Source organism: Parasphingorhabdus sp. (genome assembly GCF_048269865.1).
GTDB lineage: Bacteria > Pseudomonadota > Alphaproteobacteria > Sphingomonadales > Sphingomonadaceae > Parasphingorhabdus.
In genome coordinates this window covers 1-115,343 of sequence record NZ_JBLWUA010000012.1, presented here as the reverse complement: position 1 = coordinate 115,343, position 115,343 = coordinate 1, and the positions used below count along the sequence as shown (strand labels likewise).

99 protein-coding genes, 1 pseudogene and 1 riboswitch (1 of these 101 running past the window's edge) are annotated in these 115,343 nt (G+C 58.4%); of the genes and pseudogenes, 31 read left to right on the top strand and 69 right to left on the bottom strand.

The features are described from left to right. On the top strand, nt 1-738 hold the 3' portion of the coding sequence (locus ACN0WW_RS15730; protein ID WP_417613819.1) for a copper resistance protein B. Its footprint begins 183 nt before the window's first position; 738 of the gene's 921 nt are visible here — the last part of the coding sequence; its start codon lies off the left edge, out of view; it ends in the stop codon at nt 736-738. Nucleotides 739-743: 5 nt separating this feature from the next. Here the strand turns inward: ACN0WW_RS15730 and ACN0WW_RS15725 are convergent, their stop codons facing one another. Next, on the bottom strand, nt 744-1,106 hold the full coding sequence (locus tag ACN0WW_RS15725; RefSeq protein WP_417613818.1) for a hypothetical protein: 363 nt from the start codon (nt 1,104-1,106) through the stop codon (nt 744-746). Nucleotides 1,107-1,641: 535 nt separating this feature from the next. Between ACN0WW_RS15725 and ACN0WW_RS15720 the strand changes: the two genes are divergently transcribed. The 3 genes from ACN0WW_RS15720 to ACN0WW_RS15710 all read left to right on the top strand — a co-directional run bounded on the left by ACN0WW_RS15720 (nt 1,642) and on the right by ACN0WW_RS15710 (nt 5,317). Continuing rightward, nucleotides 1,642-2,937, top strand: a complete 1,296-nt coding sequence (locus tag ACN0WW_RS15720; RefSeq protein ID WP_417613817.1) for a cytochrome P450 — start codon at nt 1,642-1,644, stop codon at nt 2,935-2,937. Between the two features lie 18 nt (nt 2,938-2,955). After that, nucleotides 2,956-4,494, top strand: a complete 1,539-nt coding sequence (locus tag ACN0WW_RS15715) for an aromatic ring-hydroxylating oxygenase subunit alpha (protein WP_417613816.1) — start codon at nt 2,956-2,958, stop codon at nt 4,492-4,494. A gap of 94 nt (nt 4,495-4,588) precedes the next feature. After that, complete coding sequence (locus tag ACN0WW_RS15710; RefSeq protein WP_417613815.1) at nt 4,589-5,317, top strand: Crp/Fnr family transcriptional regulator; 729 nt, start codon at nt 4,589-4,591, stop codon at nt 5,315-5,317. A gap of 57 nt (nt 5,318-5,374) precedes the next feature. Here the strand turns inward: ACN0WW_RS15710 and ACN0WW_RS15705 are convergent, their stop codons facing one another. The 30 genes from ACN0WW_RS15705 to ACN0WW_RS15560 all read right to left on the bottom strand — a co-directional run bounded on the left by ACN0WW_RS15705 (nt 5,375) and on the right by ACN0WW_RS15560 (nt 40,083). After that, the gene (locus ACN0WW_RS15705) at nt 5,375-6,949 is read right to left on the bottom strand and encodes a long-chain-fatty-acid--CoA ligase (RefSeq protein WP_417613814.1); all 1,575 of its coding nucleotides are present in this window, start codon (nt 6,947-6,949) and stop codon (nt 5,375-5,377) included. A 107-nt stretch (nt 6,950-7,056) separates the two neighbouring features. Next, nucleotides 7,057-7,698, bottom strand: a complete 642-nt coding sequence (locus tag ACN0WW_RS15700) for a DUF938 domain-containing protein (RefSeq protein WP_417613813.1) — start codon at nt 7,696-7,698, stop codon at nt 7,057-7,059. Continuing rightward, nucleotides 7,691-8,674 (bottom strand): bile acid:sodium symporter family protein, encoded by a 984-nt coding sequence (locus tag ACN0WW_RS15695; protein ID WP_417613812.1) that lies wholly within the window; start codon nt 8,672-8,674, stop codon nt 7,691-7,693. Before ACN0WW_RS15695 ends, ACN0WW_RS15700 begins: the two co-directional genes overlap by 8 nt. Nucleotides 8,675-8,813: 139 nt before the next feature. Next, a complete protein-coding gene (gene gcvPB, locus ACN0WW_RS15690; protein ID WP_417613811.1) occupies nt 8,814-10,397 on the bottom strand; it encodes an aminomethyl-transferring glycine dehydrogenase subunit GcvPB in 1,584 nt (527 codons plus the stop codon). Then, nucleotides 10,394-11,752, bottom strand: a complete 1,359-nt coding sequence (gene gcvPA, locus ACN0WW_RS15685) for an aminomethyl-transferring glycine dehydrogenase subunit GcvPA (protein ID WP_417613810.1) — start codon at nt 11,750-11,752, stop codon at nt 10,394-10,396. Before gcvPA ends, gcvPB begins: the two co-directional genes overlap by 4 nt. 140 nt (nt 11,753-11,892) lie before the next feature. Next, complete coding sequence (gcvH, locus tag ACN0WW_RS15680) at nt 11,893-12,264, bottom strand: glycine cleavage system protein GcvH (RefSeq protein WP_417613809.1); 372 nt, start codon at nt 12,262-12,264, stop codon at nt 11,893-11,895. A gap of 23 nt (nt 12,265-12,287) precedes the next feature. Next, nucleotides 12,288-13,430 (bottom strand): glycine cleavage system aminomethyltransferase GcvT, encoded by a 1,143-nt coding sequence (gcvT, locus tag ACN0WW_RS15675; RefSeq protein ID WP_417613808.1) that lies wholly within the window; start codon nt 13,428-13,430, stop codon nt 12,288-12,290. A gap of 195 nt (nt 13,431-13,625) precedes the next feature. Continuing rightward, nucleotides 13,626-13,726, bottom strand: a riboswitch (glycine riboswitch). Nucleotides 13,727-13,894: 168 nt separating this feature from the next. Continuing rightward, entirely contained in the window at nt 13,895-15,037 is a 1,143-nt protein-coding gene (locus ACN0WW_RS15670) for a serine hydrolase domain-containing protein (protein ID WP_417613807.1), read from the bottom strand. A gap of 104 nt (nt 15,038-15,141) precedes the next feature. Next, nucleotides 15,142-15,801, bottom strand: coding sequence for an NAD(P)H-binding protein (locus tag ACN0WW_RS15665; protein ID WP_417613806.1), 660 nt, complete (start codon nt 15,799-15,801; stop codon nt 15,142-15,144). Nucleotides 15,802-15,903: 102 nt separating this feature from the next. Then, entirely contained in the window at nt 15,904-17,064 is a 1,161-nt protein-coding gene (locus tag ACN0WW_RS15660) for a deoxyguanosinetriphosphate triphosphohydrolase (RefSeq protein ID WP_417613805.1), read from the bottom strand. Beyond that, entirely contained in the window at nt 17,061-18,965 is a 1,905-nt protein-coding gene (locus ACN0WW_RS15655) for an SPOR domain-containing protein (protein ID WP_417613804.1), read from the bottom strand. Before ACN0WW_RS15655 ends, ACN0WW_RS15660 begins: the two co-directional genes overlap by 4 nt. Before the next feature lie 134 nt (nt 18,966-19,099). Next, on the bottom strand, nt 19,100-20,623 hold the full coding sequence (ftsZ, locus tag ACN0WW_RS15650) for a cell division protein FtsZ (RefSeq protein WP_417613803.1): 1,524 nt from the start codon (nt 20,621-20,623) through the stop codon (nt 19,100-19,102). A gap of 105 nt (nt 20,624-20,728) precedes the next feature. Then, complete coding sequence (ftsA, locus tag ACN0WW_RS15645) at nt 20,729-21,988, bottom strand: cell division protein FtsA (protein WP_417613802.1); 1,260 nt, start codon at nt 21,986-21,988, stop codon at nt 20,729-20,731. A gap of 40 nt (nt 21,989-22,028) precedes the next feature. After that, a complete protein-coding gene (locus ACN0WW_RS15640; RefSeq protein WP_417613801.1) occupies nt 22,029-22,925 on the bottom strand; it encodes a cell division protein FtsQ/DivIB in 897 nt (298 codons plus the stop codon). After that, the gene (locus ACN0WW_RS15635; protein WP_417613800.1) at nt 22,922-23,842 is read right to left on the bottom strand and encodes a D-alanine--D-alanine ligase; all 921 of its coding nucleotides are present in this window, start codon (nt 23,840-23,842) and stop codon (nt 22,922-22,924) included. The genes ACN0WW_RS15640 and ACN0WW_RS15635 overlap by 4 nt, the downstream gene beginning before the upstream one ends. Further along, nucleotides 23,839-24,735: a UDP-N-acetylmuramate dehydrogenase gene (gene murB, locus ACN0WW_RS15630; protein ID WP_417613799.1), complete on the bottom strand. Its 897-nt coding sequence runs from the start codon at nt 24,733-24,735 to the stop codon at nt 23,839-23,841. The genes ACN0WW_RS15635 and murB overlap by 4 nt, the downstream gene beginning before the upstream one ends. 109 nt (nt 24,736-24,844) lie before the next feature. After that, nucleotides 24,845-26,251, bottom strand: coding sequence for a UDP-N-acetylmuramate--L-alanine ligase (gene murC / locus ACN0WW_RS15625; RefSeq protein ID WP_417613798.1), 1,407 nt, complete (start codon nt 26,249-26,251; stop codon nt 24,845-24,847). Beyond that, the gene (gene murG, locus ACN0WW_RS15620; protein ID WP_417613797.1) at nt 26,248-27,432 is read right to left on the bottom strand and encodes an undecaprenyldiphospho-muramoylpentapeptide beta-N-acetylglucosaminyltransferase; all 1,185 of its coding nucleotides are present in this window, start codon (nt 27,430-27,432) and stop codon (nt 26,248-26,250) included. The genes murC and murG overlap by 4 nt, the downstream gene beginning before the upstream one ends. Continuing rightward, nucleotides 27,429-28,688 carry an FtsW/RodA/SpoVE family cell cycle protein gene (locus ACN0WW_RS15615; RefSeq protein ID WP_417613796.1) on the bottom strand — a complete coding sequence of 420 codons (1,260 nt, stop codon included), beginning with the start codon at nt 28,686-28,688 and terminating at the stop codon, nt 27,429-27,431. Before ACN0WW_RS15615 ends, murG begins: the two co-directional genes overlap by 4 nt. Further along, complete coding sequence (gene murD / locus ACN0WW_RS15610) at nt 28,685-30,019, bottom strand: UDP-N-acetylmuramoyl-L-alanine--D-glutamate ligase (RefSeq protein WP_417613795.1); 1,335 nt, start codon at nt 30,017-30,019, stop codon at nt 28,685-28,687. The genes ACN0WW_RS15615 and murD overlap by 4 nt, the downstream gene beginning before the upstream one ends. Beyond that, nucleotides 30,016-31,086, bottom strand: a complete 1,071-nt coding sequence (mraY, locus tag ACN0WW_RS15605) for a phospho-N-acetylmuramoyl-pentapeptide-transferase (protein ID WP_417613794.1) — start codon at nt 31,084-31,086, stop codon at nt 30,016-30,018. Before mraY ends, murD begins: the two co-directional genes overlap by 4 nt. After that, a complete protein-coding gene (locus ACN0WW_RS15600) occupies nt 31,086-32,483 on the bottom strand; it encodes a UDP-N-acetylmuramoyl-tripeptide--D-alanyl-D-alanine ligase (RefSeq protein WP_417613793.1) in 1,398 nt (465 codons plus the stop codon). The genes mraY and ACN0WW_RS15600 overlap by 1 nt, the downstream gene beginning before the upstream one ends. Further along, complete coding sequence (locus tag ACN0WW_RS15595) at nt 32,480-33,922, bottom strand: UDP-N-acetylmuramoyl-L-alanyl-D-glutamate--2,6-diaminopimelate ligase (RefSeq protein WP_417613792.1); 1,443 nt, start codon at nt 33,920-33,922, stop codon at nt 32,480-32,482. Before ACN0WW_RS15595 ends, ACN0WW_RS15600 begins: the two co-directional genes overlap by 4 nt. Next, nucleotides 33,909-35,627: a peptidoglycan D,D-transpeptidase FtsI family protein gene (locus ACN0WW_RS15590; protein WP_417613791.1), complete on the bottom strand. Its 1,719-nt coding sequence runs from the start codon at nt 35,625-35,627 to the stop codon at nt 33,909-33,911. Before ACN0WW_RS15590 ends, ACN0WW_RS15595 begins: the two co-directional genes overlap by 14 nt. Then, entirely contained in the window at nt 35,624-36,226 is a 603-nt protein-coding gene (locus tag ACN0WW_RS15585) for a hypothetical protein (RefSeq protein WP_417613790.1), read from the bottom strand. The genes ACN0WW_RS15590 and ACN0WW_RS15585 overlap by 4 nt, the downstream gene beginning before the upstream one ends. Next, a complete protein-coding gene (gene rsmH, locus ACN0WW_RS15580; protein ID WP_417613789.1) occupies nt 36,223-37,164 on the bottom strand; it encodes a 16S rRNA (cytosine(1402)-N(4))-methyltransferase RsmH in 942 nt (313 codons plus the stop codon). The genes ACN0WW_RS15585 and rsmH overlap by 4 nt, the downstream gene beginning before the upstream one ends. Next, nucleotides 37,161-37,664 carry a division/cell wall cluster transcriptional repressor MraZ gene (locus tag ACN0WW_RS15575; RefSeq protein WP_417613788.1) on the bottom strand — a complete coding sequence of 168 codons (504 nt, stop codon included), beginning with the start codon at nt 37,662-37,664 and terminating at the stop codon, nt 37,161-37,163. Before ACN0WW_RS15575 ends, rsmH begins: the two co-directional genes overlap by 4 nt. A 270-nt stretch (nt 37,665-37,934) precedes the next feature. After that, nucleotides 37,935-38,609: a DUF4350 domain-containing protein gene (locus ACN0WW_RS15570; protein ID WP_417613787.1), complete on the bottom strand. Its 675-nt coding sequence runs from the start codon at nt 38,607-38,609 to the stop codon at nt 37,935-37,937. A 117-nt stretch (nt 38,610-38,726) separates the two neighbouring features. Continuing rightward, nucleotides 38,727-39,095, bottom strand: a complete 369-nt coding sequence (locus tag ACN0WW_RS15565; RefSeq protein WP_417613786.1) for a hypothetical protein — start codon at nt 39,093-39,095, stop codon at nt 38,727-38,729. Further along, the gene (locus tag ACN0WW_RS15560; RefSeq protein WP_417613785.1) at nt 39,088-40,083 is read right to left on the bottom strand and encodes a cysteine synthase A; all 996 of its coding nucleotides are present in this window, start codon (nt 40,081-40,083) and stop codon (nt 39,088-39,090) included. Before ACN0WW_RS15560 ends, ACN0WW_RS15565 begins: the two co-directional genes overlap by 8 nt. A 399-nt stretch (nt 40,084-40,482) precedes the next feature. Here ACN0WW_RS15560 and ACN0WW_RS15555 point away from each other — a divergent pair, with 399 nt between their 5' ends. After that, a complete protein-coding gene (locus ACN0WW_RS15555; protein ID WP_417613784.1) occupies nt 40,483-42,420 on the top strand; it encodes a putative bifunctional diguanylate cyclase/phosphodiesterase in 1,938 nt (645 codons plus the stop codon). Nucleotides 42,421-42,609: 189 nt separating this feature from the next. Here the strand turns inward: ACN0WW_RS15555 and ACN0WW_RS15550 are convergent, their stop codons facing one another. The 4 genes from ACN0WW_RS15550 to purT form a co-directional block, all read right to left on the bottom strand. Next, the gene (locus ACN0WW_RS15550) at nt 42,610-44,136 is read right to left on the bottom strand and encodes a catalase (protein WP_417613783.1); all 1,527 of its coding nucleotides are present in this window, start codon (nt 44,134-44,136) and stop codon (nt 42,610-42,612) included. A 136-nt stretch (nt 44,137-44,272) separates the two neighbouring features. Further along, nucleotides 44,273-44,974 carry a glutathione S-transferase family protein gene (locus ACN0WW_RS15545; RefSeq protein ID WP_417613782.1) on the bottom strand — a complete coding sequence of 234 codons (702 nt, stop codon included), beginning with the start codon at nt 44,972-44,974 and terminating at the stop codon, nt 44,273-44,275. Nucleotides 44,975-45,003: 29 nt separating this feature from the next. Further along, nucleotides 45,004-45,978 carry an SDR family NAD(P)-dependent oxidoreductase gene (locus tag ACN0WW_RS15540; protein WP_417613781.1) on the bottom strand — a complete coding sequence of 325 codons (975 nt, stop codon included), beginning with the start codon at nt 45,976-45,978 and terminating at the stop codon, nt 45,004-45,006. Nucleotides 45,979-46,305: 327 nt separating this feature from the next. Continuing rightward, a complete protein-coding gene (gene purT / locus ACN0WW_RS15535; RefSeq protein ID WP_417613780.1) occupies nt 46,306-47,496 on the bottom strand; it encodes a formate-dependent phosphoribosylglycinamide formyltransferase in 1,191 nt (396 codons plus the stop codon). A gap of 285 nt (nt 47,497-47,781) precedes the next feature. Between purT and ACN0WW_RS15530 the strand changes: the two genes are divergently transcribed. Together ACN0WW_RS15530 and ACN0WW_RS15525 are read left to right on the top strand one after the other, a co-directional pair. Then, nucleotides 47,782-49,923, top strand: coding sequence for a TonB-dependent receptor (locus ACN0WW_RS15530; protein ID WP_417613779.1), 2,142 nt, complete (start codon nt 47,782-47,784; stop codon nt 49,921-49,923). Nucleotides 49,924-49,934: 11 nt separating this feature from the next. Beyond that, on the top strand, nt 49,935-50,060 hold the full coding sequence (locus tag ACN0WW_RS15525; protein WP_417613778.1) for an entericidin A/B family lipoprotein: 126 nt from the start codon (nt 49,935-49,937) through the stop codon (nt 50,058-50,060). 92 nt (nt 50,061-50,152) lie between these two features. Here the strand turns inward: ACN0WW_RS15525 and tatC are convergent, their stop codons facing one another. The 9 genes from tatC to ACN0WW_RS15480 form a co-directional block, all read right to left on the bottom strand. After that, on the bottom strand, nt 50,153-50,929 hold the full coding sequence (gene tatC, locus ACN0WW_RS15520; RefSeq protein ID WP_417613777.1) for a twin-arginine translocase subunit TatC: 777 nt from the start codon (nt 50,927-50,929) through the stop codon (nt 50,153-50,155). Then, a complete protein-coding gene (gene tatB, locus ACN0WW_RS15515; RefSeq protein WP_417613776.1) occupies nt 50,926-51,294 on the bottom strand; it encodes a Sec-independent protein translocase protein TatB in 369 nt (122 codons plus the stop codon). Before tatB ends, tatC begins: the two co-directional genes overlap by 4 nt. 35 nt (nt 51,295-51,329) lie before the next feature. Beyond that, a complete protein-coding gene (locus tag ACN0WW_RS15510) occupies nt 51,330-51,560 on the bottom strand; it encodes a twin-arginine translocase TatA/TatE family subunit (RefSeq protein ID WP_417613775.1) in 231 nt (76 codons plus the stop codon). Between the two features lie 25 nt (nt 51,561-51,585). Next, nucleotides 51,586-52,239 carry an SMC-Scp complex subunit ScpB gene (gene scpB, locus ACN0WW_RS15505; RefSeq protein ID WP_417613841.1) on the bottom strand — a complete coding sequence of 218 codons (654 nt, stop codon included), beginning with the start codon at nt 52,237-52,239 and terminating at the stop codon, nt 51,586-51,588. 40 nt (nt 52,240-52,279) lie between these two features. Continuing rightward, nucleotides 52,280-53,071, bottom strand: a complete 792-nt coding sequence (locus tag ACN0WW_RS15500) for a segregation and condensation protein A (protein WP_417613774.1) — start codon at nt 53,069-53,071, stop codon at nt 52,280-52,282. Beyond that, the gene (gene nagZ / locus ACN0WW_RS15495; protein WP_417613840.1) at nt 53,068-54,096 is read right to left on the bottom strand and encodes a beta-N-acetylhexosaminidase; all 1,029 of its coding nucleotides are present in this window, start codon (nt 54,094-54,096) and stop codon (nt 53,068-53,070) included. Before nagZ ends, ACN0WW_RS15500 begins: the two co-directional genes overlap by 4 nt. Before the next feature lie 112 nt (nt 54,097-54,208). Next, complete coding sequence (locus tag ACN0WW_RS15490) at nt 54,209-54,844, bottom strand: SPOR domain-containing protein (RefSeq protein WP_417613773.1); 636 nt, start codon at nt 54,842-54,844, stop codon at nt 54,209-54,211. A 27-nt stretch (nt 54,845-54,871) separates the two neighbouring features. Continuing rightward, nucleotides 54,872-56,596 (bottom strand): arginine--tRNA ligase, encoded by a 1,725-nt coding sequence (gene argS, locus ACN0WW_RS15485; protein ID WP_417613839.1) that lies wholly within the window; start codon nt 56,594-56,596, stop codon nt 54,872-54,874. Nucleotides 56,597-56,664: 68 nt separating this feature from the next. Beyond that, nucleotides 56,665-57,324 carry a hypothetical protein gene (locus ACN0WW_RS15480; protein WP_417613772.1) on the bottom strand — a complete coding sequence of 220 codons (660 nt, stop codon included), beginning with the start codon at nt 57,322-57,324 and terminating at the stop codon, nt 56,665-56,667. A 158-nt stretch (nt 57,325-57,482) separates the two neighbouring features. On the opposite strand from ACN0WW_RS15480, the gene ispH reads away from it, so the two are divergent. Genes ispH through rnhA form a run of 3 tightly spaced genes read left to right on the top strand, consistent with a single transcriptional unit; the run spans nt 57,483 to nt 59,847 of the window. Beyond that, a complete protein-coding gene (gene ispH, locus ACN0WW_RS15475; protein ID WP_417613771.1) occupies nt 57,483-58,442 on the top strand; it encodes a 4-hydroxy-3-methylbut-2-enyl diphosphate reductase in 960 nt (319 codons plus the stop codon). Next, nucleotides 58,442-59,401 carry a homoserine kinase gene (gene thrB / locus ACN0WW_RS15470; protein WP_417613770.1) on the top strand — a complete coding sequence of 320 codons (960 nt, stop codon included), beginning with the start codon at nt 58,442-58,444 and terminating at the stop codon, nt 59,399-59,401. Before ispH ends, thrB begins: the two co-directional genes overlap by 1 nt. Then, entirely contained in the window at nt 59,398-59,847 is a 450-nt protein-coding gene (gene rnhA / locus ACN0WW_RS15465) for a ribonuclease HI (protein ID WP_417613769.1), read from the top strand. Before thrB ends, rnhA begins: the two co-directional genes overlap by 4 nt. 15 nt (nt 59,848-59,862) lie before the next feature. Here the strand turns inward: rnhA and ACN0WW_RS15460 are convergent, their stop codons facing one another. The 3 genes from ACN0WW_RS15460 to ACN0WW_RS15450 all read right to left on the bottom strand — a co-directional run bounded on the left by ACN0WW_RS15460 (nt 59,863) and on the right by ACN0WW_RS15450 (nt 62,206). Continuing rightward, nucleotides 59,863-60,039 carry a YegP family protein gene (locus ACN0WW_RS15460; RefSeq protein ID WP_417613768.1) on the bottom strand — a complete coding sequence of 59 codons (177 nt, stop codon included), beginning with the start codon at nt 60,037-60,039 and terminating at the stop codon, nt 59,863-59,865. Between the two features lie 86 nt (nt 60,040-60,125). Continuing rightward, nucleotides 60,126-61,241: an NAD(P)/FAD-dependent oxidoreductase gene (locus ACN0WW_RS15455; RefSeq protein WP_417613767.1), complete on the bottom strand. Its 1,116-nt coding sequence runs from the start codon at nt 61,239-61,241 to the stop codon at nt 60,126-60,128. Beyond that, nucleotides 61,238-62,206: an alpha/beta fold hydrolase gene (locus tag ACN0WW_RS15450; protein WP_417613766.1), complete on the bottom strand. Its 969-nt coding sequence runs from the start codon at nt 62,204-62,206 to the stop codon at nt 61,238-61,240. Before ACN0WW_RS15450 ends, ACN0WW_RS15455 begins: the two co-directional genes overlap by 4 nt. Nucleotides 62,207-62,302: 96 nt before the next feature. Between ACN0WW_RS15450 and ACN0WW_RS15445 the strand changes: the two genes are divergently transcribed. From ACN0WW_RS15445 to ACN0WW_RS15415, 7 genes are all read left to right on the top strand, one after another. Beyond that, nucleotides 62,303-62,785, top strand: a complete 483-nt coding sequence (locus ACN0WW_RS15445) for an A24 family peptidase (RefSeq protein ID WP_417613765.1) — start codon at nt 62,303-62,305, stop codon at nt 62,783-62,785. A gap of 74 nt (nt 62,786-62,859) precedes the next feature. Beyond that, nucleotides 62,860-63,819 (top strand): Flp pilus assembly protein CpaB, encoded by a 960-nt coding sequence (gene cpaB, locus ACN0WW_RS15440; protein WP_417613764.1) that lies wholly within the window; start codon nt 62,860-62,862, stop codon nt 63,817-63,819. Further along, complete coding sequence (locus ACN0WW_RS15435) at nt 63,819-65,441, top strand: type II and III secretion system protein family protein (protein ID WP_417613763.1); 1,623 nt, start codon at nt 63,819-63,821, stop codon at nt 65,439-65,441. The genes cpaB and ACN0WW_RS15435 overlap by 1 nt, the downstream gene beginning before the upstream one ends. A 21-nt stretch (nt 65,442-65,462) precedes the next feature. Then, entirely contained in the window at nt 65,463-66,062 is a 600-nt protein-coding gene (locus tag ACN0WW_RS15430; RefSeq protein ID WP_417613762.1) for a CpaD family pilus assembly protein, read from the top strand. Further along, nucleotides 66,062-67,348, top strand: a complete 1,287-nt coding sequence (locus ACN0WW_RS15425; protein ID WP_417613761.1) for a pilus assembly protein CpaE — start codon at nt 66,062-66,064, stop codon at nt 67,346-67,348. The genes ACN0WW_RS15430 and ACN0WW_RS15425 overlap by 1 nt, the downstream gene beginning before the upstream one ends. Nucleotides 67,349-67,388: 40 nt before the next feature. Then, on the top strand, nt 67,389-68,360 hold the full coding sequence (locus ACN0WW_RS15420; RefSeq protein WP_417613760.1) for a type II secretion system F family protein: 972 nt from the start codon (nt 67,389-67,391) through the stop codon (nt 68,358-68,360). A gap of 18 nt (nt 68,361-68,378) precedes the next feature. Beyond that, nucleotides 68,379-69,368, top strand: coding sequence for a type II secretion system F family protein (locus ACN0WW_RS15415; protein WP_417613759.1), 990 nt, complete (start codon nt 68,379-68,381; stop codon nt 69,366-69,368). A gap of 55 nt (nt 69,369-69,423) precedes the next feature. Here the strand turns inward: ACN0WW_RS15415 and ACN0WW_RS15410 are convergent, their stop codons facing one another. From ACN0WW_RS15410 to infA, 6 genes are all read right to left on the bottom strand, one after another. Next, nucleotides 69,424-69,867 carry a MarR family winged helix-turn-helix transcriptional regulator gene (locus ACN0WW_RS15410; RefSeq protein WP_417613758.1) on the bottom strand — a complete coding sequence of 148 codons (444 nt, stop codon included), beginning with the start codon at nt 69,865-69,867 and terminating at the stop codon, nt 69,424-69,426. A 9-nt stretch (nt 69,868-69,876) separates the two neighbouring features. Next, nucleotides 69,877-71,964, bottom strand: coding sequence for a TonB-dependent receptor (locus ACN0WW_RS15405; RefSeq protein WP_417613757.1), 2,088 nt, complete (start codon nt 71,962-71,964; stop codon nt 69,877-69,879). Continuing rightward, complete coding sequence (maiA, locus tag ACN0WW_RS15400) at nt 71,961-72,593, bottom strand: maleylacetoacetate isomerase (RefSeq protein ID WP_417613756.1); 633 nt, start codon at nt 72,591-72,593, stop codon at nt 71,961-71,963. The genes ACN0WW_RS15405 and maiA overlap by 4 nt, the downstream gene beginning before the upstream one ends. A 67-nt stretch (nt 72,594-72,660) precedes the next feature. Then, nucleotides 72,661-73,659, bottom strand: a complete 999-nt coding sequence (locus tag ACN0WW_RS15395; RefSeq protein ID WP_417613755.1) for a ribonuclease E/G — start codon at nt 73,657-73,659, stop codon at nt 72,661-72,663. Continuing rightward, nucleotides 73,652-74,221 carry a Maf family protein gene (locus tag ACN0WW_RS15390; RefSeq protein WP_417613838.1) on the bottom strand — a complete coding sequence of 190 codons (570 nt, stop codon included), beginning with the start codon at nt 74,219-74,221 and terminating at the stop codon, nt 73,652-73,654. Before ACN0WW_RS15390 ends, ACN0WW_RS15395 begins: the two co-directional genes overlap by 8 nt. 115 nt (nt 74,222-74,336) lie before the next feature. Continuing rightward, nucleotides 74,337-74,555 carry a translation initiation factor IF-1 gene (infA, locus tag ACN0WW_RS15385; protein ID WP_066742521.1) on the bottom strand — a complete coding sequence of 73 codons (219 nt, stop codon included), beginning with the start codon at nt 74,553-74,555 and terminating at the stop codon, nt 74,337-74,339. Nucleotides 74,556-74,784: 229 nt separating this feature from the next. Here infA and ACN0WW_RS15380 point away from each other — a divergent pair, with 229 nt between their 5' ends. Next, nucleotides 74,785-77,295, top strand: a complete 2,511-nt coding sequence (locus ACN0WW_RS15380; protein WP_417613754.1) for a hypothetical protein — start codon at nt 74,785-74,787, stop codon at nt 77,293-77,295. Nucleotides 77,296-77,444: 149 nt separating this feature from the next. On the opposite strand, the gene ACN0WW_RS15375 is transcribed toward ACN0WW_RS15380, so the two are convergent. The 13 genes from ACN0WW_RS15375 to hisG form a co-directional block, all read right to left on the bottom strand. Next, nucleotides 77,445-77,765, bottom strand: coding sequence for a putative quinol monooxygenase (locus ACN0WW_RS15375; protein ID WP_417613753.1), 321 nt, complete (start codon nt 77,763-77,765; stop codon nt 77,445-77,447). Next, nucleotides 77,762-78,262 carry a hypothetical protein gene (locus ACN0WW_RS15370; protein ID WP_417613752.1) on the bottom strand — a complete coding sequence of 167 codons (501 nt, stop codon included), beginning with the start codon at nt 78,260-78,262 and terminating at the stop codon, nt 77,762-77,764. The genes ACN0WW_RS15375 and ACN0WW_RS15370 overlap by 4 nt, the downstream gene beginning before the upstream one ends. Before the next feature lie 238 nt (nt 78,263-78,500). Then, complete coding sequence (locus ACN0WW_RS15365; RefSeq protein WP_417613751.1) at nt 78,501-78,905, bottom strand: MerC domain-containing protein; 405 nt, start codon at nt 78,903-78,905, stop codon at nt 78,501-78,503. Between the two features lie 242 nt (nt 78,906-79,147). Beyond that, complete coding sequence (locus ACN0WW_RS15360) at nt 79,148-79,939, bottom strand: hypothetical protein (RefSeq protein WP_417613750.1); 792 nt, start codon at nt 79,937-79,939, stop codon at nt 79,148-79,150. Nucleotides 79,940-79,995: 56 nt separating this feature from the next. After that, nucleotides 79,996-80,865 (bottom strand): transcriptional regulator, encoded by an 870-nt coding sequence (locus ACN0WW_RS15355; RefSeq protein ID WP_417613749.1) that lies wholly within the window; start codon nt 80,863-80,865, stop codon nt 79,996-79,998. Beyond that, on the bottom strand, nt 80,862-82,079 hold the full coding sequence (locus tag ACN0WW_RS15350; RefSeq protein ID WP_417613748.1) for a GNAT family N-acetyltransferase: 1,218 nt from the start codon (nt 82,077-82,079) through the stop codon (nt 80,862-80,864). The genes ACN0WW_RS15355 and ACN0WW_RS15350 overlap by 4 nt, the downstream gene beginning before the upstream one ends. 200 nt (nt 82,080-82,279) lie before the next feature. Next, entirely contained in the window at nt 82,280-84,403 is a 2,124-nt protein-coding gene (locus tag ACN0WW_RS15345; RefSeq protein WP_417613747.1) for a sodium-translocating pyrophosphatase, read from the bottom strand. A gap of 154 nt (nt 84,404-84,557) precedes the next feature. Continuing rightward, on the bottom strand, nt 84,558-85,493 hold the full coding sequence (thiL, locus tag ACN0WW_RS15340) for a thiamine-phosphate kinase (protein WP_417613746.1): 936 nt from the start codon (nt 85,491-85,493) through the stop codon (nt 84,558-84,560). After that, nucleotides 85,490-86,413: an alpha/beta hydrolase gene (locus ACN0WW_RS15335; RefSeq protein ID WP_417613745.1), complete on the bottom strand. Its 924-nt coding sequence runs from the start codon at nt 86,411-86,413 to the stop codon at nt 85,490-85,492. Before ACN0WW_RS15335 ends, thiL begins: the two co-directional genes overlap by 4 nt. A gap of 30 nt (nt 86,414-86,443) precedes the next feature. Next, on the bottom strand, nt 86,444-86,890 hold the full coding sequence (gene nusB / locus ACN0WW_RS15330) for a transcription antitermination factor NusB (protein ID WP_417613744.1): 447 nt from the start codon (nt 86,888-86,890) through the stop codon (nt 86,444-86,446). After that, nucleotides 86,887-87,411: a DUF1993 domain-containing protein gene (locus ACN0WW_RS15325; protein ID WP_417613743.1), complete on the bottom strand. Its 525-nt coding sequence runs from the start codon at nt 87,409-87,411 to the stop codon at nt 86,887-86,889. Before ACN0WW_RS15325 ends, nusB begins: the two co-directional genes overlap by 4 nt. Nucleotides 87,412-87,434: 23 nt before the next feature. Beyond that, nucleotides 87,435-88,730 (bottom strand): histidinol dehydrogenase, encoded by a 1,296-nt coding sequence (gene hisD / locus ACN0WW_RS15320; protein ID WP_417613742.1) that lies wholly within the window; start codon nt 88,728-88,730, stop codon nt 87,435-87,437. After that, a complete protein-coding gene (gene hisG / locus ACN0WW_RS15315; protein ID WP_417613741.1) occupies nt 88,730-89,380 on the bottom strand; it encodes an ATP phosphoribosyltransferase in 651 nt (216 codons plus the stop codon). Before hisG ends, hisD begins: the two co-directional genes overlap by 1 nt. A 45-nt stretch (nt 89,381-89,425) precedes the next feature. Between hisG and ACN0WW_RS15310 the strand changes: the two genes are divergently transcribed. Then, on the top strand, nt 89,426-90,481 hold the full coding sequence (locus ACN0WW_RS15310) for a DUF2332 domain-containing protein (RefSeq protein WP_417613740.1): 1,056 nt from the start codon (nt 89,426-89,428) through the stop codon (nt 90,479-90,481). Between the two features lie 179 nt (nt 90,482-90,660). On the opposite strand, the gene ACN0WW_RS15305 is transcribed toward ACN0WW_RS15310, so the two are convergent. The 3 genes from ACN0WW_RS15305 to ACN0WW_RS15295 all read right to left on the bottom strand — a co-directional run bounded on the left by ACN0WW_RS15305 (nt 90,661) and on the right by ACN0WW_RS15295 (nt 92,406). Continuing rightward, nucleotides 90,661-91,554 (bottom strand): pirin family protein, encoded by an 894-nt coding sequence (locus ACN0WW_RS15305; RefSeq protein ID WP_417613739.1) that lies wholly within the window; start codon nt 91,552-91,554, stop codon nt 90,661-90,663. Then, a complete protein-coding gene (locus ACN0WW_RS15300) occupies nt 91,551-91,916 on the bottom strand; it encodes a cupin domain-containing protein (protein ID WP_417613738.1) in 366 nt (121 codons plus the stop codon). The genes ACN0WW_RS15305 and ACN0WW_RS15300 overlap by 4 nt, the downstream gene beginning before the upstream one ends. Nucleotides 91,917-92,130: 214 nt before the next feature. Continuing rightward, nucleotides 92,131-92,406: a BolA family protein gene (locus tag ACN0WW_RS15295; RefSeq protein WP_417613737.1), complete on the bottom strand. Its 276-nt coding sequence runs from the start codon at nt 92,404-92,406 to the stop codon at nt 92,131-92,133. A 137-nt stretch (nt 92,407-92,543) separates the two neighbouring features. Between ACN0WW_RS15295 and ACN0WW_RS15290 the strand changes: the two genes are divergently transcribed. The 12 genes and pseudogenes from ACN0WW_RS15290 to ACN0WW_RS15235 form a co-directional block, all read left to right on the top strand. Then, complete coding sequence (locus ACN0WW_RS15290; RefSeq protein WP_417613736.1) at nt 92,544-93,155, top strand: J domain-containing protein; 612 nt, start codon at nt 92,544-92,546, stop codon at nt 93,153-93,155. A gap of 136 nt (nt 93,156-93,291) precedes the next feature. Further along, on the top strand, nt 93,292-94,281 hold the full coding sequence (gene cobS / locus ACN0WW_RS15285; protein ID WP_417613735.1) for a cobaltochelatase subunit CobS: 990 nt from the start codon (nt 93,292-93,294) through the stop codon (nt 94,279-94,281). Nucleotides 94,282-94,950: 669 nt separating this feature from the next. After that, the gene (locus tag ACN0WW_RS15280) at nt 94,951-95,202 is read left to right on the top strand and encodes an AbrB/MazE/SpoVT family DNA-binding domain-containing protein (RefSeq protein ID WP_417613734.1); all 252 of its coding nucleotides are present in this window, start codon (nt 94,951-94,953) and stop codon (nt 95,200-95,202) included. Further along, nucleotides 95,199-95,597, top strand: coding sequence for a type II toxin-antitoxin system death-on-curing family toxin (locus ACN0WW_RS15275; RefSeq protein ID WP_417613733.1), 399 nt, complete (start codon nt 95,199-95,201; stop codon nt 95,595-95,597). The genes ACN0WW_RS15280 and ACN0WW_RS15275 overlap by 4 nt, the downstream gene beginning before the upstream one ends. Before the next feature lie 74 nt (nt 95,598-95,671). After that, nucleotides 95,672-97,783: a transglycosylase domain-containing protein gene (locus ACN0WW_RS15270; protein ID WP_417613732.1), complete on the top strand. Its 2,112-nt coding sequence runs from the start codon at nt 95,672-95,674 to the stop codon at nt 97,781-97,783. A gap of 86 nt (nt 97,784-97,869) precedes the next feature. Next, nucleotides 97,870-99,690, top strand: coding sequence for a cobaltochelatase subunit CobT (cobT, locus tag ACN0WW_RS15265; protein ID WP_417613731.1), 1,821 nt, complete (start codon nt 97,870-97,872; stop codon nt 99,688-99,690). 3 nt (nt 99,691-99,693) lie between these two features. Then, nucleotides 99,694-100,365: a nitroreductase gene (locus ACN0WW_RS15260; RefSeq protein WP_417613730.1), complete on the top strand. Its 672-nt coding sequence runs from the start codon at nt 99,694-99,696 to the stop codon at nt 100,363-100,365. Between the two features lie 241 nt (nt 100,366-100,606). After that, on the top strand, nt 100,607-103,699 hold the full coding sequence (locus ACN0WW_RS15255) for a CHAT domain-containing protein (protein WP_417613729.1): 3,093 nt from the start codon (nt 100,607-100,609) through the stop codon (nt 103,697-103,699). After that, nucleotides 103,699-105,753 carry a CHASE2 domain-containing protein gene (locus ACN0WW_RS15250; RefSeq protein ID WP_417613728.1) on the top strand — a complete coding sequence of 685 codons (2,055 nt, stop codon included), beginning with the start codon at nt 103,699-103,701 and terminating at the stop codon, nt 105,751-105,753. The genes ACN0WW_RS15255 and ACN0WW_RS15250 overlap by 1 nt, the downstream gene beginning before the upstream one ends. Then, nucleotides 105,740-106,540 carry a hypothetical protein gene (locus tag ACN0WW_RS15245; RefSeq protein WP_417613727.1) on the top strand — a complete coding sequence of 267 codons (801 nt, stop codon included), beginning with the start codon at nt 105,740-105,742 and terminating at the stop codon, nt 106,538-106,540. Before ACN0WW_RS15250 ends, ACN0WW_RS15245 begins: the two co-directional genes overlap by 14 nt. A gap of 100 nt (nt 106,541-106,640) precedes the next feature. Continuing rightward, nucleotides 106,641-108,434 (top strand): ShlB/FhaC/HecB family hemolysin secretion/activation protein, encoded by a 1,794-nt coding sequence (locus ACN0WW_RS15240; protein WP_417613726.1) that lies wholly within the window; start codon nt 106,641-106,643, stop codon nt 108,432-108,434. Nucleotides 108,435-108,480: 46 nt separating this feature from the next. Continuing rightward, nucleotides 108,481-115,343 (top strand): annotated as a pseudogene (locus tag ACN0WW_RS15235) (hypothetical protein); the annotation flags it as partial.

The following is a 115,343-nucleotide window of genomic DNA, read 5'->3' as shown; positions in this document are numbered from 1 at the left end:
CAGGTCTCTTCGGAACAAAGCCCCACCGGCCCGCCCAATGCAGCGGACCGGATCTGGGGTGCCGAAGCCATGCGCGCGTCGCGGAAAGCCATCTATGGGGAACATGGCAACATGCAGATCTTGTGGCTCCAGGGCGACCGTCTGGAATATCGCGTCCGGGACGGGAGCGACGGCTATCTATGGGATATTCAGGGCTATTATGGTGGCGATCTGAACAAATTCTGGTTCAAGAGCGAAGGCGAAGGCAGTTTTGGGGAACCGACAGAGCAGGCAGAAATACAGGCTCTCTACAGCCGGGCGATTGGCCCGTTTTTCGATCTTCAACTCGGCGTCCGGCAGGATCTGACCGGGCCGGATCGCACCCATGCCGTGATCGGTGTGCAGGGTCTGATGCCCTATATGTTCGAGGTTGATGCCGCCGCTTTCCTGTCCGACAAAGGCGATCTGACGGCGCGGATCGAGGCGGAATATGACCAGAGGATCACCCAGAAACTGATCCTGCAGCCGCGCGTCGGAGCCAATCTTTCGGCGCAGGACATACCGGAGCTGGGGATTGGATCAGGCATCGACAACGTCGAGCTAGGTCTGCGCCTGCGTTACGAAATGGTGCGTGAATTTGCGCCCTATATCGGCATTGAACAAGAGTGGAGACTGGGCGGCAGTCGGGATTACGCCCGGCTTGCAGGAGAAGATCCGAGCGTTACCAATTATGTCGTCGGAGTGCGCTTTTGGTTTTGAGGCTATTATTCGGCAACGGATCGCTTGCGGAAGATGCTGTTGAACACCGCTCCTGCCGCAATACCCAGCCCGGTCGCCAGGATATCCGCCCCAAAGTCCATCCAGTCTGCATCGCGGCCAAAACCCAGCAACAGTTGTAAAAGTTCTATACCGCCGCCGAACGCTATCAACATGATGAAGAGCGTTTGCGCTTGCGCGCGGGGCCAGATCACGCGAGCCATGACGGACAGCGTAAAAAACGCCAGAATATGATTGAGCTTGTCGTCCGCAAATACTGTCGGCGCGTCTCCTTCAGGCAATAGCGATATCAAGAGGATAATCGCGAGCAAAATCCAGAAAATGATGCGGACTAGTTTATGGGGGATCATCGTGCCGCTCTAATGATACTGGAATGACCGTTCCGTTAATGAACGGTAGCCGGGCGGGACGAACGCAGCAACGGATGCGGTAAATCGATTTTTTGCTCCTATTAACATTGCCATATCAATCATTTTTCCGCTCAATTCCGCCAAGACGGTCTATCAGCGCGCTGGTGCTACGCGCCGTGATCCTGACCGCGGCAGTAAAAGCAGCGAAGGCGGACCCGGTCAACCAATATAACCGCAGCTGACACTTGCGGATAACAGCCAAGGCCACGCCGTCGCATCCTGCACAGCGCTAATCCTCGATCAGCAACAGACAGCGAAGATTATTCGATCAGCGGAAACCATGTCGTTGGCACCCCGCTCCGATACTCAAAAACTGCTCGAGTCCTATCATTTTTGAGCACGATCCGTTTGATCTGGATCAATGCTGTGAAAAGGAGAAAATCGACAATGTCCTGTACCTGCTGACATGAACCTGCAGTCAAAAATCTGCCGCATGATCGCAGTCAGAATCGTTGAGAGGGTTAAAGGAAAATTCATGAAAAATCTTGAGGATATTGACGCCACAAGCCCAGAAAACCTGCGGGATCCCTATCCCTATTATGCCAGATTAAGGGAAGAGGCACCGGTGTTCCGTGATCCGAAAACCGGCATTGTGTCGGTATCGACCTATGATCTCGTTCTGGAAGTCAATAAACGCCCGAAGATCTTCTCCAGCAATTTTGCATCCCTTTTGAATTCCGGCGGAAAGGGCCGGTTTGATGAGGAAGAAGAATCCATTCTCGCCGAGGGCTTGCGCCGGTGCAACACGATGCTCACCGCCGACCCACCCGACCATTCCCGCTACAAACGGATTGCCATGCAGGCCCTGCCACACAGCCGGATCATGGCAATGGCCCCCTATATCGCTGAAGTCACAAATGGGCTGATCGACAAATTTTCGGCGGACGGCAAGGTCGAGTTCAAATCGCAATTTGCGGAAATGCTGCCCGGCATTGTCATCGCCGATGCGCTTGGCATCCCGCGCGAAGACATCCCGATGTTTCAGACCTGGGTGCGCGCAGCCATTTTGCGTCTGAACGGCAATGCGAAACCCGAAGAACGGCCTGCGCTGGCACACAGCGAGATTGCCATGCAGAAATATTTTCTCGAGACCATGGCCGAGCGGCGGAAGAATCCGGGTGACGATGTTGTATCCGACCTCATTCAGGCGTCCATGCCGACGGAGGAAGGCGAACGGCCGCTTGATGAAGCGGAAATATATTCGATCGTTCAGCAGATTTTCACCGCGGGACAGGAAGCAACCGCACATGCGCTGACCTATGCCTTGGCGCAGCTGTTGGCCAATCCCGAGCAGCTCGAAGCGATGATGTCGGACGATAGCCTGGTTGCAAATATGGTCGAGGAAGCGGCGCGGCATCTCTCTCCGTCCCACAATATGTGGCGGATCGTGAAGCAGGACACGGTGCTCGGCGGCGTCGAGCTGAAAGCCGGCGAACCGATGCTCATTCGCTATGGGTCGGCCAATCGCGACGAATCCAAATTTGACAATGCGGGCAAATTTGACGTGTCCCGGGAAAATGCCAAAAATCATATCGCATTTGGCGCAGGCGTCCACACTTGCCTTGGCATGACGCTGGCGCGGCTGGAGATGGTGACGGCGCTGCCGATCGTTCTGAAGCGGCTTAAAAATCTGCGTTTTGCCAACCCCGAGGATCCTTTTTCCTTCGCCACCAGTCATATTTTACGCGGCATGCAATCGCTCGAACTGGTCTTCGATCCTGAAGAGGGCACGGACCAGCGCGCAGACGACCGCATTTTAGAAGCCAATTGATTTTTTGAGGAACTACAGATGGTAGAGACGCTAACCGGAACAAACCGGTCCAAAGGGATCGGTTACGACGAACTGCTGGACATGGACACGCACACGGTTCCATCCAAATTTCGTGAAGACAGCCCGATGGAACCGGGGCCGACCATAGTCGATCCCAGCATCTATTATTCCCGCGATTTCTTTGATCTGGAAGTGGAACGGCTGTGGAAGCGGGTTTGGCAAATGGCTTGCCACGAAGATGATATTCCCAATGTCGGCGATAGTCTGGTTTACGATATTGCCAGCCTGTCTTTCATCATCGTTCGCACCGGCGAAGATGAGATCAAAGCGTTCCCCAACGCCTGTCTTCATCGGGGCCGTGCGCTGCTGACGGAAGATGCCAAAGGATTGCACGAATTCCGCTGCCCGTTTCACGGCTGGGGCTGGAAAATTGACGGCACTTTGAAGGAAGTGCCCTGCCAGTGGGATTTTCCCACGGTTACCGAGAAAACCCACAGCCTGCCACCGGTCCGGATCGGCCGCTGGCAAGGATGGGTGTTCATTAACCCGGACGACAATGCCGAGACCTTGGAAGAATTTCTCGGCGATATCGACCGCCATTTTGAACCGATCCCGTTCGATCGCCGCTACAAAGCCGTCCATGTCGCCAAGAAGCTGCGCTGTAACTGGAAGGTGGCACAGGAGGCGTTCATGGAGGCCTACCACGTCGTGGCAACCCATCCGACCTTGCTCGATGTAATGGGCGACGCAAACAGCAAATATGACGTGTTCGGCAAGCTGTCCCGCGCCATTTCTCCCAACGGACTGCTCAGCCCGCATGTCAATCCTGCACTGGTAGCGGAACCGCTGGAAGGCGCGAAAACCTACGCAAAGGTGCGGCATGCGCTGTCAGGCAATATCTACGAACGACTGGAAGAAGGACGGGTCAAGGTCACAACGCGCGATGGCAAAACCGGAATTTTTGACGAAGCGGCTCACCATCTCGAAGGAGAATTGCATCATGCCGATGTCCAGCTTTGTAACTGGGTTGGCGGAGCCCTTGCCGAAGGGATGGAAGAGGAACTGGACCCAACGACGTCAGGACCGATAGCCGAACGGCGCAAGGCAGAAGCCGATGCCCAGCGCGAAATGTGGCGCGAAAAACTGGGCGATGAAGTGGACCAGATAAGCGACGCTGAATTTGTCGACACGATCTACTATAATCTGTTCCCCAACATCAGTCCCTGGGGTTGCTTCGATCCGATCTTCTACCGGTTCCGTCCCCATGGCGACAATCCGGAGGAATGCATTCACGAGATCATGCTGATGCTGCCAGTCCGCGAGGGTGAAAAACGGCCAGAAGCTGCCAAGATTCACTGGCTGGATTTTGACGATGACTATGTCGAAGCGCCGGAACTGGGCATGCTCGCCAAGGTATTCAATCAGGATGTCGTGAACCTTCCACACGTTCAGAAGGGGATGAAATCCATCAAATCGAAGGAAATTATTTTTGCCAATTATGGGGAAACCAAAATACGCCATTTCCACAAATTGCTGAAGGAACATCTAGCTAGATAGGCAATACTCGTTGCCCCGTTGGGGGACTGTATGAATTGCTAGTCGCATAGAAGGCGTCTGTACAGAGCGCGGCATTGTGTATAGCAGCGTCGCCATGACTGGCTGCGATCATTGCGTTGTTCGAAATCGCGCAATCTGCTCGACACTCGATGCAGCCGAACTTGCCGCGCTCAACCAGATCAGCCATCATCGCGAACTGAAGGCCGGTCAGACATTGGCTTGGGAAGGCGATGAATCCTTTCAGGTCGCCAATGTGATCGAGGGTGTTTTGAAACTGTCGGCGTCGCTCAGTGACGGGCGCGAGCAGATTGTTGGTGTTGCGTATCCGTCCGATTTTGTCGGGCGGCCCTATGGCTCGCAAAACCGTCAGACGATTACTGCGATTACCGATGTGCGGCTATGCGCTTTTCGCCGCGTCGATTTCGAACGATTTTCCGCTGATCATCCTGATCTCGAGCATAAGATATTACAACGCACTTTGACCGAACTGGACAGAGCGCGTCAGTGGATGCTGCTGCTTGGCCGGAAATCTGCCCGGGAAAAACTGGCGAGCTTTCTGCTCGAGATGTCCGAGCGTCTCGCGGATAGCGGATGTCAGAGCAGAGCTTTGCCGGCAGACCAATTCGGGCTCCCTTTCGGACGGCAGCAAATCGCGGATATTCTTGGTCTGACCATCGAAACCGTCAGCAGACAGCTAACTGAACTGAAAAGATCCGGATTCATTGAGCTGCCCGACAATCGAACGGTCATCATAAAGGATCGCAAACGGCTGGAGCAGATGACCGACCAGCCCGGCTCTGCCCGCGAAGGGAAGCGGCATTAAAATATTTGTTGCTCGCCCGGATCGATCGGCATCGCGCCCATATTGTCGTCGGCGCCTTCAATTCACCCCGCGGTCATTGCCTTCCCAATAGGGTTCCCGCAGCTCGCGCCGCAAGATCTTGCCGCTCGCGTTTCGCGGCAACTCGGGAATGACATCCACCGTCTTCGGAACCTTAAACCCGGCGATCCGCTCTCTGGCCCAAGCGATGATGCTGTCGGTGTCGACCTCTCCGGCATCCGCCTTCGGTGAAACCACGGCTTTGACCGCCTCTCCCCATTTTTCATCTGGGATGCCGATCACTGCAACCTCGTTGACCTGTGGGTGGCCGAAGATGGCGTTTTCGACTTCCGCCGGATAGACATTCTCGCCGCCGGAGATGATCATGTCCTTGACCCGGTCCTTGATGTAGAAATAGCCGTCCTCGTCCATCACTGCCGCGTCGCCGGTGTAGAGCCAGCCATCGGCGTCAACCGTCTCGGCGGTCTTCTCCGGATTGTCGTAATAATGCAGCATGTTGAGGCCGGAACGTGTGGCGATTTCTCCGATCGTGCCGGGCGGAACTTCCTGCCGGTTTTCGTCGACGATTTTCATTTCGACGCTGGGCAGCGGGATACCGATGCCCCGCATCCGCTCGTTGCCCGCCGGATCGTGATCCTCGGGTGGCAGGATACAGATCGTGCCGGTGGTCTCTGTCATGCCATATTGCTGGCAGAACAAAGCCTTGGGCATGGTCTGCAGGCACTGGCGCAGCAGTTCCAGCGGGATCGGCGCGGCACCATAGGTGACGCTACGCACGCTGGAAAAATCCGTTTCTTTTGCGCGTGGCCAGTTGACCAGCATCTGCAAGGCGGTCGGCACGAGGAAAAACTGGTTGAGCCCCTTGTCGATACAATCGAGCACACTGTCGGGGTGGAATTCCGGGATCACCATCATCGTTGCGCCATTGTAGAAGGCAATCGGGCCGATGCCGGAGCCGGCAATATGCGCGCAGGGCATTACCGCCAGCGTGCTGTCGCCAGGCTTGAGGTCGATCCAGGCATGTTCCGGCTTGTCCTCCACCAGAGGGCGAAGCTTGAACAGATTGTCATTGGTCAGCACTGCGCCCTTGGGATTGCCCGTGGTGCCGGAGGTGTAGAGTTGGAGCACGCCTTCCGCTGGGTCGGTTTCTGGCAATTCGCCGGGCGTTGTATTCGCGAGAAAATCGGCCAAAGTCGGGAGATCCGTGCCGGAACGGGTGCACAGGATGGTCTTGGTGTCTGGCGCTTCCTGCGCGGCTTTTTGCGCCGTTTCGGCAAATTCCGGCTCGCAGATCAGCAGCGGAGCGCGCGTGTCCTTCAGGACATAGGCGACTTCCGGTGCGGCCAGTCGCCAGCCGATCGGCGCGATCACCATGCCGGCGCGGCTAGCGGCTGCGAACAGGGTAAAATAGAGACCGCTATTCTTGCCGAGCCAGCAAATCCGGTCGCCTTTGCTCAGACCGGAACCGGTCAGTGCCCGCGCATATTCCGTGACACGCTTGTCCAGTTCAGCATAGCTGACTTGGCCATCGGCATCATCAATTGCGATATTGTCCGGGGTTTTTGCAGCCCAATGGGCAATGGCCGATCCCATGCAGCGCCTTGTTTCGGTCATTCGTCCGCTCCTATCTATTTTGACACCCTGTTAATCGGGCGATTAGTTCAAGGCAAGGGGGATGGGTTTCAGGATCAACTTTAACCCCTCCTCTAAGGAGGAGGTGCTTAACCGTGTTTCCGGTAGACCAGCGAGATATTGTTGGCCGGCATTTCGGTAAGACTTTCGCGTGCAAAGCCCGTCCGATCAGCCAGCGCGTCCATGTCGGCGACATCGCGCAGCCCCCATCTGAGGTCGCGGCTCTTCAGGCTGCGCTCGAACGCGAGATTGCCGGGCGCGGTTTCAACGTCGGCGCGCAAATAGGGGCCGTAGAGATAGAACGGAGCGCCGGGGTCGAGCAGGTCAGCGGCTTTCTCGAACAGACCGATGCTGGATTCCCAGGGGCTGATATGGACCATGTTGATGCACAGGATCGCGGCGGGCTTCGGCAAATCCCATCGTTTGGCCTGGGCATCCAACGGCAGCGGCGGCAATACGTTGGCCACGGCTTCGCGTTTGGTCCAGGCCGCGATTGACTGGCAGCAGTCGGGATCGGGGTCGCTGGGCTGGAAAGTCAGGTCCGGAAATTTCAAACCGAAATAGACGATATGCTCGCCGGTGCCGCTGGCAATTTCCAGGATGGTTCCCTGCTCGGGCAATATGTCGCGCAAGACATCGACAATGGCGTCGCGGTTGCGCATGGTGGCCGGGGCGTGCCGTTGCTCGCCCGGTGCGCTGTCCCCAATGGTCCAGGGCTTTGGATCAGTCATGGGCTTCACTTTCAAAAGAACGCCGCCGCCAGATCGCAGCGAGAAAACTGCCGATCACAACATGATACACGGCAGAGATTGCGCTGGGAACCGGCGCGAGCGCCGCCTGCATAGGGGTGGCGAACTGTGCGGCGAAGGTCGGTGTGGAGGCAAGACTGGAGCCGAGGCCGCTGTTTTGCATGCCGACCTCGATGCTGATCGTGCGACTCTCCTGCTCGCCGAAGCCGAGCGCCTTGGTGATCAGATAGCCGAGACCGAAGCCAAAGACATGGAGCAGGAATATCGCCAGCATCAGCACACCGAAATGCTCCTCGATCAGCGCCTTACTCTTGGCAATGAACCCGCCGACGATCAGGATGACGACGATGACCGAGGCCAGCGGTGAGATACGCGCAATCTGCTCCGTGAGTTTGGGCAGATAGCGGTTGAGCAGGACCCCGGCGATCACCGGCAGCAGCACAATCGAAACCATGTTGATGAACAGGTTCCACTGGTCGATCTCGACATATTTCCCGGCGAGCCAGCCGGTCAGTACCGGTGTCGCGACGACCGCGACCAGCGTCGAGCACATGGTCATCGTCACCGACAACGCCAGATTGGCATTGGCGAGATAGGCGACGACATTGGAAGCGGTACCGCCGGGGCAGCAGGAAACCAGAATCAGACCAACGGCCAACCCTGTCTCCAGCCCGAAGGCCATGGCCAGGCCAATCCCGGCTAGCGGCATGATGATGAATTGCAGCGCAACCCCTGCCCCGACACATTTCGGGATTTTAGCAATCCGCCGGAAATCTTCGAACGACAGCGTTAGTCCCATGCCCAGCATGATCAGGCCAAGCATGACGCTGACCAAAGGCTGCCCGAGCGGCCGAAAACGGCCATCGACGACCCAGATAAAATGGTCCGGAACAAACCATGCCCAGGCTGTCCCCAAAACTGTCCACAGGGCGAAGAGATTGGTCAGACGGTGGATCAAACGGTCCTCCCCGTCGCGGAGCGATGGGGAGGTGGCAGCCGGGACGGCTGACGGAGGGGCCCCTCCACCATCCTTCGGATGGTCCCCCTCCCCATTGCTACGCAACGGGGAGGATAGAGGATGGTCATCACCCTGCCCCTCATTCCGCCGCTTCGGCAAAATCCTCCGGCTCGGTCCACACCAGTACCGGCTTCCGCGCGGCCTGGGTTTCGTCCAGGCGGCGGCGTGGCGCGAAATGAGGCGCGGTTTTCAGCAGTTCATCACCGGCCTTTGCTCGCTCGGCGACCGAGCGGAAAGCCCCGATAAACTGGTCGATCGCAGCCTTGCTCTCGGTCTCGGTCGGCTCGACCAGCATCGCACCATGCACAACCAGCGGGAAATACATGGTCATCGGATGATAGCCCTCGTCGATCATCGCCTTTGCGAGATCTAGCGTGGTCAGGTCATTGGTGAAGCCCTTGTCCGAGAACAAGGCTTCGTGCATGCACGGTCCGCTGTGGGCGAACGGCGCATCGAGCACGTCCTCCAGACTGCGCAGGATATAGTTTGCATTAAGCACCGCGTCTTCCGCGACCTGCGCCAGCCCATCGGCCCCGTGGCTGAGAATATAGGTCAAAGCCCGCGTGAACATGCCCATCTGACCATGAAAGGCGCTCATCCGGCCAAAAGTGTGGGGATGGCGATCCTCCACCGTCTCCTCCTCGACGAGCGTGATATGCCCGTCAGCATGGCGCTCGGTAAAGGGCAACGGCCCATAAGGCGACAGCGCTTCGGACAATACCACCGGACCGGAACCCGGACCACCGCCGCCGTGCGGGGTGGAGAAGGTCTTGTGCAGGTTGATATGCATGGCATCGACACCGAGATCGCCGGGGCGGACCTTGCCGACGATGGCGTTGAAATTCGCGCCATCGCAATAGACAAAGCCGCCAGCGGCATGAACCGCGTCGGAAATCGCCTTCATGTCGGGCTCGAACAGGCCGCAAGTATTGGGATTGGTGATCATCACACCGGCAACGTCTGGTCCCAGGCGGGCTTTCAGTGCTTCGAGATCGACGCGACCGTCGCTGTTGGCGGGGATATCCTCGACCTTGTACCCCGCGAAGGCGGCGGTGGCCGGATTGGTACCATGAGCACTTTCCGGCACCAGAATGACCTCGCGAGCGTCACCGCGCGCTTCGAGAGCGGCGCGGATGCACAATATGCCGCAAAGCTCGCCATGCGCACCGGCCTTGGGCGTCATCGCCACACCATGCATGCCGGTCAGTTCGACCAGCCACACCGCCAGTTCGTTGATCACGCCGAGCGCGCCCTGCACGCTGTCGACGGGCTGCAGCGGGTGGATATCGGCAAAGCCCTTGAGCCGCGCCATTTTCTCGTTGAGCCGGGGATTGTGCTTCATCGTGCAGCTGCCCAGCGGGAACAGGCCGACATCAATGGCGTAATTCTGGCGGCTGAGGCGGGTGTAATGGCGCACCATTTCGGCTTCCGACAGGCCGGGAACGCCGATCGGTGCATTGCGATCGAGACCGCCGAGGCGGCTTTCGACCTGCGGGGCATCCGGCAGGTCAACACCGCTGCGGTCCGGCGATCCGGTTTCGAAGATCAATGGCTCATCGACCATCAGCGCGCGATTGCCGGTATGGGTGGTGATCGCATCTTGTACGGGCATGGTCAGGTTTTCTTCCTGTTTGGTGGGGCGGCCTTCGGTGCGCATGGTCATGCCAGTGCTCCTTCCAGAGCCGAAGCAAAGGCCTCGACATCGTCTTCGCTGACGGTTTCCGTCACGGCGACGATCAGACCATGAGCGAGCGGCCCTTCCTGCGGATAGAGCCGGCCGAGAGAGACGCCAGCCAATATCCTCTGATCCGCCAGGGCGCGGACGAGAGGGCGAGCATCCTTGTCAAGAACCAGCGTGAACTCGTTGAAAAAACTGTCGTTCAACAATTTGACGCCTGGGATTTTCGACAGCCGGTCGGCGGCCTGTACCGCCTTCCTGTGATTGAGCATCGCCAGCTCGCGCAGCCCTTTCTCGCCAAGCAGGGTCATGTGCGCGGTAAAGGCCAGAGCGCACAGACCGCTGTTGGTACAGATATTGGAGGTCGCCTTTTCGCGGCGGATATGCTGCTCGCGGGTCGACAGCGTCAGCACAAAGCCGCGCTTGCCTTCGGCATCGACGGTCTCTCCGCACAGCCGGCCCGGCATCTGGCGCAGATATTTTTGCTTGCAGCCGAACAGGCCGACATAGGGGCCACCGAACTGCAGTCCGACGCCGAGCGACTGGCCTTCGCCAACGACGATATCGGCACCCATCTCGCCGGGCGAAGTGATCGCGCCCAAAGCCACCGGCTCGGTGACCACCGCGATCAGCAGCGCCTTGTGCGCCTTTGCCTTTTCGGCGAGTGCGGACATATCGGCGATGCGGCCGAGAATGTCAGGATATTGAACGACGAGGCAGCTGGTGTCGTTATCGATCTGGTCGAGCAGGCTTTCGCCATCCGTTGCGGCCTCGAGCGCTGGCGCTTCATAGACCAGATGATCCTTGGTGAATTTGGCCATCGTATTGGCCACCGAAACATAGTGCGGGTGCAGGCCAGAGGAGAGAATGGCCTTGCTGCGTTTTGTGACGCGCCGCGCCATGGTGATCGCTTCCCAGCAGGCGGTCGAACCGTCATACATTGAGGCATTGGCGACATCCACGCCGAACAGCCGCGCGACCTGCGTCTGGAATTCGAACAGCGTCTGCAGTGTACCCTGCGCAATTTCGGGCTGGTAAGGCGTATAAGCGGTCAGAAACTCGCCGCGCTGGATGATATGATCTACACTGGCCGGCACATGGTGGCGATAGGCCCCGGCCCCCAGGAAGAACGGCATGTCGCCAGCGGCATGGTTTTTCTTGGCCAGCGCTTTCATATGCGCTTCCACCGCCATCTCGCCCGCGTGCATCGGCAGGCCGTGAATCGGGCCGGTCAGACGCGCTTCTTCGGGCACATCAACAAACAGCTCATCGACCGATTGCACGCCGATCTTGGCCAGCATCGATTGCCGGTCTTCGGGGGTCAGCGGGAGATAACGCATTTGTACTTCCTTTGCTTAAGCCCCTCCTTTTCAAAGGAGGGGTTGGGGTGGTTTGGTGCCGCCTGTCGCTTGCGCGAGCGATGCTGACGCATCGCCACCACCCCTTGATCCCCTCCTCTGAAGAGGAGGGGAAATTTTGACTACAAACCGTCGACGAAGGCCTTGTAGGCTTTCTCGTCCATCAGGTCGGTGAGTTCTTCCTTGTCCGAGAGGGTCAGGCGGAAAAACCAGCCGTCTTCCTCGGCCGAGCTGTTGACGAGGCCGGGTTCTTCTTCCAGCGCTTCGTTCACTTCAATCACTTCGCCCGAGACCGCCGCATAAACATCAGAGGCCGCCTTGACCGATTCGACCACGGCAGCATCGTCACCCTGACTCAATTCGCTGCCGACTTCCGGCACTTCAACAAACACGATGTCGCCCAGCTGTTCCTGCGCATAATCGGTAATACCAACGGTCGCGGTGTCGCCTTCGACCTCGACCCATTCATGTTCATCGGTAAAATATCGGCTCATGGTCGTTTCCTCTTCCTGTCAGTCTATGACTTGGGTTTGCGGTGATAGTGATGCGGTACAAAAGGCATGTCAGCGACGGTACAGGCAATTTTCTTGCCGCGCTGTTCGACGGTGATAGCGGTGCCGGTTTTCGACATATCCATCGGCACGTAGGCCATGGCAATCGGGCGTTGCAGCGTCGGCGAAAATCCGCCGCTGGTGACAGCACCAATGGTCTCGCCGCTATCGTCTATGACGGAGGCGCCCTCGCGGACTGGCTGGCGGCCATCGACAAACAATCCGATGCGCCGGGTCGCAGCCTTGTCGGGATACTGCACGAGTACGCGCTCTGCCCCGGCGAAATTGCCTTCCTCGCGGCGCGCCTTGGATAGAGCAAAGCTCAAATTGGCTTCGACAGGCAGAATATCCGGGTTCATATCATGACCGTAAAGCGGCAGGCCTGCTTCCAGGCGCAAACTGTCGCGGGCACCAAGACCGATGGGCCGTACTTCTTCCAATCCGTTCAGAGCGGAGGCGAATGCTGCTGCATGTTCTGCTGGCAAGCTGATTTCAAAGCCGTCTTCGCCGGTATAACCCGACCGACTGATCCCGAGCGGGACATCATTCCACAGAAACGGACCGGCTTCCATGAAATAGAGGTCAGTCGGTACCGGCCATCCCGCCTCCAGCGGCTGGATATTGAGCTGGGCCAGAGCAGCAGCGGCCTTGGGTCCCTGTAACGCCAGCAGCGCTGCATCCTCGAGATGCTCGAGCGTCAGACTGTCGGGCAGTTGCGCTTGCAGATAGGCAATATCGTCATGCTTGGTCGCGCCATTAGCCACCAGATAGAGATGGTGGCCGGTATTGGTGACCATCAGGTCGTCCAATATCCCGCCATCCTGGGCGAGCAACAAGGTGTAACGGATTTTACCCGGAGCCAGCGCCGACAGATTGCCGGGGGTGATGGTCTCCAGCGCTTCGGCAGCGCTCTCGCCGATCAACTGCAATTGTCCCATATGGCTGACATCGAACAGACCCGCTTCGGTACGGGTCCAGATATGTTCGGCCATCACGCCTTCATATTGCACCGGCATTTCATAGCCCGCGAACGGCACCATGCGCGCGCCTAGGCTGCGGTGCCAGTCGCCTAGCGGCAATTGTTTCAGATCGTCGGTGGTTTCACTCATATTTTTCCCGCATCCAGAAGACAGTCCGCAGCAAAGCCCTGCAAAACTGCCCCCTCTGTCACGGAACCTGAGAGTTTCATTCTCCTTCGCCAAGGCTGCGGCGGAACAATCCGCCATCGCAAAAGCGACGAAAACTTACCCCTTCGGTGGCCCGCCGTCGCGAAAGCGATGGCGGACTCTTTCCAGAGTGCTTGTGAGACGGTTGCGGTCCGGTGGCCTGAGAGTTTCCGGGGCGGTTGCTCCTTCGGCGGCTTATCAGTCCGGTGAGACAGAAAACACTCTCCCGCAACGCCTCATGATCCTTGCCCGAAGGCGCCGATCAAAAAGCAGCCCTATGAGTGGATCAGTGTTCAGGCCCTGTCAATGATTCTGTTGTGCAGTGCGGAATAAATAATTGGGCTGCGCGATCGGCAGATCGGGCCGACCCCTTACCCACTTTGCAGGTAGGAGGCTCCCGGGATTGCCTATCCCCCGGACTGCATCTTTATGAAGGCGTTGAAACTGGGGTCTGGCAGCAAGATTTGCACAATGTCTCGGATCACTTTCTGGCCATTGTCGCCATTGGTAAAGATAACCGCTCCGCTGCGCGTTATGGGATTGAAATAACCCAGCGTATGTTCGCCATTGTCTCCGCCGCCATGCATGACGATCAGGTTGTCCGGTGTGTCGTAAACGGTCCAGCCGGCAGTAAAACCCAGACTTCGGGGACAGAGCGGCGGGGGCACCCGGTCTTCCTGACAGACCTGATATTTCAGATTGTAACGAGGAATCCAGTAAGTTGCCGCCCGTTCTATGCTGACCGGGTTGTCCATAATCCAGATCATGAACCGGGCATAATCACCGCTGCTGCTCCACACGTCGTCGGCTGCATTCCAAGCCGTGCGACGCGGAGCATATTCATGCTTGCCCTCCTTGGTCTGCGACATGGCGATGCGACCATCCAGCCAAGGCTTGTCGGTAAAGGTGGTTTCGGTCATGCCTGCCGGCGCAAAAACCGTTTCTCCCACCAGTTCCTCGAGCGGTCGGCCCATCTTGTTTTCGATATAATGGGCAACATATTGCAATCCCTCGCCGGAATAGCCGAACTGGGTTCCCGGATCGTTCTGGAATTTCAGCACGTCACCTGTCAGGTAGCGCCAGTTTGGCAGGCCGGTCCGATGGGTCAGCGCAAGCCGTGGCGTGAGGAGCTTGTGGCGCGGATCATCCGTGAGATCGGGATCGACCCAGGCTTCGGCCATGCTGTCATCCATGGAAAAGGCACCGCCATGTGAAAGCCGGACCACCGTCTCGGCGACGATTGACTTGGTCATCGAGGCGATATTGTAGAGGGTATCGGAAGTCGCGGGCTTACCCGGCTCCGACTCGCCAACAGCCAAAGTCCATGCGACCTTCCCGTCGTCGATATAAGCTATCGAGGCGCTGGGTACGTCATTCTGGGCAAGCGACGACCGGACCTTTTCCGCCACCGCGGCGCGCAGCTGTTCGGCCGGAACGGCGGGGGAGAGAATTGGTGCCTGGTCGCGGGATGCAGTCGCAGTTTGGGCCAGAGCAGCCGATGAGGAAAGCGATAAAAGGCAGACTGCGCCGGCGAGAAATTTGTTAGTCAAAGCTTAATCCTTTACTGTATTGCCTTTATAATACAGCAAAGCAATCGTGTTACAAGCCATTTGAGAAACCATAGAACAGAGAAAGCCGTTTTGCGCCTCCGCGCTCAGACCTTCGCCCAGATCGCGTCATTCTCGTGCACATAGGTTCCGGCGGCGCGTTCTTCCATCAGCGCCACGATTGCATCGGCAACATCGCAAGCGAGGATCGATCGATAGCGCCGAAATTTTCCGTGTAGCAGAAGGTCCATGGCCGGACTGGCGGCAATTGCAAGACTCTCGCCCAGGCGGGTGTCATTTGTCCGCTCACCGCGCAGCAGGCCGGGACGGATGATATCGAGCCGGTCGAATTTTTGAGCGCGCAGCAGGTCTTCGGCCTCACCCTTGGTCTTGAGATAGAAGCTGGAGGCGCTGCTGTCCGCCATCGTCGAGGAAATGGCGATGAACTGACGTGCGCCGGCAGCCTTGGCAGCGGCGGCCACGGACCCGACCAGATCGCGGTCGACGGCTGCGAACTCCTCTTTTGACCCGGCCTTTTTCATCGTCGAACCGAGGCAGGAGATCGCGATGTCGGGCTTGATCTTGGCGATCGTCGCCGGCCAGTTCTCCTGCAACTGGACGTGAATTTTCGCTTGACCAACATCCTCTCGATAGGGCCGACGGACCACAAGATGCATCCGCTTGTCCGCGCCTTGCATCACGAGTTTTCGGGTCAGCAGGCCGCCGATCAGGCCAGTGGCACCGACAATCAGGATTTTATCGGCCATGGTTGGCGGCTCCTTGATATGGCTGTTAGTGAGCTATCATAGCAGCGACAGCCGCTATCCAAACCGATTTCTGCGGCGCGCGCCGGCGCAGGGACGACGAGATTAATTCCGGCTGTTCAGATCGCCAAATATCTCGCGATGCCGGTTGCGGGCATAGCGGTCCGTCATCCCGGCCAGGAAATCGGCGATATAGCGGATCCGCTCCGGCTCCCGTTCCGGCAGGGCCACAGCCCAGCTTTCCGGCATAAGCTCCGGCTTCTCGCGATAGGCCTTCACCAGATCCGCAATCATCATCTTTCCCTCCTCCGCAGCCTCCATCTGCTTTGGATGATGATAGAGATTTTTGTACATGAAGCGCTTCAACACGCGTTCCTTCTCGGCCATCGCGTCGGAAAAGCCGCCGATCATCTGGCCCGCCTGCCGAACATCTGTTGCCGATTTTATGCCCAGCTTGGCGATCCGCGACTGCGTGGTTTCGAGAACGTCGTTGACCATCAACCCGATCTGGTCGCGGATCAGCTCTGGCAACAACCGGTCTGGTGATACATCAGAAAAACGGTCGCGAATATGGTGCCAGCGATCGGCGAGGAAGGGCAGTTCCAGCAATTGATCGAGGGTCAGCAGTCCGGCCCGCATACCGTCGTCAATATCGTGATTGTCATAGGCGATATCGTCGGCAATCGCGGCGATCTGCGCTTCCAGCGACGGCCAGCTGTGCAGATCCAGAGCCATCGCGTCATTGGCCTCGGCCAGCGCCCAGGTTGGCTGGTCCACGGGTCCGTTATGTTTTGCCAATCCTTCGAGCATTTCCCACGTCAGGTTGAGCCCGTCCCAGCGCGGATACGGCGTTTCCAGGAGCGTCAGCGTACGGATCGTCTGAGCATTGTGATCGAAACCGCCAAAATCGGCGAGTGCCTCTTCCAGCGCATCCTCGCCCGCGTGTCCAAAGGGCGGGTGGCCGATGTCATGCGCAAGGCACAGAGCCTCGGTCAAATCTTCATTGAGACCAAGCGCGCGCGCGAGGGTCCGGCCTATCTGGGCGACTTCAAGACTGTGAGTCAGGCGAACGCGATAATGGTCGCCATCGGGCGCGACAAAGACCTGAGTCTTGTGCCGCAGCCGACGGAACGCAATGGAATGAATGATCCGGTCGCGATCACGCTGGAAGTCATCTCGTGGACCGCGGGTCACTTCTCGCTTTTCATCATGCAGCCGCCCCCGGCTCAGCGCCGGGTCACTGGCGTAGCTTTTCAAACGGGTCATTTGGTCAGCTCGTTGACCTCGACACCGTCGGCGCTGGCCCAGGCAAAGCCATCGCCGCCGCCCTTGCGCAATTGCGCTTCAAAGGCTTTGGCAGCCTTGAAATCATCGAACGGGCCCACGACCATCCGCCGGGTCGCTCCCCATGGCGAGGTCCATGCCTTCTGGCTTTTGAACAGCTCGGGCTGTTTCTTCGTCATCCGTCGATAGTCGAATTTCAGCGCGTTGAGATTGGCCCCCGTGGCGATCTGGACCCAATATCGTTTCGGGTGCTCCGGTTCCTTTGGCTTTGCGGGAGTTTTTTCGACCGGCTTCGCGACGATTTTCGGCTGTGGCTTGGCTGGCTCGATTTCCTCAAGGTTGACCGGAACCACCTCGCTTCGGGTTTCCCGTTCCGGTATATCAATGCCTCTGATAATATCACCGAGCGGCTTGGTGGCCGGGTCCGTGGCCGCCATGTCAACGGATGCAGGCTGCGACTGCGCCAAATCGAAGCTGATCGCATTCACCGGACCGCCGCTATTGGCAGCGGTCTGCCCTTTTTCTTCAGAAAGATCACTAGCCGCCAATTCGGTAGCTGGCAGAGGCGCTGCCTTCTGGGGCGCGGGTTGAGATTTCGTTTGCGGAACAGGATCGCGGCCGGCAATTCGCACCTTGCGTTCGACAGTTTCGGATACCAAAGCTGGCGGCTGCCCCACTCCCAGCGCTGTGGCAAAGCCGGCGGAAACATTGGTGTCAGCGGGCTTGGCCTCGGGCGGAGTGGTCTTGGCCTCGGTCGGAGCCGGCTCCGCCTTGGTCGGTACGGGCTCGACCTTGGGATCGCGAGGTACTGCCGAGCTATCATTTTTTGATGGCTTGGCGAACGCAAAAGTGGGTTTCCGGCGATCAGCCTCAGTCGCCGGCGTTGGCAATGCCGTCTCGGCCAGCCGGACAACCTCTTTCTTTTTGGATCGTTTGCTCGACTGCCGGTCGGGCATCCTTCGGTCTGCAGCACCGGGACGACGGCGTGGCGACTTGTCCGGCATCGCCAGAACGCGCGGCCGTTTCGTGTCAGTGCCCAGCGCCTCGCCCACCGGGATCAGCCCGGCGTCCGCTCCGCCACCGCCTCGGGAAGCGAGAGACGACGCCAACTGCACCGCTGCGACATCAACACCGATATTCTCGCTGGCCGGGAAATGACCGAAATGCACCGCTGCTGCTTTTTGTGCTGCAGTCAGCTTGGGCATGCGATCAAAGAAAGGCTTGATCGCTTTTGCCATGCCGCGCTCCATGGTCTGTTCGACAATATCATTCGCTGCTTTTTTCTGGCCGTTCATGGCCAAAATAAAGGCCCGATTGCGCCAGGCATCCCGGTCACTCTTGTGAAGTAATGGGTTGAGCTGTGCTTCGGCCCGCTCAACATCGCCGCTGATCCCCAGGGAAATCGCGTAGCGCTCGACCAGCTTCTCGGAACTGTCATAGCGCATCGCCAGTTCATAGTCTTTCTGGGCATCCCGGTTCCGCCCGATCAGATCATAGGCCAGGCCGCGATCCACAGCGATTTCACGCGCCGGTATCCCGTTGGCCACCGCCTGATCGAAGTAGCGGATCGCGCCGAACGGATTTTCCTCCGCCAGCAACGCCCTGCCCAATCCGGCCTTGACCCTGCCGCTTGTCGAATAGATCTGGTCAGCCTTCGCCAGGAAGCCGATTGCCGCCCGCATATCACCCAATTCAAGGGCCGCCAGTCCAGCGTCCGCCAGCGCAGAAGAATCATTGGAGTTAATCGCGATCCGGCGCAGCGCGTCCTGCAGATTGTCGCTATTCGTCTGAGTTGTCGACTGTGCCAGTGCGGGACTGTCGGGCACCGCAGTGACCGCCAGCATAGCGGAGGCCGCCAGCAGAATTTTATATCTAAGGTTCACGCTACCCATAAAGGAATGATTTCGCACGAAATCAATCGTTCTAATGATCCAGTGAGGCCAATGGTGGCGCGCGGCAGACAAACTCCCTCGCGCGCCACTATCATCGTATAAACAAGCCCATATGGCCTCGGGCCCTACTGATTGTTCTGACGGTTCAAAAAGCGGGGAATGTCGAGCGGATCACGGGATTTGTCGTCCTCATCGTCGTCGTCTTGATCGCTTTTCGAGCCACCGCGAGTCAGATTGGACATCCGTTCAAACAACGTACCGCCGCTGGTCGCGACCCGGGGTGGTGGCGGTACCTGGCTGGTCGAACCGCTGGCAGGAGCAGGTTTATCGTCGTCAGGGTGGATGGCATCATCACCCAGTACCAGCTCATCCTCTTCCGGTTCCGGCTTCGCAGATGCGGCGCCAGGCGTCAGGGATGCAAAAGATGGTCTGACCACCAGATCATCATCATCGTCATCACCATAGGTTGCGACCGGAGTTGCAGGCGGCGGTGGCGCGACCGGTGCCTCAACTTCCTCGGCTGGTTCTGGTTCAGAAGCCGTTTCGGGCTCATCCGCTGGTTCCTCGTCGCTCTCGTCGCTGGCAATGGATGAAGCAAAGCTGGCTGTTTCCGGTGCCTCGTCAGACGGTTTTGTCGGGCTGCTCATCGCAAAGGATGACGGCGGCGCGGACGCGCTGCTGCCCTCGCTGTCGATACCGGTCGCGACGACCGAAACACGGATACGGCCATCAAGATTGGGGTTGAACGCACTACCCCAAATAATATTGGCGTCGGGGTCGACCAGTTCGCGAATATGATTGGCGGCCTCATCGACTTCCATCAAGCGCATGTCTTCACCGCCGGTAATCGAAACGATGACACCCTTGGCGCCCTGCATCGACACGCCGTCGAGCAAGGGATTGGCGATCGCTTTTTCAGCAGCTTCCAGGGCTCGTCCGTCGCCTTCGGCTTCACCGGTACCCATCATCGCCTTGCCCATTTCGTGCATGACGCTGCGTACATCGGCAAAGTCGAGGTTGATCAGACCCGGCATGACCATCAAATCGGTAATGCCGCGAACGCCCTGCTGCAGCACTTCGTCGGCCAGCAGGAACGCTTCCTTGAAGGTGGTGTTGGGATTGGCGACCAGGAACAGGTTCTGGTTGGGAATGACGATCAGCGTGTCGACATTTTTCTGCAGTTCCTCGATGCCGGCTTCAGCGGATTTCATCCGCCGCGTGCCTTCGAAGGTAAACGGCTTGGTCACAACGCCAACCGTGAGAATACCCCGGTCACGCGCGGCTTTCGCGATCACCGGCGCAGCTCCGGTGCCGGTACCGCCGCCCATGCCAGCGGCGATAAAGCACATATGTGTGCCTTCCAGCGCCTGCTCGACCAGTTCGATCGTTTCTTCGGCCGCTGCGCGCCCGACCTCGGGCCGCGATCCGGCGCCCAGACCCTGAGTGATATCGGGACCAAGCTGGATCCGCCGTTCAGCCGTTGAGCTGTTCAGCGATTGCGCATCCGTGTTGGTGACGATGAAATCAACGCCTTCAACCTCTGCAGCAATCATGTTGGCAATCGCATTGCCTCCAGCACCGCCGACACCGATAACCGCAATCTTCGGCTTCAGTTCTTCGACTTCCGGTGGGCCAATATTGATACTCATCTCACTGTCTCCCGACACATTTTACCGTCGTGTAATATTAGTTTCATGCTTTGCACAAATTTACTGTGGGAATCACCCGAAAAGTTAATTTTTTTCGTCAAAATTCTAAAAGTTTCCACGGATCGCCGACATCAGCCGCCCGAGCACCGCCGATCCGCCATATTTGTGCACATTTTGATGACTTCTCGACATGTAGCGCAGATCAACCGGCTCCTGCGACGCATAAAGCGCCAGTCCGGCCAGTCCGGCAAAAGCGGGACCAGAATGCGCTTCAGGGAGCGCGCTGAGACCTGTGGGACGCCCGACGCGCACCGTCCGGCCCAACGCCGACTGCGCATAATCGGCAATACCCTTGAGCTCGGCACCGCCGCCTGTGAGCACAACCTGGCGTCCAACCGGTCCGGTAAAGCCCAGTTCCTTGAGCGTGCGGCCGATTTCACCGATCAGGTGATCCAGCCTCTGGCGGATAACCGAAATCAGCTGTGCCCGGGTGATGCGGCCTTCTTCTTCCGTCGCTTCCGCGCCTTTCTCGAGATCAAGGTTGATGACATCATGATTGTCCCGCGGACTGGTCGTCGCGGAGCCATAAAAACATTTTATCCGCTCGGCCTGCGCGCGCCGCAAGCCGAACGATGATGCGATATCGTCGGTGATGTCCGCGGCTCCATAAGGCAAGGTGGTCAGCCCGACCAGCATGCCGCCAGCAAACAGAGAGACATTGGTCACTTCCGCGCCCATTTCGACCAGAGCCACGCCCAGCTCCCGTTCTTCCTTCGAAAGACAGGCGGTTCCTGCGGCAATTGGCGATGCAACGATCGACCTCACGTTGAGGTGCGCGCCGCGGACACTCATTTCGATATTGCGAACCGGCGAGGCTTCAGCAAGGATCACATGGATGTCCACGCCAAGCCGATCGGCATGCAATCCCTTTGGTTTTTTCACTCCGTTCAGACCGTCGAGCGTGTACAGGGCCGGCTGAGCGTGCAGCACCATTTTGCCCTTGGGATCGATGCTGGAGCGGCCGGCGTCAAGCAGCAGATCGATGTCGTCCTGCTCGATCCGGTGGCCACCCAGTTCGGTTTCGACCGAAGTCAGCATGCTCTGCAAGCCGCCAGCGGAGAAGCTTACCCAGACGTCGTCGATGTTCGTACCGGCAATGCGCTCCGCCTGTTCTACAGCATCCCGCACATCCATCTCGGTGGCTTCAGTATCGGCAATATAGCCGCGCTTTACGCCTTTACTGGCGCGTTGACCGGTGCCCAATACCGTCAACTCGCCATTGTCCATCCGTCCGGCGATCATCGCCGAGATTTTGGACGAACCAATGTCGAGGGATGTGAATATTTTTTCTACCCGCGTCGGCATGAACCTGGTCCTCCCCCTCGATATTTGTTGCCACTGATCTTCAACTTTCCGGCCCTTCGCTTTCCAGTGCGACCTTCTCCGGTTTTGGCGGCATCCGCAAATAGGCACGTTCCGCATCCCGCAGATCAAAATGCACCACACCGCGACCGAGCAGGCGGTTGATACCGTCCATACGCGCAAAATTCAGCAGCGCTGCGGACGCAGTCTCCTCGCCTTCTGGCAGCGCCAGAGTTTCGCCACTGTCAAACTCCAGATCCCAACGCCGGTTCCCAATCCAGGTCGCTCCGGTCACCATCGGCCGCAACGCTGGCGCAACATTAAGCAGCGAATCCAGCTGTGTAAATTTAAGGTTGGCTTGCTTGCCGACGATAACCGGCAAGTCGGGAATTTCTTCTGCGGTGATTGCTTCCAGCGGATAGCCGGTATTGTCGATCAGCGAGAGTTGGCCCTCATTCTGCCAGACCGCAACCGGTTCGCGCTCGACAATGTCCACCACCAGAGTATCGGGCAAACGGCGCGAAATACGGGCATCCTTGATCCAGCCATTGGACATCAGATCATCGCGCACCTCGTCAATGTCGACCAGCAGCATCGAACGGTCTTTTTGCGCCAGCGTGATTTCATAGACTTTGAGTTCGTCGATCCGGTTGACGCCGGTCACTTCAACCCGCTTCACTTCAAATCCGGCATCGCCGACCGCCTCCGCGATCTCCGTCTTGATGCGCTCATTGATGCCGGAATAATGCGCGACGCTATAGGCGCCGAGAATGAACACACCCACCAGCCCCCAGGTCAGGCCCTTTTGTACCTGCTCTTCGCTAACCGGCATCGCGCGCAATATCTTGTCAAAAACCGAAACCTGCCTGACTTTCCGTCTGGCCTGACGGCGCGGTTTGCCGCGGGCGGGCCGATTAGTGCGTTTCTGGGTAGCTGTCATAGCGCTTCTCTCACGATTATTTCGACCAGCTGTTCATAGCTGATCCCCACCTGCCTCGCCTGCTCCGGCACCAGGCTCAACGGGGTCATGCCCGGCTGGGTATTGGTTTCTAGCACAAAAAGGCCGGCCGCGCCCTGTTCATCATCCCATCGGAAGTCGGTACGCGACGTACCCTTGCAACCCAATATCTGATGCGCGCGCAACGCGTAGTCGAGACAGAGCTTTTCAATCTCTTCGGGAATGTCAGCGGGGCAGACATGCTCGGTCAGCCCCTCGGTATATTTGGCATTATAGTCATAGAAACCCTGCGCGGTTTTCAACTCGGTCACGCATAGCGCCTTCTCGCCCAGAACCGCAGTGGTGAGTTCGCGGCCCTTGATAAAAGGCTCGGCAAGCAGCTCATCAAATTCCTGCCACGGACCGGCCGCGTCGCGGCTGATCGGATTGCCGTAGTTGCTGTCATCGGTCACAATCGCGACGCCCACCGATGAGCCTTCGTTAACCGGTTTCAGAACATAGGGCCGAGGCAGCGGGTCACCCTCGTACAAGCTGGCGCTGGCAACAATCTTGCCCTCCGGCATCGGGATACCGGCGGGCACCAGTTGCTGTTTGGTCAGTTCCTTGTCGATCGCGATGACCGATGTGGCAAGACCGCTGTGGGTGTAAGGAATTTGCATCAAGTCAAGCATGCCCTGAACACTGCCATCCTCGCCCGGCACACCGTGGAGCGCGTTAAAAACGACATCGGGGCGAATACCGTCGAGGATCAGAGCGATATTGCGATCCATATCGACCCGGCTGACCTGATGGCCGTTCTTTTCCAGCGCGTCGGCCACGCCATTGCCGCTGCTCAGCGAGACTTCGCGTTCGGCGGACCATCCACCCATCAAGACGGCGACGTGCAGTTTATCTTTCACAGCTCATCCCCTACCCGCTGGATTTCCCATTGCAGCTCTACACCCGAATGCGCTTTCACGCGCTTGCGCACCTCTTCGCCAAGCGCCTCGATATCGGCAGAAGTCGCGCCGCCGAGATTGATCAGAAAATTGCAGTGTTTTTCCGAGACCTGGGCCTGACCGATCTGCAGGCCGCGGCAGTCCGCTTCGTCGACCAGTTGCCAGGCCTTCTTGCCTTCAGGGTTTTTATAGGTGGAGCCGCCAGTTTTTGTGCGGAGCGGCTGCGAGGCTTCGCGCTCGTCACCGATGCGCTTCATCTCTGCACCGATTTGTACAGGATCGCCGCGTTCGCCGACGAATGTAGCACTCACGACAATCGCGCCTTCGGGCAGCGCGGAATGGCGATAACTGTAGCCCATATCAGCAAGCGGGATGGTCACCAGGTCGCCGTTGCGGAGGATCACGTCAGCACTCTTCAATATGTCGCACACTTCGCGGCCATAGGCTCCTGCATTCATCCGTACCGCACCGCCGACGGTACCAGGAATACCGCGCAAAAATTCCATTCCCGCGACGCCATGATCGCGGGCGGTGCTGGCGGCGGAAATTCCGGGGGCGCCAGCACCGCAGCGCAGCGACAGACCCTCCGCTTCGATACCGGCAAAAGCTTTGCCTAATCTGACCACCACACCCCGGATGCCCCCATCACGGATAATCAGATTGGAACCCAGCCCCAGAGGCCAGACGGCTATTGACGGATCGAGGTCGCGGAGAAATTGGTGGAGATCCTCGCTATCTTTCGGTTCGAACAGCCACTGGGCAGGTCCACCACTCTTGAACCAGACAAGCGGTGCCAGCGGCGCGCCTTCCGTCAGCTTGCCGCGCGTTTCAGGCATGGTGGCGATAGCGGTCATCGCGTCGCACCCAGACGTGCTCCGCACTTGATGCGGAGCCCTGCAAGGCCAGACAGCTTTTGCCGCCAGAGCTCCGCATCAAGTGCGGAGCACAAGTATGGAAGCACGGTCATTTCCGCGCCTCCGCTATGCCATCCGCAAGGCCGGCGGCCCATTTGGTGATATCGCCCGCACCCAGGCAGATAACCATGTCCTTTGGTCGCACGATATCCGCCAAACGCGCGGCCAGCGCCTGTTGATCGGCGACGGTTTCCGCAAGTCGGTGACCACGGGTCTTCAGTCCCTCTACCAGCACCTCACTGTTGACACCCTCGATCGGATCCTCTCCGGCCACATAGACCGGCGTAGCGAGGACCATGTCGGCATCGTTGAAGGCACCCTGAAATTCTTCCATATGGTCCCGCAGACGTGTGAAACGATGCGGCTGGACCACGGCAATGACGCGCCCCTCGGCGCCCTCGCGCGCGGCCGACAGCACGGCCTGAATCTCGACCGGGTGGTGACCATAATCGTCGATGATGGTCACGCCGTCGACTTCCCCGACCTTGGTAAAACGCCGCTTGACGCCACCGAAATGATCAAAGCCTTTTGCGATCTGCTGATCATCAATGCCCATTTCCAGTCCGACGGCGACGGCGGCTATGGCATTCTGAACATTGTGGCGGCCCGGCATCGGCAGTTCGATACCGGTGATTCTTCTGGTCTCGCCGTCACGATCGCGGACGTCGACATCAAAGCGATTGCCACCGGCCACCGGCGTCACATTGACCCCTTTAACATCGGCCTGGGCGGAAAAGCCGTAAGTGATGATCCGGCGATCGCGGATGCGCGGCAACAAGGCCTGCACCTCGGGGTGATCGATGCACAGGATCGCCGCGCCATAGAAAGGAACATTTTCTACAAATTCAAGAAAGCTGTCCTTGATCTTGTCGAAGCTGCCATAATGATCGAGATGCTCGGCATCGATATTGGTCACCACCGCGATCGTGCCATCCAGGCGCAGGAAACTGCCGTCGCTTTCGTCAGCCTCGATTACCATCCACTCGCCGTCGCCGAGCCGGGCATTGGAGCCATATTGGTTGATGATGCCGCCATTGATCACGGTCGGATCAATACCTCCTGCGTCGAGCATTGCCGCAACCATAGAAGTGGTCGTCGTCTTGCCATGGGTCCCGGCGATCGCGATGGTCGATTTCAGCCGCATCAGTTCGGCCAGCATTTCCGCTCTGCGAACCAGCGGGATGCGGCTGGCCAGGGCCGCTTCAACTTCCGGATTGCCGCGCTTGACCGCTGTCGATATCACGACAACGGCGCTTCCTTCGACGTTCTCGGCGCTGTGACCAATTTTCACATCAATGCCCTTGGCGCGCAATCCCTCGACGACATAACTTTCAGCAATATCACTGCCCTGCACATGGTAGCCGAGATTGTGCATGACTTCCGCAATCCCGGACATGCCGATACCGCCTATCCCGACGAAATGAATCGTCCCGATATCCGTACCGACAGCCTTCATTGTGCACCGTCCTTGGCCAGCGCTTCTTTGCGGGTCGACAGCCGCTGCGTTACGTCACGTTCTGCTTTCATCGCCGTTCCGAGCGGCGCTGTTCCGATGCTTTCGACCAGATCGGCAAGATCGTTGACCGCCTCGGGCCGTCCGCATTTCGCCGCAAAGCGTGCCGCGTTTTCCAATGCGCCGGGCTGCAAGGCCATCTTCTGCATCTGCTTCGCCAGCTCCTTGGCCGTGAAGCGTGACTGTGCAATTGCCCTTGCGCCGCCCGTCGCGACCATTTCTTTTACATTATAGGTCTGATGATCATCCATCGCGCTCGGCAGAGGGATCAGGATCGCGGGACGGCCAGCCGTGGTCAACTCAGCAATGGTTGACGCCCCTGCCCGACCGATTACCAGGTGTGCCCAACCGAGCCGCTGCGGCAGATCCGGGAGATAGGTCGCCAGTTCTGCCGGGATATCATGCTCGGCATATTTGGCGCGCACACCCTCGATATCATCTTCCCGGCATTGTTGGGTGATTTGCAGGCGGCGGCGCAAGTGCATCGGCAGCATCGCCATCGCATCCGGCACCACATCGGACAGGATCGACGCGCCTTGGCTGCCGCCCGTCACCAGCACCCGGAAAATGCCTTCTTCCGACAGCTCCGGATAAGGCTCTTCGCGCAGCGCAACGACTTCTTCGCGCACCGGGTTGCCGACCAGATGGACCTTGTCCTGATATTTCGGCTTTACCCGCAGAACATCCGGGTAAGCGGTCGCAATCGCGTTCACCGAACGCGCCGCGAGCCGGTTGACCCGGCCCAGAACGGCATTTTGCTCGTGCACAATCGTCGGAATATTCCGGGCGTTCGCTGCAAGCAGTGCAGGATAGGCAGGATAGCCGCCAAAGCCGACAATCGCTGACGGCTGGAATGTCTCATAAAGCTGCATAGCCATCCGGCGCCCCTTGAGAATGGCGCCAATACCGCTCGGCCAGCTGCGCGGATCCTTGGTGACCCGGCCAGCAGGCAGCACATGGACCTGACCATCTTCGATCATGCCGGGAATTTTTGCACCCCGGGCATCGGTGATCAGGGCCACGCGATGCCCACGCAAAACCAGTTCCTTGGCCAGCGCATAGGCCGGGATCATGTGCCCGCCGGTCCCGCCCGCTGCCAAAACATAATGTTTCGAAAAACTCATACCGCTATCCGTCCTTGCTCGGGCCAGGCCGAGACATATTGTGAACGGTCAAGATACGGGTTTCGCCGGGTAAATGCGAGTAAAAGTCCGATCCCTATGCAGAGCGCCAGAATCGAGGAACCGCCGTAGCTTACGAGAGGCAGAGTCATGCCTTTTGAAGGAAATAGCTGGAGATTCACCGCCATATTGATGAGCGCCTGCCCGCCAAACTGGGCGGTCAATCCAGACACGGCGAGAATGATAAAATTATCTTCTTCATCGAGCAGTCTCAGGAAAACCCGGACAATGATCGCAAGATAGACAAGTGCGATGGCCATGCAGGCAAGCAACCCGAATTCTTCTCCGATCACCGAGAATATATAGTCCGTGTGCGCCTCTGGAAGCTTGAACTTGGCGGATCCGAGCCCTGGACCGGTGCCAAGCAATCCGCCTCCGGTCAACGCTTTATGGGCCAGCATCACCTGATCATATTCGCCGCTACCAAATAACCATGCGTTGATCCGCTGGGTCGCCACGGGATAAAGAAAATACGCCCCGACCAAACCGCCGACACCAGCGGTACCTATCGCTGCGATCAGACGGGCCGACAGGCCGGAGACCGTCATCACCGCAAACCAGATGCCGCAAATCAGGATTGTTTCGCCCAGATTCGGCTGCATCATCATCAGGATCGCGATGATTCCGGTCAGGAAGACCGATAGCGAAATCACCGGCAGCGCGGGATCCTTGATCCTGAGCGACAACAGCCAGGCCAGCGTTACCCCATAGAGCGGCTTGAGAAATTCGCCGGGCTGGATAGTTGCAAAACCATAGCCGATCCAGCGCCGTGCACCGTTGACGGTATTCCCGAAAATGGGGACCAGAAACAGCAAGATAAACGCGACGAGCGCGCCCAGGATCGCAAAACGCCGAGCCTGCTCCTTTGGCAGCATCGATACCACCAGCATCATCGGAATGCCGACGATAACCCAGCCAAGTTGCCGATAAAAATAATAGAGCGGATCAACCGTGACCGTTGCTGTGCTGTGCTTCAGCGCGGTGACCGGTGATGCTGCGGCAACAGCGATCAAACCAATGGCAATCAGCGTCAGGATCAGTCCGAGCAGCACCCGGTCCAGTTCCCAGAACCAGATGGCGAGCGGCGAGCGGTCGCTGCGTCCGAGCCGCGATTGCAGCTGGAACCGCTTCTTTTTCAGGCCACCGGCAATTTCCGTATGCGGGCTTTTGTTGGCTGGGCCCTTTTCAGATGAGCTCATCGCTTTCCCTCCTCGTGGGCGCTTCCGGCCAGTTTATTCTCGATCACCGAATTGACGGCGCAGCGGAAACAATTGCCGCGCGCTTCAAAGTCCCGGAACTGATCGAATGAGGCGCAGGCCGGTGACAACAATATCACCTCCCCAGGCCGGGCGTTGGCGGCAGCACGCTGCACTGCAGTCAGCATCATTTCACAGGACTCGACCGGAACATGGCCGGCCAGCAATTTACCAAACAACGCCCCCGCTTCACCAATCGTGTAAGCACGGACGACGTTTTCGAAGAAGGGTTCACACTCCGCCAGATTGTCGCTCTTCGGCAAGCCGCCCAATATCCAGTGGATTTTCGGATAGGCACCCAATGCTGGCCCCGTGGACGCCGGATTGGTGGCTTTGCTGTCATTTACAAACATTATTCCGCTGGATTCCGCGATGCGTTCCATGCGGTGGGGCAGACCGGCAAACCAGGCCAGCGCCGGACGCCATTGCGCTTCGGTAATGCCGAGAGCCTCGACCGCGGCGACCGCGGCGATGGCATTCTGAAGATTGTGGGGGCCTTGCAGCGACGGCCAGTCGGGTTGACCGGCGATCTGCCGCGAACTGGTGTCCACGATATTGGGCACCCGGCCGAGATCTCGCAGCCCTTGCAAAGCCAATTGCGTCTTGTCATCATCGCTGGCGAATATCGCGCAATGGTCAGAACCCATCATGTCAAAGAGACGCGCTTTGGACGCGGCATAGCTATCGAAGCTGTCATAGCGATCGAGATGGTCGGGGCTGATATTGAGCAGCAGCGCCACGTCGCAGTCGAGACTTGCGGTAAGGTCAATCTGGTAGCTGGACAGTTCCAGGACATAGACGCCGCCTGCGGGCAGCGGCTCCTGGGACAGGATCGGCAAACCGATATTGCCGCCCATCACGCTCGGTAAGCCCGCGCTCTCCAATATATGATGGACGAGAGCCGTGGTCGTTGATTTGCCATTGGTACCAGTGATGCCGACGACCCTGTGGGACGGCAGCGAGGCGCGGGCCTGAGCGAACAATTCGATATCGCCGATGATCGGCACGCCGTCTGCCTTGGCCTTTTGCGCGATCGGATGGCTGTTGAGCGGCACGCCCGGAGAAACCACGATTGCATCATAGCCGGCCAGGTCGGATTCCAGCGGATCGGCAATCCGCGCCTTGTCGGCGACGCTTGCGCGCAACTCTTCCCGATTGTCCCAGGCGAGCAATTCCGCACCGCTGGCGTGGAGGCTTTCCAGCACCGCCATGCCGGATCGGGCCAGTCCAAGGATGGCATAGCGCTTTCCGGCAAAGGCGGGGGACACAATCATCTCAGTTTCAACGTTGCCAATCCGGCTAGCGCGAGCACAAGACTGATGATCCAGAAACGGATCACAATCGTGGATTCGGACCAGCCAAGCTGTTCAAAATGGTGATGGATCGGCGCCATGCGAAACACGCGGCGACCGGTGCGCTTGAAGAAGAATACCTGGACGATGACGGAAACAGCCTCGAGAACAAACAGCCCGCCAACCAGCGCAAGCACGATTTCATGATGGATCGAAACCGCGATTGCACCCAGCGCGCCGCCCAGTGCGAGACTGCCGGTATCGCCCATGAAAACCGCAGCTGGCGGGGCGTTGAACCACAGGAAGGCAAGGCAGGCGCCAATCACACAAGCGCAGAAAATGGCCAGTTCACCGGCTCCCCGCACGAACGGGATGCCGAGATATTCCGAAAACACGGCGTTACCGGACATATAGACGAGAACCAGAAAAGTGGCGCTGGCAATCACCACCGGCATGGTTGCCAGACCATCCAGACCGTCGGTCAGGTTGACCGCATTGCCGGCACCAACGATCACGAACATCGCAAAGGGGATGTAGAAGTAACCAAGATCGATCTGGACGTCGTTGAAAAAAGGTACGTAGAGGCTGGTCCCGATCTGCTGGACAATCAGCCAGGTGGCAAAACCGGCAATCGCGAATTCGAGCAGCAGCCGGACGCGTCCCGGAATCCCCTTGTGACTGGCTTTGCGGACCTTGTCATAATCATCCATGAACCCGATCGCGCCAAAGCCTAGCGTCACGAAAATACAGGCCCATACAAAGACATTGCTGAGATCCATCCAGAGCAGCAGCGAGAGAACCACGGAGATCAGGATCATCAGACCACCCATGGTCGGCGTGCCCGCCTTTTTCAGATGAGTGATCGGACCATCCTCGCGGATCGGCTGTCCCTTGCCCTGCCGCATGCGCAACATGTCGATGAACTTCGGCCCGATCAGCAGACCGATGAACAAAGACGTCGAAACAGCCGCACCAGAGCGGAAGCTCAGATAGCGGAAGACATTAAGAATGCCTTCAAATTCAAGCCATTGGGCCAACAAATAAAACATTAATACTCCCCGCTCACCAACGCGGATACCGCAGAGGAAAGCCCCAAATAATTTGACCCTTTGATCAGAAGAATATCGCCGTCGCCGATCAATTTTGCGACCTCGCCCAGCGCTTCCGAAGCGCTGGCGGCATGTGACATTTTGACGCCCCGATCAAGGTCCTGTTCGAGTTTCGCGGCAGTATGTGTCATATCATCGCCGACCAAGATGATCGCCTCTGCTCCGGCCAGAAGAATATCGTCAGCCAAGGCCCGGTGATACTGTTCGGACTGCTCACCGAGTTCACCCATCGCCCCCAGAAGAACGATCTTGCGCCCGGCATTTTTTTCGGCGGCGAAATGTTGCAGCGTTGCCTTCATCGATGCCGGATTGGCGTTGTAGCTTTCATCGATAACGGTCGCCTTGCCGCCGGATTTGAGCGACACGACATGGCGGCGGCCTCGGCCGTCAATACCGCTCATTTCGGCCAGTGCCAGTCCGGCAGTTGCCAGGTCACCACCCACGGCGCGCACGGCTGCCAGTATCGCCAGGGAATTGGAGACCCAATGCTGCCCGGCTTCTGCAACGGTAAAACAGAGACTGCGCTCGCCCAGCTTTGCCGTAACCAGCGATCCGCCCCGCGGAGCGGCAACCACGTCAATCGCGCGCACATCGGCTGCGGCATCAAAACCAAATGAAATCACTTCGCCTGCGTAGCGCTCGGCCGTAGTCCGCAAGCGCTGGTAATGCGGGCTGTCATGCGGGATGATCGCCGTCCCGCCCGGGACCAGCCCTTCAAAAATCTCTGCCTTGGCATTGGCAATGCCGACTTCCCCGTCCGCAAAGTTACCGATATGCGCCGGGGCAATAGCGGTGATAAGCGCGGCATGCGGCCGCACCAAACGAGTGAGCGCGGACAGTTCGCGCGTGTGATTCATGCCCATTTCAAAAACGCCATATGCCGTTTTTTCGGGCATCCGCGACAGGCTGAGCGGAACACCGACATGATTGTTATAGCTTTTGACTGAGCGGTGGGCCTTCCCGAAGGAACAGCGGTTCAACGCGGCAAACAACGCCTCCTTCGTTCCGGTTTTGCCGACCGAACCGGTCACGCCGATGATTTTGGCCTCGGTACGGGAGCGCGACGCCGTGCCCAGCGCATCGAGGGCTTTCGCCGTGTCGTTGACCAGAACATGGGGTCCATCGACAGGCTGACTGACAATCGCGCCGGCGGCTCCGGCTGCAAAGGCCTGCTCAACGTGCAGGTGACCGTCGCTATGCTCGCCCTTCAAGGCAACGAACAGGTCACTCTCTCCAATTTCGCGCGAGTCAAAAGCGACGCCGTCGACGGCGAAATCGGTGCTGGCCTTGCCGCCGGTAGCTGCGGCGATCGCCGCTGATGTCCACAGCGCCGTCATTGCACCTGCGCTCCAGCGCATTCTCTGGCAACTTCAACGTCATCAAAGGGAATTATCCGGTCACCGACAATCTGCCCCTGTTCGTGGCCCTTGCCGGCGAGCAGAATGATATCCTGCGGCCCTGCCAGATCAATGGCCTGCGCGACTGCGGCGCGCCGATCCCCGACTTCCATGGCTCCGGCTGCACCGGCCATGATTTCGGCCCTGATGATTGCCGGGTCTTCGCTGCGCGGGTTGTCATCCGTGACAACAACCTGATCAGACATCTCCACAGCGATCCTGCCCATTTCGGGCCGCTTGCCCTTGTCGCGATCGCCTCCCGCACCGAACACGGTGATAAGGTTGCCGGTCACATGCGGTCGTAACGCTGCAATTGCTGCGCGCAACGCGTCGGGCGTATGGGCATAATCCACATAGACGGGTGCACCAGCGCGCGTAATGACCGCCCGCTCCATCCGGCCGCGCACCGGCTGCACCCGCTGGATATGATCGAATATTTTTTCCAGCTGGCCGCCCGTCGCCAGCACAATGGCCGCCGCGCACAGGATATTGGCGGCCTGATAGGCACCGATCAGCGGCAACGCAATGCGGTGCGTATTGCCCTCTGCCTTGACCATAAGGACCTGTCCCAGATGCGTGGGGGTCTGCGATACCAGCCGTAAAGTCGATCCCTGCTCACCGACTGTCAGCAGCTTGAGGCCCCGATCTTTTACGCGCTGGATAACTTTCCCGGACCACGGATCATCATCGGCCCAGACAACGGCGGTTCCATCGCTCCAGACAACTTCATCGAACAGCCGCATCTTGGCTTCGAAATAGCTGTCCATGTCGCCGTGATAATCGAGGTGATCGCGGCTGAGATTGGTGAAGGCACCAACCTCTACCGGCAGGCCTTCCGTACGATATTGCGAAAGACCATGGCTGGACGCTTCGAAGATCGCGTGGCTGACCCCTTCTCTGGCCAGACCGGACATATTGGAAAGGAATGTAACGATATCAGGGGTGGTCAATCCGGTCTTGACCTGATCGTCAGCCGTGGTGACGCCAAGCGTGCCGATCGACGCGCTGTTATAACCGTCCATCCGCCACAGCTGGCGGGTCAGCTCTGCAACGGATGTCTTGCCATTCGTGCCAGTAACAGCGGCAACATGGGTTGGCGACGGGGTAAAATAGCGCGCGGCCATCTGGGCAAACAGGCGACGGGGCTCTGAATCAGCGACATGGACGGCACCATCGACCTTTGCTCCCGGGTCCGCAACGACGGCAATGGCACCAGCCCTGATCGCCGCGTCGATGAATTCCTCACCGTTAAACTTTGCGCCTCTGAACGCACCGAAGACATTGCCGGGGGCGATTTTGCGGTGGTCAATGGCAAAGCCGGTGACATTCTGCTCACTCGCTTCACCACTGAGGCCGGGGACAAGGCTATTCAGTCTCATTGCTTTGCTCTTTTGAAGCGGCTTTGGGTTTCCACAGCAACGGGGTCAACTCCGAGACATCGACATCACGATGGTCGTCCGGAATGACGCCAAGCATCGGACCGACCCGCGATACCAGTTTTCGCACAATCGGCGCGGTCGTCCAGCCGGCAGTGCGCTGAAAAGCTGTTTCCGCGGTTCCCTGTGGTTCATCGAGCATGGCGATAACGACATAGCGCGGATTGTCCATCGGGAAAGCGGCCGCAAAAGTGGAAACCAGAGAAGTCTTGTTATAGCCGCCCCCTGACGGCTTTTCAGCCGACCCGGTTTTGCCGCCAATCCGGTATCCCGGCGCATCCGCTTTGCGGCCGGTGCCATCTGACACGATCATCCGCAAAAGCTGGCGCATGCGGGCGCTGGTCGCGGCCTTGAACACGCGGCGGCCCTTTGCCTCTTTGCCAGGCTCGACCTTCAACAGGGTTGCTGGACGCCAGATACCGCCATTCACCAGCGCCGCGTAAGCACTGGCGAGATGGAGCGGGGTCACTGCAATACCATGGCCATAGGCCACCGTCATATTGGTGACCCGTCCCCAGTTGCGCGGCCAGAGCGGCTTACCCCTCTCGAACAATTCAATATGCGGACGTTCGTCGAAACCGACACGGCGGAACATATTCTCCATGGCTTCCCGGCCCAAATTGTCGGCGATCCGGGCAGTGACGATATTGGAGCTGTGCACCAGGGTTTCCGGCACGTTGAGATAGCGTCCCTGGCTATGGTCGTCCTTGATCGTAAAGCCACCCACCTTGATTGGCTCCATGGCATTATACCGAACCGCCAGATCGGTGACCGTGCCGGCGTCAAGAGCCGCTGCAATGGTCAACGGCTTGAACGTCGAACCCAGCTCGAACACGCTTTGGGTTACTTCATTATTCTGGTGCTTCATCGTAGACTTCAGGATCTTGTTCGGATCGAACACTGGCAGCGAAGCAAGCGCCATGACTTCTCCGGTTTCGACGTCCAGTATGATCCCGGCCGCGCCCCGCGCCTGCGTCATGATCATGGCATCGTGAAGCTCGCTCTCCAGCGCCGCCTGTGCCCTGCTGTCGATGGACAAGACGGCCGGTGTGGCGCGGAGCGTTTTGTCAACGAGACGCTCGTCGAGCGCCCGTTCCATTCCCATGACGCCCTTGCCGTCTGCGTCAACATAACCAAGCACATGCGCCGCCAACTCCCGCTGCGGATAGAGGCGCTCGTCTTCGCGCGGAAATTCGATGCCGATTTCACCCAGCGCGTGGATCTGCTTGACCTCTTCCGGCAGCGCCCTGCGACGGAGATAGGTCGGGTGCGAGCCGCTCAGTCTTTTCAGAAAATAGTCTTTGCTGGTGTCGGGAAAAATCGCAGCAAGCTGTTTCGCCAACACCTCTTTGTCACCCAAGACACGCGCCGGGACCACCCGGACAGCATAGCCACGCATGGTCCGGGCCAGGGGAACACCATTACGGTCGACGATATCGCCTCTCGGCGGAATGAATGCGCTGCTTGACGGGCGGAACGGGGCCGCATCTTCCAAAATGGTCAGGCTGATCAATCGACCGATGATGATGGTGAACGCGGCCAGAAAAACCAGCAGCAGAATCATCAGTCGGAAATGCGCGCTGGCGGTTATCTCCTTGGCTTTTCCCGAAAACTGCACCTTCTTGCTGTTGGCCAGAAGTGTCGTCATTCGGCCATGCTTTCGATTTTTTCTGCTATCGCCCTGCGCCCGAGATCGCGGACAAGGCCATCATCCAGCAGCTTCTCTTCCATCTGAGCAACCCGCGTGGTGCGCGCATGCGCACCGTCCGGCTTTTGCCCATTTTGCGCGTCATCCGCACCAACGGGCGGCGTAACCCTGCTGCCGATTGCGCTGCCGTCCGGATTGCGATCTTGCGCCTTGGCAGTCCCGAACACGGATCCAATGATCCCCGCAGGCTTTACACCATTCATCGAGCTGATCACGGCAACCTGAACCGGCTTGCGCAGATCTTTGCCGCCAAGATTGGCAAGCGCGCGCTCGCCATCGAGATATTGCGAGGCCTGCGGCGAGGCATAGCCGAATTCCAGCTTATTCCATTCCTCCAGCTGGCGCAGATTGGCGCGCGCGCTGAACTCTGTTTCCAGATAACGGATTTCCTTTTTCGTCTCGATAATCTTGTGATCGGTACGGGCAAGGTCGCTCCGCAAGGTCGCAACACTGAGCGACAGCGGGTAGAGCAAAATCGCCACCAGAAAAACCAGCGCGAGCCAACCTATGCCTTCGAGGCGCTTGATGGCCAGCTTCATTGCTCGCTCTCCCCGCTCGGCGCGTCAGTACGCACCGCTGATCTGAGGGTGGCGGAGCGAGCCCGGGGATTAAGGGTCTGCTCCGCCCCGGCCGGACGCACCGCTTTGGCTGGTTTATGAAAGGTGGGTGCCGGCCGTGTCTCGTTAACTTGGGGTAGATGGCGAGAACCGGCGGACTTCTGCCCGCTACGGTCCCGCAGAAAATTTTTGACGATGCGATCTTCCAGACTGTGAAACGTCACCACAGCCAAGCGGCCACCTGGCCGGAGCATTTTTTCAGCGGCAGCCAGGCCGTCTTCCAGTTCGCCCAGTTCGCGATTGATATGGATGCGGATCGCCTGGAAAGTCCGGGTAGCCGGATCCTTCTTGTCTCCCGCACGAAATCCCAGCGCTTTTCTGACAACCTGCGCCAATTCGGACGTGCGGGTCAGTGGCCGCGCCTCAACGATGGCCTTCGCGATGCGCCGCGACCGGCGTTCCTCACCATAGCGATAGATGACATCGGCGATCATCTCTTCTTCAGCCTCGTTCAGGAAATCGGCCGCACTTTCGCCATCGCGCGCCATCCGCATGTCGAGCGGACCGTCCTTCTGGAATGAGAAACCCCGCTCGGCCTGATCCAGCTGCATGGAGGACACGCCGATATCGAGGGTCACGCCCTCAATGTCTTCGTCGATCAGGATCTCGGCCATTTCGGAATAGCGGGCATGATGCAAGGCAAGGTTGCCATCCGCATCGGCAACCATGTCCTGACCATTGGCGATCGCATCGGGATCCTGATCAAAGGCATGAACCTTTGCGCCGGCCTTCAGCATCGCTTTTGTATAGCCCCCTGCTCCAAAGGTGCCATCGACATGCGTTTCGCCAGGGGTAATGGCGAGCGCTTCGATCACTTCATCGAGCAGGACCGGTACATGGCGGGCAGCAGCGAGGGTCATTTCTTTTTCCCTCCGCTTTTTTCGCCGATATCTCTCAGATGATGTTCGACCAGACGCCGGTCTACCGGGACGTCATCGGTCGTGTCGAGCAAGGTCTGCGGATTCCACAGACAGAAGGTCGTTCCGATCCCGTGGAACAGGACGTTGTCCTTGAGATGACCGATTTCCATGAGGTGGGGTGGCAGGACGAAGCGCCCGCTGGCGTCAAAGCTGAGGTCCTGAAGGGACGAGAATTTACGAGCCCCGGCGGCATCCTTGTCAAAGCTGTCGCCCCGCGCGATCGCCGCTTCCCATTGCTTGTCGATTTCGGCGAGCATGTCGGCCTTGCGGCTGAGGCCGAAGCCGACAAGACAATCCCATTTTTCATGAGTTCCAAGACAGAGAGTCCGGCCATCGCTGCTCTCAATCAGATTTTTGCGCAGGAAGGCCGGCACCGACAGCCGACCCTTGTCGTCTATCGCCGATATTGCAGAGCCTGAATATGCAAACGCACCTGACACAGCGAGAATTCCTCATCCGAACCGGGGCGATAATCTCCCCGATCCAGAAGTGCGCTTGTTCACGCGCCTCCGAAGCAGAATCCCGGACAGGAAGAATACCCCGATAACAAATCAGGGTTATCAGGGGAACGGTTGGGATGGAAGGGGATATTAGGGGATAATACGGGTATCCTAAATTAAATCATTGAAATAATTGCCTTATATTTTTACCCCCTTGAGACACATGCCTCCCCGATCCACGGTTATTTTCTGTAACAATGCGAAACACTCTCATGGCTTGCGGCTCGGGTGAAAATTCGGCTGCTGAACAAGTGAGTCCACAAACCGCACAGCGTCACTTTCGCCGGGCGACTGGCGGGTTTCTTCCGGCCAGAGCGCCGCGTTTAGCAGATCCGCATCGGCCACAATCGTCGCATGGCCTTTGCCGACCGAACATCGGGCCACAAAACCGGCCTCGCCAATATCGCATTGGGTCCCCGCGCTAACGCCGTCAGCCAGTGGCTCGATTTTTCCGATCCCGCGACTGGTGAAGCGATATTTTCCGATCTGAAGGTTCGCAGCCTGTCCGTGCTGATCACCCATGGCGACCAGCTCGAGCCCCCAGTGACGGAGCAGCGGCGACAGCAAACCGGTGGCCAAGGCCCGGCGTGGATCACCGAACGGCAAAACAGATGGCCATGCCAGATCGGGATCGGTCAGGATAACGACCGCACCCCCTGCCCGCACCCAGGCATCAAGATCAGCCAGATCGGCCGGGTCCATCGCCCGCGGTTGAGCGAGGATGACAGTATCCGGATTTTCCTTGGCCAGATTTTCCAGGCTGTCGACCGCTGTAATGCGATATCGCTTCTGCCAATATCGGTAAATCGGCGCCGGCTCGGACTCGCCTGACAGAATTGCTTCCATTGACGTACTGTCGCCCCACACCAGCGGCAGACTGGTCATAAGCTGGATACTTTTCCGCTCCTGTGGCTCCTCAGGCGAAGCTTTCTGGCCGGTACATTGGGCCAATGCCAGCAACGCCAACAGGCACGCTGCGGGCGTCTGCCAGAAACCGGGCAACTAGCGCCGCTCCCGGTCCATCGGCGCGTCAAGATTCGGATCGGGCTTCAAGTCAGGCACGGTCTGTCCGGGCAGATTTGCCGTTGGTGCTTCCGCGCCCTTCTTTGCCGTTCCCGCAGCCGGTGCCGGCGTGATGCCCAATTCTGCCAAAGGCTCTGCTGGGTTTTCTTCGGGATCGGTCACCAACGGCGGTGGAACGCCTGTGCCCTCGGCCTGCATTTCTTCCACGACGGTCTTTTCATCGCTGGCCCGCTGAATAACGAAATTGGCAACGCTGACCAGCAACAACACCGCAGCCAGCCCGACCACGCCGACCTGAATCCGCTGCATCGTGTCCTGGCGGCTCGTGTTATGTGTTCTTTTATCCATTTTGGTCCAGCCACGGGAATACCGGGAGCCCCTTTTCCTTTAGCCACGCGGCGTTGTAGAGCGACGACAGATAACGGAAGCCGGTATCACACAGGATGGTCGCAATACGGCTCCCCGGCCCGAGCTCCTTGCCCAGCGCGATCGCACCAGCCACATTGATGCCCGATGACAGCCCAAGGCAAAGGCCTTCTTCCATCAGCAGACGCTCAACCCAGACCATCGCTTCCTCGTCGGAGATCCGGTATTGACGGTCGACCGGCGCGTCTTCCAGATTGCCGGTTATCCGGCCCTGACCAATGCCTTCGGCGACGCTGCTGCCTTCCGACTTCAGCTCGCCATGGGCGTAATATTCATACAGTGCCGCACCGTGGGGATCAGACAGAGCGATCGTCACATTTTCGTCTTTGGCCTTCAGTCCCATGCCGACCCCGGCTAGCGTACCGCCCGTGCCCACGGCGCAGGCAAAGCCGTCGACCTTGCCGTCCATCTGGTCCCAGATTTCCTCTGCGGTCGTCTCGATATGAGCACGCCGATTGGCAACATTGTCAAACTGGTTGGCCCAGACGGCCCCTTCGGTTTCTTCGGCAATCCGGCGCGATTGATGAACGAAGTGACACTGGCTGGAATAGGGTGCAGCCGGCACAGTGATCAATTCCGCCCCTAAAGCGCGCAACGTATCCATTTTTTCGCGGCTCTGCGTCTCCGGCATCACGATGGTCGATTTATAGCCTTTCGCATTCGCGACCAGGGCAATGCCGATCCCGGTATTGCCCGCCGTGCCTTCGACGATCCGGCCACCCGGCTTGATCAGCCCGCGTTCTTCGGCGTCCTGAATGATAAAGAGCGCAGCGCGATCCTTGACCGATGCGCCGGGATTGGCAAATTCGCACTTGCCGTAAATATCGCATCCGGTTTCGGCGCTTGGGCCAGCAAGACGGACGAGCGGAGTGTTGCCGATCAGGGCAAGGCTATTGGGTATGATAGTCATGATGTTTTAATAGGCGCGCAAGATGGGCATCGCAAGATGGGCTTGCTTGTCGGATAAATAGCAGGACTTTGTCCAAACCGAGTTCACACCCCCCTGCAGCGGCAATAGATTGCCTCTCATCCATCGCTGACCAACGCGGTTCCGGGAGGTGGATACGGTCCTACCGTGAGCCAATCAACGCCGCCAAAGCGGCTCTGTCCGCGCGGATCTGCCGTCCGTTGCCTTAATGTCATCTCAACTAATATCGAATAAGCTGGAAGATAACTCAATACACAATGTGAAAAGCCGAATGAAATGAATACCGCTGCAGCGCTTATTTACTGGCCAATTGTGGCTGCGTGGACAACCATTGTCCTGTTTGTTTTCGTCAAATATTTGCCTCGGGCAAGGAAAAGCAAAGTGATCCGGCTGCTGCTGCTTGTCATCGCAGTCGATACGATCCGCAACATAGTCGAAAACATATATTTCGGGCTGCTCTGGGGTAGTAGCTACGGTATTTTTCCGGAGATATTCGCTCAGGTTCTGAGCCAGCCTAACCTGTTGATCATCCCCAAAGCCCTGAATGTTCTGGCCGCATTCTGTGTTCTGGTGCTTCTGGTGTTCCGCCATCTCCCCGATGCTCTGCTCGACAAGGATCGCGCCGAAAGCAAGCTGGAAGAAACGGAGCAGCGATTCCGGATGCTGGTCGACAGCGTTAAGGAATATGCGATTTACATGCTCGACGTGGATGGAAACATCACCAGTTGGAATGCCGGCGCAGAACGTATCAAAGGCTATAAAGCGGAAGAAGCCATCGGTATGAATGAATCGGTTTTCTATACCGCGGCCGACAGGGCGAGTGGTGCTCCAGCGCTGGCAATCGCCAAAGCAAGGAGTGAGGGTTATCACGAGACACGAGCGGAGCGCGTTCGCAAGGACGGCAGCACGTTCTGGGCCACAGTCGCGGTCAACGCAATTTACGGCAGCAAAGGGGAAATCATTGGCTTCGCCAAGGTAACGAAAGACATTACCGAAAGCCACACCGCCGCAAAACTGCTGGAACATCAGGCCCATCATGACCAATTGACCGGCTTGCTGAACCGCTCCAGTCTCTATGGCGACATGCATTGGAAATTGAATGCGGGCCATGAAATCGGGTTGGCAGTATTCGATCTCGACGGGTTCAAGGAAATTAACGACACCCAAGGACACATCGCCGGGGACCGGCTGCTGCAGGAAGTAGCAAAGCGCATCATCGCACAAGCCGGGCCAACGGCGAGGGTTTATCGGCTGGGCGGGGACGAGTTTGTCGTACTCGATCTGGGCCGGGATGCCCTGGCTCTTGCTTCTACCGTAGAGCGCATATTGCGGGAACTGGAGAAGGAATTCGTTGTCGCGGGTGTCCGGCAGACCATAGGCGCCAGTGCCGGCATCGCCTTCGCATCCGATGAAGTCGATCCGGAGATCATTCTCGCGAACGCAGACCTCGCACTATATGATGCAAAAGCGGCTGGCGGGCGCCGTTACACCGCCTTCACACCGGCCATGCGCGCGCGAGCACAGGCCCGGCGTTCCCTGGATATGCAGTTGCATCGTGCGTTTGAAAATCAGGAATTCGTCCTGCATTTCCAACCGCAGGTCCGGCTTGAGGACAGTGCGATCGTTGGCGCCGAGGCCCTGCTGCGTTGGAACCATCCCGAGCATGGACTGATCAGCCCTGCCGCGTTTATCGACGCGCTGGCCAACAGCTCGGTGGCGCTCGATTGTGGTCGCTGGATACTGAACGAAGCCTGCCGGACGCTGGCTGATTGGCGAGCAAGAGGATTTATTGACATACGGATGGGCGTCAACCTGTTCCCCGCGCAATTTCGGGATGACCACTTGGAGCAAGATATAAAGGAAGCCCTGTCGGCGCACGCGCTCCCGGGCGAATTTCTGGAGATCGAAATTACGGAAAATATTGCGCTGCAACAGGACGAAGCCATAGTTGCCGCGTTTCGTCGGCTCAGTTCGCTTGGCATAAAATTGGCGTTTGACGATTTTGGTACCGGCTATGCGTCGCTAAGCTGTCTCACACGCTATCCGCTCAGCCGGATCAAGATTGATCGCAGTTTCATTGCCCCCATCTCTGGCGATGGCGAGGCAGCGGAAGCAGCGATCGTCCGGCCGATGATTACCATGGCGCATTATCTTGGGTTGGAGGTGATCGCCGAGGGCATTGAAACAGTTGAGCAACTGGCGTTTCTTCGCGCTCTCGGATGTGAAGAGGGACAAGGATATTTCTATTCCAAGCCGGTGCCCGAAAAAATGTTCGAACAACTCCTTTCGCAAGAGCATCTCCAGGCCGGGGCAGCCTAGAACAGTGGCACAAGATGGGGCGCAAATCCGCCGCGTGGCAGGCTATATTCCCGCCGGTTGACCGGCAGTCTAAAGGCACAATTCGGTTGCGGGTCACGTCGCTCGAGACTCTTGCAACCGAATTGCTTCCAATATTCAGATCTGCATTCTGTCCGGGATCTCCGAACAGCATCGTTTGTGGTATCAGGCCTAGCCGCTGATCGACTTTGCCGATGCCATGCCCGGTGCCTTGGACTTGCCGCCAATCTTGTCGCGGACCATTTTTTCAATCCGCTCACCACAGTCCTTGTCGACATTTTTCCAATATTCAAACGCGCGAACCAGCACTTTCTCGCTGACGCCGTCCGCGAGATGTCCGGCGACATTGGATACGAAACGATCGCGCTGTTTATCATCCATCACGTCGCGCACCAGCGCGCCGGCCTGGCTCCAGTCATCATCGTCTTCCCGCAGTTTGTAGGCCGAGCGTACCATGTCACCGTCGGCGTGCCACAAGCCTGCCTCCGTTCCGGATTCGGGCTGTGCGGACGGCCCCCCGTAGGAGTTTGGCGCATAGACAGGGTCGACAGCATTCTGCGTCCGTAGCGCGCCATCCTTGGTATAGCTGTTCACCGGACAGCGTGGTGCGTTGACGGGAATCTGCGCGTAATTGACGCCGAGCCGGGCGCGATGCGCGTCGGCATAAGCAAAACCACGCGCCAGCAGCATTTTGTCCGGCGACAGGCCTATGCCCGGCACCATATTGTTCGGCTGGAAAGCGAGTTGCTCGATCTGGGTGTGAAAATCGACCGGGTTTTCGTCCAGTACCAGCTTCCCGACTTCAATCAGCGGATAATCCTCATGGGGCCATGTCTTGGTCAGATCGAACGGATTGATGCGATAGGTCTTCGCATCTTCAAAGGGCATGATCTGCCATTTCAGCGTCCAGCTGGGACCATTGCCCGCGCGGATGGCATCAAACAGATCCCGGCGATGATAATCGCTGTCCTCACCGGCTTTTTTGACCGCTTCTTCCTGCGTCAGATGAGCGTTGCCGCTTTCGTCCCCAACATCGGTGTGGAAGTGAAACTTTACCCAGAATTTCTCGCCCTCGGCATTCACCAGCATATAGGTATGGCTGGAATAGCCATTCATCTCGCGCCAGTTTTTCGGCACACCGCGGTCGCCCATCAGATAGGTGACCTGATGCGCGCTTTCCGGGGAAAGCGTCCAGAAATCCCACATCATGTCATGGTCGCGCAGCCCGTTGTCGGCGCGGCGCTTTTGGCTGCGAATGAAATTCTGGAACTTGATCGGATCGCGAATGAAGAAGATCGGCGTGTTGTTGCCAACCATGTCGAAATTGCCTTCTTCGGTATAGAATTTGACGCTGAAACCGCGCGGATCGCGCCATGTGTCGGGGCTGCCGCGTTCGCCGGCCACGGTCGAAAAGCGCATCGCGACATCGGTCTTCACGCCTGGCTGGAACAACTGCGCCTTGGTATATTTCGATACGTCCTGCGTCGTTTCAAAATGGCCGAATGCGCCCGAGCCTTTGGCGTGCGGCTGGCGTTCGGGAATCCGCTCCCGGTTAAAATTGGCCATCTGCTCGATCAGATAATGATCGTGCAACACGATCGGTCCGTCACTGCCGACGGTCAGCGAATGCTCCTCGCTCTGAACGCGGATACCGCTGTCGGTGGTTGTGTGGGGAACGCCTGATTTTTTATCAACCATGATGATGTGCCTTATTTATGGAAAGTTGTTTCCATAAATACGGTTCACCAGCGAGAAGGTTCCGCACATTGCATCTGCAAGATCCGCGTGCCCGCAAACGATCAGCCAGCCGCATCGAAGCGATAGGCTTCGACCGTTACGCGCTCAGGTCGAATTTCTCCGGCACCATTTTCGCCAGTATCTTGTCGCAACCCGCGTTATTGCGCTGGAAACAGTCATGCGCCCGCATCGCCTGATAATGAGCGACCAGAGAGGGCCAGCGATCCTTGTCGGGCGCACCGGCCAGCATGTCCGTCTGGGCGATCTGGCTGGCGACCGCGATATCGGCAATGGTGATGCTGTCACCGATGAAATGCGCGCGGCCGTCGAGATAGGTTTCGAGATAGTCCCACAGCGGCGGCAGTTTTTCATTCCAGGTCTTGCGCGCGGTATCGAGATCCGGCTCCTTGCGCTGGAACAGATTGAAGATGATCGGCCGGAACAACCCCATGCCGCCAGCCATCGCTAGGCCGGTATCGGCATATTCTTCCAGCCAGAGCGCGCGGCCATGGTCGAAGGCATCTTCAGGATAGACAGCGGTTTCGGGCTGCCGTTTCTCCAGATAGCCGCAGATCGCCGAACTGTCGGTGATCGTGCCTGCAGGACCATCGTCAGCAATATCCCGGTCGCGCAGCGAGGGGATGCGGCCAAGCGGACTGATCGCCTTGTACCAGTCCGGCATGTCCATGACGCTGACATCTTCACAGTCATATTCGAGCCCCTTGAGCGCCATCACCGCCTCCACCTTGCGCTGGAAGGGAGACAGAGGCGAGCCGTAGAGGACGAGGGATGTGGTCATGGCGAGGGATGCTCCGATAATATGGGGTTCTAGTAAGAAAAATTCTGGTCGACCGTGGCTTCCGACATGGTCCACAGCTTCTCCGCGTTGCCGGGATCAACCGCATAGGACCGGACGCTGCCGCTCGGATCATCGTCATTGACATCCGCTACATGGCAGTCTTCGAGATAGACGCCGCCACGGCCTGCAAGCTCCGGCGCGGTTGCCGCATAGCATGTAGTGGCGGCACCCTGCTCCACGGTCTTGAAAGTGAACTTCCCTCCCGACCGTTCTTCGATCCGCTTTACCAACATCGCCGCATCATCCTCGGACAAATGGCGGCCGAGGTTGGTCTGGATGCCGCCCGGATGCACGGCCAGCGCATGAACGCCCTTGCCCGCCAGCCTTTTTTCCAGGCCGACGGTGAACATGATATTGGCGGTCTTCGCCTGACCATAAGCAAGCCATTTGTCATAGTCCCGCGTTTCGAAATGCGGGTCGTCGAAATGGACCGTATCGGCGTGATGGCCGCGCGAGCTGAGATTGACGATGCGGGCGTCGCTGCCGGCTTCTGCGGCCTTGATGAGGGCGGGCATCAGCAGATTGGTAAGCAGGAAATGGCCGATATGGTTGGTGCCGAACTGCAGTTCCAGGCCATCGCCGGTTGTCATGTGCGGCGAAGCCATCACCCCGGCATTGTTGATCAGCAGATCGATCCGGTCATGCTGGACCAGAAAGGCCTCGGCAAAAAACTGGATGCTGGCCATCTTGCCCAGATCACATTCCATCAGTTCGATATTCGCATCGGGAACGGAGCTCTTGATTTCCGCCACTGCAGCTTCGCCTTTGGCCATATCGCGCACCGGAATGAAGATATGCGCACCTTTCGCCGCCATCGCCCGCGCCGTCTCCTGCCCGAGGCCGGAGGCACCGCCGGTAATCACTACGAGCTTGCCGGTGAGATCAATGCCATCGAGCACTTCATCTGCGGTGGTGGTGGCGCCAAAATTATCGCGGGTGGTCATAGGGGCTTTCCTTTATATTCCGCGCATCATGGCCGCTTAATCGGCCAATGAAAAGTCACAATTGTTCGTTTGCTTGAGAAGAAACGGGCGCAGGAAAATCCCCGCTGGTTGGACGGATCAGGAAGCCCTGCCTTTTTCCTTCTCCCGTGAGGGAGAAGGATGCGCAGACTTGGCAGCTTGCTGCCTAGACGAAGCTGGATGAGGGTGTCCTGCAGCCTCGATGACAGTACACCCTCATCCAACGCCGCCTAGCTTCGTTCCTCAGCAAGGCTGCGTATCCTTCTCCCTTACGGGAGAAGGACGAAGCGTCTCAACTATGCCCATTATTCACCGATATTCGATCCGAACCGAATCCGCCGCCTGTCTCGCCAACGCCCGCGCTTGGTCTGTATCCGCCCCGGTCGCCAGCGCCACCGCCATCCGTCGATAGGGCCGAGTAACCGGCTTGCCGAATATCCGGACATCCGTTTCCGCGCCTTCGCTGCCCAGCGCGAGCGCCTCTGCAACGCCGGCAAATGCGAAATCGTCGCTGTCCCGGTCGGCCAGAATCACCGCGCTGGCGCTCGCTGGCGCACTCAACGCAATATGCGGGATCGGCAACCCCATGATGGCGCGGGCATGGAGGTCGAATTCACTGAGATTCTGGCCGATCAGAGTGACCATGCCGGTGTCATGGGGCCGTGGGCTGAGTTCGGAGAAGATCACTTCCCCCTGTTTGGTGACAAAAAACTCGACCCCGAACAGGCCCCATCCCTTGCCGTCACCGGCGAGATTGTCGACCACCTTGCGGGCCATATCCTGCGCCGAGGCAAGCGCCGCATCGGTCATCGCCGCCGGCTGCCAGCTTTCCTGATAATCGCCGCGCTCCTGCCGGTGGCCGATCGGCGGGCAGAACAGCACACCATCCTTGGTCCGCACGGTCAGCAACGTGATCTCGTAATCGAAATCGATAAACTGTTCGACGATCACTCGCGCCCGGTCGCCACGCATATTGGCGACGGCGTAATTCCATGCTTCTTCCAGTTTATCGAGGCTGTCGACCTTGCTCTGCCCCTTGCCGGAGGAGGACATCACCGGCTTGATTAACAGCGGCAGACCGATGTCCTCGGCTGCCTTTGCGACTTCCGGATAGTTTTCCGCATAATGGTAGCGCGAAGTGGTCAACCCCAATTCCTGCGCTGCCACATCACGGATCGCATCGCGGTTCATGGTCAGTTGCGTAGCGCGCGCCGACGGGACGACATGATAACCCTCGGTCTCCACATCGGCCAATATCTCTGTGCGGATCGCCTCGACCTCCGGCACGATCAGGTCTGGCTGATGCTTTTCGACCGCTGCGCGCAGCCGGTCGCCGTCGAGCATCGAAAATATCTCGCAGGCATCAGCGACCTGCATCGCGGGCGCATGGTCATAAGAGTCGCAGGCGATCACATAGGCGCCCAGCCGCTTGGCCGAGATGGTGAATTCGCGGCCCAGTTCGCCGGAGCCGAGCAGCAGGATTTTTTTGGTGAAGGTCATGGAAGCAGCCATAGCCCATGCCAAACGGCTCGTCATCTTGAACTTAACGACCAGCAATTGCGTTGCAGCCGGGGCACAGACTGTCTGAACCGCCCAACCTCCCGCCACGCGGCACGGCCCTAAAACAAGCTGAAATGGCGTAAAACGGCTGGTTTCTCGGCTTGCATCACGACCGACCCCCGTCAAAACGCTCGCCTCACTGCCGGACTAAAATTAGCAATTGATATATTATATCATATCTATTAGAGAGCAGCGCAGTTCACCCCCCATCATGGAAGAGATCAAGTGTCACATAGAAAATTACTCCTTTCCGCCGCCATTTTCGCTTTGCCAGCATCGCCGGCCTGGGCGCAGAACACCGATTCCGTCGAGCAGCGCAGCGAAAGTGGACTGTCGGATGACTTCCACGATGATAACATGATTGTCGTTACCGCTCCTTATGTCGACCAGCTCGATATTCTGGCTGGCACCTCGGTCCTGACCGGCGATGAGCTGGCAGAAGATCTGCGCACCCAGATTGGTGACAGCCTGACCGGCTTGGCAGGCGTGTCATCCACCTCCTTTGCGCCTGGAGCGTCGCGGCCCGTGTTGCGCGGTTTTCAGGGACCACGAGTCCGGGTTCTTACCGACGGTATCGGCTCGCTCGACGCGTCGAACACCTCCGTCGATCATGCAGTGACGATCGACCCCCTCACCGCTCAGCGCATTGAAGTGCTGCGGGGACCTGCAGTGCTGCTGTTTGGTGGCGATGCCATTGGTGGCGCGGTCAACGTCATCGACAAGCGCATTCCCCGCGATGTTCCGGAAGAAGCCCTGCATCTCGACGCAATTGGCGGCTATGGCAGCGCTGCCGATGACTGGAGTATTGCCGGGTCGGTGGATGTCCCGCTCACCTCGAAGCTGGTTGTCCATGCAGATGGCAGTTACCGGGACACCGATGACGTCCGGGTGCCCGGCTTTGTGCTGGCTCCGGCATTGCGCGCCGAGGTGCTTGCTGCAGCAGCCGAGGAAACCGAAGAAGGCCACCTTGATGAAGCTGATGAACTGACTGAAACGGCAAACCTGAGAGGGCGCGTGCCGAACACGGCCAGCCGCACCGAGACCGCGGGTGCCGGGATTGCCTTTATCGACGATGGCGGCAATTTGGGCGTCTCCGTCAGCTACTATAACACGGACTATGGCGTTCCGGCCCGTCCCGGCAGCGGCCACGCGCATGGCGAAGAAGGTGAAGAAGAAGAAGGTGGCGAGGAAGAGGGTCCAGTTACCATTGGCATGGAGCAGATTCGCGCGGATCTGCGCGGCGCGGTCAACATGAACGGATTTTTTGAATCGCTGAACTTCCGCGCTGGCTATTCCGATTATGAACATACCGAATTTGAAGGCGACGAAATTGGCACCGTCTTTTCGGTTTCGGGCATAGAAGCACGGGCGGAACTGGTGCAAGCCGACCATGATGGCTGGCGCGGCGTTATCGGCTCGCAGGTACTCGTACGCGACTTCAATGCCATCGGCGCGGAAGCCTTTGTTCCAAAAAACAGTCTGGAAAGCTGGGCGTTCTTTACCTTGCAGGAAGTGGACCTGGGCAATTGGGAACTGGAAGGCGCGCTGCGTTTCGACCAGACCAGCATTTCCGCCAACACAGTCAACTTTGATCGCAACTTCAACACCGTATCCGGTGCCTTTGGTCTCGCTTATGCGCCCGACGATTCCGCCTTCAAGATTGGTGTGAATATCTCAAGAGCCGAACGCGCGCCTTCAGCCGAAGAACTGCTTTCCAACGGTCCGCATATCGCGACCCAGGCGTTTGAAATCGGCAATCCCAATTTCACCACCGAAAAAAGCTGGGGCGGTGAACTCTATGCGCGCTGGGACAGCGACGATGTCCAGTTGAGTGCGACCATCTACGGGAATCTGTTCGACGACTATATCTTCGAGGCGGAAACGGCAGCGGAAGAGGATGGGTTGCCGGTGTTCCAGTTCTTCCAGCGTGACGCGACCTATTATGGCGTCGAAGCATCAGCATCGGCAGTTTTCGCACGCGCAGGCGGCTTTGACTTCATTGCCAACGGAGTGGCCGACTATGTCCGTGCCAAAATTGACAACGGCGGCGGCTCGGTGCCCCGGATCCCGCCATTGCGCTTGCTTGGCGGGCTCAAGGCACACAGCGACAATTTCGATCTGGGTGCCGAAGTCGAATGGACAGACAGCCAGAACAAGGTCGCTGCCTTTGAAACGACGTCGGATGGCTTCACCATGGTCAACGCTTCAGCGGCCTGGCGTCCGTTTGGCAAGGAAGGCGGCGTAACCCTGCTCGCCTCTGCGAATAATATTTTCGACGTGAACGCTCGTCGTCATGCATCATTCACTAAAGACTATGTACCTCTGACCGGACGTGATATTCGCGTCAGTGCTAAGTTTAGTTTTTAGGATATTTTGAAATGCAGAAAATTACCGCAGCAATCTTGATTTCATCCATGCTCGTGCTGAGCGCCTGTGCCACCGTAAAAGGCGCCGGACGTGACATCGAATCCGTAGGCCAGGCTGGCCAGGATGCGATTGACTGACAATCATCAGACCTGAGCCCGTCGAATCCCGCGTCTGTTCTACAGCCGTGATTTGGCGGGCTCACGACATATTGGGCCCAGCAATCCGATCCCTAGGACGGGATGATCTTGCTTTTCTTGCGATCCCCGAACCACATGATCAGCAGCGAGACCTCGTAGAGCAGGATCAAGGGTATCCCGAGCATCAGCTGCGACACTACGTCCGGTGGCGTGAGAATGGCCGCCAGGGCGAAAGCTCCGACAATCATATAACGGCGGATCCCTTTCAATTGCTGGCGGGTCACGATCCCTGCCCGGTTGAGCAGAAGCAGCAGCACCGGCAACTGGAAGCATACGCCAAACGCCAGGATGAACTGCATCACCAGCGACAGATAATCGCCCATCGCTGGCAGAGCTTCCTGCTGCAACCCGCCGACCGGGCCTTCAAACCCCAGGAAAAATTTGAACGCGGTCGGCATCACGATAAAATAGGCAAGCGATGCGCCAGCAATGAACAACAGCGGAGTCGCAATCAGGAACGGCAGAAATGCCTTCTTTTCATTGGCATATAGACCCGGCGCAACAAACGCCCATAGCTGGTTGGAGATGATCGGAAAGGCCAGAAAAAAGGCCGCGAACATCGCCACCTTGATCTCGACAAAAAACGCTTCGTAGAGCTTCGTATAGATCAATTTGCCCTGGCCGGCCGGAAAGGCATCGGTCAATGGCTGGACCAGGATACCGAAAATCTCGTCGGCGAAAAATATGCTGATCAAAAAGGCCACGGTGAGCGCTGCAACAGACCACAACAGCCGCTGACGCAGCTCGATAAGATGCTCGATCAGCGGTGCCTTGCTCTCGTCAATGTCCGGCTTGCTCGGGTCGTTCATGGCTTGGCGTCGTCAGCCGGCGGTGGCGATGGCCGGTCATCTGTCGGCTGCGACGGCGCCGCCTCGGCGGCCGGCGGGCCGTCCAGGCGCTCCATCTGTGGTTCTTGCAAAGCGTCATCGCCCGGAATGGCCGGATGCTCACGCATGATCCGCTCGTTCTCAGCCGCCCATTTCTTTTCCATTTCCTGAAGCTCCGCTTCGCGGACCATCGCATCAAGCCCGGTCCGGAAATTGGCCATCACGCCACGCGCCTTGGCCATCCACCTGCCTGCTGTCGCCAGCGCACGCGGCAGCTCAGCAGGGCCGATCACGACAGTCGCAACGATCGCGATAATCGCGATCTCGGATATGGAAAGGTCAAACATCTATTATGTGGGCCTCAGTCCAAAGGCCGGCCTGATCAACCAGCCGTCTTGTCAGCGGTCTTGCTGGTTTCGGTCGACGTATCAGCGCTCTTGCTGTCTATTTGCGGGGCCGGTTTCGAAGCGCTCGCTTCTTCCTCGGTAATGCCTTGCTTGAAAGAGCGAATGCCCTTTCCGACATCGCCCATCATTTCGGAAATCCGACCGCGACCAAACAGAATCAGGACCAGCGCTGCTACTATTAGAATCTGCCAAATACTCGGTTGCATGCGATATTCTCCTTGTCCGCCCTATTTAAGCGCTTTCGCTACCGTTTTCCAGCAAAACACCATCATCATCTGCAAACTCTTGCTCAGCGGACACTTGCTCCCGTTCATCGGCATCCGTTTCAGCTTCGGCTTCTGCCTCCATCTGCTCAAGCGCCAGATCAACCGGATCCAGTAAGCCTGCCGCTCGCAGTTCCTCGATACCAGGCAAATCCCTTCGGCTGTGCAGGCCAAAATGGGTCAAAAATTCGGCGGTGGTAGCGTAAATCAGTGGCCTGCCCGGCACTTCGCGGCGGCCGGCCGGACGCACCCATCCTGCCTCCATCAACACATCGAGGGTTCCCTTGGCGACCTGAACGCCGCGGATAGCCTCGATCTCGGCGCGACTAACCGGTTCGTGATAGGCGATAATCGCCAGGGTCTCCATCCCGGCGCGGCTGAGCTTGCGCAGTTCGGCCCGCTCCCTCCGCAACAAATGGGAAAGGTCATGCGCGGTCTGAAAGTGCCAGCGGTCGCCGGTTTTCATCAGGACGATCCCGCGATGCTGAAAATCCTGCTGCAGATCGGCCAAAATCCGGCGGATATCCAGCTCATCGCCGACATAGGTCTTGATATCGGCGATGGTCATCGGCTTTTCCGAGGCGAACAGCGTCGCTTCGACGGCACGTTTGCCGATATCCATGTCCTCGACTGCCATATCGATCAAGCTGCCGTCTTCCGTGTCATGCTCTTCCATCGATCGTCGCCTTTATCCTGAGCGGGGCAAAACTGCCGTCCTGCTGCAATGTCAATTTGCCCTGCCGGGCCAGTTCCAATGTCGCCAGAAAGCTCGATGCCAGCGCCGATTTGCGCAATTCCGGCGGCGCGCCGGGGGGCAGAAAATGGCGGATATCGGTCCAGTCGATCGCTTCGCCCAGCATCAGCGACACCCGCGCTATCGCGTCCTCCAGAGTCATTACCATGCGTTGGCGGACGATATGGACCGCCGGTGCACCACGCACTTTGACTCGCGAATAAGCAGCGATCAAATCATAATATTCCGCCTGCCACTGCCGTTCCTTGACCACCCGCAAGCCTTCCGGTGCCCCGCGCATGAACACGTCGCGGCCGATCCGGTCTCTGTTGAGCAGCCGCGCCCCCGATTCCCGCATCGCATTAAGCCGCTCCAGCCGCATTTGCAGGCGCAGGGCCAATTCCTCCGGAGAGGGATCGATCTCCGGATCCTTGGGCAAGAGCAAACCGGATTTCAAATAGGTCAGCCAGGCGGCCATCACCAGATAATCCGCCGCCAGTTCAAGCTTGAGCGTCTGCGCCCCGGCGATATATTTGAGATATTCCTGAACCAGTTCGAGGATCGAAATTTCTCGCAAATCGACCTTCTGGTTGCGTGCCAGCGCCAGCAGCAGATCGAGCGGCCCTTCCCAGCCGTCGATATGCAGCGTTAAGGAATCGTCGTCGGAGGCAGCCGGGTCTGCCGGGAAAAAGAAGCCCTCATTTTCGGGCTCGGTGGTCACGCCACCGCCGCCAGCAGTCCGTCGCGCCGGGCGAGCAAGCCGGCCAGCGCATCCCCGGCATCCAGATCGTGCAGATCTTTCGTAGCCGCAATCGTGGCCATCGCCCGATCCAGACGCTGCTGCGTCTTTTCCGACATTGGCGTGAGCCGCTCGGCGATGCCAACCATATCGTCCATCTTCGCCCAGCAATTAAGCGCGATATCGCAGCCCGCCGCCTGTGCCCGCTCGGCCCGCTCCGGCACTGTTCCGGACAAAGCTTCCATGTCGAGATCGTCGGTAAACAGAAGGCCGTCAAAGCCAATCCGTTGGCGGATAATGTCCTGGACCACCGTTTTCGACAGGGTCGATGGCGTTTCCGCATCCCAGGCAGTGAACAACAGATGCCCGGTCATGCCCATCGGCGCCTGATTCAGCGTCTTGAAGGGGGCCAGGTCCAGTTCCAGCTCCGCATCGCTGGCCGTCACCGTTGGCAAAGCCTTGTGCGTATCGACGCTGGTGCGTCCATGGCCCGGCAAATGCTTGACAACGCCAACCACGCCGCCCCGCTGCAAGCCATCGAGGATTGCCCGGCCCAGCGCCGCGACCCGCATCGGTTCGCTGCCAAGGGCGCGGTCGCCGATGACATTGTCGGCATCCGGCTGCCGCACGTCGAGCAAAGGCAGGCAATCGACCGTAATCCCCACTTCACTAAGGCTGACGGCAATCGCCTGCGCGTTGAGCCGTGCCGCTTCAATGGCCGTGGCAGGCGCAACATCATATAATTTGTCGAATATCTCGCCAGCGGGGAATTTGGGCCAAATCGGGTCTCGCATCCGCGCGACCCTGCCGCCCTCCTGATCGATCAGAATGGCCAGATCAGCGCGACCATGGATCGCCCGAAGGTCATCGGTCAAAGACCGGAGCTGTGCCTTGCTTTCGATATTGCGACCGAAGATGATATAGCCGGCGGGATCGCAGTCGCGGAAAAATGCCCGTTCATCGGCGGTCAGGTCCAGACCCGAAATACCAAAAACTGCCGGTGTCATGGCCATGATGAACTTTTCTCACGCAACATATCTTATACTTGCGCCGATTCGCAGGCGGGTAAAGGCGAAAGCGCCGTTATCCACAGCGCTTCAACCATATATTACGCCTGAACTAGCGAACGACGAGGCAGCTTTCACCCGCCGCCTTGAGGCTGTTGCAGATATCCTGCGCCGCTTCGCGACTGGGAGCGACCGCGTTCAAACGGTAAATCGTGCCACCATCCAGATTGCCGGGGATGATCTTTTTCGGCAACGAACCGATCGATTCAAAGCGCCGGGCATAGCCTGACCAGCTGCTGTCAGCGAGACTGGCGGAACTGAAGGCGCCAAGCTGGATCAGCGCGCTCCCGGCAGCGTCTGCCGCTGGCTCTTCATCCGGCTTGCGAATAGGTGCCTCGGTTTTTTCCGGCGTCCCCACTTGCGCTGGCGTTTCCTGGCCTTCGCTGGCTGCGAAACTGGCGTCGCCCTCGCCTTCAAATTGTCTCGCCTGCGGATCGTCGGGCCGGACCTTATAGTCGCCTTCCTGAGCGGCAATCAGTTCGCCGCTGCCATCGAGGCCGCCGTCCCGGTTCTGCAGCCAATAAATACCGCCAACGATTGCCGCCAGCAGCAGCAGGCCTGCACCGACAAACAACGCGACGCGGACCGGCGAATATTCTCCGTCCTCGTCATAATCCTCTGCGGATTCCAGCCAGGGCAGACGTTCTTCTTCGTCCAGGTCAAGACTATCGCGGGTGGTATCTGACATTATAAGCTCCGTTAGCCAAAGGGCCGATCACATCGATTCTGCGGCCTCAACCCCCATCAGGGCGAGACCATTTTTGATAGTCTGCCCGATATTCTTGGCTAAGAAAAGCCTTGCCGATGTCATTTCCGCGTCGTTAACCATTATGATCCGCTTCTCAGGCCGGTCATTGCCGAGATTATAAAAGCCGTGAAAAGCCGCTGCGAGGTCATTGAGATAGAATGCGACTCGGTGCGGTTCGCGTGAAGCGGCCGCTGATTCGATGATCCGCGGGAATTGCGCGGCCATTTTGATCAGGTCCATTTCCTCTTCACCAAGACGGTCGAGATGATCCGCTGAAGCGATCACGCCATCGTCTGCGGCTTTGCGCACCATCGACTGGATGCGGGCATGCGCATATTGAACATAGAAGACCGGATTGTCGCGCGAGGCTTCCATCACCTTGGCGAAGTCAAAGTCCATCTGGGCATCCGCCTTGCGGGTTAGCATCGTGAAGCGGACAGCGTCCTTGCCGACTTCTTCGACCATATCCGCAATGGTGACGAAATTGCCCGAGCGTTTCGACATTTTCTCCGGCTCGCCGTTGCGCAGCAGGCGCACCATCTGCACCAGCTTCACGTCAAATTTGGTCTTGCCACCGGTCAGCGCGGCAACCGCAGCCTTGATCCGCTTGACCGTGCCGCTGTGATCGGCACCCCAGATGTCGATCAGCTCGTCTGCGGTCTGCGCTTTTTGAAAGTGATAGGCCAGATCACCGCCGAAATAGGTCCAGCGACCGTTCGACTTCTTGATCGGCCGATCCTGATCATCGCCGAATTGGGTCGACCGGAACAGTGGCAATTCAACCGCTTCCCAGTCCTCGATCACCTTGCCCTTGGGCTGCTCAAGCACGCCGTCATACACTAGATCGCGGGACCGCAACTCGGCTTCGGCGGCATCAGCCTTGCCGGCCTCGTGCAGCTCGGCCTCAGACGAGAAAACATCGTGCCGGATGCCGAGCATGGCAAGATCCGAACGGATCATGTCCATCATCTTGGCAACCGCTGCCTTGCGGAAAATCAGGAGCCATTCGGTCTCATCGGCATGTTTGTAGGTATCGCCAAATTCGGTGGCCAGAGCTTCTCCGACCGGCTTGAGATAATCGCCGGGATATAGCCCTTCGGGGATCGTCCCGATGTCCTCCCCCAGCGCTTCGAGATAGCGGAGATGCGCCGAACGGGCGAGCGTATCGACCTGCGATCCGGCATCATTGACATAATATTCGCGGATGACCTTGTGACCGACTGCCTGAAGCAGATCGGCCAGAGCATCACCTACCACCGCACCACGACAATGGCCCATGTGCATCGGACCGGTCGGGTTGGCGGACACATATTCGATATTGACGGTCACGCCCGCGCCCTTGTCGGACCGGCCATATGCGTCACCCAATTTTTCGATTTCCAGCAATTCGCCAAGCAATACGGATGGGGCAACCCGCAGGTTGATAAATCCGGGCCCGGCGATTTCCACCGCTTGCACATCCTCCAGCGCACCCAGCTTTTCCGCGATTTTTTCCGCCAGATCGCGCGGTTTCATGCGGGCCGCCTTCGACAACACCATGGCGGCGTTGGTAGCGAGGTCGCCGTGGGATGGGTCACGCGGTGGTTCCACCGTGACATTTGAGCGATCCATATCGTCCGGCAAAATGCCGGCTTCGATCAGTTCATCCAGTATCGTATCAATATGGTTCTGAAAAATATGGAACAGCATGATTGGTTCAATTCGTCATAGGAAAAAGGGCCCGATTGATTCAGGCATATCTACTGTAAAGTCCGGCCACTCTAGCGGGTAGCGTTATACTGCAACTGCGCAGGAGTGAGCTGAAAACCGATCAGAAGCTCGAACGACGCTCGCGTGACGGCCGCCTTGATCGCAGGGTCAGCCAATGGATCAAGTGCCGCGTCAGGGTCACCGGGCTTGCGCTTCTTAGTCAGGCGATCGACGACGTCCTCCGGCAACCGGGCAGCAGCCGCATCCACATAAGAACCCGCTTTGCCGGAGGCGGTTGCCCGATAGGCACCATCGGCAAATTGCAGCGTCACATTGCTGATCCGCTTGGCCACAACCGCCGTGCCGCCTTGAACGACGGTAGAAAAATAAGGGATTGTCACGGTACGGGCACCGGTCGGGTCCATCCGGGAGGCATAAACGTCAAACATGGCCTCGGTATAGATCCGGGCTCCCTCGCTATTGCAGGTCGAGCGGACGTTGGTGATATTTGCGACCACGTCAATAGCGCTGGAATCGGTGCTGTTCGCCGGGTTGAAAATCGTGATGTCGCCGGTATAGTCAGGCACCGCGACAGCAGGACAGCCGGAGCGGGTGACCGAAATGCCGACGCCGGAGCTGACGTCGATAGCGCCCTTTTGGGCGCATCCGGTCACGGCCAGGATCGCGACCCCTGCCAAAATCATATTTTTCAACCGGCCATTCGCCATCATTTTCAATCCTTGTCTTTGATCACGGACAACACACATAGGCGCCATGCGCACCGATAAAAATTTCGCAACCCTTATCTGGGCCTTTAATATGGTGCAACCGTCCATAAGATGAACAGACAGGCTTTTCGCCAGCACAGTTATTCCCTAAGGTCTTGCATATGAATCATTCCGATACCCAGAAACGGCAGATAGACTTGCTTGTGGCCACGCCCCGCGGCTTTTGCGCCGGAGTCGACCGAGCGATAAAAATCGTCGAGCTCGCCATAAAAAAATATGGTGCGCCGGTCTATGTGCGGCACGAAATTGTCCACAACCGCTATGTCGTCGATGAGCTGAAAAAGCTGGGCGCGATATTTGTCGAGGAACTGGACGAAGTGCCTGATGGCGTACCGGTCGTATTTTCCGCCCATGGCGTACCCAAAGCGGTGCCGCACAAAGCGGAAGAGCGCGGTCTGGAGTATCTTGATGCGACCTGCCCGCTGGTGTCAAAAGTACATCGTCAGGCAGAACGGCAAACCGAAGCTGGGCGGCACATCATTTTTGTCGGCCACGCCAATCATCCTGAGGTAATCGGCACCTTCGGTCAGGTCGACGAAGGCCAGATGACGCTCGTCGAAACCTTGGCCGATGTTGACGCGTTGCAGCCGGAGGATCCGGACGCCCTCGCGTTTCTGACCCAGACGACGCTTTCAGTCGATGACACGCACGCGATTGTCAAGGCGCTGGAAGCTCGCTTTCCTAACATCGTCGGGCCGAAGGGTGAGGATATTTGCTACGCCACTTCGAACCGGCAGGATGCGGTCAAGAAAATCGCCGAGACCTGCCAGCTTGTGCTGGTGATCGGTGCGCCCAATAGCTCCAATAGCCTGCGTTTGGTCGAAGTGGCCGAACGCGGCGGCGCTGTTGGAAAGTTGATCCAGCGGGCCGATGAAATTGACCTCGCCTGGCTGGATGGCGTCGACAAGGTTGGGCTAACCGCTGGTGCCTCCGCCCCGGAGATATTGGTCCGCGAGGTTGTGACCAAACTCGAGGAACATTTCGATATTCGCAAGGAGAAGGTCAAGACCGCCGAGGAAAATATGGTCTTCAAACTGCCGCGCGGTCTCGAAGCCGCCTGATGGCCGTATATACCAAGGTCAGCGCGGAAGAAATCGACCGGTTTCTGACCCGCTTCGATGTCGGCACCCTGGTGTCGGCCAAAGGCATCGCCGAAGGCGTGGAGAACAGCAATTATTTGCTGGAAACGACCAAGGGCCAATATATTCTCACTCTGTATGAAAAGCGGGTAGATCCCGCCGATCTGCCGTTTTTTATCGCCTTGCTCGACCATCTGGCGGCTCATGGCTGCCGGGTGCCGCCGATGATCGCAGACCGCAACGGCGATAAAATCCAGCAACTCTGCGGCCGCAATGCGTGCCTGATCGTCTTTCTTCCCGGTGTTTCGGTGACGCACCCGACCGAAGCGCAAGCCCGCTCGACTGGCCACGCCCTGGGCGACATGCATCGCGCGCTCGCAGATTTCAAGCCGGAGCGGCGCAATGTTCTCGACCATGCTGGCTGGCGCACACTCGCAGAACAATGCGGTCCGGAACAACTGGACGATATTGCCCCCGGTCTGTCGAAAACAATCGCGCAAGAGCTAAACCATCTGGATGTGCACTGGCCGGAAGAGCTACCTCACTCGGCGATCCATGCGGACCTGTTTCCGGACAATGTTCTGATGCTGGGTGATGAAGTGACCGGCTTGATCGACTTCTATTTCTCCTGCACCGATATTCGCGCCTATGATCTGGCCGTGACCCATACCGCCTGGACCTTTTCCGAAGATGGCGTGGATTTTAACCGAGGCGTATCTGATGCCTTGATCGACGGCTATGAATCCGCGTTCACGCTCAGCGATGCCGAACGGGAGGCGCTGCCCCTGCTTGCACGGGGTGCGGCGCTCCGGTTTCTGCTCACGCGGGCCTATGACTGGATCAACACGCCAGCGGATGCATTGGTCACGCGCAAGGACCCGCAGGCGTTTCTGCATCGGCTGCAATTTTATCAAACTCACCCGGAAATTTTCAGTACATGACAGAATATAAGATCGTAGAGATTGCCACCGACGGGGCGTGCAAAGGCAACCCGGGGCCGGGCGGCTGGGGCGCTCTGATCCGCCATGGCGAAACAGAAAAAGAGATTTCCGGTGGAGAGCCAAATACGACGAACAACCGGATGGAATTGCGCGCCGCGATTGAGGCTCTGAATGCACTCAACCGTCCTTGCAGCGTCAAATTATCGATCGACAGCAAATATGTGAAAGACGGCATAACCAAGTGGATTTTTGGCTGGCAAAAAAACGGATGGCGGACGGCGGCCCGGAAGCCGGTCAAAAATGCTGACCTCTGGCAGGACCTGTTAAAGGCCGTGGAACGTCACCAGATCGAGTGGTTGTGGGTCAAAGGCCATGCCGGCAACGCTGACAATGAGCGCGCCGACCAGTTAGCCAGTGACGCCGCTCTCAACGCGGCTCGCGATTGATGATCGGCTTGAAAGCTAGCTATTGTCTTCAATCTCGGCATCGGGGCCATATTCCAGGATCGAACTGATTGCGCTTCTTGCACTCGCCCTGCTGGTATAGCCTTCTGTTGAGAAAATAACTTCGTTGTTATACTTGAAACGAACCCGAAATTCGCCCGCCTTGTCTTTCCATATTTCAAATTTATGCGCCATAATGACCCTTTCTGTCTTCATTGAGGCGAAGAAATAATAGACCCGCCGACGCTCGGCGCAAGCTTACAGTTGTAAAATAATGCGATCTAGGAAAAGCGCGATGCCGCGTATAGCCGGGCGTCGATCGTCGCTAGGCTGGCATCGGGCGGCTCGCTGAGCAGAATCGAACGCGCCAGTTTAGCAGCAGCCGGCGCGGTCTGAATCCCGAAGCCGCCCTGCCCTGCGAACCAGAAAAAATCATCGATGGCAGCATCAAAGCCGATAACCGGCAACCGGTCCGGCGCAAAGCTGCGCAGTCCGGCCCATTTGCGGGACACTCGCTTGACCTCGACGTCCATGACCTTTTCAAACCGGTCAATGGCAACCGCCACGCTCAGTTCGTCCGGAGCCACATCTCCCGGCTCGGCCGGAATTTCGTCGTGCGGACTGAGCCAGTAACTACCGCCGGCTTCCGGCTTGAAATAGAAACTGCCGTCGAGGCCAACGACCAGCGGCATGTCCTGAGTGGAGGGCGGATCGGTTTCGATCTGTACCATGTTGCGAATGAACGGCTGGATTCCGATCGGTCTGGCGCCCGCCAGTCCAGCGACGGTGTCCGCCCAGGCACCCGCCGCATTGATCAGCACGGTCGCCTGAAACAGTTGATCGCCAGCGGTCAGTTGCCAGACCCCGTCTTGTTTGCGGATATCGCGGACCGCCGCCCGGCAGATAAGGTCAACGCCCTTGCGTTTGGCGTCTCGAAGATAGGCGGCATGCAAGGCCCCGACATCAATATCGCGGCAATCGGGCTCATGGATCGCATGCGTCCAGATCGGTTTTAACCCCGGTATCAGCGATACCGCCTGCTCCCGGGACCAGCGTTCCATATTCAGCCCGCTTTCCGAAAAATCTGCGAAAAACTTGTCAATCAGTTGCTCCTCGCCGTCGCGAGCAATATTGACGGCACCGCGTGGGCGCAAAAAACCGGTGGCCGAAAATTCAGCCGGCGGATTTTCCAGAAAGGCCCGCGAGGCAGAGGTCAGAGGCTGAACCTGCGGGCCGCCATAGCTTTCTGTCCAGAAAGCGGCCGAGCGCCCGGTGGAATGATAGCCGGGATGGTCCTCGGCTTCGAGCAGCAGCACCGATCGGTGTGCGCCAATTTCCGAGGCAATGCTGGCACCTGCGATACCCGCACCAATGATTACGACATCAAACTGCTTCATTTCTTTGGTGCCACCCGGTCAAGAAAAGTGAAGCAGGCGCTCAGCGCTTCATCGCGTATTGCATCAACCTCGCGGAATATCTCATGGGCCGATTCAGGACCGAACAGTTTCATCTCCGCCCGTGGCATCAGCTGCACCGCACGCTCTATCGTTGCATGGTCGACCAGCTGGTCGGTCGACGTCGCCAGCACTAGAATTGGTATCTTCATCTCCATCAATTTCTTCCGGTTACGCAATTTTCTGGTCGAGGCATAGGCTCTCTCCACCCAACGCCAGCTCGCGGGACCCAGCCGCACGAATGGCCGCTCGCGAAACCAGAAAAACTCATCCGAATAGCGCTCGGCATCATGGGTCAACAACGCCTGCCTGGGCACATAGGGTTCCAACGGTTTTTCAGTCGGCTTCCACGCCGTCCGTTCCGAACGACCGATCGCACACATGACCTTGGCAATCCCCTGCGCGATCCATTCCGGCACACTACCGCCGGCAGGCGCAAGCATCGGCGCGCTCAAAATCGCAGCGTCAGGATGGACCCGCTGTTCGGTCATTGCCCGCAGGACGAGGTGTCCCCCCATGCTGTGACCGACCACAATATGCGGCCCAGCATGAGCAGCTTGCCATTGATCGTAGAAGACCGCCAGATCCCCGACCCAAGTCGCGAAATCATCGATATGCCCGACATGGGGATGCGGTCCGCAACGGCCTGATCCGCCTTGCCCGCGCCAGTCGACTGACGTGACATTCCACCCCCGGCCGTGAAAATCATGGAAAGTTTCAAGATATTTTTCGTAGAAATCTGCGCGCCCGGTCATGAACAGGATCGAGCCCCGCGCGGCTTCCGGCGGATCATCCGACAGCCAGCTCAGTTTCCGAAACTCCCAGCCATCTGGTCCGATCCACGGCTCTTCCACTGCACCCTCTGGCACCGCCCGGCGATCAAAGCGCTCATCTTTCAAGTCTGTCATATCACGCTGTGTCATTGTCGCTGTGTCGGAAGACAAAAATCGCTCCGGAATTCATGGTTACTATTTGGTAAGGCAAATTAACTAGACGATCTGTCTATGGATAGCGGAACCTTCATCTACTTGCTGTGGGGCGGATTGGCAATTGCACTGATTGTTGCTGCAGTTACCGATCTTAAAAGCCGGCATATTTCAAACTGGCTGAACCTTGCCATTGCCCTGGGCGCGCCCGTGTTCTGGATTTTCAGCGGCATGGCTTTCTGGCCGGACATGGTTGGTCAAATCGGTCTGGCGGCTATCATCTTCGTCATTTTCGCCGGATTATTTGCCATCGGTGCTATGGGCGGCGGTGACGTCAAACTGCTCACTGCGCTGGCGCTGTGGATGCCTTGGCTGACCTTTCTGGAGTTGCTGGTGATCATGTCGATTGCCGGCGGGCTGCTGACCCTGTTCATGATGATCGGCAAGCACATCCAAAAGACCGAGGGACCGCTCAAGGTCCCTTACGGTGTAGCCATCGCATTCTCCGGACTCTGGATGATCTGGGGCATCACCGGACAGAATTCACAAACCATATTTTAACCATTTTACTCGAAAGAGGCACGGACCGCCAGTGGAACCATTTTGGCGGAAGCATTCAGGAGGCGTGAGACGTCATGGACAAGAAGAAAATCATTTTGCTGGTTGGTGCGCTGCTCGTAGCCGCAGTCACAGCACTGATGGCAAAAAATATGTTTGATGGTGCCTCCGCGCCGCAAGTCGCCGCGAAGAAAGCCGAAGTGCTGGGCGAGGAAGTTCTCGTAGCAACGCGCGCGCTGCCCGTCGGCACAATCATGACCCCCGACAGCTTCCGGTTCCAGCCCTGGCCAAAGGAACTGATCGAAGACGCATATTTCAAGAAGGAAGGCACCGATGTGGCCACCCTGGCTGGCACCGTCGTCCGTAATCCGATCACCGCCGGCCAGCCCCTCACCAAGGGCTCGCTCGTCGCACCCGGTGATCGCGGCTTTCTTGCCGCAGCGCTCGGCCCCGGCATGCGCGCCGTCACCATACCGGTTTCCGGGCTGACTGGAGTAGCCGGTTTTGTCTTTCCTGGAGACCGTGTCGACCTGATGCTGACGCAATCGGTTCAGGGAGAAGGTCCGGAACTCAAGGTTTCCGAAACCGTGATCCGTAACCTCCGCGTACTCGCCACCGACAACCGCGTCACCGCAGCCACTAACGAGCAGGGACAGCAGATCCCTCGGAAGGCAAAGTTGGTCACCCTCGAAGCGACGCCGAAGATTGCCGAACAAATTTCGGTCGCCCAGACGCTGGGCACCCTGAGCCTGTCACTCAGATCGTTGGCAGACAGCGCAGCTGAGCTCGAAGAAGCGATTGCTTCCGGTGCCGTCAAGTTGCCAAAAACCGATGATCCGGTCGTCGAAGCTGACATGATCCGTTCGCTGGCCGCGCGGCCCACCAGCACCAAATCAACCTTCTCGACCGGAGGCGACGTTTCACGCTTTGAAACGCGCTCTCCGCCGCCGCTGGCCGAAAAGGAAAAACCCAAAGGGCCGGTAGTCCGCGTCGCACGCGGCAATTCCGTCAATGAAATCGAGTTTGGAGACAAGTAATGGCCGTAGAATATGCACAGCATAGCCGCTCGGCGAAAAAGGCACTGGGCATTGCCGCCGTTGCTGGCCTCGCCCTGGCCCTGGCCGCCAACAATGCAACGCCGCTGAATGCGCAGTCGGTCAGTATATCACAGCCGGATTCCCGCTTTTCCGTCGCGGTCGGCCGCGGCAAACTGGTCACCCTGCCCTCGCCCATTGAAGATATCTTCATTGCCGACAATAATATCGCCGATGTCCAGGTGCGGTCACCACGCCAAATCTACATTTTCGGCAAGAAGGGCGGACAAACCAGCTTTTATGCGACCAGTGCATCGGGAAAAGTAATCTACTCGGCGGAAGTGTCCGTCGGTGCCGAGATTTCGTCGATCGATCAAATGCTGGGTCTGGCCATGCCGGAAGCAAATATTGCGGTCAGCACCACGAACAATTTCGTTCTGCTCACGGGCACTATTGCCAATCCGGATGACGCCGAAGAAGCGGAAAATCTTGTTCAGGCTTTTGTCGGTGATGGCACCCGCGTGGTCAGCCGCCTGAAAACGGCGACACCGATGCAGGTCAACCTGAAGGTCCGCTTTGCCGAAGTCAGCCGGTCGCTGGCGAAGGAGATCAACGGCAACCTGCTGACCCGCGATACCACGGGCGGCTTCCAGTTTGGTGTGTCCCGCGGCCGCAATTTTGGTTCGATCACCTCTGCCACCTCCAATTTGCCCCAGCTTGACGCCTCGCAGCTATTTGGTCTGCCAGCCGGATCGGTCTCGCTACCGTTCGACCCGGCGACCGGGCAGTTCGTGACGGCCAGCGGAACCGCATTCAATTATTCAAACAGTGCGGGCCTTAATACGATACAGGCAGCCGGTCGTTTGTTTGGTCTGGATATCGCCACTGCTTTTGATGTGTCGGAGCGGGTTGGCCTGGTCAGCACGCTGGCTTCACCCAACCTGACGACAATTTCGGGTGAGACCGCTACTTTCCTCGCCGGCGGCGAATTTCCAATCCCGATCTCGACCGGCCTCGGCGAAGTCTCGGTGCAGTACAAGAATTTCGGTGTCAGCCTCTCATACACGCCGACCGTGCTCTCGAACGGCCGTATTTCCATCCGCGTCGCACCCGAAGTCTCGGAAATCACCTCAAACGGTGCCGTCGTACTCAACGGCTTCAGTATTCCAGCCGTGTCGACCCGTAGAGCAGAGACCACCGTCGAACTCGGATCGGGCGAAAGCTTCATGATCGCTGGCCTTATGCAGAACAGCTACAACTCGGCGATCGACAAGACTCCTGGACTGGCTGACGTGCCGATCCTGGGAACATTGTTCAAGTCGGACGGCTATCGACGCAACGAAACCGAGCTGATGATCGTCGTAACACCTTATCTGGTAAAACCAGTGAGCGACAGCGAGATCGTGCTGCCAACCGACGGCTTCAAGGCCGCCAATGATGCGGAGCGGTTCCTTCTGAATCGCAACCATTCCAACACCGGGGGTGACAGACCCAAACCGAGCATTGCTCCGGCGACACCGGCAACCCAGAGCTTTGGCAGCCTGGAAAGCCAAGCGCCCAAGAAATCGGCGAGCAAATCAAAGAAGTCCGGCGGAACGGCGCCCGGTTTCAGTTTCGACAAATAAGCCCGATCAGGAGAACAGAACATGCGCATCGTTTCAATGGCAATCATCGCCGGCCTTAGCCTTTCGCTTGCGGCGTGCGGCAGCACGACCGCGAACCGGAGCGTTTATAGCGAGCGCCAGCCGGTCGTCTCCAAAACGAATTTCGTGCTCGACCTGAATGCAGGCGCTGGCGGCCTTTCGACAGCCGAACAAAATCGGTTGTCGGGTTGGCTCGATGCCCTCGAACTCGGTTATGGCGACCGTGTTTCGATTGATGATCCTGGCTACACCGCCACTCCCGCGGCAAAAGCGGCAGTAGAAAATATTGTGGCAGACTACGGACTCCTTGTCAGCGACAAGGCACCGGTCACAGAAGGATATGTTCCTGCCGGTCTGATGCGGGTCGTCGTGACACGCACCTCGGCATCGGTTCCGGGCTGCCCGGATTACAGCTATCGCAGCCACACCGATTTTCAGGCGCGCACCAGCGAAAATTATGGCTGCGGGACGAATAGCACCCTTTCGGCCATGATGGCCAATCCCGAAGATCTGGTCCGCGGCGAAAATGCGAAAGGCGAAGATCAGTCCCGCGCTTCCAAGGCAATCCGTGCCTATCGTGACAAGAAAGTAGGAGGACAATAATGAACGCTCCTTGGAAACCTGGCTCGCCAAATGGCCGTGATCCGTTTGCCGCCTTTGTTTGCGATGATGATACGCTGGAGATGCTGCGCCCTATAGCTGAAGAAATGGGCTGGCCGGTCGACAAATGTCACAAGGGTGGACTGCGCAACGCCGTCCAGACACTTTCGGTTGCTGCCAGCCCGAATATTCTGTTGGTCGACCTGTCGGAATCGGGTGATCCGCTGAACGATATCAACTCGCTCGCAGAAGTATGCGAACCGGGCACTGTTGTGATCGCAATGGGCCAGGTCAATGACGTTCGCCTCTATCGCGACTTGATCGTCAGTGGCCTGCAGGATTATCTGCTGAAGCCGTTCAGCCCGGAACAATTGCGCGACGTTCTGGCGCAGGCGCAAGCGGTGCTCAACGCTCCGAAAATAGAAGAGGCACAGGCTGGAAAACCGCATATTTCCACAGCCGTAATTGGCACCCGCGGTGGTGTCGGAGCTTCAACGATTGCGACGTCACTCGCATGGTTGCTGAGCCATGATCAGGAACGGCTGACGGCATTGCTGGATCTGGATGTTCATTTCGGCACCGCCGCTCTGTCACTCGATCTGGAGCCAGGTCGCGGCCTGACAGATGCGATCGACAATCCAAGCCGTATCGATGGACTGTTCATTGAACGCGCCATGATCAAGGCCAACGAGAAGCTGTCGCTGCTGTCCGCCGAAGCACCGATCCATTCGCCGATCATGACCGACGGCACGGCATTCTTCCAGCTGCAGGAAGAATTTCGCGCATCGTTCGATTGCACGGTCATCGATTTGCCACGCGATATGCTGATCAATTATCCCCATCTGCTGGGCGATGTGAACGCAACGGTCATCGTGACCGAACTGACCTTGGCGTCGGCACGTGACTGCATTCGTTTATTGTCGTGGCTGAAATCTCATGCAGCCCAAAGCAAGGTCTATGTTGTTGCCAACAAGGTCCAGACTTCCAATCTGGAAATTAGCCGGCAGGATTTCGAAGGTTCAATCGAACGCAAAATCGACGTGATGATACCGTATGATCCACGGACCGCCGCTCAGTCAGCCAAATTGGGCCAGGCTCTCGTACAGGCCGGAAAATCAAGCAAAGCCTCTGCGAAGATCGTCGAGTTGACCAGTCTTGTACTCGGCTCCGTTAGCGGTGGCGAAGAAGCCGATGACCTGAACGACAAGAAGTCGTTGCGCGAGAAATTCGGCGATCTGAAGTCACTTCTGCCGTCGAAAAAAGCCAAAGAGGATGCTGCGAGCGTCTGAATCAGGCGCAAGCGCTTTTCAGCTTTAAAGGAATTAAGATATGGATATGGTGCAAATGGCAATTTTGGCGGCGGGCGTTCTGGTGGCGCTGATGCTGCTGATCATTGCGTTTGCCGGCCCATCCGCGTCGAAAGCGAGCGCAAAGCGGCTCGACAAACTCAAATACCGCCATTCCGACAGCGCTGAAGTAAAAGTGGAAGCGCAGATGAAAAAGGCGCTTTCTGCCAGACGCAAAACGACCCGCCCCAGGGGCGATACGATGACCAAATTGGAGACTTTGGCCATCCGCATGGAAAAAACCGGTCACAACTGGCCGCTTTCCTATTTCTTTTACGCAGCAGGCGGCCTGTTTGTAATCTCGTCGGGCCTTTTGTTTCTAAAAGGCGCACCACTTTTACTGTGTCTTTTTGTCGGGCTGTTGCTCGGTGCGGGACTGCCCCATTTCATCGTCGGATTCCTGATCAACCGACGGATTGCGAAATTTACTGCCTCCTTTCCCGACGCCATCGAATTGCTTGTTCGCGGGCTGCGGTCCGGTCTTCCGGTTACCGAAACAATCGGCGTTGTTGCGAAAGAGATTGATGGTCCTGTGGGCGAGGAATTCCAGAAGGTGGTCGACCGGATCAAGATCGGCCAGACCATGGAAGACGCGCTGCAAGAAAGCGCGAAGCGGATGGATACACCTGAATTCCAATTCTTCTGCATCACATTGGCGATTCAGCGTGAAACTGGCGGTAACCTGGCGGAAACGCTGTCCAACCTCGCCGACGTTCTGCGCAAACGTGGCCAGATGAAACTCAAGATCAAGGCAATGTCCTCCGAATCCAAGGCTTCAGCCTATATCGTCGGATCGCTGCCGTTCATTGTGTTCGGTCTGGTCTATTCGGTAAACCCCACTTACCTGGCCGGCTTCTTCTACGAAGAGCGGCTTATCATCGCCGGTCTCGGCGGCCTGTGCTGGATGGGCATCGGGGTGTTCATCATGGCCAAAATGGTCAGCTTTGAAATTTAGAATGAAGGTGCAAGGCAAATGACCGTGAGCGGCGGACCAACATTATTCGGTGTAGATGTGCTGTGGGTAGCGACCATATTGTCGGCCGTTGCCGCAATGGCGGTCATCTTCGCCATCTATGCCGCAGTGACGGTGCGCGATCCCATGGCAAAGCGGGTCAAGTCCCTGAATAAGCGCCGCGAGCAGTTGAAGGCCGGTATCATGGCTTCAACCACCAAGAAACGGGCGAAGCTGGTACAGCAAAACGACACCACCGACCGCATGCGCAATCTGCTGTCGTCTATGAAGGTGCTGCAAGAAAGCCAGGTCAAGGAAGCACAAAAGAAACTGGCACAGGCCGGCATCCGGTCAAAAGACCTGGCTTTTCTGATAATTTTCAGTCGTTTGGTTTTGCCCATCGTGCTTGGAGGCGGCGCAGCGCTGGCCATATACGGGTTCGGTTATCTTTCGGATTGGTCCGATCTGAAGCGTTTCGGGGCCTTCGCCGGCGCAACGATTCTGGGGTATAAAGGCGCGGATATTTACATCAACAACCTGATTGCCAAACGGACCGACCTGATCCGCAAGGGTCTGCCGGACGCGATCGATCTGCTGGTCATCTGTGCCGAAGCAGGTTTAACGGTCGACACAGCCTTTGCCCGTGTTTCCAAAGAACTCGGCGGGGCCTATCCGGAATTGGCAGACGAATTCTCGCTGACCTCGATTGAACTGGGCTTTCTCACCGAACGGCGGCAAGCCTTTGAGAATCTCGCCTACCGTGTGGCGCTGGACCACGTCAAAGGCGTTGTCACTACGATGATCCAGACCGAAAAATACGGTACGCCGCTAGCGTCTTCGCTGCGCGTATTGTCCGCAGAATTCCGCAACGACCGGATGATGCGTGCCGAAGAAAAAGCGGCCCGTCTTCCGGCCATTATGACGATCCCGCTGATCTTGTTCATTCTGCCGACATTGTTCATCGTGATCCTCGGCCCAGCGGCCTGCTCGATCTCGGACGCTATGATGTAGCGAAAAAGACGACAGCGATCATCAAGAGAGCGGCAGTCATCTGCCGCTCTTTTTTTTACCCGTTTGCGATAGTGTCTGCGGACTGTTTGATTTTGGCCAGCATCGCCGACAATTCGGTTTTCTCGTCTTCGCTCAGCACAGCCATGATTTTCTTGTCCATCGCCTGGGCGGCAGGCAAGATCTGGCCGTATAATTCGCGCCCTGTCTTGCTCAGCAGCAGATGATGGGACCGCCCGTCGGCGCTATTGGGACTGCGATCGAGCAGGGCCCGGTCCACGAGATTTTTGACCGCCCGGTTGACCGTCACCTTGTCCATCAATGTCGCTTCGACCAGGTGCCGCTGTGTCGATGCGCCGCGCGTGCCAAGCACGGCCATGACCCGCCATTCCGGGATTTTGAGGCCGAAACGGCTTTTATACTCGCTCGCAATCAGATCGCTGACAGCGTTAGACGCCGTCGACAGCTGGTAGGGCAGAAAATCATCAAGCAGAAAGTTCATATATAATATTTATTCAATTCTAGCGCGAAGTCCAATCCAAAATGTCCGGGGAAACGCGCGTTCTATTATTCCATTGCTACTGATCGCTGCCTCTACGCGGGCGTCGAGAAGATTTTCAACCCGCGTTTCGACGAGCAGCCGATCATTGACGGCCAGCGCCATGCGGCCATCGATGGTAAAAGCATCGGCAAGGCTAAGGCGATTAACATCATCCTCGAATTGCTGACCAATATAGCGCGCGGACAGGCTTGCTCCGCTACCATCGCTCCTTTCCCAGCTGATCGCCCCTGACAGGTTGTGGCGGGGAACTTGAGCCGGCCGCAATCCGTCGATCGGAGCAGCTGCGCCCGCCCCCTCGACCGAAGCATCGACAAATGCGTAGCCGGCGCGAACGGTCAGGCCATCGGCAAGATCGTCGAGATCGAACAGAGCGTCGACTTCGATACCCTTTGACTGGATCGACTCCAGATTCTGCCGCTGGCTGTAGGTCGCCCCCGCTGCGACAAAACCGACGCCGGGGAACAGCCCAGGTCCCTTGGCCAATGTCACATTTGCGATGGCGTTATCGAGCTGGTTATAGAAAGCGGTAACCCCCAATGTCACCGCGCCACTCGCCCAGTCGAGGCCAATTTCTGCGCCCTTGACCCGTTCCGGTTCCAGCAGTTCGTTGGCCGCCGTTGCGTCATTTCCGACCCGAAAAGGCCGGAACAATTCGTTCAGCGTCGGCAGGCGCCAACCCAGATAGGCCACTCCCCGCAAGGTTAGGGCGCTGGTCGCATCGAAAGCAAAGCCACCGCGTCCGGTAAATTCACTGCCGCTACGATCAGTGAACCGTTCGTCCGTTCGCACTGAACCGGGAAACGGATTGATCAGCTCGATTTCTTTGCGAAAGCCGTCATCGATCGACCAGAAGTCGACCCGTCCGCCACCAGTCAGAACCAGCGCATCGCTCGCCTGCACGCTGGCTTCCACGAAACCGCCATAGGTCGCGGTGCTGCCCCCTGCCCGGCGGCTGCGGCGCGGCGTATCATTGTCGGCGAAGAAGAAATTCTCTTTGGTTTGCCCCTCCGTCCGCCGCCAGTCGCCGCCAATACGAAGCTCGACATTGTCGCCCACCGGTGGCCGTACTTCGAACCGCGCGCCGAGGCCAGTGGACGGCACATTATATTGTTCGAACACCCGCCTGACGGAATTGCGATCATCCGAGACACCGCCGAAGCTGACATCGAAATTGCGGATCTGGACATAGCCAAGCGCCGACCATTGCCAGTCGGAGCCGCGGTTGACCATGCGGATGCTGGCGTCGGTGCCGTCATTGTGGTTCTCGCTGAACGCAAAGCCTCGCTCCCGGTCATCGATGTAGGTCCGGACGTTGGCTTGCAGTTCCGTCTCGTCGGACAGAGGCGCAACGAAGCGTACCGCCAGACCAGCTTGCTCATATTCCGCGGGACGATCAACGGCGCCACGCTGGCCTTCGATGATCGGAATAAACCCGTCGCCGCGCGCATAATTGGCAGAGATGGTGAGTTGTCCCTGCCCCAGTTCGCGGCCAAACAGCAGATCGGCATCGACGCTGTTGCGGCTGCCATAAGCGGCCCCGAGCTCGATGGCGTCGCCGATATTGTCGCTGAACAGCTCAATGGTACCGGCGATCGCCCCCTGCCCGTCGGCCCCGCTGCCTCCGCCACGGCGGATACGGGCTTCAGCCAGCGGCAAAGCGTCATAACCCGGCCAGGCCACCCAACCGCCGAAGGGATCAGCCTGCGGGACCCCGTCCAAGATCAAAAGCGCGCGCGAGGACGCATTGCCTCCCAGCCCGCGCAGGGTGACGCCTTGACTGGTCGGGTTGGCAGAACGGGCATCAGACCGGCGGAACTGTTGCAGTCCCGGCACATCGCGCAAAATATTTTCCACGATTTGTGGAGAGTCGAGAGAAATTTCGGTGCTGTTATAGGCGCTTTCACCGAGCGATAGCGGCAGGCCGGTCACGACGATCTCGCCGGCATCACCACTGACTTGCTCTTCCGCCCACGCGGGAACGCTCGCGACCCACAAAGGAGCCAGCAGCGGCAGCACCAAAATCCGCGTTATTGTCATTCTGGTTTCACGGCTTCCGGAGCCGCTTTCTGAAACGCCTCAAGCGCATTGCACGCGGCATCTATACGGACCAGTGTGGGAAACGGGCTCAAATCCGTCTCAAACCTTCGCGCATTGTATATTTGCGGGATCAGGCAGACATCTGCCAGATTGGGTTGCTCGCCGCCGAACAAACCAGCTTCCGGTGCCATCTGCTCAAGAGCGGCAAATCCCTCTTTGATCCAGTGGCGATACCAGCGATCAATCGCTTCCTGATCCTGTCCCAGTTCAGTCTTCAGATATTTCAGGATCCGCAGATTGTTGACCGGATGGATATCGGCCGCGACCACCATCGCCTGAGCAAGCGTTCTGGATCGCGCCACTGGATCGGCAGAGACCATCGGCGGGTCTGCATATTTCGCATCCAGATAGTCGATGATCGCCAGCGACTGGATCAGGTCCCGCCCGTCGATCGACAGCATGGGCACCAAGCCCTGGGGATTGCGGGCGACATAGTCCGGTGCCTTTTGCGCGCCTTCGAGCAGGCTAGTGTCGATGGACTGATAGGCGACGCCCTTGAGGTTGAGCGCGATGCGCACCCGGTAACTCGCCGAGCTGCGCCAATAGTCGTAGAGAATGATATCTGTCATGTGCTGGCTTTGACCATTGGCCGTCGCAAAAGCAAGTCTTCCCGTCCTTTCCCCCAGGCGCCGGTGATCAGCCCACCGAAGCTCCGTCAATGGAAATCCTTCCCTCTGCCGCAACCGACACCGGACGGCCGGTGCGCCGGGCCAGTTCGTCGAGAAGCGGCTGTCTCAGCTTGTTCGCCACGGCCGGATGCACATTCAGTTGAATCGGCCCGACACCGCCATCCCGCTCAGCCTGCCGCAGCAGATTCAGAGCCATATTAGTCGCATGGTTGGCTTGCAGGATTTCCGGCACCGAGGGCCGCATCTTGCGGCTGACAATCTGCATGAAACCAAAGCCGTTGATCGCCGTGCGTTCGCAATTGGCCGTCATATATTCATCAAAAATAGCGTTAACGGCGGCCCGTTCCGGCTTCGCCTGCAGCGTCGGAAAATCGATCCCGATATTGCCGCCGATATCTAGCCGCACGACCGTCTTGGCGATTGCTTTCGCCGCCCGTTTCGCCAACTCGAAAGGAGGCAGGGGCCCATCGACGTCGATGACCGTCATTGCGGGGGTCATAGAAAGCAACAGGCTTCCGTTCTTAAAGTCTACCCGTCCGGTTTCTGCCTGCTCGATCGCCTCGTGCCAGCCGTGCTCCGCCAAAAAGTCCTGATCGTGGGCGTGGACCTGTTGGACTGGCAGCCCGGTCGCGCGGATTTCAGCTAGCAGGTCCGGACCTTCGCTGGCCGGGCTATTCTTGTCGACCGGCTGCGCCTTGGCGCGCTTGGCCTGACCGCCACGTTCGATCTGTGCAGCACGCACGATCTCGACGCGCACCGCTGCCCCTTCGGTTAGCCCCTTGGGCAGCGGCTGGAGCAGCGCTTCCTGCCCGTCCGTCAAGATCACGATTCCGGATTTTCCAGCAACCCACTGCCGGGTAAATCGGGCGTCGACAACCGCACCCGGCCGTGCCTGCCCATCAGCACGCTCGATCCGGATTTGCACCAGCTCGCCATTTTCCAGTCGCAGAGCGCGATTCTCGCCAATTCCGGCTTCGTACAGCCAGCCGTTGGCAAAATCAGCCAAGGGGATAACCGGCGCTGATCAGCAGGTTGCGGGTCTCGTAAAGCGGCAAGCCCATGATCCCGCTATAGCTGCCCGACATCCAGGTAACGAAGGCTTCCGCCGTGCCCTGGATCGCATAGCCGCCGGCCTTGCCCTGACCTTCGCCGGTGGCAATATAGGCCTCGATCTCGTGCGGCTCGAACCGCTTGAACTTCACGATACTGTCCGACAATTTGGTGCGCGCAGTGCCATCCGCCGCGATCACGCAGACGGCGGACATCACATGATGCCGCCGGCCGCTGATCAACTGCATGAATGAGCGCTGCTCCGCCGCGTCGGCCGCCTGCCCCAATATCCTGCGGCCCACGGCAACCGTGGTGTCGCCGGCGACCAGCACTTCCTGGTCCTGGCGTTCGACGGCCGCGGCCTTTTCGCGCGCCATGCGCATTACATAGTCGCGCGGCAGCTCGGCCTTGTGCGGGGTTTCGTCAATATCGGGGGAGATGATCCGGTCAGGGGTGACACCGAGACGGCCAAGCAGTTCCAGACGGCGCGGACTGGAGGAAGCGAGGACCAGTTTCATATGTTCACTTTCGTCATGCTGAACTCGATTCAGCATCCAGAACGCCAAATCGCAAGCCCAGTTTTATGACATGCCTGGATCCCGGATCAAGTCCGGGATGACGAGCCATAGCTCGTCACTTGAAACGATAGGTGATGCGACCCTTGGTCAGGTCATAAGGGGTGAGCTCGACGAGCACTTCATCGCCAACCAGCACGCGGATGCGGTTCTTGCGCATCTTGCCGGCGGTATGTCCGAGGATTTCGTGGCCGTTTTCCAGCTCGACCCGGAACATGGCGTTGGGGAGCAGTTCGCGAACCATCCCCTTCATTTCCAATAATTCTTCTTTTGCCATATGGCGCTGTATTTTCCCTAATGGTGCGATATTCTCGCGTGTTGCAGTGCGCCATAACGGCAAATGCGCAAAAAGGGAAGGCTTTGCTGTATCTGGTGAAATGATAGTAGCCCCCAGTCACGCAGCGATTTCCCTGCGACAATTTAATACAAAGAAACTATACCATTGGTGCGACCTGCATGGCACTTCAGACATCTTCTATCCCCCTTAGTTCCAGCTAGTGACCGAAATGATGATATCTTCCCCCCGATCCCTATTAACCGCCTCTCCCCTGGTTCTGGCAGGACTGTTATTTTCTCCGCCAGCCAGCGCACAAGTCAGCAATCCCGAACCCGAATATGCGGATGAGGAAATCGTCGTGATCGCGGAACGGCCGCGCGGCGCGGTCGTCACCGAGGTGCCCCCCGTCGTCGAGCTGTCCGAAGCAGACATAGCCAGCTATGGTGCGTCTTCCGTCTCCGATCTGCTTGACGCGCTCTCCTCGCAGACCAGCTCCAGCCGGGGCCGCGGCAGCGGTCGACCGGTGGTGCTGATCAACGGTCAGCGCACCTCCGGCTTCCGCGAAATCCGGGACCTGCCACCAGAGGCCATTCGCACCGTTCAGGTGTTTCCGGAGGAACTGGCGCTGCAATATGGCTATCGGCCGGATCAGCGGGTCATCAACTTCATCCTCAAGGACAATTATACCGGGCTCAGCGCGTCTGCGGAATATGGCGTCCCCACGCAGGGCGGTCAGGGACGGTCCGAACTGGAAACCACGCTCACCCGCATCGGCAAGACAAGCCGGGTCAATATCAATCTCGAATGGCAGAACAACACGGCGATCACCGAAAGCGAGCGGGACATCATCCAGAACGCGGCCGGCGCTCTGGTCAATCTTGGCGATTTCCGGACGCTGGTGGCACCGTCAGACAATGTCGAACTCAATGCCAATTACAGCCGCGCCTTCGACAACGGCATGTCGCTGTCGCTGAACGGCGGCTATGTCTATGACAAGTCGCGCGGCCTCCAGGGACTGCCGAACGGAACGCTGCAGGTCGCTGGTGATCCGCTGTTCCGCTATTTCACCGAATACGGCCCGCTCAACCGGGTCCAGGAATCCAACACGGCGCAGGCCGGCCTCACCCTGAACGGCAATCTCAGCGAATGGCGCTGGTCGCTAACCAGCGATTATACGCGCGCCCAGACCAATAGCGACACCGACCGGTCCGGCGATATCAGCGCCCTGCAGGCAGCGATTGATGCGGGTCTTGTCGATCCACGCGCCGACAGTTTCGGCAATCTGCTGGGCGCACCGGTCACCGACAGCGCCCGGGTGGTCAACCAGACTTTCAACAATCTGGCGACGCTCTCCGGCAGCCTGCTGAACCTGCCCTCCGGCACGGTCACGACCACCATCCGGGCGGGCTATGATCGCGAAGATCTGGATAGCCGCGAAACCCGGCGCGGGGTCCTCACCGCCACCAATCTCGGCCGCGACAAGCTGAGCACAGGCATCAATATTGATATCCCGCTGGCCGACGAGAATATCGACGTTGTCGAGGCGATCGGCAAATTGTCGGTCAACGGCAATCTCGGCTATTCTGACCTGTCCGATTTTGGCGGCCTCGTCGAATTCGGCTTTGGCCTGAACTGGGAACCGTTCGACGGGCTCGTTTTCACCGCCTCTGCGATTGGTGAGGAAGCCGCTCCCGGCATCACCCAGCTCGGCAACCCGGTGATTATCACGCCGGACGTAACCACCTTCGATTTCGTCACCGGCCAGACCGTGCTGGCGGCGATCACCACCGGCGGCAACCCCGCGCTGCTGGCGGAAAAGCGGCGGGACATCAAGCTGGCGGTCAACTACCGGCCCGAATGGCTCGACGGCTTCACTTTTCTTGGCGAATATTTCCGCAACAACAGCAGCAACGTCGCGTCGAGCTTCCCCTTGCTGACGCCCGAGATCGAGGCCGCCTTCCCCGACCGGGTGACCCGCGATCCCTCCTGCCAGCTGGTTGCGATCGACCGGCGACCAGTCAACTATGCCAATGTCCGCAGCGAACGGATCCGCTACGGCATCGATTTTTCCAAACGCTTTGGTGAGCGGCGCCGCGGCGGGCCGGGCAGAGCGGGCCGGGCGGAGCGCTCACCGGGCGGGCCTGGAGCTGACGCCAAAACACAGGGAGACAAGTCCGCAGAAGGCACTCCCCCCAAGACTGAACAGAGTGAACGGCGAGGAGGCCCGCGTGGCAGCCGTGGAGCGGGCGGACGCAACAGCGGCGGACGCTGGCAGGTTTCCGCCTATCACACGATCCGCCTGCAGGACCGGATCCTGATCCGGCCGGGCGTCGAAGAACTGGATCTGCTAGATGGATCGGCCATCGGTTCCTCCGGCGGCAGCCCGCGTCACGAGTTCGAGATCAACGGCGGCTGGTTTAAGAACGGCATCGGCTTCCGTCTCGACGGCAAGCACCAGATCGCGACCCGGGTCAATGGCGGCCTGACCGGCTCAGACCTGCGCTTTTCCGACCTGACAACTTTCAACCTGAGGGTGTTCGTCAATCTTGATGATCGCGGCAGCCTGACCGAGAAGATCCCCTTCCTGAAAGGCAGCCGCATCGCCTTCAAGGTCGACAATATCTTCAACGACGTCCAGACCGTCCGCGACAGCAGCGGCCTGGTGCCGCTCAGCTACCAGCCGGGCTATCTCGATCCGGTCGGGCGCTATATCGAGATCGATTTCCGCAAGCGGTTTTAGCAAGTTGCGAAAGCGAGGGATTGCGTTAGCCCTGAGCCCGCCCGAAGGGCATTACTGGGATGCCGTTAGTGGTGAGCTTGTCGAACCACGCCTCTCCGAGGACAAGCGCCGTTGAGCTTCGCTCGCCCTCTGGGTCGACAGGCTCAGGACTAGCGCTCTATTGAACTCAAGTCCTCAGCCGACACCGCTTCCGCTCGATAAATCCTGATCTCGGGCCGCCCGCCAACCAGCGCGGTCAACCGTTTCACAAAGGCCCCCGATTCCGGCAACGCAAAATGGGCAGCAACGGCAGCCTCATCTCGCCACTCCTCGTGAAAAAACAACCGGTTCGGATTCTCGCAATCCGCATGGATATGGTGCGAGAGACAGCCCGGTTCGGCGCGCGACCGGGCGCTATGCTCGGCGCACAAGGTGATGATGTCCGCGCGTCGGTCAGCCGGGACAGCAAAAGAGGCAGAAATGATAATCACAATTTCAATGTCGCCCGCGTCGTGCTCTTCGACATGAAATAGGCCAGCACCGCTGCGATAATCGTAACCAAGGCGATAAATACCCATGGCGCAAAACGCAGATCCGGCGCGGCGCTTTCCAGCACCAGTCCGATCAGCACGGCGGGAATCAGAGTCAGCACCAGATGCTTGAGCGCCAGCCCAAACGGCGCAAATCCAACGCGCGTATCAGCGGCCAGACCAGGGACGATCTTGCCCGCCTTGCGCTGGGAGACGGTGATCGGATAGACGATCAGGGTCAGCAGTATACTCATCAGCACCGCGATCCCGACCAATGTTCCACCGAGACTGGGGTTCGTATCGCCAAAAGGCAGCGTCCCCGGCACAAAAGCCAGATTACGCGTCAGCCAGTAGTTGATCCCGCCAGCGAGCACGATATTCACCACCGCGTCCCCTCTCGCCTGCTTCTCTACAAAGGCGTCCATGCTCATAGGCGCGGCGGCGGCAACGGTGGCCATATTCTCTCTCCTGCTTTTTTCGAGAGAGTGACGGCGGCGGTTCGAAAGTCAAGCAGCAAGCATCACCGCCTTCTACAGCCCCTCCTCTTCAGAGGAGGGGTTGGGGTGGTGGCGATGCGAAAGCATCGCTCGCGCAGCGCAACAAACAGCGCCCAACCATCTCGCCCATCATTGAGAACGCAGGGGCTTTAGCCCACACCATTTTGAAAACCGCCGCCCTCCCCAAGCCAGCACCCGCTCAATGGCGATGTCTCCGCTTAGCCCAGTTCAGCAGATGCCCGACAACCAGCAACAGGCTGCCGGTCACCGTGATCCAAAATTCTCTCTCCTCGCCGAGGCCCGGCATCAGGGCAACGGCAAGGCAGGCCAGACCCACCAGCCCCAGCATCGCCGGAACCGCCTGCCGATGAAAGCGGTAGCCCATCCCAAAGGCAACCACCGCAAAGGGCGCTATGACGAGGAAAACAGCCGCATGAAATATCTCCGACTGCACAAAAATGCCCAGCAGGCCCGGGAGAAGGAACAGCAGCACGGGCAACGCCAGACAATGAACAAGGCACAGCACCGATACCGAGATCGCTGCGCCCTCAACCAGGTCATTGCCCTTCTTGGTCAGGCGGGAAATATTTTGAGAAATGGGCATGATAAACCGATTTTTATGTGATGTTATATCATGCCATATAGAGTAGCCTGCTCTGATTAAAAGAGGGTAATTCAACCAACAGGTTTCATACTGGTCGTCCCACATCTTTTAGACACATGAAGCTCCACGCAATCGTAATGCCCCCGCGCCTCCGCAAACAGTATCACATAATGCTCCCTGTTCATCAATAATGCTCCGTTGTAAACAGACCACGAAAATTGCCGACGGGAATACGTCTCTATTCATTTCATAACTCCCCAACGAAAATCTCCGTGGTGCAGTGTAGCTGCTAAACTAAAATCTTTGGGTCCGCGCACAGGGTCCAAACTTGGCTCGGGATACTCCCCCAACCACACCAACCTCTTCTCAATCCCCGTTGTCACGGGGGCCTCAGTAATCTGCACGGTTATGCGTTTCAGCTTCACACCTTCGCCAAAGCTGGCGGCGAGATCATCAGGGTTGACCAGTTCCACGCTGGTCGGATCATCCAAATCGGCAAAGGTCACCATCCTTGGATAAGCGCTCGGCGAAGCCTGCTCGGATGAAGGGGGTGGAAACCGATGGGAAAAATGGCGGGGTAAAGGGATTGGCTCTCGCCGCGCTATTATTGCATTTAATTTCTGCTCAAACGTACCGTCGCCATATAATATGTCTGGATTAACTCTTGGCATCACTTCGCCGGCCCAGTCCGCATTGAACAGCAAGAACAGGACCTGCTCCCCCGGCAAGTCCACTGCCACCGCTTCGCCACGTGACTGAGTTCGTATGCCGCCTGCTTCCGGTCCAGGAAAGCCCTTGCCCTGGTCACTTGTCATCACTTCGATAACACTTGAACCAGAGCGCAGCCCTTCGGGCGTCTCCACGTCCACCGTCAGCAGAAAACGATAGGTTGGCAATTTGCTTGCGCAGCCCATCACAAAGAGAGATCCAATTAAGGCGATGACGCCAAAAACTTTCATGTTGCCTCGCCCTTTATGGCTGAAACCTTGTTTCAGAGACACGATCCAAGTGAAGTTGGCGGTAATAGATTCCAACTAAGCTACGGTCCTACCGCTCGCCCAAAGAGGAGGCATGACGATCGGTTCTCCCGCTAGCCGCCAAGCTTCCGCATCACCCGCCAGCCCAACGCCTTCGCCTTGTTCCGCGCCGGGAAACGCCCCGGTGCCTTTGGCGTCACGCCGCGCTTGCGGAGCCAGCCGTTAAACGCCCGCGCATCGGCCTCTTCAAAGCTCCAGTCGCTGCGCCAGGTGATCGAGAGCGAGATGCTCGGCTCCGGCCCTACCTTGACATAATGCGGTGCCATCACCGGCACGAAGATCGCCTTGCCCGGAGTCAGATGGTGGCGCGTGCCTTCGGCTTCGAAATCATCCTGCCAGACCAGATTGCGATGACCGCCCAGATGATAGCCTTCGTGGATCTCGTCAGCGGCATAGCGCGCGTTGCCTGCGGGGAATGTGGTCATCCATTTCTCGCCGCGCAGCTGCAGCAGGATATTATGCTCCGGATCGAAATGATAAGGCGTCACCGCATTCGGCGACGATACGAAGATAAAGCCCTGCGGCTTCAGCATCTGGCCAGTCTTCGCCTCCAGGATTGGACGGATTTCGGACAAGAGGGAATGCAGCAGCCGTTCATATTCCGGCATCTGCTCGATATTCTTCAGCACCGCCCAGCTCGCCGCGCTGTCGATCATCCGGATCGTGTCGCCAATGCTCATGCCATTGTCCGGCACATCCTCCGGTTTGACGCCGACCGGCAGATCGCCCGGATTATATTCCACGCTCTCTTCCGGCAGCGCCGTGCCCAGTTCCGCCAGCGCATCGAGCGTCAGCAGTTCGTGCGACATCATATTGTGCTCCAGAACCGCCGCCTGTTCCGGATAGCAGGCATCAAATTGCCGCCGGCTCTCATCCCCGAAGACATGCTGGCGAAAGCTATGCTGGCTGGAAATCTGGTTCATATCTGTGCCTCCATCGGATCTTGCTTCGCGCGTCCCTTGATCCGCGCCATCAGCTTTTCGCCGAGCCGGACCCCCCGGAAAACCGAGCGACGCGAAATACCTTTCAGTTCAATCGAAAACCGGCCGACGTGGCGACGGCCGCTCCAGATGCTGTCAATCATCGGGTGATCTTCGGCCGCACAGCTGTCCATCCAGTCAATCGCCGGATTTTCCAGGATCTTCAGATTTTCCAGCTGCAGCAGCACGCCGGGGGAGAAACGCGCAAAGGCTTCATCAAAAGCGGTCTTGAAGGAAAAGCTGCCGCGGCCGCTGTGGAAATTCACCAGCATCGCCAGCGGCGCGCCTTCCAGCCGGATATCGTGACGCTCCAGCTGCCCCGCCTTCGCCGCGCCGGCCAGCGCCTGCTGGAACAATTGCCGCGTCTGTTCCTCTGAATCGAGCGCCGACCCGCCAAAGCCTTTCCAGCCGCGCCGTTCCAGTTCCAGAAACTCGTCTATCCATTGCTCCAGATCGCGGGAGTCGCAATGGTGGGCATAGGTCACCGCACCGAGTTCATCGAGACGTTTGGCCTGCCGTCGCAGTTCCTTGCGTTTTTTCCCCCGCATATTGGCCTTGAGATAGTCTTCCGATCCCCCATCGCTCTGCAGAAACGCGCGCACCTCACTGTGCACCAGATCGCAGCGCCTTTTCTGCGTCCTACTCACCACACGCAAGGCCTGTTCGACCGGGCCGCCGATCGTCATGCCATTGATATGCAGAAATCCGGGCCAGCCACTGCCGTCGACGGCGGCGACCAGCTGCTCCCAGAAGACTTGTTCAAAACCCTTGCGGACCAGGGGCGTTCCCAGGAAACAATTATGATGGACCCAGTTCTGGACGTGCGGCACCGGCCAGCGGCCAAACCGATCAATCGGGCCGATCGGGAGGAGCCCAAGCAACGCGCTATGGCCGGGATCCGCCGCCCACAAAAGAAACAGTCGAAGATCGGGATGGTGGTCAATGTTCGCAAGGGCCGGGCGCAGGAACCAGGACTCATAGAATATATTCGGCTCGCTCGCCTCTGCGGCCAGCTCGTTCCAGGCGTGCACCAGATTGGCATCGATCTCGGAAACCGGCAGCAATATCGCCTGAGATTCTGCCTCGCCTAAACGCTCACGGAAGCGGTTGGCACGGATATCCGTCCCCTCAAAATTCTGTAAGCCACTCAAGTCCATTGGTATCTGCTGCCCGCGCCAATCTCGTTTCTGGTCTCTGGCTAGCGGAAAAGGGGTAACATGTTATTAACGCTGTACGGAGAAATTTTCGCTGTTTGCGGGCATGAAAAAGCCCGCCGAAATCGCTTCCGGCGGGTTCCTTATCTGTTCCGTACCGCTACTCCTGAGCTTGTCGAACGGCACTCATCGCGGGTTTCTCCTTACATACCACCCTGGGCCGCATAGAGCGCTGCCAACAGCAGCAGAGCGACGATATTGGTGATCTTGATCATCGGGTTGACTGCCGGACCTGCGGTGTCCTTGTAAGGATCGCCGACGGTATCGCCGGTAACAGCAGCCTTATGGGCTTCCGAGCCCTTGCCGCCGTGATTGCCGTCCTCGATATATTTCTTGGCATTGTCCCAAGCGCCGCCGCCCGCTGTCATCGACAGCGCCACGAACAGACCGGAGACGATCACGCCAAGCAGCAAGGCACCAAGCGCGGCAAAGCCATTCGCCTGCCCAGCAACTGCGGTGATCGCGAAATAGACCACGATCGGCGCCAATACCGGCAGCAAGGACGGCAGCACCATTTCCTTGATCGCCGCCTTGGTTACCAGATCCACCGTTCGGGCATAGTTGGGCCGTGAAGTCCCGGCCATGATGCCCGGATCATTTTTGAACTGCTCACGCACGTCCTTGACCACATCACCGGCGGCTCGCCCCACAGCGGTCATGCCCATCGATCCGAACAGATAGGGCAACAGCGCCCCCAGCAGCAGACCGACAATCACATAGGGGTTTTCCAGGCTGAAGCTGACATCGAGGTTCGGAAAGAACTCCTCCAGGTCAGCGGTATAGGCCGAGAACAGCACCAGCGCAGCAAGACCGGCGGAACCAATGGCATAGCCCTTGGTCACCGCCTTGGTGGTGTTACCCACGGCATCCAGTGCATCGGTCTTGTTGCGGACACTTTCGTCCAGTCCCGCCATCTCGGCAATACCGCCGGCGTTATCCGTAACCGGTCCATAAGCGTCCAGCGCGACAACCATCCCGGCCAGTGCCAGCATGGCAGTAGCGGCAAAGGCGATACCGATCAGACCAGCGAGCTGGAACGCAATAACGATACCGACGACGATCACCAGCGTTGGCAGGGCCGTTGCTTCCATCGAAATCGCCAGCCCCTGGATCACATTGGTACCGTGACCGGTTTCCGACGATTTGGCGATCGACCGCACCGGACGATATTCGGTGCCGGTATAATATTCGGTGATCCAGATGATCAGGCCGGTGACTGCCAGTCCGACCATCATCGACCAGAACAGGGCCATGCCGGTAAAGCCGCCACTACCGTCCAGCGCGACACCAATCGGTGTGTTCATGTCACCCAGCGTCTGGATCGTGACATAATAGATCGCAGGGATCGAGAGCACGGCGGTCGTGATGAAGCCCTTGTAAAGCGCACCCATGATGTTGGTGCCCTTGCCCAGCCGGACCATATAGGTGCCAACGATTGAGGTCAGGATACAGATACCGCCGACAATCAGTGGCAGCGACATCAGATTATACAGCATCGCGCTGCCGACCAGATCGCCAAAGATCAGCGCCAACAGGACCATGGTGGCACCAACCGTCACGACATAGGTCTCGAACAGGTCGGCCGCCATGCCGGCGCAGTCGCCGACATTGTCGCCAACGTTATCGGCAATGGTGGCAGGATTGCGCGGATCATCCTCTGGAATCCCGGCTTCCACCTTGCCAACCAGATCGGCACCAACGTCGGCAGCCTTGGTAAAGATACCGCCGCCAAGCCGCGCAAAGATCGAGATCAGCGAAGCGCCGAAGGCCAGAGCGACCAGAGAATCAATAACTGTCCGGTCATTGGCCGCCAGTCCCATCTGGGTTGTCAGCACATAGAAGAAGATCGAGATGGCCAAAAGCGCAAGGCCAGCCACCAGCATGCCGGTCACCGCACCGGCGCGAAACGCAACCGTGAGACCCGTCTGCAGACTTTCGCTCGCACCCTGTGCCGTACGGACATTAGCGCGAACCGAGATATTCATCCCGATATAGCCGGCAACACCCGACAATATCGCCCCCAGCAGAAAACCAACCGTTGAGATGACACCAAGAAATATGAAGACCAGCACTGCGACAACAACGCCGACCATGCCAATCGCCCGATATTGGCGGTTCAGATAAGCCTGTGCGCCTTCCTGAATCGCGCCTGCGATAGATTGCATTTTTTCGTTACCGGCCGGTGCATTGAGCACCTGGCGGCTTGTTATAAAGCCATATAATATGGCCACAAACCCACATAAAATTGAAATGGTGACAACAGTCATCGCTGCATTCTCCCCTACCTCTAATATCAAAACGCCCTCTCTAACCGGGGCGTTGTCCAGACTATAGGGCGCGAAACGCGGCGCGTGCAAGCGATGTTTTGACAGGGCTGCGAACGGTGGAACAAGCCTTCATTGCAGAAAGCGCCGGGCTGGCTCAGGCGTGCATGAAACCCAGATGCGCGGGCAGTTCCAGCCGTTCACCATGGCTGTGCAATTGCAAGCCCGAACCGGGCCGACAGAAACCCACGCACGTCATCGGAATCGACAGAACGGTTTCGGGACTGGCCGTGAACAATAGTTGATAGTCATCTCCCCCCGTCGCTGCCTGGATGCGGGCGTCATGATCATCGCCGACGAGCGCCTGAAACTGTCTGGACAATGGTACTTCTGCAAGGTCGATTTCGATCAGCACGCTGCTGGCTTCGGCAATGCGCGAGGCGTCGAGTAACAGTCCGTCGGAGATATCCATCATGCTGCTGACCAAGTTGGACAATATCCGGCCCTCTTCCAGCCGGGGCGTCGGCCGCGTGTGCGCTTTCAGCAGAAATGCGGTTGTGTCGATGTCCGAAGACCGCAGGGCTCCCGACGCGATTTGCAAACCGGCCCAGGCATCACCGATGCTGCCCGTCACATAGACCGCGTGCCCGGGCTTCGCATTGCTGCGCGAAGGCACGATATGGCCCTTTGCTTCGCCGATCGCCGTCAGCCCGAAGGTCCGCGGCGCATTGTCGCCCATCGCCACGGTGTCACCGCCAAGCAGCGGCACGCCAAAACGGTCGATTGCCTGCTTCAGGCCTTCCACAAAGGCTGCATCCCATTGATCGCCGGACGTCCGCCCATAGCCAAGCAGCACACCAAGCGGTTTCGCGCCCTTGGCAGCGAGATCGGACAGATTTACCGCAACCAGCTTCCACGCCACATCGGCGGGATCGGCGTCGCGCAAAAAATGAACACCCTCCACCATCATGTCATGAGTCATCACCAGCTTGTGCCGCCCGAACGGCATCATCGCGACATCGTCGGTCAGTCCGCGCGCAGCGGGGTGTGTGGTGATCGCCTTCAACCGGTCAATAAAATCAGTTTCGCTCAAGACAGGGCGTGCTCCAGTGCCATTCTGATGGAAGCGTTGGCGCGCTTGCTGACCGCTGCCTGGGGGGCAAATCCGTTGAATCCGTGCGGGGCTCCGGGGTAGATAGCAAGCTCAACCGGAACACCGGATGAACGAAGCCGGTTGGCATATGCAATATCTTCGTCGAGAAACAGGTCGAGATCGCCGCACATGATATAGGCGGGGGGCAGACCTGAAAGATCGGTTGCCCGCGCCGCTGCGGCATAGGGGCTGGCCCCCTCTTCCTCGGCGTACAGCGACCAGGCGTGCAGCGAAGTCTCGCGATTCCAGGTAGAAGGCGGAATGTCGGTCTGGCCTGACGGCGTGTCGTGGCGATCATCAAGCATCGGGTAGATCAGCAGCTGGAACGCAATATCCGGGCCGCCCCGGTCACGGTTGAGCAGCGCAGCGCTCGCCGCCAGCCCACCGCCTGCACTCGGTCCGGCCAGGATGATTTTGCGCGGCTTCCGGTTTTCCGCCACCCGTTCGATCACGGCGCAGACGTCACGTGCTGCTGCCGGCGCGCGATGCTCGGGGGCCATCCGGTAATCGACCGAGATGACCGGTGCGAGGGTGGAATAGCCCTGGGCCGAAAGATCATCGGCGCTGCCCATCACATAGCCGCCGCCGTGCAGCCAGATGATGACACAGTCCGGATAGAGGGGGTCCCGTGCGCGATATTCGATCACCGAAATGTCCGGATCGTCCTCCAGACCGGGAATGTGATATTCGTCCTTCTGCCCGTCATATTCCGGCAGATCGGCCGCCAGCAGCGCGAACATCTGGTCCAGCGCCGCTCTCGCCGCCCCTACGTCCGTTTTCAGGATATCATATATATAAGGGCCATCTGCCACGATCATGTCGCGGAAGGCGGGATCCAGTCGTTTCAGATAATCAGACAATCACTTCCCCAGTCTCGGCCGGGGCTTTGATCAGCTCCGTACCTGCTTTGCTATGCTGTCCAGCAGCCCGTTTACAAAACCGGCGTCCTTCTTGCTGAAAAAGGCATGGGCAACATCAAGATATTCGTCAATCACCGTTGCGACCGGCACGTCCTCTTGTGCGACCAATTCAAAGGTCCCGCAGCGCAGGATCTGCAGCATCGTCTTGTCGAGCCGTCCCAGCGTCCACCCGGAAGCCAGTTTCGATGCCACCAGCTGGTCGATTTCCTCCAGCCGCGACGTGACACCGATCACCAGATCATCAAAAAAGTCGCGCTCGGCCGGATGATATTGGTCATCCTCGATTTCATGGCCCAGCCGGTGGTCGTGAAATTCCTTGAGCAGCTTCGGCACCGGCGTCTTTTCCATCTGGTGCTGGAACAGCGCCTGCACCGCAGCCAGACGCGCGGCGGATCGGGATGTCGATTTCGCGGTCATGCGCGTTTCATCCGCGGCATGCCGATAAAGTCGAGCTTGCCAATCTTGAACCCGCGCTCGCGCAGCAGGTCATAGGCCGTCGTGGCGTGGAAATAGAAATTGGGCTGGGCAAAGCTCAGCAGGAAATTCTCCGCCGTGAACGGCATCACCGTGTCCTTGAAACGGAATTCCATATGCTGGCCTACAAAGCCCTCCATCTCTTCTTCGCTGACCGCTTCCAGCCCGGCCTTTGCTTCGTCGAGCTTTTCGTAGAGACCAGCCCAGTCGCTCGGGGGTGCAGCCAGGCTGGGCGTAAACACGCCTTCCCGCACCGCTTCGATCGCGCCGAGCGAATGTTCGCGGCAGCATTTTACCTGATAGGAAAAGGGCTGCATATCCTCGATCAGCCGCGCCCCGATAATCTCTTCCGCCGCGGTTCCGCTTTCCTCGCAATGGGCCTTGGCCTTGTCGACCAGCTTGCGAACCGCGGCAATGATCTGCAGCTGGCTCGGGATTACGGCATCATATAGGGAGATGGTCATGGGCATAGTCTTTCTGTTGATGGTCAGCGCCGGTCAAGCCGCTTCTGTACGCTGGCGGCGTGGGCAGGCAAACCCTCCGCTTCTGCCAGAGCAACCGCTGCCGGACCGATATTGGCCAGCGCCTGTTCGTCGCAGCGAATAAAACTGGTGCGTTTCATGAAATCGGTCACCGAAAGGCCGGACGAGAAACGCGCCCGCCGCCCGGTTGGCAACACATGGTTGGGGCCGGCAACATAGTCACCAACCGCTTCGGGCGTATGTCGGCCAAGGAAGACCGATCCGGCATGGCGGACTTTCCTGAACAATGCATTGGGATCGTCGACGGCCAGTTCCAGATGCTCCGCCGCCAGCCGATCGACCAGAGGCAACGCCTGTTCGAGCCGATCAACAATGATGATCGCACCATTGTCGTTCCAGCTGGTCGTAGCGGTTTCGGACGTCGCCAAATCTGCCAATTGTTTCTCTATTTTCACAGCGACTTGATCGCCAAACTTCGGATCATCTGTGAATAATATCGACTGGCTGGTCGGATCATGCTCTGCCTGGCTCAGCAGATCGGCGGCGATCCAGTCAGGGTCATTTTTGCCATCGGCAACCACCACAATCTCGGACGGGCCAGCAACCATATCAATGCCGACCACTCCGAACACCTGCCGCTTGGCTTCCGCCACCCAGGCATTGCCGGGACCGGTGATCACATCGACCGGTTTGATCTTTTCTGTACCATAAGCCAGCGCGGCAACCGCCTGCGCACCGCCAATCCGCCAGATTTCGTCGACTCCGGCCAGTTCTGCCGCCGCCAGCACCAGCGGGTTGATCGCGCCGCCATTAGCCGGGGTTACCATGATGACATGCTCGACTCCCGCCGCTTTCGCCGGGATCGCGTTCATCAGCACCGAAGACGGATAGACCGCACGACCGCCGGGAATATAGATGCCAGCGCGCTCGACGGCGTTCCACCGGGCACCGATCCGCACCCCTGCTTCATCCATATAGTCCCTGTTTTCAGGGATTTGCCCTTCATGGTAATCACGAATTCTCAAGGCTGCCAGTTCCAGCGCAACCCGCAAAGATGCTTCCAAACCTTCCAATGCTGCTGCCGATTCGGCCTTGTCGACACGCCAGCCGGTCTGCTCCAAATCATGCCCGTCAAACTTGCTGGTCAGCCGCGCCAGCGCCGCATCGCCGTGATCCCGAACCTCCTGAATGATCGCCTTCACATCCGCCGAGACATCCGCATCCGCCTCCCGCCGCGCATTGACCAGCGCGTCAAAGGCTTCGGCAAAACCGGGGTCGGTGATGGCCATCCGGAACGTCATCAGATCTGCCCCGCCAGCTCGCGAAACTTCTGCACCAGCGGTGTCAGCTCGGCGCTGCGCATCTTGAACGCCGCGCGATTGACGACCAGCCGGCCCGAGATGTCCAGGATCCGGTCAGTCTCAACCAGATCATTCGCTTTCAACGTGTTTCCCGATTCGACCAGATCGACGATATGCCGCGACAGGCCGAGCGACGGCGCCAGTTCCATTGCCCCGTTCAGCTTGACGCATTCGGCCTGAATGCCCTTGCTCTCGAAATAGCGGCTGGTCAGATTGGGATATTTCGTCGCCACCCGAAGATGCGAGATATTCGCCACCTCTTCCGCATCATCCTTTGGCTGCGCCACCGACAGACGGCAGCGACCGATGCCAAGATCAACCGGCGCGTAAAGCTCGCTGTAACCGAATTCCTCGATCACGTCCGATCCGACGATACCGATCTGCGCCGCGCCATGGGCAACAAAGGTCGCGACGTCGAACGCTCGCACCCGGATAATCCCCATATGCGGCAGATTGGTCGCGAATTTCAGACTGCGGTTGGACTTGTCAAAAAAGGCGTCCTCTGGCACGATACCCGCCTGCTCCAGAAGCGGTAAAGCATCGTCGAGAATCCTCCCTTTCGGAATCGCAAAGATCAGTGGTTTGGCCATATTGGCCGCGGCTTTACGGGTTCGCAGATGAAAGGGCAACGAGTTATGGACATTTTGGACATCGAAGATATCGCGCAGGGAATGCGCGGTCAGGCCGAACATTGCCTGCGCAATGATGCGCCGGTAACCGCCTCGATCATCCTGGCCCAGTTGGCGCTGATCGACGGCCCCACCGCCTGCGGTCAAAAGATCACGCACTGGCCGAGAAAACCGATGGAAGACGCGATGCCGCTCCGCCTCACCGGTGGCCTCCACTATCTCTATCTAACCGACAAGGAACCGCGCTTGGGCGACATTTACGAGGGCCGGATCACCGATCAGGATCAGATCGACAAGCTGGTCGGCCAAGTCGTCGCCGATCATGACGCCGAATTGCTGCCCTGGTTTGACGGCCCGCCCCAAACCAACGAATCCGGCCGCTCGGCCAATTTCATGGCTGCCCTGCTGTGGCTGTCGGGACGCGTCGGGTCTCGATTCGAGCTGCTTGAGCTCGGTGCCAGCGCCGGCGTCAACACAATGATGGGACGCTATCACTACGATCTGAACGGTGTTCAGGCCGGACCGGAAAATTCGCCGATGCGCATAAAGCCGGAATGGCGCGGCCCGCCTCCGCCCGAGGCACCGGTGGAGATCGTCAGCGCCCGCGGCTGCGACCAGAATCCGATCGATCTCACCGACGCCGAAACCGCTGCGCGGCTGAAAGGCTATATCTGGCCGGAAATGCCGGAGCGGTTCAAGCGGATGGAAGCCTCAATTGCGCTGGCCAAACAAGACCCGCCCGACCTGACAAAGGCAGATGCCGCCGACTGGGTTGAGGAACAGCTACCCCTTCCCCAACAAAGCGGCGTGACCCGGGTGCTGATGCATTCGATCGTCTGGCAATATCTGCCACAGACTACCAAGGACCGGATCACAACCGCCATGGAAACGGCGGGCAAAGCAGCGACGGCGGAGAAACCGCTCGCCTGGATATCGCTGGAGACCAACCGCAAGACCTTCAGCCACGAACTGATCATCCGCTACTGGCCCGGCGGTGAAGAACCGGCGCTGCTAGGCCGCGCCCATGCCCACGGCGCCTGGGTCGAGTGGTTTGAAGGCTAGAACGCCGCAAGGTTGAACTGCCCTCTCCCATAGGGAGAGGCAAGTGGAACTTGTCAGCTTGCTGACTAGTGGAACTCGGTGAGGGGTTTCCGACTCTGAAGAGTTAAAACCCCTCACCGACTGCGCCTAAGGCAATAAATTGCCAAGGCTTGTTGCCTCTCCCTATGGGAGAGGATCAATCAATCCGTAACCGTCTTCGGCTGTCCCTCGGGCAACGGAATAAATTCATCCGGATCCCCCGGCACCACCGGAAAGCGCCCTTCAAACCAGTCGGCCTTGGCCTGCTCAATCCGTTCCTTGCTCGACGAGACAAAATTCCACCAGACATGCCGCTCGCTGGCAAAAGCCTCACCGCCGAGCAGCATCGCACGACCGCCCGATCCCGAGGACAGCGAGACCTTCGCACCCGGCGCAATCACGTAGAGCTGATATTTATCGAGCGACACCCCGTCCAGCGCGCCTTCGCCATCGACCAGCATCACTGCCCGTTCATCCGCCTCGGCATCGATCGGGATCGCGCTACCGGCGGACAGCAGCATATCGGCATAGATGGTCTCGACATAGCAGGTGGTCGGCGCCGTCTGTCCCCATAGGTTTCCCATGATGATCCGCGCTTTCACGCCGCTATCCTCGATAATCGGCAAATCCGCGGTGCCGACATTCTCGAACGCCGGATCCATTTCTTCCTTGCCGTCGGGTAGCGCCAGCCAGGTCTGCATCCCGAACATCGGTTTCTCAATGTCCCGAATCTCCAGCGGCGACCGCTCCGAATGGACAATCCCCCTGCCCGCCGTCATCAGGTTTACCGCGCCGGGACGGATTGTCGCGAAGGTACCGAGACTGTCGCGATGGTCGATCGCGCCCTCGAACAGATAGGTCACCGTCGCCAGATTGATATGCGGATGCGGCCGCACGGCCATACCCGGACCTTCGGGCATACTTGCGGGTCCGAATTCGTCGACGAAGATAAACGGCCCCACCATCCGGCGGTGCCGCGACGGCAGCACCCGGCGGACCTTGAAGGCACCGAGATCGTGGGTGGTGGGGGTGATGGTCTGTGTAATAGCGCTCATAGTCGATCCAGTTCGGTGACGGTTTTCTCGGTCACGACATTGCCGGTGTTCAGCGTCGTGCGGGGTTCCAGCATCAGCACATGGCATTCGGCAGTCAACGCTTCCGGCCGATGCTCGACGCCATGCGGCACGATGATCATCTCGCCTTCATCAAGGTCGATATCTCCGTCGCGCAACCCCATGCGCATCCGGCCCTTGACGACCAGGAACATCTCGTCTTCCCGCTTATGATGATGCCAGTCAAACTTGCCTTCAAACTTCGCAAGCTTGACCTGCATATCGTTGATATCGCCGGCAATCTTCGGCGACCAGTGATCGGAAAAGCTGGCAAAGGCGTCGGCCAGATTGACTTTGCCGATCATTGGGGTTCCTTCCTCTAGTTGCACTGCCCGTAACCCCTTCTCCCGTGAGGGAGAAGGATGTGCAGACTTGGCAGCTTGCTGCCTAGTCGGAGCTGGATGAGGGTGTTCCAAAATCTCGAAATCAGAACGCCCTCATCCAACTGCGCCTAACCGCCTGCGCGAAGCTCCGGCGGCAAGCCTTCGTATCCTTCTCCCTCACGGGAGAAGAATTAATTCACTCCCCCGGTGCCCTCGCCTTGATCGCCATCGCATGGACCTTGTCGCGCATCATGTCGCCCAGCGCCTTGTTCACCATGCGCTGACGATTGAGCCGCGATTGTCCGGCAAAGGCGGCACACTCGATCTCGACGGTGAAATGCGATTCCCCGCTGCCGTCGTCGCCGGCGTGACCGTGGTGGCTGGCGCTGTCGTTGATGACGTTCAGCGATGTCGGCGCAAGTTCGGCGGTGAGCCGCTTTTCTATCTCGCTGTGGACTGGACCTTTGGGCATCGAATCTCCATATTGCTTTTTCGATATAGACTATAACCGTTCGCCCTGAGCCTGTCGAACCGAAGGTCGAGCATGGCTCAGCGGCGTTTCAAAACATAAGGACAGACTGGCTAGGAAAAGCCCAGCCCGACCCGAATTTGACTGAACCATCCCCCAAAAGAAAACCGAACCGCTTTCATGGCCGCGTCGAAAGCGAAGGCCGAACCTGCGCAATCGAAGGATGTGAAGAAAGCGGCGAGTTTCGCGCGCCCCCGATCTATGGCAGCAGCCGCAGCAGCGACGGGCCCGGCGAATATCGCTGGCTCTGCCTCGACCATGTCCGCGAATTCAATCAGGGCTATGATTATTTTGCCGGCATGGACCATGACCAGATTTTCGAAGCCCAGCATCCGGTACGCGGATGGGACTCGGCCCGTCGAGTCTATGATACCGGACCGCATGTGCCCCCGGCCTGGAGCGATTTTACCGATCCGCTCGATGCCATTGGCGCACGATTTGCCGGCGGTATCCATCGCCCGCAAAGGACTGGCCCTGCCCTCTCCAGCGCCGACCAAAAAGCGCTGAAGACGCTAGGACTAGGCGACGATGGTCGCCAGACCATCAACCGGGCAGACATCCGCCGCGCCTATTCTGCGCTGGTCCGCAAATATCATCCCGATCGCAACGGTGGTAACCGCAGCCACGAGAAACAGTTGGCAAAAGTGATCGAGGCCTATACGCAGCTTAAGCAATCACCGGATTTTCGATGAGAATCCAATCCCGATGGTCCCGACCTTGTCGACGGACGCTTCATGTCCTCGACGCCTGTCGATTTTGATGAACGTCGTTCGACGGGCCCGATGATAGGGTTTGGGGGTAGCGGATGAGTAATTTCGAAGGGCGAACATGACTGAAATACCAAATACAAATCTCGACACGAGCGGCGAAACCATCATGGACGCACCGGACAAAATGGTCGATGCGCGTGAAATATTTGGCATTGATCTGGATATGCAGGTCCCCGCTTTCAGCGAACGGGACGAACGGGTCCCTGATCTCGATCCCTCCTATATTTTCGATCCCGAAACCACGACCGCCATCCTGGCCGGCTTCGCCTTCAACCGCCGGGTCATGGTCCAGGGCTATCACGGCACCGGAAAATCGACCCATATCGAGCAGGTCGCCGCGCGCCTCAACTGGCCCTGTATCCGGATCAACCTCGACGCGCATATCAGCCGGATCGACCTCGTCGGTCGCGACGCGATTGTCCTGAAAGACGGCCAGCAGGTCACCGAATTCCGTGAAGGCCTGCTGCCCTGGGCGCTGCAGACGCCGACCGCTCTGGTGTTCGACGAATATGACGCCGGTCGCCCCGACGTGATGTTCGTGATCCAGCGGATATTGGAAGCCGAAGGCAAGCTCACTCTGCTCGACCAGAACCGGGTGATCCGCCCCAATCCCTATTTCCGCCTGTTCGCGACCGCCAACACGGTCGGTCTTGGCGACACCAGCGGACTCTATCACGGCACCCAGCAGATCAACCAAGGCCAGATGGACCGCTGGAACATCGTCGTCACGCTGAACTATCTGCCCGCCGCGACCGAAGCCAAGGTGATCCTGTCGAAAGTGCCGGATGCCGGCGACGACACGGTCGAGAATATGATCAAGGTCGCCGACCTGACGCGTCAGGGTTTCATCAACGGCGATATTTCGACCGTGATGAGCCCCCGTACGGTGATCAGCTGGGCGCAGAACGCCGCGATCTTCAACAATATCGGCTTCGCCTTCCGCCTCTCCTTCCTCAACAAATGCGACGATGCGGAGCGGATGCTGGTAGCCGAATATTATCAGCGGGTCTTTGGCGAGGATCTGCCGGAAAGCGTGATGGGGGGATGAACGATTAGACGAGCTTCATTCCGCCATGGATTCGATGAAGATGTTTGGGAAGAAGCTAAAAACGAAGCACGTAAGATAATGTATCGGACTGCTGCGGCAAAAAAACGATCGCTTACTCTGATCTCGTCGGCCAGCTAAAAGCGATCCGCATTGATCCTCACGACGCTAGGCTCGCTCACTTCCTTGGTCAAATTGCCGAAGAAGATGATAAGGACGGGCTAGGCTTAACGACGGTAGTTGTTGTTCACAAATCTGGTGATATGCAGCCTGGTCCAGGATTTTTCGAGATGGCGGAAACTCGGGGACGCGATTTCTCAGATCAAACCCAATTTTGGATAGAAGAACTCAATCGAGTGTATGACAGGTGGACCAGCGGAAGTGTTTGAGGCTGCTAGCCGTCGTTTGGCACAATAGTTTTAAATCTAAGGGGGTGCTCGTGTGCATCCTTCGGCCATAGCGACCGTAAGACGCATCAGAAGTAGTACAGTTGGGCCGATCACCCAAATATCTTGAGAAGGTGCGGACACAGCCTGTTATCTTCGATTATTGCCGGAACATTATATCTTATCGGGTAATCTAATTAGACACTCGGTCTTGTTGCAGGGATTGATTGCACTTTCCGGAATAATGCGGATTGCAGCTTAACCTTGAAATCGTTATAACGCCTGTATGAACAAGATGACCCCGCTCCCCGCTGGCCATGCGCTTAAGCTGGTCAAAATCGGTAACTCCACCGGCGTGATTCTGCCCAAGGATTTACTCGAAAAGCTGCGCGTGTCGCAGGGTGATACCGTCTATCTGAGTGAGTCGCCTGATGGCGTCAGGCTGACCGCGATCAACCCGGATTTCCAGAAAAAGATGGCGGCCGCCGAAGGCGTTATGCGCGAAGATCGCGACATCCTTCGGGTCCTGGCAAAATGACCGATGACCGGATCGAGCCAATATGGCTTGAGGCCGACATTGCACTTGCCATCCATGACCGGCAGCTCGCCGAGCATGGCGGGCCATCCGGGGTTCGTGATCATGGCCTGCTCGAATCCGCTCTGGCAAAACCGATAAACAAGTGGCTTTACGGAGAGAGTGATTTGTGCGCGTTGGCGGCGGCTTACGCTTTTGGCGTCGCCCGCAACCACCCGTTTGCCGATGGCAACAAGCGCACCGCCTGGGTGTTGGCACGAACTTTTCTGGTACTGAATGATCTTCAGTTGCGGTTTGATCGGGAGGAGGCAATTGTTTTAGTTCAAACCTTGGCGGCAGGCGAACTCCCGGAGGAAGACCTCGCTTCCTGGTTTCATGAACATCTGGTCGAAAATTGAAGTTCGTCAGCCATAGTTGGCGGTTCGCATAATTCCCTCGCTTCTAGCGTATTATTTTTGTAATACAGCGATTAATGCACGACCGCTCCTTTTCTGAAACCAAAAGCCGCCGCTGGTATTGGCCATTTGGCCGCAGGGAATCGGCCGACACCGTCTTTTACGAACCCTATGGCGATGCCATTCCGCCGCGCATCGACGAACCGATTGCGCCGCTTCAGAAACCGCATGGCAAATGGTGGTGGATCAGTCGCGGTCTCGCAGCGGCCCTGGCCGTTTTCATTCTGCTGGTCGCCTATCTCGCGATCACCGCGCCTTTGTCCAAATCACTGCAGCCGATCGCGCCGCCGCAGATCACGCTGCTGACATCGGACGGACAGCCCTTCGCCCGCAACGGCGCGGTGGTCGATGAACCCGTCCGGGTTGCCGAGCTGCCCGACCATGTCATCAACGCCTTCCTGTCCATCGAGGACCGACGCTTCTATTCGCACTGGGGTGTCGATCCCCGCGGACTGGCCCGCGCGCTGTGGAGCAATGTCTCCGGCAGCGGCATGACCCAGGGCGGCAGCACGATCACTCAGCAACTCGCCAAGACCACCTTCCTGACCCCCGAGCGCAGCCTGACCCGCAAGGCGCGGGAAATGCTGATCGCCTTCTGGCTGGAAGCCTGGCTGACCAAGGACGAGATACTCGAGCGCTATCTTTCCAACGTCTATTTTGGCGACAATGTCTACGGCCTGCGCGCGGCCTCGCTCCATTATTATTACAGGCAGCCGGAAAAGCTGAAGCTCGAGCAGGCGATCATGCTCGCTGGTCTGGTCCAGGCACCCTCCCGTCTCGCACCGACCCGCAATCCGGAGCTGGCCGCAAAACGGGCCAGTCTGGTCAAGGCTGCGATGGTCAGCGCCGGCTATCTCACCCAGCAGCAAGCGGACGCCATCGGCACCGCCAGACTGGATGTGCGGGCCAGAGACGCCCTGCCCACCGGCACCTATTTTGCCGACTGGGCGATGCCGCAGGCACGCGAACTGACCGACCTCAGCTATGAAAAGCTGAACCTGACCACCACCTTGGACTCCCGGATGCAGGAAATGGCCCGCCGCGCCATCGCCCGCGCACCGCTGGGCAAGGCACAAGTGGCGCTGGTCGCGATGCGCCCGGATGGCGAAGTCGTGGCGATGATTGGCGGCAAGGATTATGCGAAATCCACCTTTAATCGTGTGACGCAGGCCAGACGGCAACCGGGATCGACCTTCAAGCTGTTCGTCTGGCTGGCAGCGCTTCGTTCCGGGATGCAGCCCGACGACATGGTTGAAGACACGCCGATTACCAAGGGCGGCTATCTGCCGAAAAATGCCGGAGAAAATTATCGCGGCTCCATCACCTTGAAAGAGGCTTTCGCCAAATCCAGCAACGTCGCCGCCGTTCGCCTTTTTGGCCAGCTCGGCGACCGGGCAGTGATTCGCGAAGCCCGAAATCTGGGGGTCACATCGCCGCTGGCCGAGGATGACCCCAGCCTCGCCCTCGGCACATCGACCATGACACTGATGGAACTGACCGCGGCCTATGCCGGGGTTGCCGGCAACAGCTGGCCCGTCGAACCTTATGCTTTCAAGCGGGACACGCAGTCCTGGGGGGAATGGCTGTTCGACTGGCCTGGTCGCTATGAATCCAGAACCCATGCCAATATGGAGACACTGCTGCGATCAGCGGTCAACGATGGCACCGGTCGCCGCGCAATGCTGTCGATTGCCAATTATGGCAAGACCGGAACCACCCAGAATAACCGCGATGCCCTGTTCGTCGGCTATGCTGGTGAAGGTGACGACCGGCTAGTCGTCGGGGTTTGGATCGGCAATGATGACAATACCCCTCTCAAGGGAGTCAGCGGTGGCAGCATGCCCGCGCGGATATGGAAAGACTTCATGCAACAGGCGGTCCAGTCCAAAAAACCTGCCGGCACCAGCAAGCCGGCGCGCGCGCCCGACCCTGAAGGCCCGGTTGTCCCGCTCGACCTTCCGGAGATTCCTGAAATACCCGCGGATTCCGGTGACACCGACATTCGGATCAACGGCGACTCAAGTGTGCGGGTCGGCACCGAAATCGGCGGTGTGCCAGTGGATTTGAGGATCGACGGCGACGGCGTGGCGATCGAACGCCGGCAGGAAGATGCTCCATCCGCACAGTAACCGCAGGCCCGACATTCCGCCTAACAAAAAGCAGGAAATAAGGTCTTTGATTCCCCTCCCCTTTCCGCTTAAAGCTGTTCGCTTCTATGGCTGATCGTTCCAAACTTGATGACTTTAAAGATGTGCTTGGCGGCGCAGCCCGGTCGATGGCCCGCGACCCGGACCTGGAACTCGCCTATACCGCCGAAGCACCGTCGCAGGCCGGTCAGCATCTCAAGGTGCCAATGCCAGCACGCGACCTGCCCCCCGCACAAGTGGCCGAAGCGCGCGGCTTTGCCGACAGCTTTTCTTTGAAACTGCGCCATCATGACGAGGCGATGCACCGCAAAAATGCGCCGCAGGAAGCTGTCGCACGCGCCTGTTTCGACGCTCTCGAACAGGTTCGCACCGACGCGCTGGGTTCGCGCAATATGGCAGGCGCGAAAGATAATCTGAACGCTGCGCTGGAAATGCGGATGCGATCCGACCCGATCGCACGCGCCCAGAATCGCGATGAAGTACCGATCTCGACCGCACTTGCCTTGCTGGCACGCGAGAAACTGACCGGACAGGCCCCGCCTGCCGGCACGGTCAAGGGGCTCGACATGCTCCGCGAGTGGATCGAGGAAACCGCCGGCACCGATCTCGACGGACTCAATCTGACGCTCGATGATCAGAACAGCTTTGCCAAATTGTCGACGCAGTTGCTGCAGCATCTGGATCTGATCAAAAGCGACGACGAGTCCGAAGCCGAGGACAGCGAGGACGACAGCGACGAAGAGAGCGACGACAGTCAGGATGACGGCGCCGACGAGGAAGCGACCGGCGATCAGGGCGAATCGGAAATGCGCTCGGAACCATCCGAAGACGACAGCCAGGACGGCGAAAGCGACCAGAACGCAGAAGAACTGGAAGAAGGTGCGGAAGAGGAAATGGGGGATGCCGGCGATGACGGCATGATGCCGGTCCGCCCCAACCGGGCGATGTCCGACTTGCCACCCGGCTTCAATTATACCGCCTGGACCGAGAAATATGACGAGGTCATCGGCGCCACAGAATTGTGTGATGACGAGGAGCTGACGCGGCTGCGCGCCTTTCTCGACCAGCAGCTGACCAGCCTGCAGGGCGCGGTTACCAAACTCGCCAACCGTTTGCAGCGGCGGCTGATGGCGCAGCAGAACCGCAGCTGGGATTTCGATCAGGAAGAAGGCATGCTCGATGCCGCCCGCCTCGCCCGCGTGGTCAGCAATCCGTCGCACAGCCTCTCCTACAAGATCGAGCGCGAGACCGACTTCCGCGACACGGTCGTGACGCTGCTGATCGACAACAGCGGCTCGATGCGCGGGCGGCCGATTTCAATCGCTGCCATCTCCGCCGATATCATGGCGCGGACGCTGGAACGCTGCGGCGTCAAGACCGAGATTCTTGGCTTCACCACACGCGCCTGGAAAGGCGGCCAGACCCGCGAGGACTGGCTGAGTGCGAATCGTCCGGCCAATCCGGGGCGGCTCAATGACCTGCGCCATATCGTCTACAAGAAAGCCGACGAACCCTGGCGCCATGCCAAGAAAAATCTCGGCCTGATGATGCGCGAAGGCCTGCTCAAGGAAAATATCGACGGCGAAGCCCTGCTCTGGGCGCACAGCCGCCTGATCGCCCGGCCCGAGGAACGCCGGATATTGATGGTCATCTCCGACGGCGCGCCAGTCGACGACAGCACCCTGTCCGTCAACCACGGCGCCTATCTGGAAAATCATCTGCGCAAGGTGATCGACTGGATCGAAAGCCGCTCGCCGGTGCAACTGGTCGCCATCGGTATCGGCCATGATGTGACACGCTATTATAAAAGGGCCGTCACCATCATGGACGCCGAGCAACTGGGCGGCACGATGGTGGAGCAGCTCGCCGGCTTATTTGATGAGGATTGACCGATGAACGTAACCGAAGCCGTCAATTCCCGCCGTTCCATCCGCCAGTTTCTCGACAAGCCGGTCGACCGGGCAACGCTGGAACAGATATTGAAAACGGCGCAGCGTTCTCCCTCCGGCGGCAACACCCAGCCCTGGAGTGCAGTCATCGTTGGCGGCGACGCGCTCAAGGATATCACTGCCAAGATCAAGGAAAAAACCAAGACCGCCCCGATGGGCGAAAATATGGAATATGCGATCTATCCCAAGGATCTGGATGGTCGGTACGAGGAACAGCGCCGCGCGGTCGGCCGCGACATGTTCGAAAGCATTGGTCTGGCACGCGAAGATAGCGCAGGCAGAGTCGCGCAAATGGCGAAAAACTGGGACAGTTTCGGCGCTCCCGTCCAGCTGTTTACCTATACCAGAAAATATATGGGTCCGCCGCAATGGTCCGATATGGGCATGTGGCTACAGACGGTCATGCTGTTGCTGCGCGAGGCAGGCCTCGACAGTTGCGCGCAGGAAATATGGGCCATGTACGGCACCTATATGCGCGAATTGCTGGGCATCGACGATGATCATATTTTCTTCTGCGGGATGGCGATCGGCTATCGGGATCCGGATGCCCCGATCAACAATTTTGCCGTCCCCCGGACTCCGCTTGATCAGGCGATAGAGATACGCGGCCTTTAAGAGCGATCCCGCTGATTTCCATTGAACAATGTCAAAACTGTCCCTGAATGTGACGAGAATCACCCAATCCAGCGTTGGTGTCGTTATTTTCCTATAGTGTGCTGGGATTCCCGGCTTAATTGTTGTAGCTGATAAAACGTTCGGGTCGCGACGGGCGTTGCATTGAGTCTGAGGGGCTCATCAGCGCGTATAGTCCTATGGGGGGTCCTTCGTGCACCGGGCAAAAACTTGTACACTATCTTTGGCGCTTGCAGTCGCAGCCAGTTCGACTGCGGCTTTTGCCCAAGGCACTCCGACCCTGTTGCGCGACAGTTTTCCGATCGGAAACAGCGAAGGCATTTTGTGCCAGGTTCAGGATCGCAGCATCGAGAACAAGGCCAAGGTGAATATGTTCGACCGCAGCTGGGCGGTGGTCTGTCGCGATTCTGCTCGGCCGGTCGGCTTTGTCTATTCATCCCGCTCCGCTGAACAGCCACTGCTGGACCGTATCGCAAAAAATCGGCGTGAACCGGTCAGCTGCCCGGAAGAGCAACCGTCACAGGCTGCGCTCGACGGATTTCGGCATATTGCTTGCAAAATTTCTGGAGAACCGGTCGCCTATTCGCAGATCGTCGGCGAACAGGATGGCATCAGCTATGTTGCAGAAGGTCTTGCTGCCTATGACAGCGCGACGCTGCTCGCACTCAAATCTGTTCTGCAGGGGACGGTGGCCGCCGGTAAAATTGACGTTGCTTCTACCTCGGTAGAGGATCCCTTTGCCTTCGCCCGGGTCCAGGCTGCGACGCTTAAACCGGATCAGGCGCTGGCAGAAGGCTATCGGCGCAACCTCAGCGGTAATTATGCCGAGGCTGCCGCGTTCTTTGAAACATTGCAGCAGCGCACGTCCGGGATGGAGGGGGAAGACATCAACCCCCGTGAATATCTGATCAACCGGGCGCTGCAAAAATCCAATCTGGGCGAGTTTGCCGAGGCCGACGAACTGTTTGAGCAAGCCGCTGCTGCAAACGATGGCAACCCTGTGACCGAACGGCTGCAACGCAATTTCGAAGCTATTCATCTGCTCAATCAGTCCCGATTTGATGCGGCCATCGAGCGGATCAACCGGCCGCTGAAAACATCGCTGATAGAGCAAAGCAAGCCGACTCAGGGGCTTGAAATCACGGCTCCTATTTCAAGCCGGATCAATGGCAGCGCAAACGCCCGCACTCTGCTGGCCTTTGTCGACGAAACAAAGTTGAGCCCGCAGGAACGTGCCGAAATTATCGACGCGCAGGCGCTGCAACTTCTCGGCACGGCACAGCGCTTGAATGGCGATCTTGCAGCCGCTCGCACGTCGCTTACGTCAGGTTATAATCGCGCTGTCGGAGTGCGGGACGGCCGCGTGACATCAATCACCCGCCTGCGCGCGCAAACGCTGGCGGAGCTCTCGCTCATCGCAGAAGCCAACGGCGATCTGAACGACGCGGAGCAGTTGCTTCGGGACGGACTGGATATCCTCGAGGTCCAATATCCGGAAACCAGAGCCGTCAACGGTGCCAAGGCCCGCCTCGCCGCTTTTCTGCTTCGCAACGGAGAAGAAGCGGAAGCGCGGCAATTATATAGTGAAGTGATCGATAGTTCGCTGGGCGAACGCAGCGCGATTTCCGGCATGGCCAACCAACTCGCACCCTATTTCCGTCTGCTTGCCGCAGATGAATCGGCAGCCGACCAGTTTTTCAAGGCGGCGCAAATTTTGGTGCGGCCCGGCGTCGCCGAAACCCAGGCCGTTCTCGCGCGGGAGTTGAGTGGCGGGACCGATGAAGCGTCTCGACTGTTCAGACAATCTACCAATCTGGCGCGAAATATCGAACGGTTGCGGATACGCTTTGCGGCGCTGGCAAGAGTCGAGCAGACCGCTTCGGTCGCCCGGCAAAAACAGGATCTTGCATCTGAAATCGAGGCGCTGGAAAGAAGTCAGCAGTTCACCCAGTCCCGATTGTCAGAGTTTCCGCAGTATCGCGTGGTCGGTGATCGTTTTCTCAGCCTCGACGACCTCCGTTCCGCCCTGACGCCGACCGAAGCCTATATGCGCATGGCGATCATCGGCGGTGACATCTTCATGTTTTACACCGATCAGACGGATGCGAAAGTCTACCGCGTGCCGCTGGCGGATGCTGCGCTCGACGAAAAGGTCGACACCATCCGCGCTTCCATATCGGTTTTCGAAAATGGCCGGAACGTCACCTATCCCTTTGACATTGAAGCCGCACGCGAACTGTATGCCGCGCTTTTCGCGCCAGTGTCAGACGAGCTTTCGGACAAAACCCATCTGATTTTCGAACCCGATGGCGCGATGCTGCGCTTGCCGATCAATTTGCTGGTGACCGATGATCAATCGGTTGCGCGCTATTTCGAAAGAACCGAAGCGCCCGACGGCGATCCGTTTGATTTTACCGAAGTGCAATGGCTCGGCAGAAATCTGGACATCAGCACGGCGGTATCCGCGCCGGCTTTCGCCGATGCGCGAAAGGCACCGCAATCGGATGCCTCCCATCAATATCTCGGGCTGGGCAGAAACCAGCCGGTATTCGCCAGCACCAGCGTCGCAACGATCCGCGGCGGGGCCGAAAGTCAGGACGCCAATTGTCAATGGCCGCTCAGCCAGTGGAACAGTCCGATATCGGATCGCGAACTGGTCGAAGCCAAATCGTTGATTGGCGCCGGCAATTCCGAGCTCATCACCGGGGCCGAATTTACCGACACCCGGATCCTTTCGAAAAACGACATCAACGATTATCGCATTTTGCACTTTGCGACACATGGCTTGGTGACCGCGCCCAGTCCTTCATGCCCGGCAAAGCCGGCTTTGGTAACGTCCTTTGGCGAGGGTGGTTCGGACGGCCTGTTGGCTTTTGACGAGATTTTCGACCTGAAGCTCGATGCGGATATCATCATTCTTTCGGCCTGCGATACGGCAGGCCAGGCCAGCATAGCGGCCACCCGCGAGGCCGGCGTCAGCAGTGGCGGCGGCACCGCTCTGGACGGTTTGGTCCGGTCTTTCGTCGGTGCGGGCGGACGTTCTGTACTCGCCAGCCACTGGCCAGCGCCGGATGAGTTTCTGGCGACAGAAAGGCTGATCAACGGGCTGTTCAGCGGCGGTCGCGGCCATTCGATCACGGGCGCACTCAGACTGTCACAACAGCAGCTGATGACAGACCCCCTCACGTCACACCCGTTTTACTGGGCTGGATTTGCCCTGATCGGTGATGGTGCCCAGCCATTCTTGCGCGGCGCCGGAAGCCCTGCCGCCAATAGCGAAGCATCTGTAGCAACCACGAAAGCAGCGCTGAACTAGTGAGCGAAACCACCCCAGCAACGGACCCGGTGACCAACAACCGCGATGTCGACGAAGGCGCGAGGGGTGTGTTGCAATCCCTGCGCCGCCTGTTCGACCAGCTCGGCCCGATCCGTATGGGGTCGACCGCCCTGTTCCTGGTGCTGGCGCTGCTGGTCGCGCGCTACAGCTGGACGACACCACTGATTCAGGAAGCAGAACGCGCGCTTTATGATTTGCGCGTCTCGGTATTCGCACCGGAAGTCGACAAAGACGAAAACATCGTCATGGTCGTATATAATGAGGACACGTTAAAGCTGACCGGGCAGCGGTCGCCCGTCGACCGGACGATCTTGGCGCAGGCGCTCGAAACGATAGACGCCGCCAATCCGAAATCGATCGGCATCGATATTCTGTTCACGATGCCGCAGGACGATGACCCGCTGCTGATATCCACCTTCAAGAAGATGAAGACGCCCACCTATCTCGCTTATGCCGACCCCAGGGAAAATCCTGAAATTACATTCGCAGAACATGAATTTCTACAGCAATTTTTTCAATCCGTAAGCGGCGAGACAGTTAACCCGACCAACATCAAACTGGAAACGGACAGCGACGGCGTCCAGCGCAGATGGACTCCGCACAGTCCCGGAGCGCCGCCGTTCATGGCCATCGCGCTCACCGCCCCCAACCCGAAATTTGCCGAAAATGACGGCGCTATCCGCTACCATGTGCCGGCAACCACCGACGTGCCGGTGTTCGACAAGTTCCCGATCGAGAGCTTTGCCGATCCGACCATTGCGGAGATGCTTACCTCCTTCATTGCCGGCAGGCATGTTCTGATCGGCGGCGATTTCATTGATCGCGACCGGTTTGAAACGCCGGTTGGCGGCCTGGCCGACATGCGCGGTGATGACGGCAAGATGATCGGACTCGAAGTCCATGCCCATATGCTCGCCCAGCTTCTCAATGACGACCTGCCCAGCCCGATCCCGGCCTGGACCCTGTGGTTGGCGGCCCTGATCGTTGCAATCTGCGGCGGTCTTTCCGCTCTGATCATCGGCAACGCCTTGAAGGTCGCGTTCATCCTGATCGGCCAGTTTGCATTTTTTCTAATCTTTCCCTTTTTACTGCAAAATATGGGAGTCGACACCTTGACGCTGCCGGCCTTTGGCTGGGCAACCGGATGGCTGCTCGGCTACGCATCGGTCGGCTCGGCCGCTCGCACACTCAATTCGAAGCAACGGGCCTTTGCCCAAAGCGCGCTCGGCAAATATCTCCCCAAGTCCATCGCCAGCGAAATATTGAAGCATCCCGAAAAGCTCGCGCTGCATGGCGAGAAGCGGAAAATCTTTGCGGTTTTCACCGATCTCGAAGGCTTTACGAAATTGACCCACGCGATCGAACCGGAAATGGTCGCAACTTTGCTGAACGATTATCTCGACCGGTTGAGTGAGGTTGCGCTGGAATATGGCGGGACCATCGACAAATTCGTCGGTGACGCGCTGGTGACATTCTGGGGTGCTCCGATCAGCTATCCCGACGATGGCGAACGCGCCGCCAAAGCCGCCTATGCGCTCTATCTGGCGGGCGAGGAATTCCGCAAAAACGTGCCCGAAGGCGTCCCTGCTATCGGCAGAACCCGGGTTGGCATGCATTATGGTGACGCAATTGTCGGCAATTTCGGCGGCGATGGCCGCATCCAGTACACCGCCCTGGGTGACGCGATGAACACAGCAGCACGGCTGGAGGCCGCGAACAAAACGCTCGACACAAAAGTCTTGCTGAGCCGGGAAGCGATGGAGCGCACCGGTCTGGACTGGTTCCGGCCGATGGGCCGCATCACCCTGCGCGGCCGGTCAACACCGGTCGATGTCTTCGAACCGGTTCCGGACTGGGATGAAACAGATCGGGCAGCAGTGACCGCCGTCATAGCGGCCCATGAAAAAGGTGATACCAACAGCATCCAGGGACTGGGTGCCATAATCAAGCGATATGGCGGAGACCTCGGTCTCGTGAACTTACGCAAACGATTGGAAAAAACAAAACATGGAGAAAGCTATGCCCTTGGATAAAAACCTGTCGGTACCATCCGGCAAATTCGCATCCCGCTTTGCAAAAGCGGCTCTTGGTTTCGCACTGCTGATCGGCGTTGGCGGCACGGCGATGGCGCAGAATATGGTCATCCGCTCTACCGGCCCTTCTGCCAGCAGCTATCCGGCCGGCAAAAAAATGGCCAATGACGCAAAAATCTCGCTCAAGGCTCAGGATCGGGTCACGATCCTAACCAAATCCGGCACCCGTGTTCTCAAGGGCCCGGGAACCTATTCTCTGGCTCAGGGAAGCGGTGCGACGTCAACGGCCTCGACACGGCTGTCGAGTTTCATCAACAATCGCGGCAGCAGCCGGGCCCGGACCGGAGCCGTGCGGGGTGCCGCCAGCGACGTTGTGGTCACGCCGAACAATCCCAATCTGTGGTTTCTGGACGTCACCAAAGGCGGCAAATTCTGCGTCGCAAACCCCAAGGGGCTGGTTGTCTGGCGGCCGGATTATACCGGATCGGCCACGGCCTCAATTGTTGAGCCGTCAAATGGCAATGTCACCGAGATCGCCTGGCGCAAGGGCAACCCGCTGAAAGCCTGGCCGAAGGACGTTTTGCCCGTCACCAACGGAGCGAGCTACCGGCTGCTTGGATCCAGCGCCGAGCAAGCGGTGGATGTCAGCTTTGTCATTTTGCCAAATGAGCCCGCCGATCTGGACGAAACGGCAGAGGTTCTGATCAATAACGGATGCACCAGCCAGTTGGACCTGCTGGTGGAAACCCTCGATGCGGCCAGCGAACAGACGGACAGTCAGGGGTAGTCTTGGAGGAATAGCTGCCGTCCCGACCGAGCGGAGGGACGGCAGTGCCGGCATGATGCCATCATTGGGTGGGCCGGCAGAGTGAAAAACGGGGATATACATGACGCGACTACGCACTATTTTTCGTACAACGACACTGGCCGGCAGCGCCATGTTATGTTTGTCGAGCCTGCCCGCCTTTGGGCAGTCTTCTCTTGCCGTACCGACCAGAGAAGAAATTCAGCGCGGCGTGATCGAAGAAGCTTTGAAGGGCCAGTCACAGCCCCTGTCTTTCGAGGGTGATGTCGAACGGTCCGCCTGCCCGCTCGCGGGCCCCGAATTTTCCGACGTCCGGTTTACGCTGCGGTCCGTCGATTTTGCCGGACTGATTGCAGCCGACCCCGCATCGCTCACCCCCTCTTACGCCCAATATGTCGGCCAGGAGGTCCCCGTAGCGGTTGTCTGCGATATTCGGGACCGGGCAGCAACGATATTGCGCAATGCTGGCTATCTGGCCGCCGTGCAGGTGCCGCCGCAGACGATCGAACAAGGCAATATTCGGTTCGATGTCCTGATGGCGAAAATGACCGCAGTCCAGGTCAGGGGCGATGCAGGACCCTCGGAAGGCCTGCTGCAAAAATATATCGAGAAGCTCGCGGCGCAGCCGGTTTTCAACATCAAAACCGCTGACCGCTATCTTCTGCTCGCCCGCGACATACCCGGCCTTGATGTCAGGCTGGCCCTCCGGCCGGTTTCAGCGGCATCTGGCGGCAAGCCGGGCGAAGTTGTCGGAGAGTTCAATGTCATCCGCACGCCGGTCTATGCGGACGTCAATATTCAGAATTTCGGTTCCGAGGCGGTCGGACGTTTCGGCGGTCTGGCGAGAATTCGCTTTAACGGCCTCACCGGCTTTGGCGACGAAACCATCATCAGCGGCTATTCCACCGCCGATTTCAAAGAACAGCAGGTCCTGCAGGCCAGCCATGAATTTCGGGTTGGCGGCGAAGGCCTGAAATTCGGTGGCAGTTTCACCTATGCATGGACCAAGCCGGATGTGCCGGGTGGCTTCGATATCAAGTCCGAAACACTGGTTGCGGGCGCCTATGCAACCTATCCGTTCATCCGCAAACAAACGCACAATCTGTTCGGTACCGTCGGCCTCGATTATATTGACCAGCGCACCGACTTTCTGGGCACGCGTACCAATGAAGACCGTTTGAGCGTCGCGTACGCCAGAATCGACTTCAACCAGATAGAAGCCGGAAGCATCTCCGGTCGCGGCGGTTATTCCGCTTTTGAACCGAAATGGGGCATGGGCGGCTCACTGGAGATCCGGCAAGGACTTGATATATTGGGTGCCAGCCAGGGCTGCGGACCGGCCTTCGTCAATTGCATCGGAAAAACCGTCCTGCCGACCCGCGCGGATGGCGATCCAACGGCTTTCGTACTCCGGGGGCAGGCAAAAATAGACTATCGTCCGACGCCTTTGCTGGCTTTGACGCTGAAACCAAGACTGCAATATTCGCCGGAAGCGTTATTTTCCTATGAGGAGGTTTCGGGCGGCAACTACACCATCGGACGCGGCTATGATCCGGGTACGATCATCGGCGACAGCGGCTATGGCCTACAGACCGAAGTCAGCTACGGTTCCCTGCAACCCCAAAGCTTCGACGATATCGCGCTTCAGCCCTATCTGTTTTTCGACATGATGGCGGTCTGGAACAAGAATATTCCGGGTGATCCACAAAAGCTTTACTCTGCCGGGGGCGGCTTGAGAGCCACGATCGGTCAGCAAGCCAGTCTCGACCTGATGACGGTGGTACCGCTCAAACGCGCCGGCTTTCAAACGCGCCGGGACAGCGCCCGCGCACTGCTGACGCTGACCGTTCAGCTGGCTCCATGGCGGCGACAATGATCACAGCAGGTTGCGAACGAAAGATATTTGAACTGAGGACGGCCAAATGACGAGCAAGATGCAGCACACACAGGGACAATCCGGCTCCAGACAATCCGGAAAACTGCGATGGCTGTCAGGTGGTTCTCTGGCGGCTGCAGCATTTCTGCTGGTTTCGGCTCCTCAAACGGCTCATGCGCAGCAGTTGCCACGCGCACCGGGCATGATGGCAGAAAATGCCCCGCACGGCAGAAATGTAAGCATTCCCCGGCCGGAAATCGCCCACAACCAGCCTCACAATCGCTCGGCGGATTTTAACCCGCGCGACGTCAGGATTTCCGCCCCGCTCAATCCGCTTCCGGTCAACGACGTACGGATTTCTGCGCCCGCCGATCTGATGGTGGAAAACATCCGGATTAGCGCACCAGCGACGCTGTCGGGTGCCAATCAGCCGCAGCGTCCTGCGGGGATGGCTGCGATCAATGAACCGCAGGCGACCGGGCCACGAATTTCCGCATCTCAGGCCTTTCAGGCCAGTGCTACTTCGGCATCCGCACTTGCGACAGTTTCAAGAGCATCCGATGCCGATATCGTGACCGTATTCGGGCCGGAAACATTCATTAACTGGGCCCCTCTGGATACCGCGAACAGCGATGATCTGATCAACATCCTGCCAGGCGGCACGACCCTCAACTTTGTCGGCCCGGATACAGGCTATACGGTGCTCAACCGGATTTTGCCGACCGGCACCACAACGGCCGGCGACCCCCGCGGCATTGCGTTCAGTGGCGACGTTTCCAGCCGTCTCGGTGACATTGATGGTTCCATTGGCGGCAATATCTGGTTTTACAGTCCTGGCGGGATCGTGGTCGGTGCGGGATCGACCTTTGATGTCGGCGGACTCGTCCTGACGACCAACGATATCGATACAACCGGTGGCCTGTTCGGTGCGGGCGGCGAAATCCGGTTCAACGGAGCCGCAGGCAGCCTGTCATCGGTCACCATCGAAAATGGCGCCACGATCAACGCTCTCAATGACCGCAGCAGCTATGTCGCGATGGTCGCGCCGCGCGTCGTCCAGGGCGGAACGGTGAATGTCGACGGCTCGGTCGCCTATGTGGGTGCGGAGCAAGCGGAACTGACGATCAACAATGGCCTGTTTGATATTGCCATCGGCGTCGGCACCACCGACGGCAATGGTGTTGTCCATAGCGGCACAACGACGGGACCAGCGTCCACGCCAACGATCAGTGCCCGGGGCAGTGTAACCGACGCCGATGCGCAGGCGATCTATATGGTCGCCGTACCGAAAAATGATGCGCTGACCATGCTGGTCGGCGGCAATCTTGGGTATCAGCCCGCCTCCAGCGCCTCCATCGTCAATGGCCAAGTCGTGCTCAGCGCCGGCGCCAATGTTGCGACAACCGGCAATCAGACCGACGCAAGCTTTGCAATTGACAAAAACGCAGCGGATTCAGATTCGAATATCCAGCTGCAAAATGTTTCTTTCGGATCATCGGTCTCCACCTTTGCAACCAACGGGCTGAGCGCAACCGCTTCTTCCGTGACTGATCGCATCGTCAGCGACAACTCGGTTGGCTCGCAGGACCTGCTGCTGGAAGCCAGGAACCAGCTTGATATCAACACCACCGGCGGTGGCTCGATCGATGTAAACGGGGATCTTACGCTGCGAGCCGGAACCGACGGTGTCGGCGGAACGATCAACATCAATGCCGACCAGGTCGGCGTTGGTACTCCAATAACCAGCGGATTACTGGTCGCTGGCGATCTGGTGGTCGATGCAAGCGCGCAGGGGCTGGACGACTTTTTCACCGTTCGCAACAATGGCGGCACCGGCATTGGGCAGGATGCAGTCGGTGGCAATATCAACATCAATATCAGCGGCGACGGCGACCTTGTGGTGGGCGGCACCGCTCGATTTAATGCCAGCGCTCAAGGCGGCAAAGGTGAAAACCAGAACGGCTCCGGTCAAGGCGGCAATATTAATCTGACTTTGTCCAGCGGCACGTTCAATGTTACCGACTTCACAGTTTTCGATGCCCAGGTCATCGATGCCGACGAATCCAAACTGGCAGGAAATGGCCCCGGCCTGATCGGCAGCGACAGCGTTGGCGGAAACGTCAACCTTCTAATATCCGGCGGTGCCGTCACCACCGGCAATATTTTTGTAAATTTGGATTCCATTGCATCGGTTGGCGCGCAGTCCGGCGGCGCACAAAGTAACAATGCGACGTCCGGTTCTTTTGATTTGCGAATGACCGGGGGCACACATGTCATCAACGATCTTTCCATTCTGGGCGTCGCCGATGCCGGCACTAGCTCGTTCGATGCAGCCGGCACGGAGACCTCCGGCATTACCGAATCAGGAACCGCCAACTTTCTGATCGACAACAGCAGCCTGACCATCAATTCTGACCTGAACATATCACTCGGCAGCTTTGGTGTTTCGCCCGAAAGTGCAACGGACAGGGTCTCTCTGACGGTACAAAATGGCGCTAGCCTGACGGTCGGGGGAGTTCTCGATGTCGAGACATCAGCCTATAATGGCGTCGACACAAGCGCCACCACCAGCGGCTCTATTTCAGTCTTGGTAGACAATGCAACCATCACCACCGACGGCTTGTTTCTGGATTCCTCTGCCAGACCGAACGACAGCTTTTCGTTTTTCTCCACGGATGAGGGCCGCGATTTTCAGGGCGGTGACATCAGTCTAATCGCTCAAAATAGCGGGACCTTGACCTCTGGATTCTCTTTCATTTCCTCCAATGCCACGGGCAATGACACCAATGCCGGAGATGGAACCGGCGGCGATATCCTGATCAACGCCAATAATGGTTCTATTAACTTCACCAGCAGTGTTTCCATCGATGCCAGCGGCGTCGGCGGCGTCGGCGGCAGCAAGGACGACCCGGCCAGCCTTGGAGTCGGAAGAGGCGGCGCGATCACCCTTCGTGTTGAAGGAGCCAGCGGGGCTTTGTCGTTTACAGATCTGGGCATCGATTCTGACGGATCGATTTCCGTTGGCGGCGAAGGTGGGGCACCGCCTTTTGCCGGCGACGGCGGCTTCGGATTTGGCGGTAGTGTCACTTTTGACGTGCTCGGCGGCACGCTCAAGGCGGATGATATCGACGTCGGGTCGGATGGTTCCGGCGGCGGTGGCGGAGACCTGGTGCCAACAGCGCCGCTGTCATCGACTGCAGCACAGGCGGCACCCGCGGATCTGACCGTCGTGAATGCTCCATTTGCTGGCGGAACTTCGGTCGGCGATGGCGGCGATGGCCAGGGTGGCGATGTTACCTTTAATCTGAACGGCGGCAATGCAACGGTCAACAATCTGACAATTTCCGCCAACGGCTTCGGTGGTGATGCAGCCTATGGCAACATAAATAACGGCACTGCCGGGGGTAACGGCGGTCGCGGCATAGGCGGCAACACGACATTCAATGCCCAGGCGGGAACGTTGACGGTCACCAGCACATTGACGGTATCCGCGGATGGCAACAATCAGAATATTGCGCCTTATGGTTCCACCGGATCGGGCGGCTTCGGATATGGCTCCGATGGCGGCGCCGGTGGTGCCGGTATCGGCGGGACAGCGACCTTCAATCTGGACGGCACCGCGACAATCAATGCCGATCAGGTCATTGTCAGTACCAGCGCCACCGGTGGATATGGTGGATCAACGACCTATGCCGATGATGGGCTGGGCAATACCATCCAGGCTGGCATTGCCGGCGATGGGGGCGACGCGACGGGTGGGAATGCCGCGTTCAACAACAACGCAGGAACCCTGAACTTTAACCAGCTTTCTGTGAATTCAATTGGCACTGGCGGCGACGGCGGCCGGGTTTTTGGCTTTTCGACGCAGGATGCCGATAATGACGGTGGCAATGGCGGAATCGCAAGAGGCGGCAATGCCACGATCAATATCAATCAGGATGACCTCAATAATCCCGTCTATGTGGTAAACGCCAGTGGTGTCGGCGGCGACGGCGGTGACGGACTGAATGGCGGCGATGGTGGCGCAGCCTTTGGCGGTGTCGCGGCGATCAACATAAACGGCACGACCGCTATTCTCGACGACCCCTCCATCATTGCGACGGCTACCGGCGGTGCCGGTGGCCAAGGCAAACTCGACAATGGAACGCTCAATGCTGGCGATAGCGGCAACGGCGGAGATGCGACCGGCGGCACTGCCCGTCTGCAGGTGACCGGCGCCGGTGGCAATATCGATCTTAGCTTCATCACCCTGCAATCGGACGCCACCGGCGGACAAGGCGGCTACGGCTACTCCAATTTCTCTGGAGACGCCGGCAGCGGCGGCGATGGCGGCAACGCAACCGGCGGGCGGTCGGAACTGGTCGCGCGAACGGGCGGTACGATCAACCTGGCTGTGAGTACGTTTGATTTCACCAGCACCGGAACCGGCGGCGCTGGCGGCGATGGCGGATATTCATACGCCAACGCAACCGGCGACGGTGGTGATGGTGGATTTGGGGTCGGAGGCACATCGCTATTCCTCGCTCAGGGCGGCACGATCACTGGTCAGGATGTCAACTTCACGACCGCAGGCATTGGCGGCGATGGCGGCGTCGGTGGCACATATGGATATGGCAGCACCAATGGCGTGACCGGAACCGGCGGCACCGGAACCGGTGGAACGGTCACAATCGAGGTGCAGGAAGGTAGTCCGGGGATCATCACGCTGAACGATGTCGTCGGCGCCGCGAACGGCACCAGTGGCGCGGGCGGGTCTGTCGCTACCGGAACTGGCGGCCGTATCGAGATCAGCGACAGCTCAACCGACCCGGCCGGGCTCATCACGCTGGCCAGCCTGACCGCGACCGCCTTCGATTCGGACAGCGGCTCTATCACACTCGCCAACACGACGCCGCTAAGCGGTTTTTATGTGACCGGTGACAGCGACGCCATCACCATAGCGGGCGATCTGACGGTCAATGTAGCCGGCAATATCGAATATAGTTTCGATGGCAGCGGGCAGATGGTGGTTGGTGGAAACGCCGTTCTCAACAGTGGTCAGGATATTCTGATTGACCACTCCAACAATGCAACGCCGGTCAATTCCATTGATGTCGCCGGAACATTCAATGCGTCCGCGCAGGGCAATTTCATCGCTTCTGCCGCTTCGATCCTCAACGCCGGATCGACAATGAATATTCGTGCCGAGCAGAACGCATCGGTCAATGACGCGCGCGCCGTAACCAATCTTGAACTGTCCGCGGGACAAAATGCCACGCTCAACAATGCAACCGTTACCGGAGCGCCCCTGACCAGTGCCATCACCTTCGGAACGCGGATCGATTCAGGCGTTACGGTCCTGGCGGGATTTAGCCCGACTCCGACCCCTACCCCCTATGATCCGAATTATAACGCGGCCGTCACCGGCACTGTAACCTCGACCGGCTTCGTCAATGTAAGCGCGGGCGGAAATGCGACCTTCGATGCCGCAGCAAATGTGATGTCCGACAACGGCATTCTTGTCAGAACCGGAGACGACATCATTGTCGCAGCCGGAGCGGTGCTGCAAGCTGCAGTGAACCCCGCGGATTCCGCTGACCTTTTGTCGCCATTCCTGACCGAGAATAATCTGATCTTGGATGCCGGAGGATTGCAGTTCAATCTGAATTCGGCGCCGCTGACTCCGATCGCCTCGATCGTCGCAGCGGGCACTCTCAATGCCAACAGCTTCGCGGTCGACCTCACGGCCAATGCTATAGATGGCCTTGGCGGCACAGTGATCGCCAGCTCCGTCTCCGCGGACGTCAGAAATTCGCCCACCAACGCAGCGATCGCTGCCTCGGGCCAGTCCGATGACAACGGCCTGCTCAGCGCACAATGCGTAGAGGGGAATGTGTGCCTCGGCATCCTGAGAACCGACAATATCGTTCGCATCGGCCGGGCCAGTACCCCCGACGTCATTCAGGCCATAATTGAAGGCGGCACGATCGCCGCAGACGACATTCTTGTCACCACTCGCCGTGACATAATAATGGGCACCGATGGTATCGCCACCGTACTCGACGCAGCGAACCAATTCCTAGTCCAGAGTACCCAGGGCAACGTCGACCTGCGCAATGCGACTGCGAGCAGCACCAGCATTCAGGTCAGTGCGGTGAACGGCAGCCTGCTGGGGTCGGGATCGCTGATCAGCGCGAATGATATCGGCATTACCGTTGGCCAGGATATCAACGCGACTGCTATCAATGCCGGCGGTCAGCTGACAACTATCGCCAATCTCGGCGGCGGGTTCGAAACCTCCTACACGGTTCCCGGCAGCATCAACGTCGGCACGCTGAGTCAGGGAGGCGCTACCAATGTCAACATCATCGCTGGCGGCGATATTTCCTTCGGCAGGATCAATCTCCCCGCCAACCGGTCGATCACGCTGAACGCCGCCACTGGCGATGCGTTTCTCGGCAGCAACAGCAGCGCGACATCAATATCCGTCCTCGGCAATAATGTCGGCTTTAATGACCTTCTGTCGACCGGCACCATCACGCTGAACGCGGCGGCCGGCGACCTGACGGGCAGCGGTCCCGGCAACCTGTCGGCAAATGGTGTGATCAATCTCGATGCCGCCAATGATATCAGCTTCGGCAATGGAACAACCCCGTCAACATTTACCGCCGATGCAGGGGGTGCGATCAACTTCGGCAACGCAACTGGTCGCGATATCCAGTTTACGGCAGCCACCAACATAACAGGCACGAACGCAATTTCGGCCAATGCAACTGGCGGGTTAGCCGACCGCCTGGTGCTGAACGCCGGCGGTGATGTCAGCCTTACCGGCACCGCTCAAGCGCTGGATGTTGTGAATATCGACGGCGTGAATGTCTCGATTGGAACATTGGACTCCGACGACGGTGATATCCTGGCGACGGGCGCGGT

What these genes read in the sequence shown, in the direction of transcription:
- ACN0WW_RS15725 (WP_417613818.1), bottom strand. Translation starts at nt 1,106, where the DNA reads ATGATCCCCCATAAACTAGTCCGCATCATTTTCTGGATTTTGCTCGCG.
- cpaB (WP_417613764.1), top strand. Translation starts at nt 62,860, where the DNA reads ATGGACAAGAAGAAAATCATTTTGCTGGTTGGTGCGCTGCTCGTAGCC.
- ACN0WW_RS15300 (WP_417613738.1), bottom strand. Translation starts at nt 91,916, where the DNA reads ATGATCGGCAAAGTCAATCTGGCCGACGCCTTTGCCAGCTTTTCCGAT.
- ACN0WW_RS15420 (WP_417613760.1), top strand. Translation starts at nt 67,389, where the DNA reads ATGGATATGGTGCAAATGGCAATTTTGGCGGCGGGCGTTCTGGTGGCG.
- murC (WP_417613798.1), bottom strand. Translation starts at nt 26,251, where the DNA reads ATGAAGGCTGTCGGTACGGATATCGGGACGATTCATTTCGTCGGGATA.
- mraY (WP_417613794.1), bottom strand. Translation starts at nt 31,086, where the DNA reads ATGTTTTATTTGTTGGCCCAATGGCTTGAATTTGAAGGCATTCTTAAT.
- ACN0WW_RS15700 (WP_417613813.1), bottom strand. Translation starts at nt 7,698, where the DNA reads ATGACTGATCCAAAGCCCTGGACCATTGGGGACAGCGCACCGGGCGAG.
- ACN0WW_RS15615 (WP_417613796.1), bottom strand. Translation starts at nt 28,688, where the DNA reads ATGAGCTCATCTGAAAAGGGCCCAGCCAACAAAAGCCCGCATACGGAA.
- ACN0WW_RS15550 (WP_417613783.1), bottom strand. Translation starts at nt 44,136, where the DNA reads ATGGTTGATAAAAAATCAGGCGTTCCCCACACAACCACCGACAGCGGT.
- tatC (WP_417613777.1), bottom strand. Translation starts at nt 50,929, where the DNA reads ATGAACGACCCGAGCAAGCCGGACATTGACGAGAGCAAGGCACCGCTG.
- ACN0WW_RS15705 (WP_417613814.1), bottom strand. Translation starts at nt 6,949, where the DNA reads ATGACCGAAACAAGGCGCTGCATGGGATCGGCCATTGCCCATTGGGCT.
- ACN0WW_RS15380 (WP_417613754.1), top strand. Translation starts at nt 74,785, where the DNA reads ATGATGATATCTTCCCCCCGATCCCTATTAACCGCCTCTCCCCTGGTT.
- ACN0WW_RS15430 (WP_417613762.1), top strand. Translation starts at nt 65,463, where the DNA reads ATGCGCATCGTTTCAATGGCAATCATCGCCGGCCTTAGCCTTTCGCTT.
- ACN0WW_RS15390 (WP_417613838.1), bottom strand. Translation starts at nt 74,221, where the DNA reads ATGAAACTGGTCCTCGCTTCCTCCAGTCCGCGCCGTCTGGAACTGCTT.
- ACN0WW_RS15260 (WP_417613730.1), top strand. Translation starts at nt 99,694, where the DNA reads ATGAACGTAACCGAAGCCGTCAATTCCCGCCGTTCCATCCGCCAGTTT.
- ACN0WW_RS15370 (WP_417613752.1), bottom strand. Translation starts at nt 78,262, where the DNA reads ATGGCCACCGTTGCCGCCGCCGCGCCTATGAGCATGGACGCCTTTGTA.
- ACN0WW_RS15280 (WP_417613734.1), top strand. Translation starts at nt 94,951, where the DNA reads ATGAACAAGATGACCCCGCTCCCCGCTGGCCATGCGCTTAAGCTGGTC.
- ACN0WW_RS15565 (WP_417613786.1), bottom strand. Translation starts at nt 39,095, where the DNA reads ATGGATAAAAGAACACATAACACGAGCCGCCAGGACACGATGCAGCGG.
- ACN0WW_RS15450 (WP_417613766.1), bottom strand. Translation starts at nt 62,206, where the DNA reads ATGACAGACTTGAAAGATGAGCGCTTTGATCGCCGGGCGGTGCCAGAG.
- ftsZ (WP_417613803.1), bottom strand. Translation starts at nt 20,623, where the DNA reads ATGAGTATCAATATTGGCCCACCGGAAGTCGAAGAACTGAAGCCGAAG.
- ACN0WW_RS15490 (WP_417613773.1), bottom strand. Translation starts at nt 54,844, where the DNA reads ATGTCAGATACCACCCGCGATAGTCTTGACCTGGACGAAGAAGAACGT.
- ispH (WP_417613771.1), top strand. Translation starts at nt 57,483, where the DNA reads ATGAATCATTCCGATACCCAGAAACGGCAGATAGACTTGCTTGTGGCC.
- ACN0WW_RS15585 (WP_417613790.1), bottom strand. Translation starts at nt 36,226, where the DNA reads ATGAAGCTGGCCATCAAGCGCCTCGAAGGCATAGGTTGGCTCGCGCTG.
- ACN0WW_RS15245 (WP_417613727.1), top strand. Translation starts at nt 105,740, where the DNA reads ATGCCCTTGGATAAAAACCTGTCGGTACCATCCGGCAAATTCGCATCC.
- murG (WP_417613797.1), bottom strand. Translation starts at nt 27,432, where the DNA reads ATGAGTTTTTCGAAACATTATGTTTTGGCAGCGGGCGGGACCGGCGGG.
- ACN0WW_RS15545 (WP_417613782.1), bottom strand. Translation starts at nt 44,974, where the DNA reads ATGACCACATCCCTCGTCCTCTACGGCTCGCCTCTGTCTCCCTTCCAG.
- ACN0WW_RS15510 (WP_417613775.1), bottom strand. Translation starts at nt 51,560, where the DNA reads ATGCAACCGAGTATTTGGCAGATTCTAATAGTAGCAGCGCTGGTCCTG.
- ACN0WW_RS15405 (WP_417613757.1), bottom strand. Translation starts at nt 71,964, where the DNA reads ATGACAATAACGCGGATTTTGGTGCTGCCGCTGCTGGCTCCTTTGTGG.
- ACN0WW_RS15275 (WP_417613733.1), top strand. Translation starts at nt 95,199, where the DNA reads ATGACCGATGACCGGATCGAGCCAATATGGCTTGAGGCCGACATTGCA.
- ACN0WW_RS15460 (WP_417613768.1), bottom strand. Translation starts at nt 60,039, where the DNA reads ATGGCGCATAAATTTGAAATATGGAAAGACAAGGCGGGCGAATTTCGG.
- ACN0WW_RS15425 (WP_417613761.1), top strand. Translation starts at nt 66,062, where the DNA reads ATGAACGCTCCTTGGAAACCTGGCTCGCCAAATGGCCGTGATCCGTTT.
- gcvH (WP_417613809.1), bottom strand. Translation starts at nt 12,264, where the DNA reads ATGAGCCGATATTTTACCGATGAACATGAATGGGTCGAGGTCGAAGGC.
- ACN0WW_RS15415 (WP_417613759.1), top strand. Translation starts at nt 68,379, where the DNA reads ATGACCGTGAGCGGCGGACCAACATTATTCGGTGTAGATGTGCTGTGG.
- thrB (WP_417613770.1), top strand. Translation starts at nt 58,442, where the DNA reads ATGGCCGTATATACCAAGGTCAGCGCGGAAGAAATCGACCGGTTTCTG.
- ACN0WW_RS15350 (WP_417613748.1), bottom strand. Translation starts at nt 82,079, where the DNA reads ATGGACTTGAGTGGCTTACAGAATTTTGAGGGGACGGATATCCGTGCC.
- ACN0WW_RS15445 (WP_417613765.1), top strand. Translation starts at nt 62,303, where the DNA reads ATGGATAGCGGAACCTTCATCTACTTGCTGTGGGGCGGATTGGCAATT.
- ACN0WW_RS15410 (WP_417613758.1), bottom strand. Translation starts at nt 69,867, where the DNA reads ATGAACTTTCTGCTTGATGATTTTCTGCCCTACCAGCTGTCGACGGCG.
- ACN0WW_RS15325 (WP_417613743.1), bottom strand. Translation starts at nt 87,411, where the DNA reads ATGACCATCTCCCTATATGATGCCGTAATCCCGAGCCAGCTGCAGATC.
- cobT (WP_417613731.1), top strand. Translation starts at nt 97,870, where the DNA reads ATGGCTGATCGTTCCAAACTTGATGACTTTAAAGATGTGCTTGGCGGC.
- ACN0WW_RS15590 (WP_417613791.1), bottom strand. Translation starts at nt 35,627, where the DNA reads ATGACGACACTTCTGGCCAACAGCAAGAAGGTGCAGTTTTCGGGAAAA.
- ACN0WW_RS15270 (WP_417613732.1), top strand. Translation starts at nt 95,672, where the DNA reads ATGCACGACCGCTCCTTTTCTGAAACCAAAAGCCGCCGCTGGTATTGG.
- hisG (WP_417613741.1), bottom strand. Translation starts at nt 89,380, where the DNA reads ATGGCCAAACCACTGATCTTTGCGATTCCGAAAGGGAGGATTCTCGAC.
- ACN0WW_RS15710 (WP_417613815.1), top strand. Translation starts at nt 4,589, where the DNA reads ATGACTGGCTGCGATCATTGCGTTGTTCGAAATCGCGCAATCTGCTCG.
- ACN0WW_RS15640 (WP_417613801.1), bottom strand. Translation starts at nt 22,925, where the DNA reads ATGACAGCTACCCAGAAACGCACTAATCGGCCCGCCCGCGGCAAACCG.
- ACN0WW_RS15720 (WP_417613817.1), top strand. Translation starts at nt 1,642, where the DNA reads ATGAAAAATCTTGAGGATATTGACGCCACAAGCCCAGAAAACCTGCGG.
- infA (WP_066742521.1), bottom strand. Translation starts at nt 74,555, where the DNA reads ATGGCAAAAGAAGAATTATTGGAAATGAAGGGGATGGTTCGCGAACTG.
- gcvPB (WP_417613811.1), bottom strand. Translation starts at nt 10,397, where the DNA reads ATGACCATGCGCACCGAAGGCCGCCCCACCAAACAGGAAGAAAACCTG.
- ACN0WW_RS15660 (WP_417613805.1), bottom strand. Translation starts at nt 17,064, where the DNA reads ATGACCCGTTTGAAAAGCTACGCCAGTGACCCGGCGCTGAGCCGGGGG.
- ACN0WW_RS15365 (WP_417613751.1), bottom strand. Translation starts at nt 78,905, where the DNA reads ATGCCCATTTCTCAAAATATTTCCCGCCTGACCAAGAAGGGCAATGAC.
- ACN0WW_RS15540 (WP_417613781.1), bottom strand. Translation starts at nt 45,978, where the DNA reads ATGACCACCCGCGATAATTTTGGCGCCACCACCACCGCAGATGAAGTG.
- ACN0WW_RS15595 (WP_417613792.1), bottom strand. Translation starts at nt 33,922, where the DNA reads ATGAGACTGAATAGCCTTGTCCCCGGCCTCAGTGGTGAAGCGAGTGAG.
- nusB (WP_417613744.1), bottom strand. Translation starts at nt 86,890, where the DNA reads ATGACCGCGAAATCGACATCCCGATCCGCCGCGCGTCTGGCTGCGGTG.
- murB (WP_417613799.1), bottom strand. Translation starts at nt 24,735, where the DNA reads ATGACCGCTATCGCCACCATGCCTGAAACGCGCGGCAAGCTGACGGAA.
- scpB (WP_417613841.1), bottom strand. Translation starts at nt 52,239, where the DNA reads ATGGATATCGGCAAACGTGCCGTCGAAGCGACGCTGTTCGCCTCGGAA.
- ACN0WW_RS15600 (WP_417613793.1), bottom strand. Translation starts at nt 32,483, where the DNA reads ATGACGGCGCTGTGGACATCAGCGGCGATCGCCGCAGCTACCGGCGGC.
- ACN0WW_RS15345 (WP_417613747.1), bottom strand. Translation starts at nt 84,403, where the DNA reads ATGACTGTTGTCACCATTTCAATTTTATGTGGGTTTGTGGCCATATTA.
- ACN0WW_RS15435 (WP_417613763.1), top strand. Translation starts at nt 63,819, where the DNA reads ATGGCCGTAGAATATGCACAGCATAGCCGCTCGGCGAAAAAGGCACTG.
- rnhA (WP_417613769.1), top strand. Translation starts at nt 59,398, where the DNA reads ATGACAGAATATAAGATCGTAGAGATTGCCACCGACGGGGCGTGCAAA.
- gcvT (WP_417613808.1), bottom strand. Translation starts at nt 13,430, where the DNA reads ATGAGTGAAACCACCGACGATCTGAAACAATTGCCGCTAGGCGACTGG.
- ACN0WW_RS15305 (WP_417613739.1), bottom strand. Translation starts at nt 91,554, where the DNA reads ATGAGCGCTATTACACAGACCATCACCCCCACCACCCACGATCTCGGT.
- ACN0WW_RS15525 (WP_417613778.1), top strand. Translation starts at nt 49,935, where the DNA reads ATGCAGAAAATTACCGCAGCAATCTTGATTTCATCCATGCTCGTGCTG.
- tatB (WP_417613776.1), bottom strand. Translation starts at nt 51,294, where the DNA reads ATGTTTGACCTTTCCATATCCGAGATCGCGATTATCGCGATCGTTGCG.
- nagZ (WP_417613840.1), bottom strand. Translation starts at nt 54,096, where the DNA reads ATGACACCGGCAGTTTTTGGTATTTCGGGTCTGGACCTGACCGCCGAT.
- ACN0WW_RS15310 (WP_417613740.1), top strand. Translation starts at nt 89,426, where the DNA reads ATGGACATTTTGGACATCGAAGATATCGCGCAGGGAATGCGCGGTCAG.
- ACN0WW_RS15665 (WP_417613806.1), bottom strand. Translation starts at nt 15,801, where the DNA reads ATGGCCGATAAAATCCTGATTGTCGGTGCCACTGGCCTGATCGGCGGC.
- gcvPA (WP_417613810.1), bottom strand. Translation starts at nt 11,752, where the DNA reads ATGCGTTATCTCCCGCTGACCCCCGAAGACCGGCAATCGATGCTGGCC.
- ACN0WW_RS15570 (WP_417613787.1), bottom strand. Translation starts at nt 38,609, where the DNA reads ATGACCAGTCTGCCGCTGGTGTGGGGCGACAGTACGTCAATGGAAGCA.
- ACN0WW_RS15715 (WP_417613816.1), top strand. Translation starts at nt 2,956, where the DNA reads ATGGTAGAGACGCTAACCGGAACAAACCGGTCCAAAGGGATCGGTTAC.
- ACN0WW_RS15455 (WP_417613767.1), bottom strand. Translation starts at nt 61,241, where the DNA reads ATGAAGCAGTTTGATGTCGTAATCATTGGTGCGGGTATCGCAGGTGCC.
- ACN0WW_RS15560 (WP_417613785.1), bottom strand. Translation starts at nt 40,083, where the DNA reads ATGACTATCATACCCAATAGCCTTGCCCTGATCGGCAACACTCCGCTC.
- ftsA (WP_417613802.1), bottom strand. Translation starts at nt 21,988, where the DNA reads ATGCCGACGCGGGTAGAAAAAATATTCACATCCCTCGACATTGGTTCG.
- maiA (WP_417613756.1), bottom strand. Translation starts at nt 72,593, where the DNA reads ATGACAGATATCATTCTCTACGACTATTGGCGCAGCTCGGCGAGTTAC.
- ACN0WW_RS15355 (WP_417613749.1), bottom strand. Translation starts at nt 80,865, where the DNA reads ATGAACCAGATTTCCAGCCAGCATAGCTTTCGCCAGCATGTCTTCGGG.
- cobS (WP_417613735.1), top strand. Translation starts at nt 93,292, where the DNA reads ATGACTGAAATACCAAATACAAATCTCGACACGAGCGGCGAAACCATC.
- hisD (WP_417613742.1), bottom strand. Translation starts at nt 88,730, where the DNA reads ATGACGTTCCGGATGGCCATCACCGACCCCGGTTTTGCCGAAGCCTTT.
- ACN0WW_RS15240 (WP_417613726.1), top strand. Translation starts at nt 106,641, where the DNA reads ATGACGCGACTACGCACTATTTTTCGTACAACGACACTGGCCGGCAGC.
- purT (WP_417613780.1), bottom strand. Translation starts at nt 47,496, where the DNA reads ATGACCTTCACCAAAAAAATCCTGCTGCTCGGCTCCGGCGAACTGGGC.
- ACN0WW_RS15295 (WP_417613737.1), bottom strand. Translation starts at nt 92,406, where the DNA reads ATGCCCAAAGGTCCAGTCCACAGCGAGATAGAAAAGCGGCTCACCGCC.
- ACN0WW_RS15480 (WP_417613772.1), bottom strand. Translation starts at nt 57,324, where the DNA reads ATGATGGCGAATGGCCGGTTGAAAAATATGATTTTGGCAGGGGTCGCG.
- murD (WP_417613795.1), bottom strand. Translation starts at nt 30,019, where the DNA reads ATGATTGTGTCCCCCGCCTTTGCCGGAAAGCGCTATGCCATCCTTGGA.
- rsmH (WP_417613789.1), bottom strand. Translation starts at nt 37,164, where the DNA reads ATGACCCTCGCTGCTGCCCGCCATGTACCGGTCCTGCTCGATGAAGTG.